This is a genomic window from Bacillus sp. 123MFChir2 (genome assembly GCF_000383235.1).
GTDB lineage: Bacteria > Bacillota > Bacilli > Bacillales > Bacillaceae_G > Bacillus_A.
This window is the reverse complement of record NZ_KB910928.1, coordinates 1-115343: the sequence shown is the minus strand read 5'-3', so window position 1 is coordinate 115343 and position 115343 is coordinate 1. Positions and strand designations below refer to the sequence as shown.

Here is a 115343-nt window from a genome sequence, read left to right as displayed (position 1 = left end):
TGCAGCTGCGCGCAAAGGTTGGATTCAAAAAGATACAGTTATTAACACGTGGGATATTGAACGTTTATTAGATTATATTAAGCGTAATAAGTAATACAAGGGGGACGGGCAACTATGTTAGAACGAACGTTGCGTGTATTAGAATATGAAAAAGTAAAAGAACAATTACTTGAACACGTTGCTTCTTCACTTGGACGAGATAAAGTAAAAGGGCTTGTGCCAAGCACAGATTACGAAGAAGTGGTAGAGATGCAGGAAACAACAGATGAGGCTGCGAAAGTCATCCGTTTAAAAGGACATGTGCCGCTTGGCGGGATTTTTGATGTTCGTCCAAATGTAAAGCGTGCGAAAATTGGGAGTATGCTAAGTCCGCATGAACTTTTAGATATTGCAAGTACGATGTATGGCAGTCGCCAGATGAAACGATTTATTGAAGATATGATTGAAAATGGTGTGGAACTGCCGATTTTAGATACGTATGTAGCACGCATTGTATCTTTATATAATTTAGAAAAGAAAATTACAAATTGTATTAGCGACGGCGGAGAAGTAGTGGATAGTGCGAGTGAAAAACTACGTGGTATCCGCCAGCAAATTCGCACAGCGGAAAGTCGCATTCGTGAAAAGTTGGAAAACATGACGCGCTCTTCAAACGCACAGAAGATGTTGTCAGATGCAATTGTAACGATTCGTAACGATCGCTATGTAATTCCAGTTAAACAAGAATACCGCGGTGTATATGGTGGTATCGTTCATGACCAATCTGCTTCTGGTCAAACGTTATTTATCGAGCCGCAAGTCATTGTAGAACTGAATAACGCACTGCAAGAAGCGCGCGTGAAAGAGAAACAAGAAGTGGAACGCATTTTAATGATGTTAACAGAAGAAGTAGCAGTTGAAGCTGATATTATCTTAGAGAACGTTGATGTTGTGGCAGAGCTTGATTTCATTTTCGCAAAAGCTTTCTATGCAAAACGAGTAAAAGCAACAAAGCCAATTTTGAATAATGAGCGTTATATGAACTTACGCCAAGCGCGTCATCCGCTTATTGATCCGAAAGTTGTTGTGCCAAACGATATTGTGCTTGGAAAAGACTTTACAACAATTGTTATTACCGGACCGAATACAGGGGGTAAAACCGTTACATTAAAAACGGTAGGGATTTGTATTTTAATGGCGCAATCTGGTTTGCATATTCCTGTTTTAGATGAGTCCGAAATTTGTGTGTTTAAAAATGTGTTTGCCGATATCGGAGATGAGCAATCGATTGAGCAAAGCTTAAGTACATTCTCATCTCATATGGTAAACATTGTTGATATTTTAGAACAAGCTGACTTTGAAAGTTTAGTATTGTTTGATGAATTAGGAGCAGGAACAGATCCGCAAGAAGGGGCTGCACTTGCCATTTCCATTTTAGATGAAGTATATAACCGCGGTGCGCGTGTTGTAGCAACGACGCATTACCCAGAGTTAAAAGCATACGGCTATAATCGTGAACAAGTCATTAATGCGAGTGTGGAGTTTGATGTAAACACATTAAGCCCAACGTACAAATTGTTAATCGGTGTGCCAGGGCGAAGCAACGCATTTGAAATTTCAAAACGGCTTGGATTATCTGATCGTGTAATTGACCGTGCTCGTGGTCATATTAGTACAGAATCAAATAAAGTAGAAAATATGATAGCGAAGCTGGAAGAAAGCCAAAAGAACGCTGAGCGTGAATGGAATGAAGCAGCAGAGCTTCGTAAGCAATCTGAAAAACTTCATAAAGAACTGCAACGTCAAATTATCGAATTTAACGAAGAACGTGATGAAAGATTACTAAAAGCACAAAAAGAAGGCGAAGAAAAAGTCGAATTGGCGAACAAAGAAGCGGAAGAAATTATTCGTGAACTTCGTCAATTGCGAAAAGCAAAGCTTGCTGATATTAAAGATCATGAGCTCATTGAAGCGAAAAGCCGCCTGGCCGGGGCAGCGCCGGAGCTTGTAAAAAAACAAAAAACAAAAGTGAAAAACACAGCGCCAAAACAAGTGTTAAGACCAGGCGATGAAGTAAAAGTGTTAACGTTCGGCCAAAAAGGTCAGCTTCTGAAAAAAGTAAGTGACAATGAATGGAACGTCCAGATCGGAATTTTGAAGATGAAAGTGAAAGAGTCCGATATGGAATACATTAATACGCCAAACCCTGTTGAGAAAAAAGCCGTGACAGCAGTAAAAGGAAGAGACTATCACGTTTCATTAGAACTTGATCTTCGCGGCGAACGTTTTGAAAATGCGCTAGCACGTGTAGAAAAGTATTTAGATGATGCACAGCTTGCGAGCTATCCGCGCGTTTCAATTATTCATGGAAAAGGAACCGGAGCACTGCGTCAAGGTGTACAAGATTATTTGAAAAAACATCGCGGCGTGAAAAGCTTCCGTTATGGTGATATGGGCGAAGGCGGCCTTGGTGTTACAGTTGTAGAACTGAAATAGGAAACGAAGCAAAGGGGAAACGGCTATGTTTATGGACAAACTTGCAAAAGTATTGTTAGCTTGTTGCGGAACGTTTTTTATTATTGGGGTTATATATTTGCTGTTTTTTGCAAAATAAGGAAGAGGACACCGTTTTTGGTGTTCTTTTTCATTGTCTGTTTTCTAGGCACGGGTAGAAGATGTTTTGTATAATAGAGATGTTTACAGGAATAGAAGGAGACACTATGAATACAACAAAAAAACTGCTAGAGGAAGCAACTAATTTTATTACAGATTGCTACAACGAACTAGAAAAATCTCATGAAATTCAAAATAGAGTATCACAAATTGAATCTGAAATACAAATGACAGGAACGTATGAACATACTTTTGAGGAGCTTGTTCACGGGGCGCGAATGGCGTGGAGAAATAGTAATCGCTGCATCGGTCGTCTGTTTTGGAATAAGCTTCATGTATTAGATGCGCGCGATGTAAATGATGCAGAAGGGATATATGAGGCGCTGCTTCATCATATTCAATATGCGACAAACGACGGAAAAATCCTACCTACGATTACTATTTTTAAACAATATCAAAATGAGAAAAATCAAATTCGAATTTATAACCATCAATTAATCCGCTATGCGGGATATGAAACTGAGCAAGGTATTATCGGCGATTCTCATTCCCTATCATTTTCATCATTTTGTCAAGAACTTGGCTGGAGAGGGAAAGGAACACATTTTGATGTGCTGCCGCTCTTATTTTCAATTGATGGAAACGATCCAGTGTATAAGTCAATCCCAGAAGAATATGTAAAAGAAGTGACGTTAGAGCATCCAGAATATCCATTTTCCTCTTTAGAAGCAAAATGGTACGGTGTTCCGATGATCTCTGACATGCGTTTAGAAATTGGCGGCATCTCCTATACGGCTGCTCCGTTTAACGGCTGGTATATGGGAACAGAAATCGGTGCACGCAATTTAGCTGATCATGATCGCTATAATCTGCTTCCAGCTATTGCCGAGATGATGGGATTAGATATGTCGAGAAACAGTACACTTTGGAAAGACAAAGCACTAATTGAGTTAAATGTAGCTGTTTTACACTCTTTCAAAAAACAAGGAGTAACCATTGTGGACCATCATACTGCAGCGCAACAGTTTAGTCAGTTTGAAAAGCAAGAAGCAGCATGCGGCCGTTTAGTAACAGGGAACTGGGTATGGTTAATTCCGCCTGTATCTCCTGCAGCAACGCACATTTATCATAAGCCTTATCCAAACCAAGTACTTACGCCTAATTTTTTTCATAAAAAAGGGTAAAAGCTTGTTGTGTGGGTAAAAGAATAACGTGGTATAGTTAGAAGGGACCGTTTATTGGTGATACTTATATAAGCGGCCCTGTTTTATGCTTCTAACATAGAGTGGTTTCATACATAAGATAGATTGTGACAAAACTTCTGACTTCGTATAGGGCCTTTCTTAATAGCTAGAAAGCATTGAAATGGAAAGGTAGGATAGGTAATGAAAACAGAAGTTACTTTAAAGGTTAAGACGAAATACATAAACGAATTAAAAAGTGGCTATCCACTTATTGCGAAAGAAGCGATTATAAATTTACAGGATGTAAATGTAGAAGGTACAATCGTAAAACTTGTAGACGACAAAAATAAGTTTATTGGTACAGGATATTATGGAAAGCAAAATAAAGGATATGGCTGGCTTCTAACAAGAAAAGAACAAGAACAAATCGACCAAGCCTTCTTTGAAAAGAAGATTAAATCTGCTTTAAGTAAACGTAAAAGCTTTTATGAGGATTCAGATACAACCGCATTTCGCGTGTTCAACGGTGAAGGTGATGGAATCGGCGGCTTAATCATTGATTACTATGATGGGTATTACGTGATTAGCTGGTACAGTGAAGGCATTTATCAATTTAGTAAAGAGATTATCGATTCCTTACAGAATGTGACTACATTTAAAGCGATCTATCAGAAAAAGCGCTTTGATACTAAGGGACAATATATTGAAGAAGACGATTTTGTAACAGGAGAACGCGGAGAATTTCCGATTATCGTCAAAGAGAATGGGGTCAACTTTGCGGTATATTTAAATGACGGAGCAATGGTTGGTGTCTTTTTAGATCAACGTAATGTAAGAAAGCAAATTCGCGACAAATATGCAGCTGAAAAGACGGTCTTGAATATGTTCTCCTACACAGGTGCGTTTTCTGTCTTTGCAGCACTTGGCGGAGCGGTAAAGACGACAAGTGTGGACCTTGCGAACCGCAGCTTAAGTAAAACAATTGAGCAATTTAGCGTAAACGGTGTTGATTACGAAGCGCAAGATATTATCGTAGAAGATGTATTTCACTATTTCAAATATGCAGTAAAGAAAGCTCTGAAGTTTGATATGGTCATTCTGGACCCACCAAGCTTTGCGCGTTCAAAAAAATATACATTTAGCGCTGCAAAAGATTATAAAAACCTACTAAAAGAAGCCATTGCGATTACAGAAAATAACGGTATTATTGTAGCTTCTACTAATTGCAGTACTTTCGGTATGAAAAAGTTCAAAGGCTTCATTGATACAGCATTTAAAGAAATGAATGGCAAGTATAAAGTGTTAGAAGAACATTCATTACCAGAGGACTTCCGGACTATTTCGCAGTTTCCAGAAGGTGATTATTTAAAAGTTGTGTTTATTAAGAAGATAAAATAAAAACCGCTTTCTTTTTAGGTGGATGAGAGCATCTGGCCGTGTGTAGAAGCGGTCAGTGCCTTTTCCTACCACGTGCAATGTTAAAACAAAGAGAGAAAATAAGTGGAGATCACTTTTTGTTTTGGCTAGCAGTGACTTATACGTTGAAAAGTTAAAATGGATTTATAAATTAGTAATAGAAGACATCAAAAAAGGAGCTCAGTTATAAAAGGAGCTCCTTTTCTTATTACACAATGTGCTGCACTCGACCAACTTGTCCGTCTTGTAAACGTACTTTGATGCCGTGCGGATGGGACGGTGAGTTTGTCAAAATGTCTTTCACAATCCCTCGTGTTAATTTCCCCGTACGCTGATCTTGCTTTAGAACAATGTCAACTTCGAGACCAGGCGATATATTTGCGCGTTTTTGTCCGTTCATTTATACACCTGTGCGTCTACGTTGATTGTTTGGTTTCTTTGTTTGTTGATTTTGTAACTTCTTCGTTGCTTGATTTTGATTTTTAGCAGTTGCTCCATTTCCGTTTCCTTGCTTTTTCTTCGCAAGTTGTTCGCGCATTACATCTGCTAGGCTTACTTTTTTATTTTCTGACATATGAAATCTCCTTTTATATACATTGAATTGTAAACATTCATAGTGAACTCCATCATATCATTGTTGAGTGTAGAAATGAAGCTTATAGGTAAATAAGAAGTTCTATAGGGATTTAGGGTGGACCTTTAATAGCGTAATAAACAGGGGAGAGCGACGACAGGTTTGGTTGAAGATAGTCCATGAAAAACCTCCCACCATTTTTAAATTTTTTGGCTCTGTTCAACTTGTTTTTTTATTTTCTTCAAATTAATAAGCGTATTCGAAATAAAACTCGAATACGCTTATTTTTTAGAGTAGCAAATCATTATTAATTAGCCCCATCTAGTTGTTGAACGTAATGAGCAAGTTCTAAAGGCTTTTGCTTTTTTAAATAATAATCTTCTGCTACCCAATATCTATTTTGGTATTTCTTTAATCGCTCTTCCAAATTCCCTATGTATGTATCACGATGAAGTACACGCTCGTATCTTATCTCTCTAGGGCAATCTAAGAATACTACGTAATCATAAAATGTTTTCCATTCTTCCCGCAAAAGAAAAATACCTTCAATGATTACAATACTTTTAGGTGATATATTTATGGTTCTCTATGTAAATGTATCTTTTTCCTTGTTGTAAAATGGCAAAGATAGATACTTTTTGTTTTGATACAATTTGTCGTATAAGTGTTCTTTTAGATAAGTAGTATCCCATTGTAACTGATAATATTCAAACCATTCATCGTGCCCTGTATGATATCTTTTAGCTCGCTCAACAATATGGTCATCTATATGGATAATGACTACATTATCGAAGTCATTTTTTAGGTGCTGTACGAATGTCGTTTTCCCAGCACCACTTAAACCATCTATCGCAAGAATAAAGGGTCTATCTCCATTATGCTTTTTGTACTTTTCTTTTATTTGTTGCTTTAAATAATCCAATTTATCCATTCAAATTATTTTCCTTTCTGCTTTTTTCTTTCATTACAGACTATTATTCTACAAATATTTCCAAAAACCTTGTTATGCTATCGTTTTTCAGCATATAGATTGGTGCCTTTCTTAGTTCTTAAATTTTGCGTGTGGCAGGAAAAGGCCCTGATTGCCTCTATGCATGGCTAGTTGCTCTGGTCTCCTCCCCTAAAAAATTGGTTTTTATGTCATTTTTTCAATTTGTATTTATATAGATTGCTGTCTTTTTTCATAGAGTGATTGAGTATTTACATTATTTTTTATATTCGCGAAAAAATTCTGAACCTTTTTACAGAAAAGAGCGAATATAAGAGTGAAAACTACTTTAAGGGAAAAGATTTACAAAAATCTTGAATCTATTGATGGTGGAAAGGCTGGTATTATGAAAGGGATGGATAGCAAGATGACATAACATTAGATTGTAATGAATTTGTAAAATGGCGCTATATACAGTAGGAAGTTATACACCCCTTAGAAAGAGGTATGGAGCGAATCTAGAAATATAGACTATTTTACGAGAGACAGAGGGGGTTCTAACCGTGGACAAAACAGAATGGCAGGAATGGCTAGAGAGAATGGTTGCTGGTGACCAAAAGGCCTTTCAACATATTATTGTTGAGGGAAGAAATGAAACTGGGATATGAGAGCGGAAAAGTTGTCGTAAAGGAATTATTGTGGAAATATGTTAAAACGAATTGGTAGTCGATGTATTTATTAAAAAGCCTCTTCAGTGTATAAACTGAAGGGGCTTTTCACTCGTATCTCTAAATTGTGGATCTGTAATAATCTGTTCCCTTATGGTGTGACAGGGCTAAGAGGAGCGTAAGGATAGTGCGGGAGACCATATGAGGTGACAGGAGTAGGTGAAAATTGATTATGCAAGACTGTATTTCCTTCTTGCGGAACACCCGCAGCATTGATTCCAAATGTGTTCGTGATGACACTTTTGGAAGGTCCGTGTTGAGAAGTCACAAGTACTTCGTAGAAAGGGCTTGGTTGCTGAAAAGAATTTGGGAGAACTGCGTGAATCACGAGAAGATTACGAGGAGGAATTGTAAACGTGAACGGTGTGAGAATCGGTTGAACGTTGTTTCCTTGCTGAGATTGAATCATTTGTGTGGTGTTTAAAGTTGGAGTGACGACTTGTCCACATAAATATGCAGACTTGGCAACTTCGGCCGGATTACACGTGTTTTGCCAATCTAACACGGATACAGTGACGGTTTGAGGCATGTTGTAATCCTCATTTAAAAGCGTGACGATCACGACATCAGTATTGGGGTTTCTCCATATAGCTCCTGTTGTAAATAAAGTGGATTCCCTTGGATATTTTGGGGTCGGAGCAGGATGCCCATAAGAATTAAAGTGTTTTGCTGACAAAAATAATAAAACTCCTTTCTTTTAGGATGTAATTTAATTATATGCCATTGTGTCTATTTTGCTTGTATGCTTGTCCGATTGATAAGATTATTGAATATTATATTTTATTAGAAATAAAGTCCATTTGAAGGTAATTGTATTCGTATATGAGGAATTGAAACGAGGAACGATGCTACATGCTAATCGGTATAAAAGAATGGGCATGGTTATATGTGAGCGACTCAGTATATTTTGTTTACCGAATTCAACCATCATATTACAATATAAGTATAAATTTTCAAGAAAACGGGTGATGGTGTGCAACATAAAATTTTATTAGTAGAAGACGATATATCTATTCAAGAAATGGTGAATGGGTATTTAACGAAAGAGGGGTTTGTTGTAGCGGTAGCTTCAGATGGAGAGGAAGGGCTTACTAAATTTTCACAAGATCAGTTTGATTTAGTTATTCTTGATATTATGATGCCTAAAATAGATGGCTTAGAAGTGATGAATAGGATTCGGAAAAAGAGCTCTGTTCCGATTTTAATTATGTCAGCAAAGGATACGGATTTGGATAAAGCATTAGGACTTGGGCTTGGTGCTGATGATTATATTTGTAAGCCGTTTTCTATGATTGAGTTATCGGCACGAGTGAAGGCTGGAATTCGCCGGTCAACTACGTATTCCGCTCCGCAGCAAGTACAAGATGACATGATTGTGATTGGAAATTTGAAAGTTGATACGGCTAATTTTACTGTTCAAAAAAACGACGAAACTATTAAGCTTACATCGAAAGAGTTCGAGCTATTAAAGCTATTTGCGACCAATCAAAATCGCGTGTTTACGAAGGCGCAAATTTATAGCTTAATTTGGAATGAAGAATATTACGGTGATGAGAATGTCATTAATGTACATATGAGAAGGCTGCGAGAAAAAATTGAGGACGACCCTTCTCAGCCGCAGTACATTAAGACATTATGGGGTATCGGTTATAAGTTGGAAGTGATATAGAATGGTTACATTTTTAACAGCAATTATTTTTGTATTACTTTGTATCATTTATTTTCAATATCGCACGGGAAAAAATCGAAGTGCGAATTTACTTTATATATATGAAAAACTGCAAATGATTTTGGAAAAGCAAACGAGTGAAAATTTATTAGTAGTGACGGATGATAAAGAATTGAAGTCATTATTAGTGGCGATTAATTATTTGTTAGATGAAAAGAAAAAAACAATTGCGAAGCATTCGAAACTAGAAATTTCTATGAGAAAGATGCTTTCTAACATTTCGCATGATTTAAAGACGCCGCTTACTGTTATTCTTGGTTATGTAGAAATTTTAGCTGTAGATAAAACGATAAGTGAAGACAATCGGAAGGTATTACTAGAAAAAGTTCATACAAAAACATTAGAAGTGCTCGATCTTATTCGTAAATTTTTCGATCTTGCCAAATTAGAATCTGGCGATAAAGAGATTGTAATGACACGGGTCTATATGAATGAAATTTGTCAGGAACATATACTGTCATTTTATGATTTATTAACCACACAAGGATTTGACGTTCGTATTGATATACCGGAAACGCCGATATATGCGCACGGGAATACAGAAGTTATCGGAAGAATTATGAATAACTTAATTTCAAACGCAATTGCCTACGGAGGAGACGGAAAAACATTAGGGATTACACTGCGAAGTGATGAGCAATTTGTGTACGTGGACATATGGGATAAAGGAAAAGGAATATCTGAATCTCATATCGATAAAGTATTTGAACGGATGTACACATTAGAAGATTCACGAAATCGATTGTATCAAGGCAGCGGACTTGGACTTACGATTACAAAGCGTCTTGTAGAAGCATTAGGGGGAGAAATTCACCTATCTAGTACGCCCTATGAAAAAACTGTGTTTACGGTTATGTTAAGAAGAATCAATTTTTAGCTTGTAGAGAGAGCAATTCTACAAGCTTTTTTATCTTAAGAAATTTGTAAGGAATAGGTAAGAAAAAAGAGAATTTCATTGCTTATTATATAAATATAGAACGGAAGCGAAAGGGGCATGAAAGATGACGTACGTATTGAAAACGAATCAATTAACGAAAGTGTTTCAAGGTAAAGAAGTGATTTCTAACGTGAATATGCACGTGAAACAAGGCGAAATATATGGATTTTTAGGACCGAACGGTGCTGGTAAAACAACAATTATGAAAATGATTACGAATTTAATTAAACCGACGAGCGGTGAAATTGAGATTTTCGGTGAGAAATTAACGAATACTTCATATGAAGTGTTAAAGCGAATGGGGACAATTATCGAATATCCAATTTTTTATGAAAAACTAACAGCTAAAGAGAATTTGAATTTACACTGCGAATATATGGGGTATTATGACAAGAAAGCAATTGACCGAGCGTTAGATCTTGTTAATTTACACAATGTTGATGATAAGCAAGTAAAAGATTTTTCACTTGGGATGAAACAGCGATTAGGGATTGCTAGAGCGATTACAACAAAACCAGAGTTGTTAATTTTAGATGAACCGATTAACGGTTTAGATCCAATCGGCATTAAAGAGTTACGTGAATTATTTAAAATACTTTGTAAAGAATATGGAATTACGCTGTTAGTGTCTAGCCACATTTTAGGTGAAATGGAACAAATGGCAGATACAATTGGTGTCATTCAAAATGGGAAGTTAATAAAAGAAGTTTCGATGAAAAGTATTAATGGGCAACAAACGGAGTATATTGAAGTCACTGTTCAAGATGTGAAACAAGCAGCTTATCTGTTAGAAAATAGACTGCACCTGACAAATTATAAAATTATGAGTGAAAATATAATTCGCATTTATGACACGTCAGCAACGCAACAAGCCATTTCGAAAACATTGATTATGAATGATATAGAAATTGAGAGTATCAATAAAAAGAATAGTTCATTGGAAGAGTATTTCTTAAATCTTATGAATGGAGAGGGAATCCATGCTTAATTTAATAAGGTTAGAACTTGTTAAATTCAAATTATGGCCAGTCATTAAAGGGGCCTTTATAGCGCTTCTTATTATGTTAGGGTTTGTTACATTAATCATGCTTGATGGAGAATTTAAAAGTTATGATGATGCTTTTCGGTTTATTGATATTTTTGTGAAAGCAACATTTATGATATTTGGGGCAAGCTTAATTGCTAAATTTATTATTCAAGAATTTAAAGAAAAGACAATGACAGTCATGTTTATGTATCCGATTAATCGGAAAAAAATGATGATTGCAAAATTGTTCATTATTATGATCTTTACATTTCTTTCGATTGTTATTTGTGACATTGTCATTTTTAGTTTCTTTTATATAGTAAATATATATTATTCAGTCATAGCAGAGCCATTAACGATGATAATTCTTATGCAAAATGCATCTAAATTATTAATGAATGCTATTGCGGCAACTGGAATTAGCTTGATTCCCTTATATTTTGGCATGAAAAAGTATTCCGTGCGGACAACGATTGTATCCGGGGTTATTATTATGTCATTACTAACCTCTAGCTTAAGTGGTAATTCTTCATTGTACGATATTGTTTTCATTCCTATTACATTAGCTTGTGTTGGATTATTGATTGCCTATATGACTGTAAGGAAAATAGAGAAAGTGGATTTGTTTAAGTAAATTAAGCGTACTAGGGGGAAGAGTCCATTATGCTACACCTCATGAAGCTAGAAATGAAAAAATTAAACTTTGGTTGGTATGTAAAAGGAGCGCTCGTTGCCAACATCATTATTATAGCCTTATTCATTTTCATGAACTATATACAGGAAGTGGAAAAGGATGTAATTATGACGAATGCTGAGGATGCATTTTTATTGATAGGGGCAATGGTGCGGGCAACGTTTATTGTATTTGCAGCAGTATTACTTGCGCAATTAGTGATTGAAGAATATAAAAATAAGACAATCATGCTCATGTTCTCTTATCCGATTAAGCGGAAGAAAATTATTACGAGTAAATTAGCCATTATAGCTATACTGACATTTATAACAATTTGGTTATCTCATACGGTTGTTACAGGTGCTGTCTTTGTTTTACATAGATATTTTTCGTTTATGTCATACTCTATTACATTTACTGACTGGATGCAGCAATCGATTAATATGATTCCATTTGCAATTGCTGCTGCAGGTACAAGTTTAATTCCGCTATATTTCGGGATGCGTAAGCATTCTGTTCCCATCACAATTGTATCATCATTGCTTGTTGTTTCATTCGCTTGTTCTTATAATCCAGGATTCTCAGTGGTCATGACTATTCCCATTCAACTTGCCTTTGCAGCTGTTGGAATTATAATTGCTTACTTATCAATTCGAGATATTGAAAAAAAGGATGCGGTTTAGTTTGACAGACAAGTTAAAAGAGTAATATACCTCCCTTTTTTGCCACATGCGAAAGGGGGAAAGCAAGTTGCGATCATGTTGTATCTTGTATAGCAAAGGCTTATATCTCGAAGATCTATTTAGGGAGGAACGATTATGGATTTACTTGTACTTAATCTAGTAGGTGGGCTTATAGCGCTTTTAATAGGAGGATTTTTATATTACAGAAATCCAGAGAAGAAGTTTTATTTCATTTTAGTAGGGATAGGGATGGCAAGTATAGTTATAACTGGAATTAGAATGCTTTTAAAATAGGTGAGGATTTAGAACGATTGCAAGAAAAACGCACACACCTGTGTTTGATAGAATATCGAACGCAGGTGTGTGTGTAACCATATAAATCTTTCATCTACTTGATAGGAAACATTAGTTTTCTATTTTCATCAGTTCTAACAAATCGTCAAAAACTTCTTGTTGATTCTGCCATAGTTCAGGTAAGTTATCTAATGGGAAAAATTGTAGCTGCAAGCTTTCTTCGTTATCAGTATGTAATGTTCCTTGAAAATCTCGACAAATATAAGTCAATTTCACTAAGGCAACTTGATCACCATTAGATAGCGTTCTTTCGTATTTCTTTCCAGAATATACATTAAAGAATTCTAGTTTGCCTAATTTCAAACCAGTTTCTTCAAACACTTCTCTTCTTGCTGTATCTTCAACTGTCTCGCCAAATTCCATAAATCCGCCAGGCTGCCCCCACTTTCCATTATCAGATCGTAATTGCAGAAGCACTTCATTCTTTTCATTCAATACAAAACAACCTGCGACTACCATAATTACTTTTTCATGTCCAATCATATTTCGTAAATAACTTATATAATCCATGCGTTTCAGCTCCAATATTCATTTACATCCATTATAAATGATACCAAAGAAATTTGTTTTGTTCTCATAGAACGAAAACAAGGTTCCTCAAAAAAGAGGAACCTCGTTTTCATTTCATAAGCACATATTACATCTTCGGAGCTTCCATTCCAGCTAGAGCCCACTCTTCTTTTGCCGGTCCGTAAATGCCAGGAACTTTTAATCCTGCTTGGCGCATGAGTACTGTCATTTGTCCGCGGTGGTGGTTTTGATGATTAATGACAGTCATTAAAAAGATTGAATTTGGCATTGGTTTTCCAAAGAAATCATTTATTGTCTCTAAATCTTGATCTGTCCATTGTGTTTGTAATGCTTTAGTAAATGCTTCATTCATTTGACGATAACTGTCCGCGATATATTGCGCGGAAGTTGGGACAGGGTAATCTTTCGTTTCTCCTTCGAATTTTAAACCTGTACGGGATGTAATGACAGGAATAGTCGTTACAATATGCCACGCAATGCGTCCTAACGTCCAGTTGTCTGGTGTGATTTCTTGTGTTAATGATTCATCAGTTAGCATATCTAATACTCTTTGTGTTGAATCTGCTTCGTATTTCCACGCCATTAAAAAACCTTCTACAGTTTGGAACATAGAAAAACCTCCTATGATTTAGATTCAAATGGTAAATTCGTGAAAGTTTTGTAGTTTCCTTCTAGTTTTTAGATTTACGAGAGAATTTTATCAGAGTTATAGAAAGATATATGATAGAAGGAGTTATATTTAAGTTGAAAAACGACATGAAAATCCCTTTCTTTTAGGGAGAATGAGAGCATCTGGTCGTGCATAGCAGTGACTTATATGTCGGAAAATTAAAATGGCTTTATATAGTATTTGAAAAAAATCCTATAAAATGCAACCATTTGAATCTCTATATAGTCTAATAGGTGTACAAAGATATATACGTATATAAATCTTTTAAAGGGGGAGCTATATGGAGTTACTCTTAAAGCGAGCGCAAAAGGGTGATGAAGAAGCCTTTATTGAGGCAATTGATATCATAATGCCGCAAATGTATAAGGTCGCAAAAGTACGTCTCAAAAATGAAGAAGATATAGGTGATGCTGTGCAGGAAACTATTCTTGCAGCGTTTAGCAATTTGAAGAAATTAAAAGAACCGCGCTATTTTAAAACATGGATTGTGAAAATATTAATGAATAAGTGTAACGATATAATAAGAAAAAATAAAATTGTATATGTCGAAGATTATGAGCAAGTTCCGAGTCAGCATGCGATGAATGAAAAGATAGAACAAAAATTAGATTTCGAAAGTACTTTAAGTTATTTAAGTGCTGAGTACAGATTAGTAATTGTTTTATTTTATGTAAATAAATTTACGACAAAAGAAATAAGTGAAATTTTAAGTGAAAAAGAAGGAACGATAAAATCGAGATTAAGTAGAGCAAGGCAGCAGTTAAAAACATACTACTTGCAAGAAGACAAAATATTAAGTAATGGGAGGAGTTCAAATGAATCTTAACTTTGAGAAGCAGTTAGAAGAATCATTAAATAAAGATATTTTAATCCCTAAAAGTGTTATAGAAAAGAAAGAACTTGCTTTTGAGCAAATCAGAAACAGTAAAAAAACGAAAAAACGGTTTTCATATAAAAAACAAATTGCTGCTGTTATTACAGGTTTATCTATTGCTGGTCTCGCTTTGTATGGTGAGGCTCCTATGGCGATGGTAAAAGAAATCTTCCTTACAAAAGATCGAGGGGTACAAAAGGCTACGGATAACGGATATATGCAAAAAGTAGAGAAAAATAATAGTATGAAAGATAGTGGTGTTACCATTCAAGTAAAAGACATAGCGTATGATAAATCAAAAATCGTATTTTCATTACGGTATAAATTTGATGATAAAAGTGTGTTGCAGAAAGTTTCTGAATTAAATATGGTATACGATTTAACTGACAATAAAGGAAGATATATAGAAAAAGCTGATACAACAACTGGTTTAACGGAGGAGAATGGAGAAATATTAGCAAACGGAGAACAAAGTATACAAGTAGATGCAGAGCATGGTGAACTGACAGGTAATTTTGTTTTATATCCAATGAATCCGATTGCTGATATTGAGAGTCTAAATTTCAATATACAATCAATCCAGTTATTTTCACCATTAGAAAATCAAGATCCTACATTTATGACAGAAGCAGAAACAAAATCTAATATCAAGAAAGAAAATATTTTTGCATTTCATAAAAATGGCATGCAATTAAATAAAGAAATTCTTGGGAAATGGGAAAATAGTATCACGGTCGATAATAAATTTAATAAAATTCATGATATCAAATATGTTCCTCAACAAAAACTGGAATCGTTAAAAATTTCTTCTGCCGAATTGTTGCCAACAGGGATGAATATCACGTTTGAATTTGATTTTGTAGAGGATGTTGAAAAGAGAAAACAACTACTCAAGACAATTGATAGTATTACTTTAGTTGATCATAAAGGAAAAGAGCATCAATCAACACGGAAGGGATATTCAAAAGCTTTAAATAATGGGAAGATCATTAAGGTAAAAACATTTGATATTACTTCTTTTGATGAAGTAGGAGATTTCAAGGTGATTTTGAAAGATGAGAATGGAAAAGATATTGAGATTAATTTGAAGAAGGAAATATCATAAACATCTTGAAGCTATAGTTATAAAGAAAGATGTGTGGTTCATACCCCACATCTTTTTCTTATGCAAAGGGAAAGAATGGGGAGATAAGATGGGATAGAGAAAGAAAAAATCGTAGTACATGATAAGCGGCAGGAGTTTTTAAAAGGAATGAAGCACATTTTACCGATTGCCTCTGCAAGTGTTGTCGATGGACTCATTTTTGGTATTTTTGCTTCATTAACAATCCCACTTGTTCTGTTTCATGAAAAGGGGGGATCATGGAGTCCTGAGTATATAGTTGCAGGGATTGTAGCATTTGGTGTAGGCGTATGGAAAAGGCAAGTTGTATTTTCGTTATTAACGGGAGTAATGACACTTGTGTGCTGGAGAATATTTGTAGGGTGGTAATAGGATTGCAATAGTCTGAATATTATGATTGTAACGGAGCAATCCCTATACTATAATGAAAATAAGCAACATGAATACACATTCATTTATGTTAGAACGGGCGTACCACAGAGAAGTTATGTTTTTATAATGTCGAGAAGGGGGAGTTAGAATTGGAAAAACCATGGCTGCAAAGTTATCCAAAGGAAATTCCGCACACGATTTCCTTTGATATGAAGCCTCTTCACGTGTATTTGCAGGAAGCTGCTTTACAATATCCAGAAAAGAAAGCGCTTCATTTCTTAGGGAAAGATATTACGTTCGCAGAGCTAGATCGTAAGGTTAGACAATTTGCCAATTATCTTCAGAGGCTTGGGCTAGAAAAAGGAGATCGAGTTGCGATTATGCTGCCAAACTGCCCGCAAAGTGTTATCGGTTATTACGGAACACTATTAGCTGGTGGTGTTGTCGTGCAAACGAATCCACTTTATACAGAACGGGAGCTTGAATACCAGCTTCATGACTCAGGTGCGAAAGTTATTCTTTGTCTCGATATTGTATTTCCGAAAGTCAGCAATGTGCAGTCTAGAGCGAATATCGAACATGTCATTGTGACACGCATCGCCGATTATTTACCATTCCCAAAAAATTTATTGTATCCATTTGTACAGAAAAAACAAACAAATCTCGTTGTTCATGTAAATGAAAGTGAGAATATTCACGTTTGGAAGTCTATTGAACGTGCAGAGGATATAGCGGTAGATGTGCCGTGTGATCCTGAAGAAGACTTAGCTCTTCTGCAATATACAGGCGGGACGACTGGATTTCCAAAGGGTGTTATGCTTACTCATAAAAATCTTGTATCTAATACAAGGATGGGAATGCATTGGCTTTATAATTGCCGGGCAGGTGAAGAGGTTATTCTCGGAGTATTGCCGTTTTTTCATGTATATGGGATGACAGCTGTTATGAATCTATCAATTATGGAAGCGTATAAAATGGTCCTCATTCCAAAATTTGATATTAAAATGGTATTAGAGGCAATTAAAAAACATCGCGTTACATTATTTCCTGGTGCTCCGACTATTTATATTGCGCTGTTAAACTACCCTGAACTCCACAAATATGATGTTTCTTCTATTAGCGCATGTATTAGCGGATCAGCTGCTCTTCCGGTTGAAGTGCAAGAACAGTTTGAACGTGTAACAGGTGGCAAGCTCGTAGAAGGATATGGTTTAACAGAATCGTCTCCAGTTACACATGGTAACTTTTTATGGACAAAGCGAGTACCCGGAAGTATTGGTGTGCCGTGGCCGAGTACAGATGCGCGTATTCTTTCACTAGAAACAGGTGAACCGCTGCCGGTAGGTGAGGTTGGCGAAATTGTTGTGAAAGGCCCACAAGTGATGAAAGGTTACTGGAATAAGCCGGAGGAAACAGCAGCGGTGCTGAAAGATGGATGGCTGTATACGGGTGATGTTGGCTATATGGATGAAGACGGCTTTTTTTATGTGAAAGATCGAAAGAAAGATATGATAGTGGCAAGTGGGTTTAACGTATATCCGCGTGAAGTAGAAGAAGTATTATATGAACATGAAAAGGTGCAAGAAGTGGTTGTTCTTGGTGTGCCTGACCCGTATCGCGGTGAAACGGTAAAAGCGTTCGTTGTTGTGAAAGATGGTGTAACATGTTCAGAAGAAGAATTAAATACGTTTGCTCGCAAATATTTAGCAGCATATAAGGTGCCGAGAGTATATGAGTTTCGAAAAGAATTACCGAAAACAACTGTTGGGAAGATTTTGCGTCGCGTGCTAGTTGAGGAGGAATTGCAAAAGGAAGATGATGAGCAAACGGGCTAATGCCCTTTCTTTTTTTTGAGTGAATAGCATTGACAATATTTGAAATAGTCAGTATTATTAAAATGTGAATGAATCATCATTCAGTCATCTTCTTGAAGGGGATAGTACTGTGAAAAAGAATCGACCTAAATATAACCAAATTATTGATGCAGCGGTGATTGTCATCGCAGAAAATGGATATCACCAAGCCCAAGTTTCCAAAATAGCAAAGCAAGCTGGTGTTGCCGATGGAACGATATATTTATATTTCAAAAATAAAGAAGATATATTGATATCTTTATTCCAGGAAAAGATGGGAGAATTTATCGAAACAATTCGGCAAAAAACAGCAGGAATTGAAAGCGCTGTAGAGAAGTTATTTATGTTGGTAGAAACACACTTCTCTTTACTTTCGCAAAATGACGCTCTTGCTATCGTTACGCAACTAGAACTTCGCCAATCCAACCAAGACTTACGCCTCAAAATTAATGAAGTGTTGAAAGGGTACTTGCAAGTCATTGATGAAATTTTAGAAATTGGCATCAAGCAAGAAGAATTTCGTACGGATTTAAATGTCCGCGTGGCAAGACAAATGATTTTCGGAACAGTAGATGAAGTTGTCACCAACTGGGTAATGAGCGATCATAAATATGATTTGGTCGCAATTTCAAAAACGGTGCATGAGCTATTAGTAGCAGCTTGTGGTTACCGCAATTAATGGGGAGGGAGTACATTTGAATTTCCTATCTGTAACGGTGGAGGATTACATAGCAATTGTAAAGATTAATCATCCGCCAGCAAATGCGATGTCTTTACAAGTTATTAGTGAAGTTGGTGAATTACTTGATGCAGTGGAAACGGATGAGAATGTACGCGTTGTACTTGTTCATGGAGAAGGCCGATTTTTCTCAGCGGGAGCGGATATTAAAGAGTTCACTGCTGTTGAAGAAGCAAAAGAGGCAACGAAATTATCGCAACATGGACAAGTAATCTTTGAACGCGTTGAAAAATTCTCAAAGCCAATTATTGCGGCAATTCATGGCGCAGCGCTTGGCGGGGGATTAGAACTTGCGATGTCTTGCCATATGCGCTTTGTAAGTGAGACTGCAAAAATTGGTTTGCCGGAGCTAACGCTAGGATTGATTCCAGGATTTGCGGGGACGCAGCGCTTACCGCGCTATGTTGGAAAAGCGAAGGCTTGTGAAATGATGTTAACAAGCGATCCGATTTCAGGTGTGGAAGCAACTGAGATTGGGCTTGCAAACCGAGCATTCCCTGAAGAAGTATTATTAGAAGAGGCGCTAAAAGTAGCGAAAAAGATTGCTGGAAAAAGCGCAGCATCTGTCCGCGCTGTATTGGAGTTGCTACAAACAATGAAGTCTTCTCATTATTATGAAGGAGTACAACATGAAGCGCAGTTATTTGGTGAAGTGTTCACTAGCGCAGATGGAAGAGAAGGAGTAGCAGCGTTCTTAGAAAAACGAAAGCCTTCTTTTAGCGGCAGATAGTTCTCTATTTTTTTAATACAAATTAACAGAATATTAGGATTAACCAAATTTTCCTTTTAAAAAAACAAGGGGGTAAATAGAATGAACATCTACGTACTCATGAAACGAACATTTGATACAGAAGAAAAAATCGCAATTAAAAACGGTGCAATTTACGATGGCGAAGCGGAATTCATCATCAACCCTTACGATGAATATGCGATTGAAGAAGCAATTCAAGTAAGAGATGCACAAGGCGGTGAAGTGACAGTCGTTACTGTTGGCGGTGAAGATAGTGAAAAGGAACTTCGTACAGCACTTGCGATGGGCTGTGATAAAGCGGTATTGATCAACATTGAAGATGATGTTGAAAATATTGATCAATATACAACAGCAAAAGTGCTTGTTGAGTACTTAAAAGAGAAGGATGTTGACTTAATTTTAGCTGGTAACGTAGCGATTGACGGTGCATCTGGACAAGTTGGACCACGTGTAGCGGAAGCGCTGAATATTCCATATGTAACAACAATTACAAAGCTTGAAATTGACGGTACAAACGTAAAGATCGAGCGTGATGTAGAAGGGGATACAGAAGTCATCGAAACATCTTTACCTCTTTTAGCAACAGCGCAACAAGGTTTAAATGAACCGCGTTATCCATCGCTTCCAGGTATTATGAAAGCGAAGAAAAAGCCGCTAGAAACTTTAGAATTAGATGATTTAGATTTAGATGAAGATGATGTAGAAGCGAAAACAAAAACAATTGAAATCTATTTACCTCCTAAGAAAGATGCTGGAAAAGTGTTACAAGGCGAACTGCAAGATCAAGTAAAAGAACTTGTATCGCTATTGCATACAGAAGCGAAAGTAGTTTAAAAAATACTAGGATATCCAGGAGGGAAAACATATGGCTCGTAAAGTATTAGTAATGGGAGAAGTTCGTGACGGTTCTTTACGTAACGTTTCATTTGAGGCAGTAGCAGCCGCAAAAACAATTGCAGAAGGCGGAGAAGTTGTCGGTTTTTTACTAGGTGAAAGCGTCGCTTCATTCGCACAAGAACTCATTTCTTACGGTGCAGATCGCGTTGTGACAGTTGAAAGCGATAAATTAGCTTCGTATACATCTGATGGATATGCGCAAGCATTTCTAGCAGTGTATGAAGAAGAAAAACCAGAAGGAATTGTGTTTGGACATACAGCATTGGGAAAAGATTTATCACCAAAACTTGCAGCGAAATTAGAGGCAGGTCTTGTTTCTGACGTGACAGCGTTAGAAGTGGCTGGTGGTAATGTTGTATTCACACGTCCAATTTATTCTGGTAAAGCATTTGAGAAGAAGGTTGTAACAGATGGTGTCTTATTTGCGACAATTCGTCCAAATAACATTACACCGCTTGAAAAAGATGAAGCGCGTACAGGTGATGTTTCTTCTATGACAGTCGATGTAAAAGATTTACGTACAGTCATTAAAGAAGTTGTTCGTAAAACAGCAGAAGGCGTCGATCTTTCCGAAGCAAAAGTAATTATTGCGGGCGGACGCGGTGTGAAAAGTGAAGATGGTTTTAAACCGTTAAAAGAACTAGCAGATGTGCTTGGCGGAGCAGTTGGTGCGTCTCGCGGAGCTTGTGATGCAGAGTACTGCGACTATTCACTGCAAATTGGACAAACAGGTAAAGTTGTAACGCCAGATTTGTATATTGCATGCGGTATTTCTGGTGCGATTCAACATTTAGCTGGTATGTCTAACTCAAAAATTATTGTAGCAATTAACAAAGATCCAGAAGCGAATATTTTTAAAGTAGCTGACTATGGCATCGTTGGCGACTTATTCGAAGTATTACCGCTTCTAACAGAAGAATTTAAAAAGTTAAAAGTACATTCTTAAGTTGCGTATAATGAGTTCCTAGTAAGTAATTACCCCTATATAAATAAAGAAAAGCGAGAGGTCCCCTGCTTCTCGCTTTTTCGCTCGAAAGAATTTTAGCTAGTATAAAGCTTGAGTTATTTGTTAAAATACTTAACGATACATATTATTCGCCACGTATATAAGATAATGATATACTTTGGTTAAAAGGTTCATAAAGGAGGAAATAACATGGCAATTGTAAACGCAACTGACCAAACTTTCGCAGTCGAAGCAAGCGAAGGTCTTGTATTAGTAGATTTTTGGGCACCTTGGTGCGGCCCTTGTAAAATGATCGCTCCTGTATTAGAAGAAATCGATGCAGAATTAGGCGATAAAGTAAAGGTAGTAAAAGTAGATGTGGATGAAAACCAAGAAACGGCTCGTAAATTCGAAGTAATGAGCATCCCAGCTCTATTCGTATTAAAAGATGGTCAAGTGGTTGAGCAAGCATTAGGTTACAAACCGAAAGAAGCGTTAGCTGAATTAGTATCTAAACACTTCTAATTAAAAAGCCCGGCAGATGATGCTGGGCTTTTTATATTGGTTAAAATTACCTTGCGTAAATATGACAACGGATACAAAAATGTTGTTGACACTTGTTATCTCTGCTTTTATAATCAAGCTATTAATAATGAAAATCACTATCAGTGAGTTTTAGGGGGACGTAATCCATGACGTTAAAGTTAAAAGTATTATCTGCAGCAGCCGTAACAACTTTACTTTTTGCAGGTTGTGCGAAAGAGGAAACGAAAAAGTCTGAAGCACAAGAGAAAAAGACAGAACAATCTGTGAAAAAAGAAGAAACAAAACAACAAGAAGCAGATTTTGTACAAGCTTACAAAGATGGAGTAGCGGAGCTTGAAAAAGCAAAAAACGGCAAAGAGGTTGACTTTGATAAAGTAACAAAGTTATATAAAGAAAAATTACAACCTCTTGTTCAACAACGTGATGGAGAATTTAACGAGCAAATTGATCAAACAATTACAGCTGCATTAGAAGCAGGGAAAAAGAAAGAAATGGAACCAATGGTTGTAAAACAACTATTTGATAAATTAATGCAAAAAGAATTCTTCCAATCTATGCGCCATGATTTTAAAGAGATTGATACAAAATGGGGCCAAAAAGATGAAGTGAAAAAAGAAATGGAAGAAGCACTTGCGTTTTATAAAGGCGTAGAAGGTACAGTTGGAAAGCGTGATACGGCATACGGAACACAAATGGCTTCTACAATTAAAGGCGGCTTTGATGAAATGAACGCAGCAATTGATAAAGGTGACAAACTTGCGTTTTCTCTTGGCAAGCAAGTTGTAGATAAAACGTTAATGAAAACATTTTACTTTGCAACGGGCGCTGAGCCGCACGGTTATGCTACAAAAATGGTAGCAGAAGCAAAGAAAGATGAGAAAAATGCAAAAGTTGAGCAAGCGGAGGGATGGGCATTTTATCAAGCTGTCTATCCATATGTGAAAAAAGCGGCTCCTGAAGAAGCAGACTTTATTTTAAAACAATTTGATTTAAAAACTGATGTGAAAACAGTTGATGCAAAAGCGGTAAATAAAGCGTTTGTACGTGGATTTGCAAAAGTTGCATTAGGTGAGTATAAAGAGAGTCAAGAAAATTTCGGAAAAGACAAAGGCCCTATTACAGCATTAGAAGGTGCATTGTTCATTAACATGATTGAAAATGATTTAAAAACTGTACTTGGCGAGCAGCAAACAGCAGAGTTAACAAAAACAGCACAATCTTATTTAGATGCAGTAAAAGCGAAGAAGAAAGAAGAAGCAGACAAGTTATTGCCGCAAATTGAATCCATGTTAAATAAAGTTGTGGAAACAGCGAAATAAACCCGAAACGTCTATATTCTTTTGAAGAAACCTTGCCTTGACAAGGTTTCTTCTTTTGCATAGGGTTGTAGAAGGTGGTGAACAAAATGAAGGTATTAATTACTGGAGGAGCGGGTTTTATCGGAAGTCATCTTGCGTTGAAATTACTAGAGCAAGGTAAACAAGTTGTGCTTCTTGATAATTTTCACTCTTACTATGCGAAATCTAGAAAGCTTTTTCAATTAGAACAAGTCCAGAGAGCTGGGAACGTTCCATTTTATGAATGTGATATTTTACAAAAAGATGATGTGAAAGCTGTGATGCAGCAAGAGAAAATCGATGCGGTGGTTCATTTAGCAGGTTTTCCAGGCGTAAGACCATCGCTTGAAATACCAGGTTCTTATGTTGATATTAATATAAAAGGGACAAGCAACGTATTAACTTGTGCCGGCGAAGAAAATGTGAAACACGTTATTTTTGCATCGTCTTCTTCTGTATATGGGGAGCAGACAGGGATGCCTTTGCGAGAGGAAGTGGCAAATGGTCGTGTTCTTTCGCCGTATGCTGCATCCAAATACGGAGCAGAATCTCTTTGTCATGCGTATCAATATATGTACGGATTTCAAATGAATATTTTACGATTCTTTACTGTATATGGACCGTGGGGACGTCCGGATATGGCAGTTGCAAGCTTCATTCGAAAGTTATTAAATGAGGAAGAGATTGTTGTGTACGGAACAGGGACAGGCCGTGATTATACGTATATTGATGATATTACAGAAGGAATCGCTCTTACATTACAATCACATCATAGTGATGTATATAATCTTGGATCTAACGCGCCTATTTTAATGACAGAATTACTCGCGCAGTTAGAAACACATTTCCCGTTTATGCGTGTAAGGCAAGAAGCGCATAGAAAAGGGGACGTAACATCAACGTGGGCAGATATTTCTAAAGCGCAAGAACAACTTGGATATAAGCCGCGTGTATCTTTTGCAGAAGGGTTGGAACGAACCGTTGCGTGGGCGAAGCAATATTCGGATATTGTTTAATATTTGCGGTGTTTTTTTGTTATGTATCTTTTTTCTTTTGTCATGGCGTTCGTTTGAATTATCCTCATTATGGAAATATTTTCAATATTTATGGAGACAGCCGTACACTATTATGCTTCTCGTTATGATGTACAGCATCGCTTTTTTGTTTCGTGCTTATGCATGGAAATTGTACCTTCATCATCGCATTACGATGAAAGAAGCACTATATGGACTGTTGTACAGTTTATTCATTAATCATGTTTCTCCGTTAAAAGTGGGAGATGCTGTTCGCATTGCAACGATTACAAAAGAGAAGAAAGTAACATTAGGAGAGGCGACGCAATCTGTCGTTGTACTTCGTATACTAGATTTGTTTATTCTCGGTTTGTTTGGGGCGGCGGGAATGTTACTATTATGGAAAAATATTTTACTTAATGTTCCTGTTATTCTTGCGTGTATATGTATGGGAAGCGTGCTGTTATTTCTCTTATATAAGAAAGTACCTCGATTTGTAGAAAAGCAGTGGAAGCAATTGAAAGATTCACTATTTACACTACAAGGCGGAATCATTGTTTTTCTTATTATGCTGAGCTGGATTTGTGAGGCCTTTGTCATTTATGAAATTGCTAAGCCTCTCTCATTTTTGCAAGCGGTATGGGTAAATAGCGTGACCATTGCTGGACAAGTGTTTCAACTAACACCAGGCGGAATTGGTACATATGAGACTGTTATGACATTTGCATTGCAAGCAGTAGGAGTTAAGCAATCTGATGCCTATCAATGGTCGTTAATGAGTCATGGTTTCAAATTTATATTTTCTTATGGTGTGGGCGGAATGCTATTACTATTGTATCCGATAGAATTACGCTCATTTTTCAGTCAGAAGGGAGAAAAAATTCATTGGAAGAAGTAAAGAAAGCGTCGAAATTTGAAAAAGTAGCGGCACGCTGTTGGAACCTACTAAATGAAGGGAAACCATTTACACCGATTTTTGTATTCGGCACATTTTTATTGTTTTCCATTTCACAGTTTGGACAACCGGATTTTGTCCCAGCTTTTTTTAGTAGTTTTTTATTCATTGTTCCGTTGCTCGTTTTATATTATTTGTTTGATTTTCCGTTGTTTTTACGAAATTACTTATGGCTACCGTTCATTGTCTATTTAATCGTTTTTAAAATGGTACATATACCGTTACTATTATTTGCATTAGGATTATATTTTTTCTTTACAATCCTATTTTGGGGAACGTTATATTATCATTTGCGTATTGGAACGTCTTGGCTAAACTTTACACGCTTTTGGAAACTCGTGTTAAAGAATAGCGATTCTACAAGTGGCAATGCTCAGGAGCAAATGCCAAAGTTTTTACTATTGTTATCGCTTTGGTATTATTATTATCTTTTCTTCCAAGAAGGCGGTACGTTAGGTACAGTAGATTGGAAAACAATTCTTACGTTTTACGGTGCTCTTGCCCTGTATACAATTATCTTACATCGTAATTTATTTGATTGGCAGCCAAAAGCAATTCCAACTTATACGGAAAATGTGCCTGAAAATAAAGAAGCACTGAATGAAAAAGTAGTTGTCATTGTGATTGACGGTATGCGTAAAGATCGTTTTGAAGCAGCGCATACACCGTATTTAGATTATCTTCGAAAAAAAGGGACGGAGTTTTTAAACATGGAAACGGTGTATCCAGCTCGTACTGTTGTATGTTTCTCATCTATGTTTACAGGGACATATTCGTTTGAGCATGGTATTAAATCGAACATGGTTTGGAAGCATGGTGTGAATGTAGAAAGTATTTTTGATTCGCTTCGAAAAGTAGATAAAACAGGAAAAATGCTAGCCGTTGCGCATTTAGTCGACGCGTTTGGTGAAGATGTTGAGACATTTACAGCTGTTATGAAAAATGATGTTGTGGATGGAAAGATTATGGAAAAGGCGAAACAAATTATGGATGAGCAAGACCCAGATCTTTTTATCGTGCAGCTCATTTCAACAGATCAAACGGGGCATAGTCGCGGCGTATTATATGATGAGTATTTACAAAAAATTTATGAAGCAGACCAGCATGTAAAACATTTTATCGAGCATTTAGAGAAAACAGGAAAAGCAGAGAACACGACGTTTATTATTTGCGCTGATCATGGACAGGCAGATGGAATTGGTGGTCATGGTCATTTAGATGAGGGAGAACGTTTTGTGCCATTCTTTATGTATGGTCCCCATATTAAACAAGGTGTGAAAATAGAAGAGAAGAAAAGTCTCGTTTCTATGGCACCAACACTTGCTTATTTATTAGGGGCACCGTATCCATCACATAGCCGTGGTCCTGTGTTAGTGGAAGCGTTAAAGGAGCAGGAAAAGAAATGAAAGTAATTGTGTTTATACCAGCTCTAAATGAAGAAGACTCCATTGCGCATGTTATTCGAAAAGTACCGCGTCATTTTCATCCGAGTATAAAAGTAGAAGTTCTTGTCATTGATGACGGTTCAACAGACAGAACGGTAGAAGTTGCGAAAGAAGCAGGAGCGGATCATATCGTTTCGTTTGCAAAAAATAGCGGTTTAGGTGCAGCTGTTCGAGCAGGCCTCAAGGAGAGCTATCGATTGGGAGCTGATATTAGTGTGATGATTGATGCGGATGATGAATATCCAGCAGATGAAATTCCAAATGTATTGCAGCCCATATTGGAAGGAAAAGCAGATTATACAATGGGGTCGCGTTTTCGCGGCACCATTAGCGGTATGAGACTACATAGGCGGCTTGGAAACTATTGTTTTACGGTGCTGCAATGTATCTTGCTGCGTAAATGGATTCGTGATGGTCAATCAGGAATGCGTGCTTTTTCAAGGCAAGCGATGGAACACGGAGAAATTGTGCACGATTACAATTATGCACAAGTGATTACACTAAACTTAGTGCGAAAGGGATTTCGCGTTCAAGAAGTACCAATTACGTATAAAGTACGTGAAACAGGGGAGTCGTTTATTTCGTTTCGTAAGTATATGACGCGCGTTTTGCCTGCGATTTGGAAAGAGATGGGACGTCCCGTAGAGAAAGTTAGGATTGATTATGACGCGCATGTGTTAGTAGGAGAAAAGAAATGCTCATAGTGAGTATTTCTTTTCTTGACATTGAAAGTGATAATTATTATCATCTCTTTAGGAGGAGCATTTATGAAAAAAATAATTACTTCATTATTTGTCGGTATTTTCTTGCTATTTTCGGTACATACAAGTGCATTTGCTTATTCGTACGGAAATCCGAACGAAGAAAAGGTTGCAGAGACATATAAGCAAATGGTCACGAAATTAGATGAAAATCCGCCAAACTTTACAGAAGCTAAGAAATCATATGAAAATGTGCGAGAAGAAATTGATCAGCACATGGGTAAAGAACCAACGAAAGCAATCATGAACGATTTTGATAAGAAAAATAAAGAAGATCTTATTGCTGATATGCAAAAAATTCTTGCTCTTAATATTAATCGTCGTTTAACAAATGTTGATGAACAATTTAAAGATTATGATACAAGTAAACGTTTATTAGCAAAAGCATTTGCAACATATGAAGCGTTATCACCAGTTGTTGCACAGCATAATAAAGAGTTAGATACAAAATTAAAAGATGAGTTTAATAAAGCGCTAGAGTCTCTTGGGAATCCAGGATTATTTGGAGTAGGACAAAAGGAAGCAAATCAAGATGCTTTCAAGAAAAGTAAAGATGTTATTTTAACAAGTTTACAAAAAGAATTTAAAATTAAAGATTTCAAAGTTGGCCATTTTGATGCGAGCGGAAAAGAAGAAGCTTCAAAAAGCACAGGCAAAACAGAATGGACAGATTTAAGTAAATGGAAAAACTGGGCTCCAATTGTGGTGATTGTACTCATACTTGTTGGGGTTATTATATACGCAGTACGAAAACGTAAGTAAGAATGAGGAGGAAGAGCGATGCAGTTACAGGCATTTCTCATTACATTTCGTGAAGTATTAGAAGCATTGCTCATTGTTGGAATTATTACTACATATTTAAAACGTACGGATAATAAACAGTATGTGAAATATGTTTGGGTAGGAGCAGGCCTTGCGGTTGTAGCAAGTTATATTGTTGCTCTTGTCTTCCAAGTTGTGTTTACTGGCTTTGCTGCAATGGGAAGTGAGATGTATTTAAAAATATCAATTATGTTTATTTCCGCTATTTTGCTTACGCAAATGGTATTTTGGATGGCTGAACATAGTAAGAATATGAAAGCCAACATGGAAAATAAAATGAGCAAATATATTACGGCTGGAAACATAATTGGAATGGTCGTACACTCCTTCCTTGTTGTGCTGCGGGAAGGCGTTGAAACGGTGTTCTTCTTTGCTGCGATTACAGGTGGAAATATTGAAGCGGCACTGCAAGGTTGGGGAGCAATTTCAGGAGTGCTTGTTGCAGCTCTTGTCAGCTACTTATTCTTTAAGAGAACGATGCGTATTTCACTAAAAGTATTCTTTAAAGTAACGGGAGTATTTATTGTCTTTATTGCAGCGGGACTTCTTGTGCAAGGTATTTCTATGATGCAAGATTTAAAAATACTTGGAAGTGTGATGCCGCACGTATACGATATTACGTGGCTACTTCCAGAGCATCCGATTGATTATGCTCATTACTTGCGTGATCACGGTACTGCACCGCTTCTTTCCGGTGATATCGGTATTTTCTTAAAAGCATTTTTAGGATATTCCTCGATGCCATCGCTTGAAGAAATCCTTGCATATATCGGTTATTTTGTTGTCCTGTATATGTTAATTGTCTTTAAAAAGCCTGTTAAAAAAAAGGGAACAGTAGTCGAAGCAAATAAATCAGTAAGCTAAAAGTACAAGGAATATTCCTTGTACTTTTTTTGCAGAAAGGAAATGAGATGAAACGAGTATTATGTATATGGGCAATTCTTCTGTTTTCGAGTACGATTGTTATCCGATTTTTTTATGCAAGTCCATTTGCTGCAACGTGGGATGAAGTAGACTTTTCGCTTGCGCTAAAGCAATATGACATATTAGCGATGCAACCTCATTTCCCGGGTTATCCGTTTTTTATTTTAGGAGGAATGATGACGCATCTTTTTATAGAAAACCCTGTGCAATCGTTAGGGATTTTCAATGCAGTTATGGCACTTACTGCGGCTTTTCCAATGTATTGGATTGCACGTCGTTATGTAAGTAAAACGAGTGCCCTTATTGTTGTAGCTACACTGCAAACGAGCGGTTATTTCTCCATTTTAGTAACGCAGCCAATGTCAGAAGGAGCAGCATTAGCAGTGTTATGGTGGTATATGTGGAGTGTAGATCGAGCATTTCGGACGAATGAATTTCGAGCTCAATTTTGGCCAGTCATTTTCTTCGCCGTATTGATGGGGATACGTGTATCCTATGCGCCGTTTGGAATAGCGCTTATTGTATTAGTATGGCAGCAATGGCATGAAGAAAAATGGCGATTTATCATCATATGCTGCACAGCTGTTCTTTCGCAAATTGTGTGGATTGGAGCACTTATTTGGAATATCGGCGGCCTGGCGGGATTATGGGAAATTTCGTTCGGATTTGTAGAGGGGCATTTTACGGAATGGGGCGGTGCGGTTACAGAAACGAGTGAACCGCTTATATCACGTCTATTTCGTTTGCTTTTGGAGAATATTGTATTTGCAGGAATCGGTGTTCATTCGTACGTTCTTGCAGGTTTCTTTCTTTTCTTTTTACTTCTTTTTGTTTTACAATGGAAGAACATACGTTGCTATCCGAAATTATTTATAGCGCTTGGTAGTGTATATTTTCTTTGGAATTTACTTGGACAAAATATTGATAAGCCGCGTCATTCTTATCCAATTGTAGCGATAGTACTTTTCGTACTTGCTATTTCATGGTTAAAAAGACATAGCGGAATTTTACTTTTGTTATTTGCAACGTTTCAACTTGTTGTTAGTATACCTCTTATGCAAGAACAAAAAGAAGCTGTACCTGCAACGTATCAGTTGGCATCGTATTTACAAGAAAAACAGCAGCCGTTCATTATATACACATGGGAAGAGACACGGGTTATGGAATATTTACATGTGCCATATGAACATAAACGGTTTTACACATATGACTATTTTTTACAAGATAAAAAATATTATAAAGATGCTACAATATACGTTACGAATCATTTAATTGAAGGGTTTCAAAAACAAGGGATCGATATAAAAGGACAGGTAGAAGAAGTTGCCGTCTTTCGCTCTAACCCGTTATTTGATCCTGTTTATAATAAAATAATTTTATACGAGTGGAAGAAGTAAGAAAGGGGAAGTCGCGTGCACGATCATTTAAAAGAAAAATTAGCAATTTTACCAGATCAGCCTGGTTGTTATTTAATGAAAGACAAACAAGGGATAGTTATTTACGTTGGAAAAGCGAAAGTGTTAAAAAATCGTGTGCGCTCATATTTTACTGGTTCACACGATGGAAAGACACTCCGTCTTGTTGGGGAAATTGTTGATTTTGAATATATTGTCACCTCCTCGAACTTGGAGGCTCTCATTTTAGAGCTAAATTTAATTAAAAAATATGACCCAAAGTATAATATCCAATTAAAAGATGATAAAACATACCCATTTATTAAAATTACAGCTGAAAAAGAGCCGCGTTTGCTTATTACGAGAAATGTAAAAAAGGATAAAGGGAAATATTTTGGTCCATATCCAAATTCACAGTCAGCTCATGAAACGAAAAAGTTGTTAGATCGTATGTATCCGCTTCGGAAATGTACAAATATACCAGATAAAGTTTGCTTGTATTATCATATGGGACAATGCTTAGCGCCTTGTGTACAAGAGGTAACCGATAAACAAAATAAAGAAATTGTCGATGGAATTATAAAGTTTTTAAATGGTGGACATAAAGAAATTCGTTCGGAATTGGAAGCGAAAATGTATGAAGCATCAGAAAAATTAGAGTTTGAACGAGCGAAAGAATTGCGAGATCAAATTGCTCATATGGATGCAATAATGGAAAAGCAGAAGATGATTATGAGTGACTTAGTCGACCGCGATGTGTTTGGTTATGCGGTTGATAAAGGTTGGATGTGCGTGCAAGTATTTTTCGTTCGAAAAGGAAAGTTGATTGAACGGGATGTTTCGATGTTTCCGATTTATGATGATACGGAAGAAGGATTCCTAACGTTTATCGGACAATTTTATGAACAAAATAATCACTTTAAACCGAAAGAAGTTGTTGTACCAAGCAGCATTGATCATGAATTGATTGGAAAGTTTTTAGACGTAGAAGCAACGCAGCCAAAACGGGGCCAGAAAAAGGAACTTGTCGACTTAGCGAGTAAGAATGCTACAATTGCACTGCATGAAAAATTTTATTTAATTGAACGCGATGAAGAACGCTCCATTAAGGCGGTCGAAAAATTAGGAGAACAGCTAGGGATAGAAACGCCGCATAGAATTGAAGCATTTGATAATTCTAACATTCAAGGAACAAATCCGGTTTCCGCGATGATTGTCTTTAACGATGGAAAACCTGCCAAAAAAGAGTACCGTAAATATAAAATTAAAACGGTGCAAGGACCTGATGATTATGAATCGATGCGTGAAGTTGTGCGCCGTCGTTATACACGTGTTTTAAAAGAAAGCTTACCACTTCCAGATTTAATTGTAATTGATGGCGGGAAAGGTCATCTCGCTGCAGTATGTGATGTGTTAGAAAATGAACTCGGTCTTTCTATTCCAACAGCAGGGCTTGTGAAAGATGATAAACATCGCACGTCACATTTAATAATTGGTGAACCGCCGGAACCAGTTTTATTAGAGCGTAACAGCCAGGAGTTTTACTTATTACAACGTATTCAAGACGAAGTACACCGCTTTGCGATTACATTTCATCGTCAAATTCACGGGAAATCTGTCATTCAATCGGCATTGGATGATATACCAGGTGTTGGAGAAAAACGGAAGAAAACACTTTTAAAACATTTTGGCTCTCTTAAGAAAATGAAAGAAGCGTCTGTTGCAGATATTATAGAAGCTGGAATGCCGCAAAAAATAGCTGAAACCATTCATACGTATTTAACAGGGAAGACATTGTAATTGGAAATGTCTTCTTTTTTTGTAATCCAAGAATGTCACTGTTTATATATAAATACAAATTGAAAAAATGACATAAAAACCAATTTTTTAGGGGAGAAGACGAGAGGAACTGGCCATGCATAGAGGTGGTCAGTTCCTTTTCCTTCCACGTGAAAAGTTTAAAACAAAGATAGACAGCAAGTAGCAGCGACTTAGATGTTAAAAAGTCAACTTGTATTTATATATTATAGAGAAAGTGAAACTTCCATCGCCCACAAATAAAGGAATAAAAAAAGTCAACTGGACGTCATGTCTAGTTGACTAATGAATGAGCATTATACTTCGACAGAATCTTTTACATCCCACTGTACAAGAAATGTAACAGAGCTAGAGCGCTTTTTCTGTTTTTCGTAAGATTCCGCAATCACACTGCGTTGCTTTTGAATTTGTTCAGCGATAAAACCAGCTTCTAATTGGTAAGAAGAATGTCTTTTTTGTTGCTCACGTTCTTCAATAAGAGCACCTGTTAGTTTAAATTGCATTTCACGACGTTTATGTTCAATGATTGTTAAGTCGCCCCAACCAGCTGTTGTGAAAAATTGGATGACCTCATCAATTGTTTCTAACGGGTATTTTCGTGCTAAATTTCTGCCGGCCCAATATAAAATGGCATCTAGTTCTTTCCCTATTAAATCAGGGAGTAATTCTTCACGAAGCAATTCATAGGCAAAGGCATTGATTGAAATATTTTGTAAAGATTCGCTCTCGATTTTTTTTGTACTCACAATATTCCCCACTTTCTATACTGTCAATATTATATACCATTTTATATATATAAACACAGCTATTTCTTTGGGGAAAATCTGATGTAGAGAATGAAAAACAGAATATAAAAATTATATACTGATTATGTATACGTTTTCTTGACGCTTCGACAAAAATAGGAGTAAAATGAACATGTTATCAAATTATGCTGAAATATTGCGAATAATTTTTTCAGTTTTTCTTATAACAATAGTGGTAAAATGCTATTGTTATAAAGTAATGCGACAAACACTAGTCAAACATTCAAGGGGGTAATGGGGACATGAAAGGCCGCGAGTATACATTTCGCAAGTGGCACTCGTTACTGGGTGTCATTCCAATTGGCGTCTTTATGACGCAACATTTAGTAATTAACAATTTTGCAACAAGAGGAGCAGAGGCGTTTAATAGTGCTGCTCATTTCATGGAAATGCTTCCGTTTCGGTACGCATTAGAAATCTTTGTGATTTTCTTACCGATTTTGTACCATGCTGTATATGGTTTATATATCGCATTTACAGCAAAGAACAATGCAACATCGTATAGCTATTTCCGCAACTGGATGTTCGTTTTGCAACGATTTACCGGAGTAATTACACTTATATTCCTATCTTGGCATATTTGGGAAACTCGCATTCAAGCTGCGCTCGGACAAACGGTAAACTATGATATGATGGCAGCTATTTTAAGCAATCCATTTATGTTTGGCTTCTATTTAGTTGGGGTTGTATCAGCTATTTTCCACTTTGCAAATGGATTATGGACATTCTTTATTAGCTGGGGTATCACAGTGTCACCACGTTCACAGCGTATTTCTACGTATGTAACATTAGCAATTTTCTTAGCATTATCATACGTAGGAGTGAGCGCGTTATTTGCGTTCATTAATCCAAATCTAGCAAACTTGTAAGGAGTGGGAGAGCATGAAAGGGAAACTTATCGTAGTTGGCGGTGGATTAGCCGGCTTAATGGCAACGATTAAAGCAGCGGAAGCAGGCGTGAATGTAGAACTATTTTCTTTAGTACCAGTGAAACGTTCTCACTCTGTATGCGCACAAGGCGGCATTAACGGTGCTGTAAATACAAAAGGTGAAGGGGATTCTCCGTGGATTCACTTTGACGATACAATTTATGGAGGGGACTTCTTAGCGAACCAACCTCCTGTAAAGGCGATGTGCGATGCAGCACCTGGCATTATTCATTTAATGGATCGCATGGGTGTTATGTTTAACCGTACGGAAGAAGGATTACTAGACTTCCGCCGCTTCGGTGGAACGCAGCATCACCGCACAGCATTCGCTGGTGCAACAACAGGACAGCAATTATTATATGCGTTAGATGAGCAAGTACGCCGTCATGAAGTAGCAGGTCTTGTTACGAAATATGAGGGTTGGGATTTCTTACGCGCTATTGTAGATGACGAAGGCGTATGCCGCGGAATCGTAGCACAAGATTTACAATCTATGGAGATTAAAAGTTTTCCAGCTGATGCCGTGATTATGGCAACAGGGGGCCCTGGTATCATTTTTGGAAAATCTACTAACTCTATTATTAATACAGGTACAGCAGCATCTGCTGTATATCAGCAAGGTGCACATTATGCAAACGGTGAGTTCATCCAAATCCACCCAACAGCAATTCCAGGCGATGATAAATTACGCCTGATGAGTGAATCGGCACGTGGTGAAGGTGGTCGTGTTTGGACGTATAAAGACGGAAAACCGTGGTATTTCCTTGAAGAGAAATATCCTGCATACGGAAACCTTGTACCTCGTGATATTGCAACGCGTGAAATTTTCGATGTGTGCGTTGAGCAAAAACTTGGTATTAACGGTGAAAACATGGTATATCTTGATCTTTCTCATAAAGATCCGAAAGAGCTTGATATTAAACTTGGTGGAATCATTGAAATCTATGAAAAATTCATGGGTGATGATCCACGTAAAGTACCGATGAAAATCTTCCCAGCGGTTCACTATTCAATGGGTGGATTATGGGTTGACTATAAGCAAATGACAAATATTCCAGGATTATTTGCAGCAGGTGAGTGTGACTACTCTATGCACGGTGGTAACCGACTAGGTGCTAACTCACTATTATCAGCGATTTACGGTGGTATGGTAGCAGGACCGAATGCAATTGAATATATGAAGGGTCTGTCGAAATCATCAGATGCTGTTTCATCTTCTGTATATGAGCAAAATGAATTAATCGAAACAGAAAAATTCAACAACATTTTAACGTTAGATGGTAATGAAAATGCATATGTTCTTCATAAAGAGCTTGGAGAATGGATGACAGATAACGTAACAGTAGTTCGTGAAAATAAAAAATTATTAGAAACAGATGCGAAAATCGTAGAGTTAATGGAGCGTTATAAACGCATTAACATTAACGATACAGCGAAATGGAGCAACCAAGGTGCTTCGTTTACACGTCAACTAGCAAACATGCTTGAATTAGCTCGTGTTATTACAATTGGTGCATATAATCGTAATGAAAGTCGCGGTGCACATTATAAGCCAGAATTCCCAGATCGTGATGATGAGAACTTCTTAAAAACAACAATGGCGAAGTTTGAGGGAGCAGGAAATGCCCCGGCATTCCATTACGAAGACGTTGATATTTCGTTAATCCAACCACGTAAGCGCGATTATTCTTCAAAACATGAAGTAGCTGCTAAGGGAGAAGAAAAGGGGGATAAGCAACATGTCTGAGAAAACAATCCGCCTTATTATTACAAGACAGGACGGTCAAAACTCCCAGGAGTATGATCAAGAATTTGAAATTCCATATCGTCCAAATATGAATATTATTTCGGCATTAATGGAAATTCGTCGTAATCCTGTTGATGCGAAAGGAAACAAGACAACACCTATCGCTTGGGATATGAACTGTTTAGAAGAAGTTTGCGGTGCTTGTTCGATGATAATCAACGGAAAACCACGTCAATCATGTACAGCACTTATTGATAAACTAGAACAACCAATTCGCTTAAAACCGATGAAAACATTCCCGGTTATTCGTGACTTGCAAGTAGACCGTAGCCGCATGTTTAACGCGTTAAAGCGTGTAAAAGCATGGATTCCGATTGATGGTACGTATGACTTAGGTCCAGGGCCAAGAATGCCAGAGAAGAAGCGTCAGTGGGCATATGAATTATCAAAATGTATGACTTGCGGTGTATGTTTAGAGTCATGTCCAAACGTAAACAGCAAATCTGACTTTATCGGTCCAGCGCCGCTTTCACAAGCGCGTTTATTCAATGCGCATCCAACGGGTGAAATGCATAAAGCGGATCGCTTACGTGCAATGATGGGTGATGGAGGACTTGCAAACTGCGGTAACTCACAAAACTGTGTACAATCTTGTCCAAAAGGAATTCCATTAACGACATCGATTGCTGCATTAAACCGTGATACAACGATTCAATCCTTTAAAGATTTCTTTGGTAGTGACAATAACTATTAATTTAAATTGCCTCTTCAGTTTGAAGAGGCAATTTTTGTATATATAGATGCGAATTGAAAAACTAACATAAAAACCCTTTTCTTTTTCGGTGGGCGAGAGCAACTGGCGATGCATAGAGTCGGTCAGGGCCTTTTCCTGCCGCGTGCGATGTTTTAAAACAAAAGTAGACAAATAAGTACAGGCCCTTGCCTTGTTTGCATGACAGCAGTCTATATGCCCAAAAATGAATTTATAAGTAGTAGAGAGACATATCTTCACTAGAATCATATCCTTTTCTTTTTGAGTGGGCGAGAGGGACTGGCTATGCATAGAAGCGGTCAAGGCCTTTTTCTACCAATGACGTTGGTAAAACAAAGAGATGAAACGAGTGCAGATTATTTTTTGTTTTGCATAGCAATGCATTTTAGTTTTAAATTTCCGAAAAATCAAATAATATTAAAAAGAGTAATACGAGAAGGAGATGGGTGGTTGTGAAGAAGATTCATTATATTGAAAACTTTGAAGAGTGGGCGAGTGCATTTTCATTTTATATTCCTATAAAGGTACGTTTTTGTGAGACAGATATGTTTGGACATATGAATAACGGTGTTGCATTTACTTATTTTGAAGAAGCACGTATTGAATTTTTTAAAGAACTTGGTTTTATGCAAGAATGGGTGCATGAATCATCGGAAACGATGATTGTAGTAGCAGATTTACAATGTAATTTTTTGAAACAGGTATTCTTTGATGAGCACTTAAAAGTGTATGTAAAAGCGGAAAATATCGGGAACTCATCTTTAGATTTACACTATATGGTGAAGAACGAGGCGGGAGAGGTTTGTTTAGTGGGACGAGGTGCGATGGTACAGGCTTCTAAAAAAACTGGAAAAGGAGTACCATGGCCAGTAGAATGGAAACAAAGATTATTAGATTAAAAAAATAAGAGAGTACAGAACTCTCTTATTTTTTGTCTGCTGTTGCTTCTTCTAATGTCAGGTGATGCGTATATAAATATGTAGCATGCGGATTGCCGACAAAACGAAGATGCCATGGCTCATAAACATACTCTGTAATGTTTGTTTTATCTTTCGGATAACGGATAATAAATCCAAATTCGTGAGCATGCTCCGCTACCCATTTTCCTTCAGGTGTTTCTCCGAATACAGGCTCCAATTGGTAATTTGCCGAATTAGAACTAATATCCATAGCGAGTCCTGTTTGATGCTCGCTTGTTCCTGGAACGGCACTTAACGCATCAGCAGCTTCTTTACCTTGGCGGTTTACATATATGTTGTGTAATGACTGTTGTCGTTTATAAGAGCGAAAACCAGATACAGCTGTAAGTTCAAATCCTTGTTTTTTTGCTGTTTCAAACATTGTTTCTAGAGCATCCGTTGCGGGCTTGCGAAGCAATGTTTTTTCTTTGTCTTTCGGGTTTGAAAATGAGACATTTGGTTTTGTTAAATCATTTGGTGTATAAGAGTCTGGTAGCTTTCTATGCTTGTTGACTAAAACGAGTAACGAATCAGGATTATTAACAAGACTATATTGATCATCCGTTTTTTTAGCTGTCTCACTTGCTTTTGGGAACGGAGGAATCTCTTCTTTTGGATGTTCAGTATGCTTTTTTATTTCAACTGCTTCAACTGCTTCTGCTTTGTTATTTTTCAAAGGTTTGGAAAGAACATGTATTAAAGAAACAACAATGAGAATAACAATCGAAATTAAAAGGGTCCTTTTTATAATTCTATTTTTCATCATTTTTGATCGATATATTCCTTTCGTTCTTACTTAAATATCTTTTTACATTATAAATCTATCTTCTATAAAAAGGAACAAAGGAGTCGTGAAGTAATGAAAATGAAAAAAATTTGTAAAAAAAAGTCGATTTTTTATGCTGTTTTTTTTAATTGACACAATAATAAACTTCCCCAATTGCTATTTTTTATGTAATATATATATAAAAGGATATAACAATTAAGTTTCGTTTAAATTTTTAATTGTATCGAACGATTTAGGAGGGAACAAAGATGGATTTAACAACGATTATTGGAATTATTCTTGGGATAATTGCTGTTGTAGTAGGAATGTTTTTAAAGGGGGCTGCTCTTAGCGCTTTATTAAATCCAGCAGCATTTACAATCATATTTATTGGGACAACTGCAGCAATTTGTATTGCTTTTCCGATAAATCAACTAAAAAGAATTCCTAAGTTACTCAAAGCTATTTTTGGTAGGAACAAAAAAGAAATGACGTATGAAGAAATGTTAGATCTATTTGTTCATTGGACGTCAGAAAGTAGAAAGTATGGTATTTTATCTTTAGAACAGCAATTGGATAAAGTGGAAGACGAATTTCTGATGAGGGGTTTGAAATTTGTAATTGATGGTGTAGCATCAGAGGATCTGGAGAAAATATTAGAATCAGAAATTGAAGCGATAGAAGAGCGACATAGAAAAGGGGCTGCTATTTTCTCGCAAGCTGGTACATATGCGCCGACACTTGGGGTTTTAGGGGCTGTAATCGGTCTTGTAGCTGCACTTGGGAATTTATCAGATATTGATAAATTAGGTCATGCGATTTCGGGTGCATTTATTGCAACAATTTTTGGGATTTTCTCGGGTTATGTTTTATGGCATCCATTTGCAAACAAATTAAAACAAAAGTCTGCACAAGAAATTGAAAAGAAACGTTTAATGGTTGAATGTTTATTAATGCTTCAAACTGGCACTTATCCATTTGTTATGAAGAATCGTATTTTAGGTGCACTCTCTGAAACTGAGCGTAAAAAGCTAGCGCAGGGAGCGGAAAAAGATGAGTAGAAGAAAGAAAAAGGAGAAAAAGCATGAAGAGCATATCGATGAAACTTGGTTAATTCCATATGCAGATATGTTAACTTTGTTATTTGCATTATTTATTGTTTTATTTGCAATGAGTAGCCTTGATGCAGCAAAGTTTAAACAAATGGCTGTTGCCTTTAAAGATGAACTTTCAGGCGGAACGGGTAAGAAAGAGTTTTTAAGTGATCAAAAACCAAAAGCTGAAAAAGATTTATCTGAAAAACGTCCTGAGTCTGAAAAAATCAAACAACAAGCAGAAGCAGAAGTGAAGCAGCAAGAAATGAATGAGTTAAAAGCAGTACAAAAAAATATTGATAAATACATTGAGGAGAAGGGGCTTCAATCTTCATTTAAAACAGATCTCACAGAACGTGGATTAATGTTAACAATTGAAGATAACGCACTCTTTGATTCTGGACAAGCTACTGTGAAGTTAGAGTCGCTGAATATGGCGCAAGAGATGTCCTCATTATTAGTTGCAGCATCTCCTCGAGAAATTACTGTATCAGGACATACGGATAATGTTCCAATCTCGAATGCCCACTTTGCTTCTAACTGGGAGTTAAGTACACAGCGTGCCGTTAATTTTATGCAAGCGCTGCTTAAAAACAAACAATTGCTTCCGCAAAAATTTAGTGCGATTGGCTACGGAGAATATCGTCCTGTCGCATCGAATGACACTTCGGAAGGAAAAGCAAAAAATAGACGGGTAGAAGTATTTATTTTACCTCTTATAAAAGATAAAAAATAAAGGATGGCATTGTGCCATCCTTTATTTTTTATCTTCAAATGATTTTAAGTTATCTTTGCGAATTTTATCTTTGTCTGCATCAGATTTTTTAAAGTCATAGTCATATAAAGAACCTTCCCAGTCACCATACATAGGATTTGGGAAAACGATAAATTTCTCGCCGAATTGTGCTTTTAACTCTTCTACCTTCTTATTACGATCTTGCGTCGATAATCCATCAAAACCAATGAAGTCTGATAAATTATCACCAAATAATAAGACGATATCATGCGTTTGTGAAACGAGTTCACGACGTTTTTCTTTACCTTTTTCTTTTGGTTCTTGTAGTAAAATGTGTTCTTTCGTTGCTTGCGGGGCACCGATACGTTCTAAATTTTTAATCGTCGCATCTAATTGATTCGTTTTACGATTTGAAATGTAGTAAATATCTACACCTTTTGATTCTGCATGTTTTAAGAAGTCAATTGCACCAGGAAGAGCTTCTGCTTCTGCCTTGTTAATCCAGTCATCCCACTTATAAGGATAGCCTTTTCCTGTTTTCACAGACATTGCTTGGTGTGGGCTGTTATCAACAACCGTTTCGTCTAAGTCTAGAACAACGGCTGGTTTCTTGCCTGTCCCCTTAGCGAGAGTTGCATCTAGCTTTTGTGTACCGATGTTGTAGCCTTGGTGGTATAATGCTTTTGCTTCACCAGAAGTCTGATACCATAAGTCAGCCATCAATTGTTGATCTGTTAGTTGGACTTTTTCTTCTTTAGCTTTTGCTGATGTCTGTTCTGCCGAGTTGCATGCTGTTAAAGTTGTAGATAACAATGCAACAGATAACAGTGTTGTGAATGTTCTCTTTTTCATAGTGTCCTCCTAAAAAATATATATTTTACCTATTAATTATATCACGATAACATGATAATAAAATAAATAAATGTAATTTTGTATATTGATATACGTATATAATTTAGTATGTGCAATGCTATAATAAAATATGGTAAAAATATAAGTATTTTGAATATCATTAGACTGATAGGACTAATTTTAAGGAGAGAAAAGTATGACATTGCAGATTCAACAATTAACCAAGCAGTTTGGTGAAAACGTTGCAGTGAATCATTTAAATCTTACTCTACCGAAAGGTGAAGTATTAGGGCTGCTAGGACGAAACGGTGCAGGAAAAACAACGACCATTAAAATGCTGTTAAGCTTATTAACGCCAAATGGGGGCAGTATTACCTGGGATAAGAAAGAGATCACAGCGAGCGGTGTAACAATTGGTTATCTTCCTGAAGAGAGAGGTTTGTATACGAAAAGTCGAGTAATTGATCAACTTCGCTATTTTGGAAGATTAGAAGGAATGACAAAAAAGGAAGTAGATGCAGCCATTGATTTTTGGTTAGGAAGATTAGCAATCCCTGAATATAAGTATAAGGTTGCAGGGGAATTGTCGAAAGGGAATCAACAAAAAATCCAATTGATTGCAGCGCTTCTACATGACCCGGAGTTACTCATTTTAGATGAACCATTTAGTGGATTAGATCCCGTAAATGCTGAAATGCTAGCGAATATTATTGGAGAACAAATTCAAAGAGGGAAAACTATTATTTTATCAAGTCATCGTATGGAACAAGTTGAATCGTTTTGTCAGCATGTGTGTATTTTGAAGCAAGGCGAAGCGGTTGTAGAAGGTCACTTAAGTGATATAAAAAAAGAATACGGATTTCGAAATTTAACAATTGAAGATAACGAAGAAAATGAAAAAGCGTTGGAAACATTACAGATTGTGTATGAGAAACGTCTTGGTTATCTTTATATGAAAGTTCAGGAAGATACAGAAGCCCTATCAATTTTACAAAAATTACAAGACAAAGGTGTGCATTTACGTCAGTTTAAAATGCTAGAACCGACCTTAAATGAAATCTTTGTAGAAAGGGCGAAATAAGAATGCGTAAATTTTTTCATGTGTTTTCATTTTATTTTAGAGAATCATTTCTTTCTAAAAAATCACTGATTACAAGTGGTATTTTATTTTTAGTGGTATTTGGAATTTTTGCTTTTAATCACTTTACTTCTGATAAAGATAAAAATAAAGACAAAGATAAGCTTGCGATCGTAATGGATAGTTCGACATATACTGTACAAGAAGAGGTGCTAAATAAAACTCTTCCATCAGCTCAAATAAAAGTGGAAAAGAAAGAAAAGTTAGAAACACTTCATAAACAAGTTGAAGAAGGAGAGTTAGACGGTCTCTTTCACATTATAGAAAAAAATGGAGTACCCGAAGTAACGTATATGTACAATGGTTTTCCAAGTAAAGAAACATCTACTATTATAGCAAGCTATTTAAAACAGCAATATACACAAGTGATTCTTTCGAACCATAAGGTGCCGTCTGATGTAGCGCAGCAGTTACAAACAAATATTTCGTTGAAAGAAGAAGCGATAAAAGATCGTGCGTCCTCTTTCGGTATTGCATATGTGTTTATATTTGTACTGTATATGTTTATCATAGCGTTCGGAAATACTATTGCGATGAATATCGCATCAGAAAAATCTTCTCGTGTTATGGAGATTATGCTTTCGAAAGTGAAACCACTGTATATGATGTACGCTAAAATTCTTGCTGTTGTTACAACGGCGTTACTGCAAATTGCTATCCTTGCATGTGGTGTTCTCGTTCCGGTTTTAATTGGATGGATAGATTTAGATAATGCGTCTTTATTTGGTCTTCCGATTGATTTTGCGAAGTTAGATGCAAAAGTTATTAGTCTGTTTATTGTATTTTTTATTACGGGCTATTTATTATATGCGATGATGTATGCGGCAGCTGGAGCTGTTGTATCAAAAACAGAAGACTTACAATCAGTATCATTTCCAGTCGCAATTTTAATTATGGCAGCGTTTTTCATAAGCATGAAATCACTATCAGACCCAAACAGTACAATTGTTGTGATTAGTTCATATATTCCTTTCTTTACACCGATGGTTACATTCTCACGGGTTGTAGCTGGAGAAGCTGGCGCTTTAGAAATTAGCATTGCCTTATCGTTATTACTTGCGACAATCTTCCTTTTAAACTTTATTACAAGTCGCATTTACGTAAACGGTGTTATGAGCTATTCTGATAAAGTAAAATTTAAAGATCTTGCTAAATTTATAAAGCGTCATTAGTTTGGAAAAATCCTGATTCTTTTAGAGGTAAATCAGGATTTTTCTTTGGATTTACAATGCTATTTAGTAACTACTCAGCTATGCATTTTATTTAGAAGTTTGGTAAGGAGTATAATTCCAGTGAGAATACGCTTACCTATAATTGCTGCCATGAAGTTTCACTTTATATAACGAAAAAAAGTAGTATATAATAAAAGGTACGTTATTTTTTTATGAATGGTAGAGAATGGTATAAAGGAGGGGAATACAAGTGGGGATTAGTAGTCGTTTTACAGTAGCTGTTCATATGCTAACATTACTAGCAGTTGATAAAACTTCACGTTGTACGTCTGAATGGATTGCTGGTAGTGTCAATACAAACCCAGTCGTTATTCGCCGAATTACAGGGATGCTAAAAAAAGCAGGACTTGTTGACGTACAAGCTGGAAAAGGCGGCACTTCTTTAGCTCGGGATTTAGATGAAGTGACGTTACTTGATGTATACAAAGCGGTTGAAGTTATGGAAGAAGGACATTTATTTTCTTTTCACGATAATCCAAACGTACAATGTCCGGTTGGAGCAAACATTCAAAATGTGTTAGAAATTATATTATTGCAAGCGCAAGAAGCGATGGAAAAGGTACTTGCAAATGTAAAAGTAAAACAGCTGGTTACGAATTTAGAAGAAAAAATAAAACAATAAAAAAGAACCTAGCCTTCTATCATGTAAGGCTAGGTTCTTTGGCAATATAAAAAATAATTTGGAGAAAGGAGATTAAAATATAGAAAAGGCACCGTAGGAAGCAATTCCTTTATTCATAAGAACTTGGCATGAGCAACATAAGAATGAAATAAGCTAAAAAACCTGTTCCGAAACATAAGATAGCGATTAGCCAAAGAATGCGAATCATACTTGTGTTCACACCGAAATATTCTCCTAAACCACCGCATACGCCGAGAAACACTTTATCTGTTGAAGATTTACACAATCTTTTTTCTGACATGAACGCCTCTCCTTTTCATGATTCATCATTTTTCATGTAGTAATGAACAGGAACTATCGAATTATATTGCTCTTTTAGAGAGAAGACTGTATTATCCTGTGTTAGCGGATAATGCTTGTTGAAGTGAAAATAATTTTTTATAAATACGTGCAATTTCTGCTTATTTGTATTCACCACGCCTTGCTTCTATTCATACAATATCTTGACTAAATAAACACCCAACTTACACACATACAGCTCTGGCTTAAGCAAGGAGGGTTATACCAATTGAAGGAAAAAGAATATCAATCTAAACCGTTGCTCACAAAAAGAGAAAGAGAAGTGTTTGAGTTACTCGTTCAAGATAAAACAACAAAAGAAATTGCAAGTGAACTGTTCATTAGTGAAAAGACCGTACGTAACCATATTTCAAATGCAATGCAAAAGCTAGGAGTTAAGGGACGCTCACAAGCGGTTGTCGAGCTCCTTCGTATGGGAGAGCTTGAACTATAAAGGATGAAGCCGGCTTTCATGTAAAGAAAAGCCGGTTATTTTTGTATCTTGCAAATTACTAGAAAAAGGAGGAAAATGAAAAGGTCTATTCATGTACATAAGGTGAACCTTCTATTATTCTATGAATGAGTGCACTGTTTGGAAATGTACAGTTAGATTATGAAAGAGAAAACGGGGCGATTGTTTTGAATAGAGCGATTGGTGTAATTGATTCAGGTGTTGGTGGTTTAACAGTAGCAAAAGAATTAATTCGGCAATTACCGAAAGAGCGAATTATATATTTAGGAGATACAGCACGTTGCCCATATGGTCCGCGATCTCGTGAAGAAGTAAGACAATTTACATGGGAAATGACAGAGCATTTACTAGCGCGTGATATTAAGATGCTTGTAATTGCTTGTAATACAGCAACGGCAGTTGTGCTTGAAGAAATGCAAAAGAAATTATCTATTCCAGTTGTAGGTGTCATCCATCCAGGTGCGCGTACGGCACTGAAAGTGACGAATACGTACAATGTTGGTGTGATTGGAACGATTGGAACAGTGAAAAGCGGTGCATACGAATACGCATTAAAGTCGATCAACAACCGCGTATTCGTAGAGAGTTTAGCTTGTCCGCCGTTTGTTGAGCTTGTGGAGAGTGGAAACTTTGAGAGTGAAATGGCGTATGAAGTGGTAAGAGAAACATTGCAACCATTGAAGGAGACGGAAATTGATACATTAATTTTAGGATGTACGCATTATCCGATTTTAGAACCAGTTATTGGGCGGGTTATGGGCGATTCTGTACAATTGATTAGTTCAGGTGATGAAACAGCTCGTGAAGTAAGTACGATTTTGTATCATAGTAAGATGTTGTATGATATAGAAGAGCAAAGTGATCATCTTTTCTTAACAACAGGAGAAATTGATGTGTTTAAAGAAATTGCTTCGAAGTGGTTTGGACAACCAATTGAGAATGTGAAGCATATCGTTTTATAAATCCAAATTGAAGAACTGACATAAAACCTCCTTTTTTAGGGGAGGCGAGAGCGTCTGGCCGCGCATAGGAGCGGTCAGGGCCTTTTTCTGCAACATGCCATGTTTGAAACAACAGGAGTAGGCATGTTGTATTCTGCATAGCAGCAATCTATGTGTTGAAATATAGAAAGACCATCCTTATGCAATGGATATTTGCATAAGGATGGTCTTTTTTGCAGGATCGACGCTTTACTGTTCATAAGAGCTGTAACCACTGCTGAAAGTTTCACTTGATAAGTTGCGGAAGCGTAGCTGTTAGTTCTTGTTTGATTCGTTTGGCGAATGCTGGATTTTTACCTGAAGTAGATATACTTACAATGTATTCATTATTTCGAATAACGGCAGGTGTGTGAAAAGATGATTGTGTGCCGTCACTTACGATATTAACCCACTGAAAATCATGTGCTGCTTGTTTGACCGTCATGTTTACATCGTGATGATTTGTTGCGGCATAAATGAGATGAGCATCTTTTATGTCTTCATCTGTAAATGCTTTTTGTTTCCATGTAATATAGGAGAGTTTCTTCATTTCCTCGCAAATTTCCGGACTCACAACGGTGACAAGGGCTCCTGTATCCTGTAATCCACACGCTTTTCGGTATGCAATTTTGCCGCCTCCAATAATGACAACACGCTTTCCTTGTAGATTACATGTAAGGGGATATAAGTTATACATGTACATATTCCTCCATTCGTTCTAATAATGCGGACTTCATATAGGGATCAAATTGAAGGCAGTTACATGTTGTCACGTTCGTATACGTGTGCGTACGGCGCTCAATTTTTTGAAGTAATAATCCAGTAAAGAGAAGGTATGGCATGACATATACGTGCTGAGCCGCTGCTGCTATACGATCAAGTTTTTCGGTAAAAGAAGGTGCTCCTTTTGTTAAAAAAGAGCAGGAAACTGGTATACCGATTTTTCGCTCAACTGCGGATCCAATTTTCTGCAATTCATGTATAGGCTGAGTATCACTACTACCTCGGCCGACGAGTAGAATTTCGCTATCTTGTATAGGCAATGCTTCTCGTATTCTTTTGATTACAAGTTCAATCATGAGTGGGTGTGTACTAAATGGTGGTACAACTGAAAATGTAATATGCGGAAAGCGCCTTTTCACTTGCTCAATTTCGAAAGGAACGTCACGTTTATAATGAGCCGCTGCAAATAATAAAACAGGGACAAGTAAAACCTCAGTTGCTCCGTCTAAAATTGCTTCTGTAATTGCATCTTGGACAGTTGGTGTTGTGAGTTCAAGAAAGCCGATTTTTTGAATACCTTCATTTCGCTCTTTTATAACGGACTGGACAAAGTGGATGAATTGCTCATTGCCTTCTTGTAATCGACTGCCGTGCCCAATATAAACAATTCCTTTCACCGTTTCGTCACTTCTTTCTCGTTAAAAATTGCTTGTAATTCATAATCGATGTTTTGGAATCCGACTTTATTTGCGTACTGTAAAGTTAGTTCATCTGTATACGAGAATGGTAAATTGACAATATGCATGAAACCAAGGCGTTTAACTTCTGCTATAAATGTATCAATTGCGGCGCGCCCTTCAAATACAATGCTATCCCATGTAAATTCAGAGAGCATACGTGTATGGATTTCATCAAAACGATGATCGATTTGATATTCATGTGTCATTATATAAGAACCATTTCCGATCTTTTCTTGAATAACAGCAATTCGATTTATATTTCGTCCTAGATATACAGTTGGTTTTGTAGAAAACCTTGCTTGTTCACTGAAGAGTCCATATTTCATAAGTGCTTCCTCAGCAGTATGATTCATATGCTGGAGAACTCCTTGTAAGGAACGAATATCTTTCCGGTGCTGTGCGCATGATTGTAACAAAATTGCTACGCTTTCGGCTGAACAGAAAACAAGACGTTTGGCATCAAAAACTTCGCGGAGTTGTTCCTGTGTTAATGTGTAATCTCGTTTTTTGAAAGTTGGAATTTGATAAGTCTCTGCTCCAGCTTCTTGTAATGTTTGCTCTGCTTTACTTGTTTTATTTGATGAAGAGGCGAGCAAAACTTTTTTTCCGTGTAATGGCTTATGTTCTTTCCAAGCGATTTGTTTACGTAAGGATACGACATCCCCGACAATTGTCATGGAAGGGTTGGAAATGTGTTCCTTTTTGACGATATCAACAATTGTGGCGAGCGTACCTGTAACAACTCGCTGTCTTCCGGTTGTACCCCATTCGATGACTGCTACTGGTGTATCTTTTTTCTTTCCAGTTTGCAGTAAGTTTTCGCAAATGGTCGGTAAGTTTTTAATACCCATGTAAAAGGCAACGGTATCACTATTTAAGAGTGAGTTGTAGTTGACATGATCCTGAATCGGTCCTTTTGTATGACCGGTTAGTAATGTCACGCTATTACTGTAATCACGATGGGTGAGAGGGATGCCGGCATACGCGCTTGCGGCGATGCTAGATGTAATACCTGGTACAATCTCATATGGAATGTTTTCTGCTGCTAAAGCGGCTGCTTCTTCACCAACTCGGCCAAAGATAGAGGGGTCTCCGCCTTTTAAGCGGACAACAATCTTACCTTCTTTAGCAAATTGAAGTAAATGCGCGTTAATCATTTCTTGGCGCATCACATGATTTGTTGGCATTTTTCCGCAGTAGACAAGTTCGCATGTTGACTTTGTATAGCGAAGTAAATTTTGATTTAACAAGCGGTCATATAAAACAATATCTGCTTTTTGTAAGCACTCGATTGCTTTTTTTGTAATAAGCCCTTCATCACCAGGTCCTGCACCAACTAAATATACGTATCCGTTCATCTCTACACCTCATCTGTTTTTACTGGAAAGGAAGCCGAGAAGAGGCTTCCTTGTATAAGTTACATGTATATATAAATATCGCCATCAATAATTTGTACTTCATACGTTTGAATACAGCCATCATCAGGTTTTTGTACTTCACCTGTTCGTAATGAAATTTTCCAATCGTGTAGCGGACAAAAGACAAATTCGCCAGAAACAATTCCTTCCGCTAATGGGCCATTTTTATGAGGACACCGATTTTCTACAGCGCGAATGTCGCCGTTTGCCAGGCGAAATAAGGCAATAGACATATCCTTTATGCGAACTTCCTTACCGATTTGTACAGGAAGATCCGTGGCAGCCATAATTTTTATTTTTTCTTTCGTTTGTAACATATGAATCGCTCCTTATTTTACACTCTCTACTTCATACATTGTTTTTAGTGACCCGGTTTCTAGTGCTTGTCCCCAAGCTTCTTCGTAGGTATTTCGTGCTGTTTGGAAGCGTTCGTTTAATATAGCAACCATACTTTCATCTTGCAGCACTTCTTTTATTTGATCTAAGCCTAGTCGTTCTACCCAAGGGGCTGTACGCTCGCCGTAAATACCAGTTTCGCGGTAGTGTTGCACGTAAGCTGTGGCGATGCGGAGTACATCTTCTTCTGAAGGGACAATCATTACAAAGTCAGCTTCGCGTACTTCTGTACCACCGTTACCTCCGATATAAAGCTGGAAACCATTTTCAACACAAACGACGCCGAAGTCTTTCGTTAATGCTTCTGCACAGTTACGCGGACAACCTGTTACACCCATTTTCATTTTATGTGGTGTATCTACCATTTCTAATGACTGTTCAAGCAACATGCCAAGTCCTAATGAATCTTTTGTACCGAAGCGGCAGAAGCGGGATCCGACACATGATTTTACATTACGAAGAGACTTCGAGTAAGCGTAGCCAGAATTCATATCGAGATCAGCCCATACTTTTGGTAAATCTTCTTTTTTTACACCATATAACCCGATGCGGCTTGCACCTGTTATTTTCACGAGCGGGACGTCGTATTTCTTCGCAACTTCTGCAATTTTCATTAAATCATCTGCAGTTGTAACGCCACCGTACATACGTGGAATCACAGAAAATGTTCCGTCATGTTGAATATTTCCATTCATTCTTTCGTTAACGAAGCGGGATGCTTTATCATCGGCATACTCTTCTGGGCAAATCATCCGTAAATAATAATTTAATGCAGGGCGACATTTTGAACAGCCTTCTTCGTGGGAGAAGTTAAGAACGTTTCGTACTTCTTTTGGTGACTTTAACCCTTTCTCGTGAATTGCGGCTACAACTTCATCGCGAGATAAGGTTGTACACCCGCACATGCCTGCAACTTGGACAGAAGCATCAAAGTTATCTCCAAGTGTATGAGATAAAATTTGTTCCACAACTGGGCGACATTTACCGCATGATCCTGCAGCTTTTGTACACCCTTTTACTTCTTCAAATGTCGTTAAGTCTTGTTCTAAAATAGCGTGAACAATTGTTCCTTTTGTGACGCCATTACATCCGCAAACCGTTTCATCAGCACTCATACTTGCAACGTCAAGTCCGTTATCTTCACCAGCTTTATGTAGAAGAGAAGCAGGTGTGTATTCTTGTATATCTTCTTCTTTTTTTAGCATGCTGAAGAGGCGTGTGCCGTCAGTTGTGTCACCATATAAAACAATACCAACAACTTTATTGTCCTGGATGAGTACCTTTTTATAGGAACGTGTACATTCGTCAAAAATGGAGATTGCTTTTGTCTTATCATCTTCATAAATTTGACCAGCAGAGAATAAATCGCATCCTGCAACTTTCAGCTGTGTACCGACCATGCTGCCGGTATATCCATCAGTTTGTGCATTTGTAATGTGTTTTGCTAATACAGCACCTTGCTCATAGAGCGGTGCAACAAGACCATAAGCGATCCCTTTATGCTCTGCGCATTCACCAACCGCATAGATGGATGCATCATTTGTCTGCATATAGTCATTGATGACAATGCCGCGGTTCACAAGTAAATCAGCATCTTTTGCTAACTGTGTATTTGGACGTATACCAACAGCCATGACGATTAAATCACATTCTACAATATCGCCATCTGCAAATTGAATGCCCTCAACGTGGTTTGTACCAAGAATTTTTACTGTTTTCTTTTCCATAAGGAATTTCATGCCTTGTGATTCTAAATCTTCGCGCAATAGTGAAGCTGCTTTAGCGTCGAGTTGTTGTTCCATTAAGTGCGGCATTAAATGAACAACATGTACGTCCATTCCTAAGTCAATAAGTCCTCGTGCTGCTTCTAAACCAAGCAATCCACCGCCAATGACAACTGCTTTTTTATATTGTTTAGCGGTATCCATCATAAATTGTGTATCTTCGATTGTACGAAAACCTGTTACACCAGGGAGGTTTGCACCTTCCACGGGTAAAATAAATGCACTGGATCCTGTTGCGATTATGAGTTTGTCGTACATAACAAGACGATTCGTGTCTGTAACAATGACTTGTTCTTCTCGATCAATTTTCAGCACTTTTTCATTTGTATACAACGTAATATCATTTTCTTTGTACCAACTATATTCGTTCATAATGATATCTTGCATGTTTGTCTTTCCTTGTAGGACGTGGGAGAGCATAATGCGATTGTAGTTTGGGTGCGGTTCATCTCCGAAAATGGTAATGTCATATAAGGTATCGTTTTGTTTTAAAATTTCTTCGATGCAGCGTATTCCCGCCATACCATTTCCGATCATGACTAAACGTGTTTTCATATTCATTTCCCTTCTTTTATGTGAAATGTTTAACAATCTTTTATGCTTGTATTATAAAAGTTTTGAAGAATAAGGAGATGTGATATTTATCACAATTTTGAGGGATTCATAAATTGTTCAAAAATGTCTGTAATTTATTTTGTAACTACTCAGTCATACATTTCATTAGAAAGTTATTTTCATGTTTCATCATCTAGATTGCGGTTACGAAGATAAAAATGGACATCCACCTCGCTACCTTTCTTTGTCTTAAAACGTTGCACGTGGCAAGAAAAGGCCCTGACCGCTCTAACACGCGGCCAGTTGCACTCGCCAACCTAAAAAGAAAAGGGTGGTTCTGCCTTTTTTTTAGAGTGACTGAGTAGATACGTTTTTTTAGATAAGTTGTCATTGCTTGTTCTAAAGTGAAACTCGGGCTCGTATACATATAGTACAAACTTAGATTTTTTAGGGGGAAAGCATATGCCTAGATCGACTTTCAAATGGATTGTTTGTGCTACATTAAGTACAGTTTTATTAGCAGGATGCGGTTTGTTTAGTAAGGAAAAAGCAACAGAGCAAATTGATCCGCCTAAGAAAGTAACGTATACGGATGGTGAGAAGAAAGAAACTGCAAAACAAGGGGAAACGAAAAAATTAGATTTATATCTTGTAGATAAAAATGGTTATGTTGTGCCGCAAACGGTGCAGTTACCTGCTCCAAAAGATAACGCGGTAATTAAGCAGTCATTACAATACTTAGTGAAAGACGGACCGGTAACAAATGTATTGCCAAATGGATTTCAAGCTGTGCTCCCAGCGGATACAGAAATGACAGTTGATGTGAAAAAAGATGGGACTGCAGTTGTTGATTTTTCAAAAGAACTGAAAAACTATAAAAAAGAAGAAGAACGCCGCATTGTAGAAGCGGTTACTTGGACATTAACACAGTTTAAAGAAGTAAAGAATGTGAAGTTTAGTATGAATGGGCAAGATTTAGCGAAAATGCCTGTTGCTGGTACACCGATTGGTAATGGATTCAGCCGAGCGAATGGTATTAACTTTGACGATGAGCAAGTTGCGGATCTTGCAAATACAAAACCAATTACGCTGTATTTCTTAGCGCAAAATAATAAGCAAACATATTATGTGCCGGTAACACGCCGCGTTGCTGAAGGAAAGGAAAATGAAGCTGCGACAATTGTAAAAGAACTCGTGAAAGGACCGTCGCAAAAGTCGGCGTTAACATATGATTTTAATCCAGATGTGAGATTAATCAATGAACCAAAACTTGAAAAAGGGACCGTGACATTGAACTTTAATGAAAATATTTATGTGAATAAAGATAAAAGTGCAATTTCCAACTATGTATTGCAGTCGCTTGTATTATCTTTAACGGAAAAACAAGGTGTGGAAAATGTATCTATTCAAGTGAATGGAAAGGCGAATCTCGTTACAGAAAAGGGCGATAAATTAATAAAACCAGTGGATCGTCCGAAAAACGTGAATACAGGTAGTTTTTAAACGGAAATAATTTGATATACTGAATGTAGGAAGAGAAGGGGAATGCAGCTAATTCCCCTTCTTTTATTTCAATACATAACATAAATTTTGAATGGGCTATACTAACAAGTAGTAGTTACAAGGGGGTTATTTTTATGCGAGTAGATGGTAGACAAGCATCAGAGCTGCGCCGTATACATATTCAAACGAATTATTTAAAACATCCAGAAGGGTCAGTACTAATTGAAGTTGGTGATACAAAGGTGATTTGTACAGCAACGATTGAAGATCGAGTTCCTCCGTTTATGAGAGGGGAAGGAAAAGGGTGGGTCACAGCAGAGTATTCGATGCTCCCTCGTGCAACAGAACAGCGTACGATTCGTGAATCAAGTAAAGGAAAAGTAACAGGGCGTACAATGGAAATTCAACGTTTAATTGGACGGGCATTGCGTGCGGTTGTTGATTTAGAAGCGCTTGGTGAAAAAACAATTTGGATTGACTGTGATGTCATTCAAGCTGACGGAGGAACGCGAACAGCTTCTATTACTGGTGCGTATGTAGCGATGGTGTTAGCATTTGAGAAGCTTGTGGAAGCAGGGAAAGTTTCAAAACTTCCAGTGAAAGATTTCTTGGCGGCAACGTCTGTTGGAATCGTTGATGAGCATGGTGTTGTATTAGATTTAAATTATGCAGAAGATTCGAAGGCGAATGTTGATATGAATGTCATTATGACAGGAAAAGGACACTTTGTTGAAGTGCAAGGTACAGGAGAAGAAGCAACATTTAGCCGCGGTGAATTGAATGAGTTGCTTGATGTAGCAGAACAAGGGATTTTGCAGCTTGTTGAAATGCAAAAAGAAGCATTAGGTGATATTGTAACTCATATGGAATAGAGGTGGAAATATGAAACAAGTTGTCGTAGCAACAAAGAATGCTGGGAAAGTACGTGAATTTGCGGAGCTATTTGAAAAGTTTGATTTAGAAGTAAAATCCCTTTATGATTTTCCTCATCTTGAAGAAGTAGAGGAAACTGGTGAAACGTTTGAAGAAAACGCTATTTTAAAGGCGAAGCATCTGTGTAAAGAGCTAAATGAGATCGTCATTGCTGATGACTCTGGTTTAATTGTAGATGCGTTGCAAGGGAAACCAGGAGTCCACTCTGCTCGTTATGCAGGTGAGGAAAAGGATGATCAAGCCAACATTCAAAAGGTGTTAGACGGATTAAAGGATATTCCAATGGAGAAACGTACAGCACGCTTTTACTGCGCATTAGCTGTAGCCTTCCCGCAACAAGATAAAGAACCATTGATTGTAAACGGAACTTGTGAAGGAAAGATTTTAGAACAGCAGCGCGGGGAAAATGGTTTTGGGTATGATCCCATTTTTTATGTAGAAGAATACAAAAGCGCGATGGCAGAATTGTCGTCGGATGAGAAAAATAAAATTAGTCACCGCGGACGTGCACTTCGTAAATTAGAAGAAAAAATTCCAGTCTGGTTTTTAGGAGAAGAATAAAGTGAAACTTCCATTCGTGGGGGGCATCCCCCGCGAATAGCGGGATAATAAGGGAGCTAAACCGATGAAGGCGTTAATTGTGAGCGACAGTCACGGTTCTGTGAAAGAGCTAAAGCAATTAAAAGAACAGTATGAGGGAAGCGTCAATGTGATGATTCATTGCGGTGATTCGGAATTAACGGCGCAGCATGCTGAACTAGAAGGATTTCATGTAGTGAAAGGAAACTGTGATTATGCTGGAGATTTTCCAAATGATATTATCACAGAAGTACAAAATACACGTTTTCTTATCACGCATGGACATTTATACAATATTAAAATGACGCTGCAAACACTTTTATATCGTGCGAAAGAAGCAGAGGCAAATGTCGTTTGCTTTGGTCATTCACATATATTAGGAGCAGAAATCATAGACGATATTTTGTTTGTCAATCCAGGAAGCATCCTCTTGCCGCGTTCGCGAAGAGAAAAAACATTTGCCTTACTTAAAATAGAAGAGGATATAATGGACATTCACTTTCTAACTTTAGAAGGAACAATCGTAGCACAAAAAACATTTAAAATAGGGTGAAAAATTCTTCGCCCTATTTTTTAAAAATGGTGTTGACTTTCATTGGTATCGGTAATATAATGAAAACTGTCGATAAGGCGATTAGAAAAAAACATATTATGCGGGTGTAGTTTAGTGGTAAAACAAGAGCCTTCCAAGCTCTGGTCGAGAGTTCGATTCTCTTCACCCGCTCCATGTCCCAGTAGCTCAGCAGGATAGAGCAACGGCCTTCAAGAATAGGAGCCTTTATAGGGAAACAAGAACCTATAAAGTGGACGACACTATATCGGTGAAGCCTTAACAGTACGGCTGATGGTAATACCGAGGAAACTTACGATCTTCTAAGGAGATTGAGGAGTTTTGAATGATTAAGGAAACACCTTAATGGTAAAAACTCTAAAGTATGATGAAAATCATCGTGAGGTTCCGTAGAGACTACACGTGTCGCACCTGAAATGGTGAAGATATAGTCCAGACTACAAACAGTATTTGCTGGTAGCGAAAGCTATGGTGGTAAGCTAAGCCGTCGGTCGGGAGTTCGAATCTCTCCTGGGACGCTACAGAGAAGTGCATGAGTGCACTTCTTTTTTTATACCTCTTATATCGTTTGTTTAAACGGTGTGAGAGTTTTTTTTATTTTGGTTAAAAGAAAAGGTAGTAAAGGAATCTGTAATCTGCTTTAACTTTTGATTATGTTAAAAATTAAAGCAGGTTATTTGAATAATGAACAGAATATTTATTTTAGTAGTAGAAATATCGAATGGGAAGATTTGTAGTTCGCGAGGGGATAAATAAGTGAAAAAAATTTTAGTTGTAATAACGGTTATGGTCATAGGGATTGTAGGGCTTGTGGGCTATGTTCTTGTGCAAGATGGATTTGATATTAAGGTGAAAAATCAAACAAATAAAGAAGTGTCGGGTTTATATTTGACTTATGATAATATTAAATCGGATATTAAGATACCCTTAATTGCAGCAGGTGAAATTTATAAACTCAATGTAAATCCAACCGAGAATTCGAATAAGGATTTTGACGAGGGTGCAATGAAACTTCAATATAAAGATAACAAAGGAATTTTACACACAGAATATGTGATTGGATATTTTGAAAAAGGTTATTCTGGAAATGCTGTAATAACTATAAAATCTATTGATGATAATGGAAAACTTGATATAGAAATTAAAGAAAATACATCTTTGTATTAAAATGTGCAAATTTGGTTCATCACCGTAACATGGGGTTGATTTTTTGAAAGTGAATCATTTTCAATACATGGAACGGAGAGTGGCGACTCCTGCGGGAATAGCGAGGAAAGTGAGACCCCGCAGGCTTGCCGAGGAGGCTCGCTCTCGCCCGCGGAAAGCGTCCACTCGGAGTGGAGTGTACATCTATCTATATGTCACCCCTGTCTTTTGGTGATGAACCGCAATTCTTCATTAAAAGTTATTTTTTGGTACTAAGGTTTTTATTTGTTTCTTGAACGTATTCTTTTTTGCATCAGCCAATAGAACGGCAATGCTAGAAAGAACGGCAGGGTAGATTGCGTTGTTTGTTTCAAAGAACCGTCAGAGAAGTAAAGTGTATTTTGGTACATAAGCCAACTAATTTGAAACATATACCCAAAATGTATAAAGGATGATTATAGCTAGTAAATAAATAGAGGGATTATCGATATGTTAAGTTTCATGTGATTTTCCTTCAAAAAGATATAGAGCAAAAAAAGAAAGTGTCCTTAAAGGATACTTTCTTTTTTTGGAATGCTACATTAGTTGTTAATAAACTTCTCAAACACAAACCCAAAATCTTTTATATTGTATTGTTTCTTTGTATCAACAAGCCAGTTGAACGCAATTTGATTCATTTCTTTAAACTGTGCTGCAAGATCTACTTCGGCATTTCTTACATTACTTAATGTAGAAGATGCCATTTCTAGGCTTTTATGAGCGTATTGCGTCGCGATGTCATTTTCGTGAGTAATTTCAGCGATTTTTAGAAGTGCTTTATATAAATCTTTCACTTCTTCAATATGTTTTTTATGTATATCAATGGAGTAATGCTCCCCGCCCATAGTAAATTTGATTTCAACATCCAAATCGACGGTTCCAGCTGTTTCAAGCAGGACATTAGAAAGTTTATGTGTGTTGTAATTATAACGGCGAAGTGTACGTTTCTTGCTTACTGCACTCGTGCCGTCAACGTGAATAAGGGCGGTATTTGTAAAGCAATACTCGTCTGTTTTTGATTTGATTAAAAAATAAATTTTTTCATTTTCTTCATGCATGACATAATCGTCGGCATCTACTTTATCGTAATCGGCAGGAGTAATAACGGATCCAATATCACTTAAACCAAGCATGTCAGCTGCGACTTTTTTGAACATAATATCATCCTTCTTTCGTTTTGAAATTTCTAAATTATTTCAAAAGTATTATAACATGAGAGAAATAATTTTTGAGATATCTTACAATTCTGTAAGGTACATGTAAGGTTGTTCGATGTTAACTATTTCTAAATATTTTATAATAAAGGTAACAAAGACGAATCGAGGAGGAAAAAATGATGAAAGGATTAGCTGTAGCGGCATTAACAATTGCTTTTGGAGTTGTTGCGTATGACAAATTGACTGATATGATCGAGGTTGTAAAACAGTTAATCGCATAAATAAAGATTTAAGGGGACAGAGAATGGAATGGCTATTAGGAATGATTGGCGTTTGTAGTGTAATCTTATTATTCATGTTTCCAAGTGGATTATTAAGCTCGAGTGTAAGTATACTTTTCATCTGTTTAATCATCGGGACAATCATCATTATTATGTTGTTGATGAAACGTAGTAAGCTTATGTTCTTTTTTAGCATTATTGTGATGACGTTTATTGTTCTTCAAATTATAACCCTCTTTATATATCCTACTATTATAAAAGCTTTCCAGTAGACTCTCCGCATCGGCAGCAGAGAGTTTTTTATTTTATTTCTTCATGGAATTTCTACTTTCGTATTTTCCGCTGATGTATTTGATTTTTGTATAACAGAAATTGAGATTTTCACAATAAGAATGAACAGATTGCAATTATTGTGTTCCGAACAGTCATTTGTTATATTAACTTTAAAGTGTATTGAAAATCTAAAAAAAGAGGCGAGCGTATGGATAAAAAAGAAAGTACGGTCGTATTGTTTCCGCAATTGTCAGTGCGATTTACCGATGAAGGATTTATTGCATTGCGTGAGCGTCGGTTTGAAGATGCGTTAAAAAACTTCGAAATGTTGCGCCAATACGGAGCACAGACAGAGCAATCAGAGTTAGCTTCAGTTATTTGTTTGCTAGAATTAAAGGAAATGAAAGAAGCGAAAGAGCGATGTGAGCAATTGCTTGAAACAGGGGAGTTTTTATTTCAAGATATTCTTGAAACATATATTACGATTTTAGTACAAACAAATGATTATGAAGATATTATTGAAACGGTTCAGTCTGTTTTGCAAACGAAAGAAATAACAGTAGAACAAAAGGAAAAATTAGCACAACTTGCCTTGTTTGCAAAGGGTATGCTCGAGAGTGAAGAAGCAGTAGTGGAGATAGATGACAGTTTATCTTTTGATGAACCTGCGTTTGCGGATGCTTTGCTGACTGGTGACTACGGGGAGCAACTGCGCGCGGTGAATCGTCTTGCCACTAAACATGTCGAGAAGGCGTTGCCGACTTTGCGTACATTTTTAGTAGATGAAACGAAACACCCGTATATTAAAACTTCTATCTTATACATATTAATGGACTTTGGAATACAAGAGAAGGTAGATATAGAAAAGTTTGGTGAGACAATAACAGTTATACCGGCTAATTTGGCTTATAATCAATATGATACAGGAAAAGTGTTACATATATTGTCTGAGAGATTAGAACATGATAATCCATCGATGTATGGGGCAATTATTACATATTGGAAAGAAATGCAGGCAAGTCTTTTCCCGTTTCCTCTATTAACAGACAAAGATGAATTATGGGCAGCTGTTTTAGAGAGAGTTGGAAGGAAACGCTTTGGAATGTCAATTCATGAAGAGGAACTTCTTCGTGAGTATGGTATTACCCTGGAAGAATATCATATTGCATATCAGTGGTTTTTACGTATTGAGAAAGAAGGATTTATGCCAGTATAATGAAAAAGAATGTTTCAGTTATTGAAACGAGAGTATTCTATGTTATAATGTAAGGGTTGCAAAAGGCTTAAATCTGCCTTGTTATAAGAGAATAGAAACAAATATTCTCTTACTTATATGTTTCATATTATTCTCGAACAAAATATACCGCATTTGTCTTTTCGACAAATAGTAGATTGAGAAGTGTGTCCAAAGCCTCAATCTCTAAAGGTATGTGCATACATTATTACAGTTGGAGGGAAAGAATAAATGACTGCAAAATGGGAAAAATTAGAAGGTAACGTTGGCGTTTTAACAATCGAAGTTGATGTGAAAGAAGTAAACAACTCTTTAGACGCTGCGTTCAAAAAAGTAGTACAAACGATTAACGTACCGGGCTTCCGTAAAGGAAAAATGCCTCGTCCTCTATTCGAACAACGTTTCGGTGTAGAATCTTTATACCAAGATGCTTTAGATATCATCTTACCAAAAGCATACGGAGAAGCAATCGATGAAACTGGTATCTTCCCAGTTGCTCATCCTGAAATCGACATCGAGAAATTCGAAAAAGGTCAAAACTTAATTTTCACTGCAAAAGTTACTGTAAAACCTGAAGTGAAATTAGGCGAATACAAAGGCTTAACAGTAGAAAAAGAAGATGCTACTGTAACTGACGAAGATGTAGAGAACGAATTAACATCTTTACAAGAGCGTCAAGCTGAGCTTGTAGTGAAAGAAGATGGCACTGTTGAAAACGGTGATACAGCTGTAATCGACTTCGAAGGTTTCGTTGATGGAGAAGCATTCGAAGGTGGAAAAGGCGAAAACTACTCTTTAGCAATCGGTTCTAACACATTCATCCCAGGATTTGAAGAGCAATTAGTTGGTCTAAAAGCTGGCGAACAAAAAGAAGTGGAAGTATCATTCCCAGAAGAATACCATGCAGCTGAACTAGCTGGTAAACCAGCAACATTTAAAGTAACAGTTCATGAAATTAAAGTGAAAGAACTTCCTGCTTTAGATGACGAGTTCGCGAAAGATGCAAACGAAGAAGTTGCAACTCTTGATGAGTTAAAAGCAAAAATTCGTGAAAACTTAGAAGTAAGCAAAAAGCAAGAAGCTGAACACAAAGTTCGTGACGAAGTAGTAGAAAAAGCTGCTGCAAATGCAGAAATTGACATTCCAGAAGCTATGATCGAAACTGAGTTAGATCGTATGGTTCGTGAATTCGAGCAACGCTTAAGCTACCAAGGTATGAACTTAGAACTTTACTACCAATTCACAGGTACTGATGAAGAGAAATTAAAAGGACAAATGAAAGAAGACGCTGCAAAACGCGTAACAACTAACCTTGTTCTTGAAGCTATCATCGAAGCTGAAAAAATTGAAGCAACAGATGAAGAAGTAAATGCAGAAGTTGAAAAAATGGCTGAAATGTACAACATGCCAGTAGACGCTGTGAAACAAGCTCTTGGTAATGTTGAAGGTGTAAAAGAAGAACTTCAAGTTCGTAAAGCAGTAGATTTCTTAGTAGATAACAGCAAGACTGCATAATAAAATAACAAGGCACGACATTGCTCGTGCCTTGTTTTATAAATATAAATATATTTGTAAAACATTTTGTTATGAAGAAGGAAATGATTCTTCGAAAGTCGAATATACATATTTCAAAAGTTTTAAAAATTTTTTATTTGTACATAACTAACCATATTATTTGTATTTCTCGCCACGTAGTGACATAATATGTATTTACATACGATACATTTATCGTGTACATACGAAGGCAAGGTTTTAGCACTTTGTAAGGGGTGTGAAAATATGTTTAAATTTAATGATGAAAAAGGACAATTAAAATGTTCTTTCTGTGGTAAAACACAAACGCAAGTTCGAAAACTTGTGGCAGGTCCTGGGGTATACATTTGTGATGAGTGTATAGAACTTTGCACAGAAATCGTGCAAGAGGAGCTTGCAAAAGATGAAGAAGTAGAATTCAAAGATGTACCGAAGCCGGTAGAAATTCGTGAAATTTTAGATGAATACGTAATCGGACAAGATCAAGCGAAGAAAGCATTAGCGGTAGCGGTATATAATCATTACAAGCGCATTAATTCTAGCAGCAAAATTGATGATGTAGAATTAGCGAAAAGTAATATTTCTTTAATTGGGCCAACAGGTAGCGGTAAAACGTTATTAGCTCAAACATTAGCGCGTATTTTAAATGTTCCATTTGCAATTGCTGATGCAACATCTTTAACGGAAGCTGGATATGTAGGTGAAGATGTAGAAAACATCTTATTAAAACTTATTCAAGCAGCTGATTATGATGTAGAGAAAGCAGAAAAAGGAATCATTTATATTGACGAGATTGATAAAGTGGCTCGTAAGTCAGAAAATCCGTCAATTACGCGTGATGTATCTGGTGAGGGTGTGCAACAGGCACTTCTTAAAATTTTAGAAGGAACTGTAGCGAGCGTTCCGCCACAAGGTGGTCGTAAGCATCCACATCAAGAGTTTATTCAAATTGATACAACAAACATTTTATTCATTTGCGGTGGTGCATTTGATGGTATTGAACCAATCATTAAACGCCGTCTTGGTGAAAAAGTGATTGGTTTCGGTTCTGAGAAGAAAAATGCTGATGTAACAGAAAAGCATGTTTTATCGCATGTATTGCCAGAAGATTTATTGAAATTCGGATTAATTCCAGAATTTATTGGTCGTCTTCCAGTTATTGCGAACTTAGAGCCACTTGATGAAGGTGCTCTTGTTGACATCTTAACAAAGCCGAAAAATGCGCTTGTGAAGCAATTCCAAAAGTTATTGGAGCTTGATGATGTTCAATTAGAGTTTGAAGACGAAGCACTTGTTGAAATTGCTAAAAAAGCAATTGAACGTAAAACAGGTGCACGTGGACTTCGTTCTATCATTGAAGGTTTAATGCTAGATGTGATGTTCGAACTTCCATCTCGTAAAGACATTGAAAAATGTGTGATTTCAAAAGAAACAGTAGCAGAAAATGCTGCGCCAAAATTAGTGCTGCAAGATGGTACTGTACTTGAGCAAGATACAAAAACATCCGCATAAAGTGTTTTGAATAATGGGGGCTTTGGCCCCCATTATTTATGAAGTGGAATATAAACGATAGAAACAGCAATTATATAATTGCTGTTTCTTCTTATGTTTAGCGTGTTTCTTCCCAGGGGATACTGAAGAGTAAAACATAGCGGGAGGAAATGAATATGAGCTGGACAAATATTTTTTTAATCGTTCAACTAGTCTTTGGTGTAATTGTCGGATTATATTTTTGGCATTTACTTCGAAACCAGCGAACGCAAAAAGTTTCGATCGATAGAGAATCAAAGAAAGAGCTAGAGCAACTTCGAAAAATGCGGGAAATTTCTTTAACAGAACCGCTGGCTGAAAAGGTTCGTCCGGCGTCATTTGCCGATATTGTTGGGCAAGAAGATGGTATTAAATCATTAAAGGCAGCTTTATGTGGACCAAATCCACAGCATGTTATTATATATGGTCCGCCAGGAGTTGGAAAAACAGCAGCAGCTCGGCTCGTATTAGAAGAAGCAAAGAAAAATATGAAGTCTCCGTTTCGTATGAATGCAACATTTATTGAACTTGATGCTACAACAGCTCGGTTTGATGAACGAGGGATTGCTGATCCGTTAATTGGTTCTGTTCATGACCCGATTTATCAAGGGGCCGGTGCGATGGGACAGGCAGGTATCCCTCAACCGAAAAAAGGAGCGGTCACAGATGCACATGGAGGTATTTTATTTATTGATGAGATTGGAGAGCTTCATCCAATTCAAATGAATAAAATGTTAAAAGTGCTGGAGGACCGCAAAGTGTTTTTGGAAAGTGCATATTATAGTGAGGAAAATTCCTTTATTCCAACGTATATACACGATATTTTCCAAAAGGGCTTACCAGCTGATTTCCGTCTTGTTGGCGCAACAACACGTTCACCGGAGGAAATTCCTCCAGCAATTCGCTCACGTTGTTTAGAAGTCTTTTTTCGTGAGTTAGATACAGAAGAGATTGAAGAGGTAGCTAAAAATGCGGCTGAAAAGGTAGGTATGGAGATTGGGAAACAAGGCGTAGAAATGATTGGAATGTACGCACGAAATGGAAGAGAAGCCATTAACCTTGTACAAATCTCTGCTGGAATGGCGATTAACGAAGGGCGCTCTTCTATAAAAGATGAAGATATTGAATGGGTGATTCATTCAAGTCAACTGACGCCCAAATACGAAAAACATATATATCCAATTCCGAGAATTGGTCTTGTAAATGGACTGGCTGTATATGGGCCAAATACAGGAGCGCTACTCGAAATGGAAGTAACAGCAATTCCGGCAAAAGAAAAAGGTTCTGTTTTGGTAACAGGGATTGTTGAAGAGGAGAGTATCGGCAATCAATCAAAATCGATTCGCCGTAAAAGTATGGCGAAAGGTTCTGTTGATAATGTTGTGACTGTCCTTCGTTCCTTGGATTTATTACCAGAAGGATATGATATACATATTAACTTTCCAGGTGGTGTTCCAATTGATGGTCCATCTGCTGGCATCGCAATTGCAACAGGTGTATATTCTGCTGTTCATCGCATGTATGTCAATAACGAAGTAGCGATGACCGGTGAAATTAGTATTCACGGGGAAATAAAACCAGTCGGCGGCGTTTATGCGAAAGTAAAAGCAGCAAAAAAGGCTGGGGCAAAGAAAGTGCTTATCCCAGCAGAAAATATGCAGCCTCTTCTTTACACAATTAAAGGTATTGAAATTGTTCCTGTCCGAAAATTAAAAGAAGTATTTGCATTAGCGTGTATACAAGAGAAAATAGAGCGAACAGACGATACGCTGCTTTCTTTCGAGGAAGATGATGCACAATCGGTTTGAAGAAAAGTGTTAGCAGATTAAATGGAGCAGTTTTCGTTAAGAAGAAAGTTAAATCACTCGAATATTTTAGACTTCGCTAAAGTCGTTATATGCTTAAGCGAAGTCCTTTTTCTTGAACGGGAAACAATGTATTAAGTCTCTGCGATTGCATAAGGCTTTATTGTAATATAAAATAGGGAAACAAAGATATTTATGGAGGTGCTATGTCTAATATGAATGTAAACGAAAGAATCGTGCCCCTCCTACCATTAAGAGGCGTTCTCGTATATCCGACGATGGTTCTGCATCTTGATGTAGGACGTGATAAATCGATTAAAGCACTTGAGCAGGCGGCTATGGATGAAAATGTAATTTTTTTAGCAATGCAAAAAGACGTGAATATCGATGATCCAAAAGAAGATGATGTTTATAAAGTAGGTACGTTAGCAAAAGTGAAACAAATGCTTAAATTGCCAAATGGGACGATGCGTATCCTTGTTGAAGGTTTACATAGAGTAGAAATGACAGAGTTCATTGAAGAAGATGATGTAATTACAGCTAATGTCCACATGTTAAGTGAAGAAGAAGAAGGCGATTTAGAAGAAAAGGCGCTTATGCGTACATTAATTGAGTATTTTGAGCAGTATATTAAGCTGTCTAAGAAAATTTCAAGTGAAACGTTTGCGACAGTTGTTGATGTTGAGGAGCCGGGCCGATTAGCTGATCTCGTATCATCTCATTTGCCGCTCAAAATGAAGCAAAAGCAACAAATTTTAGAAATCACAGCAGCGAAAGAACGATTACATACACTTATTTCTTTTATTCAAGATGAAAAAGAGTTATTAAACTTAGAAAAGAAAATTGGTCAACAAGTAAAACGTTCTATGGAACGTACACAAAAAGAGTACTTCTTACGTGAACAAATGAAAGCTATTCAAAAAGAGCTTGGTGATAAAGAAGGAAAAGGCGGCGAAGTAGAAGAGCTTCGCGAAAAGATTGAAGAATCAGGAATGCCAGAAGAAACGATGAAGGCAGCATTAAAAGAGCTAGATCGTTATGAGAAATTGCCGGTAAGTTCAGCGGAGAGCGGTGTTATTCGTAATTATATTGATTGGTTATTATCTCTTCCTTGGACGGAGGCAACGGAAGATCGTATCGATCTTGCACGTGCTGAAAATATTTTAAATGAAGATCATTATGGGCTTGAAAAAGTAAAAGAGCGTGTGCTTGAATATTTAGCAGTGCAAAAGCTTACTAATTCGTTAAAAGGGCCTATTCTTTGTTTAGTTGGTCCTCCTGGGGTTGGGAAAACATCGTTAGCTCGTTCAATTGCGACATCAGTGAATCGTAATTTTGTTCGTGTATCACTTGGCGGTGTACGTGATGAATCAGAAATTCGTGGTCATCGTCGTACGTATGTCGGTGCGATGCCAGGCCGCATTATTCAAGGGATGAAAAAGGCAAAAACAATTAATCCAGTCTTTTTATTAGATGAGATTGATAAAATGTCCAATGATTTCCGAGGTGATCCTTCAGCGGCATTATTAGAAGTATTAGATCCAGAACAAAATCATAATTTTAGTGATCATTACATTGAAGAGCCGTATGATTTATCAAAAGTGATGTTTGTTGCAACTGCTAATACGCTTGCTAGCATTCCAGGTCCGCTTCTTGACCGCATGGAGATTATTTCTATTGCTGGCTATACAGAACTTGAAAAAGTACATATTGCCCGTGAACATTTATTGTCCAAACAATTGAAGGAACATGGATTGAAAAAAGGGAATTTACAAGTGCGCGATGAAGCGCTTCTTGAAATCATCCGTTACTATACGCGTGAAGCGGGTGTTCGTACGTTAGAACGTCAGCTTGCGAAGATTTGCCGGAAAACAGCGAAGATAATTGTAACGGAAGAACGTAAGCGCGTCGTTGTAACGGAGAAGAATATTACCGAATTACTTGGAAAACGTATATACCGTTATGGTCAAGCTGAAACGAAAGATCAAGTAGGGATGGCAACAGGTTTAGCGTATACTTCAGCTGGCGGAGATACGCTTGCGATTGAGGTATCTGTATCCCCGGGTAAAGGAAAATTGATTTTAACAGGAAAACTTGGAGATGTGATGAAAGAATCTGCACAAGCGGCATTTAGTTATATTCGTTCTCGTGCAGAAGAACTACATATTGCCCCTGACTTCCATGAAAAACATGATATTCATATTCATGTTCCTGAAGGTGCGGTACCAAAAGATGGACCGTCAGCAGGGATTACGATGGCAACGGCTCTTATTTCAGCATTAACAGGTATTCCTGTTAGTAAAGAAGTGGGGATGACGGGTGAAATTACACTTCGTGGTCGCGTGTTACCGATTGGTGGATTGAAAGAAAAAACGTTGAGCGCACATCGTGCAGGTTTAAGGAAAATTATTTTACCGGCAGAAAATGAAAGAGATTTAGAAGATATTCCAGAAAGCGTAAAGGAAAACCTTACGTTTGTGCCAGTCTCTCATTTAGATGAGGTACTAGAGCACGCATTAGTAGGAGTGAAAAAATGAAAGTAACAAAAGCTGAGATTGTTATTAGTGCAGTCAAACCAGAGCAATATCCTGAGGGCGATTTACCAGAAATCGCATTAGCGGGCCGTTCCAATGTTGGAAAATCATCTTTTATTAATAAAATATTAAATCGAAAAAAATTAGTACGTATTTCTTCTAAACCAGGAAAAACGCAAACACTAAATTTTTTCATCATTAATGATATGATGCATTTTGTGGATGTACCAGGTTATGGTTACGCGAAAGTATCTAAATCAGAACGAGCAGCATGGGGCAAGATGATTGAAACGTATTTCACAACAAGACAGCAGTTAGATGCAGCTGTTCTCGTTATTGATTTACGTCATAAGCCAACGAACGACGATGTGATGATGTATGATTTCTTAAAACATTATGAAATTCCAACAATCATTATTGCAACAAAAGCTGATAAAATTCCAAAAGGAAAATGGCAAAAGCATTTAAAAGTTGTGAAAGAAACGCTCGATGTAGAACCAGGAGATGAAGTCGTATTATTTTCTTCAGAAACAGGTCTTGGGAAAGAAGAAGCGTGGAAAGCCATTCATAAGTTTACAAAAACAAAAAACGTGTGACGATTGTCACACGTTTTTTTTATGATTGTTTGGTATAATCATACATATTTTCTTTCGATTGAAAGAAGCTAATAAAAGATCGTTTTTTAACATAGATGGAATAGTTTTCATTACTTGATTCTGACATTTTTTTTTGGTAACGTACAGATAGAGTTATTATTTTATAATTATTATAAAGTGAAGTTTCCTTTTCAGAAAAGGTTAGTTACGCGAAGAAACGAAAATCATTCTTTTTTATGAAAAGTTTTCCTCACCTTTCATTCTTTACTTATCACGGGAGATGGCTTATTGTCAGATAGGTAAGGGAGAAAAAGAGACGGTGTTCACATGATTGTCAGATTTATAAGAGGAAAGTTGTATTATTATAGTAAATAAGATGAAAAATCGGTTGAAGGGGGACAGGCGGCGTGCATATTCTTGTTATTGGTGTTAACTATCGAACAGCCCCTGTAGAAATTCGTGAGAAATTAACGTTTCAGGCAGCAGAGTTAGAGAAAGCAATGACAACGTTGCAAAAACAAAAAAGTGTATTAGAAAATGTTATTGTATCAACGTGCAATCGAACGGAAATCTATGCTGTAGTAGACCAGTTACACACAGGACGCTATTATATTAAGAAATTTATGGCTGATTGGTTTCAGCTTGAAATAGAAGAAATTGCACCATACCTATCTCTATATGAACGAGACGGTGCGACAGATCATTTATTCCGCGTAACATGTGGATTAGATTCAATGGTAGTTGGAGAAACGCAAATTTTAGGACAAATTCGTAATAGCTTCTTACTTGCGCAAGAACTAAAAACGACAGGAACAATATTTAATGAGTTGTTTAAACAAGTTGTTACATTAGCGAAACGTGCACATTCTGAAACGACAATTGGTGGCAATGCAATGTCGGTCAGTTATGCAGCTGTAGAACTTGGAAAGAAAATTTTTGGTGATTTAAAAAATTGCCATGTTCTTATTCTTGGTGCGGGAAAAATGGGCGAATTAGCACTGCAGAACTTATACGGGAGCGGTGCTCGTAAAGTAACTGTTATGAATCGTACGTTTGCAAAAGCAGAAACGATGGCAGAAAAATATATGGGACTTGCAAAGTCATTAGATCAGTTGCAATGCGCGCTGTTAGAAGCTGATATTGTAATTAGCTCAACAGGGGCGACTGAATATGTGATTACGAAAGAAATGATGTCCAAAGTAGAAAGTATGCGTTGTGGTCGTCCGCTCTTTATGGTAGATATTGCAGTACCTCGTGATATTGATCCAGCAATTAATACGTTAGAAAGTATTTTCTTATATGATATTGATGATTTACAAGGTGTTGTGGAAGCGAATCGTGCTGCGCGCTTAAAGGAAGCAGAGAAAATTCAAATTATGATTGAAGAAGAAATGATTCTATTTAAGTCATGGTTGAATACGCTTGGGGTTGTACCGTTAATTTCGGAACTTCGCGATAAAGCATTAGCGATTCAAAGTGAAACAATGCAAAGTATTGAACGGAAAATTCCAACGTTAACAGAGCGGGAACGAAAAGTGATTAGTAAACACACGAAAAGTATTATTAATCAATTGTTAAAAGATCCGATTTTAATTGCGAAAGAGTTAGCGGTCCAAGAAGATGCGAAAGAGAAACTTGCTCTATTTGCGAAAATTTTCGATTTAAATTCGAAAGAAGTAGTGGAAGAGAGCGTTGCAGAATGGAAGCAAGCTGAGAAGTGGACAGTATCCGCTCCATCTTTGTAATGGAAAGGATAAACGGATGGGTGTTTTAAACAATAGCATTATTTATCATATTGCCATTCTTTTATATGCCTGCAGCGTTAGTTTATATTTCATAGATTATTTTCAAAGTAACCGAAAGGCAAATCGAATTGCCTTTTGGTTACTTTCTGTTGTATGGGTACTCTATTCAATATTTATGTTACTTCGAGCAACAGAAGCAGAAATTAATCCAATTTTAACATTATTATCAGGTATTTATTTTTATGTATGGCTATTAATTACATTATCATTAATGATTAACCGATTTATGCGCATTGACTTTTTAGTCTTTTTCACAAATATGATTGCGTTTGGCGTAAGCGCTTTTTCTATTTTTACGCCACTTGGAAAAATGTCGCCGGTGTTAGCCAATCAATTAGTTTCGGGCCTTGTTTATGTGCACGTTGGTATGGCGATTGTTTCTTATGCGACATTTACAGTTTCTTTTATTTTTTCCATTATGTATTTAATTCAATATCGTTTATTAAAACAAAAAAAATGGAATGCAAGATTAAGACGGTTAGGGGATTTACCGAAGCTGGATTCTATGTCATACGGTTTAAATTTATTTTCTGTACCGTTCTTTTTATTGGCTATTTTACTTGGGTGTATGTGGGGATATACGAAGTTAGATAATTTTCACTGGTATGACACAAAAGTAATTGGATCTTTCATCGTCTTGTTTGTATACTGTGCAGGTATTTATTTACGCGGATCAGATACTTTACAAGGAAAGAAAATTGCGAGCTGGAATATTGGAGCATTTCTTATTATGTTAATTAATATTTTCTTATTTAGTAGTTTATCGAACTTCCATTTTTGGTACTTATAATGAGGAGAGAAAAATATGCGCAAAATTATTGTAGGATCAAGAAAAAGTAAATTGGCATTAACGCAAACAAATTGGTTTATCGATCAATTAAAGGCGCTAGGATTGCCATATGAATTTGAAGTGAAAGAAATTGTAACAAAAGGTGACGTTATTTTAGATGTGACACTTTCGAAAGTAGGCGGAAAAGGCTTGTTCGTAAAAGAGATTGAACATGCGCTCTTAACAAAGGAAATTGATATGGCTGTTCATAGCATGAAGGATATGCCGGCGGTACTTCCTGAGGGATTAACAATTGGATGTATTCCAAAACGTGTGGATCCGCGTGATGCGTTTATTTCTAAAAATGGGGAATTGTTTGATGGGTTACCAGAAGGAGCAGTAATTGGTACAAGTAGTTTACGCCGCAGTGCACAGTTGTTAGCTGTTCGTCCGGATTTACAAGTGAAATGGATTCGTGGAAATATTGATACGAGATTACGAAAGCTAAAAGAGGAAGATTACGATGCAATCATTTTAGCTGCTGCAGGACTAAAGCGAATGGGCTGGGCAGATGATGTGATTACAGGGTATTTAGAAGAAACGGTATGTGTACCAGCTGTTGGTCAAGGTGCGCTATCTATTGAATGCCGCGAGGATGATGCGGATTTATTACAATTATTAAGTCATTTAAATGATCATGTAACAGCGAGAACAGTAGAAGCAGAGCGTGTATTTCTACATAAGTTAGAAGGAGGCTGCCAAGTTCCGATTGCTGGATATGCAACGCTCATAGAAGATGACCAAATTGAATTAACAGCTCTTGTTGGATCGACAGATGGCACTGTCTTATTGAAAGAAGTTGTTGTTGGTAAACATGCAGGGGAAGTTGGAGAGCGAGTAGCAGACTTGTTAATCGCGCAAGGGGCAAAAGAACTGATTGCCGCAGCGAATCAGGAGAAAAATTAGTAATATGACCTCTCTTTGCGGAAAAACAGTGCTAATTACAAGAGCTAGACAACAAGTGAAGGAAATGAGTGTAGCAGTGCAAAAACATGGCGGAATTCCAGTGGAAATTCCGCTTTTACATATAACAGCAACTGCCTATGAGCAAATTCAACAAGTGTGCGAAGAATTAAGCACATATGATTGGATTGTTTTCACAAGTAAAAATGGTGTGAATTTCTTTTTAGATGGTGCGGGGCAACCGTTACCGCATACTATGAAAATTGCCGCAGTTGGCGTGAAGACAAAGCAAGAATTAGAGCGCCGCGGCTACGATGTTCATTTTGTACCAACTACATTTGTAGCTGAAGCTTTTGCAACGGAATTTGTGAATCATATACGAAGTGGGACTCGGATATTACTGCCAAAAGGAAACTTAGCGAGAGATGTAATACGAGAAGCGCTGCGAAATCACGGTGCAATTGTCCGTGAGCTTGTTGTCTATGAAACAACAGTCCATCTGCAAATGCGCGAACAACTTATCGATGCTCTGCAATCGAGAGAAATTGATGTGATTACTTTTACGAGCCCGTCAACTGTACAAAGTTTTCTTGCATTGCTTGAAGGTAAAAACTGGAGGGAATGGGTAAAAGGATGTACAATTGCTTGTATAGGTCCTGTTACAGAACGAGAAGCTCGGAAGTATTTTCAAAATCTTCTCGTTCCGACAGAATATACAATTGAAGCTATGTTACAATGCATTTCAGAAAATATATAAATCCATTTTGATTTTTCAACATATAAGTTGTTGTTATATAAAACAAAAAGTGACTGCTACTTGCTTTCTCTCTTTGTTTTACCAATGCACGTGGCAGAAAAAGGCCCTGACCGCTTCTATGTATGGTCAGACTCTCTCGTCCACTCCTAAAAAGAAAAGGGTTTTTTATGTCTGTTTTTCAACTTGTATTTATATATAATAAAATGAAACTTTAAGAATTGGAGATGGAAAAGCTATGAATCCTTTACAATTTAACCGTCATCGTCGTTTAAGACAAAGTGCAAATATGCGTGCCCTTGTGCGTGAAACACATTTACATACAGAAGATTTCATTTATCCGATTTTTGTTCTAGAAGGAGAAAATAAGCGTAATGAAGTTCCTTCTATGCCAGGTGTATATCAAATTTCACTAGATTATCTGCAAGCAGAAATGCAAGAAGTTGTTGATTTAGGCATTCGCTCTGTTATTGTGTTCGGTTTACCTGCTGAAAAAGATGAAGTTGGTTCTTCCGCTTATTGTGAGCGCGGAATTGTACAACGTGCCATTTCACAAATTAAAGAGCAGTTTCCAGAGCTAGTTGTTGTTGCGGATACATGTTTATGTCAATATACAAGTCACGGACATTGCGGTGTAATTGAAGACGGAACGATTGTAAACGATGCATCACTTGAATTGCTTGCGAAAACAGCAGTAAGTCAAGCGAGAGCCGGAGCGGATATTATTGCACCATCTAATATGATGGATGGGTTTGTAGCAGCTATTCGTCATGAGTTAGATGAAAATGGTTTTACGCATGTACCAGTTATGTCATACGCAGTGAAATATGCGTCTGCCTTTTACGGACCGTTTCGCGATGCTGCACATGGTGCACCGCAATTTGGTGATCGTAAAACATATCAAATGGACTCGGCAAATCGCCTAGAAGCTATTCGTGAAGCCGAATCTGATCTGATGGAAGGAGCAGACTTCTTGATTGTAAAGCCAGCGCTTTCTTATTTAGATATTATTCGTGATGTGAAAAATAACTTTAACTTCCCAGTTGTTGCATATAACGTGAGCGGTGAATACTCAATGATTAAGGCTGCAGCGCAAAATGGTTGGATTAATGAACAAGACATTGTTCTTGAAAAATTATTAAGCATGAAGCGTGCGGGAGCAGATTTAATTATCACGTATCATGCAAAAGACGCAGCGAGATGGTTACAAGAAGGGGGCGCGCGATAATGAAAAGTTTTGAGAAATCGATTGAAGCATTTGAAACAGCAAAAGATTTAATGCCGGGCGGTGTAAATAGCCCAGTGCGTGCTTTTAAATCTGTTGGTATGAATCCGTTATTTATGGAGCGTGGAAAAGGCTCTAAAGTTTATGATATTGATGGAAATGAATATATTGATTATGTACTATCATGGGGGCCGCTTATTCACGGTCATTCCAACGACCAGGTTGTGGAAGCGTTAAAAGCAGTAGTAGAAAAAGGAACAAGCTTCGGAGCGCCGACGGAAATTGAAAATAAATTAGCTCAGCTTGTAATCGACCGCGTACCGTCTATTGAGATTGTACGCATGGTGAACTCTGGGACAGAGGCGACAATGAGTGCACTTCGTTTAGCGCGCGGTTATACAGGGCGTAATAAAATTTTAAAATTTGAAGGCTGCTATCACGGACATGGTGATTCCCTTTTAATTAAAGCTGGTTCTGGTGTGGCTACGCTTGGTTTACCTGATAGCCCTGGTGTGCCAGAAGGCGTTGCGAAAAATACGATTACTGTTGCGTATAACGACTTAGAAAGCGTGAAATATGCATTTGAACAGTTTGGTGATGATATTGCGTGTATCATTGTAGAGCCAGTAGCTGGAAATATGGGTGTTGTACCACCACTTCCAGGATTTTTACAAGGTCTTCGTGATGTGACAACAGAATACGGGGCACTTCTTATTTTTGATGAAGTGATGACGGGCTTCCGTGTAGCTTATGATTGCGGACAAGGATATTTTGGAGTAACACCTGATTTAACATGTTTAGGGAAAGTAATTGGCGGCGGCCTTCCGGTCGGAGCATATGGTGGTAAAGCTGAAATTATGAAGCAAGTAGCACCGAGCGGACCAATTTATCAAGCTGGTACATTATCTGGTAATCCATTAGCGATGACTGCAGGATATGAAACGCTTGTCCAGTTAACACCAGAAAGCTATAAAGAATTTGAGCGTAAAGCTGAAATTCTTGAAAAAGGTTTACATGAAGTAGCGATCAAATATGGTGTTCCACATTGTATTAATCGCGCTGGTTCTATGGTGGGTATTTTCTTTACAGATGAAAAAGTTATCAATTATGAAACAGCAAAAGCGTCCAATTTAGAATATTTTGCGGCGTATTATCGTGAAATGGTAGAACAAGGTGTATTCTTACCACCTTCTCAGTTTGAAGGCTTGTTCTTATCAACAGCACATAGCGACGCTGATATTGAAGCAACGATTGCTGCAGCAATCGTTGCGATGTCGAAATTAAAAGGGTAAAAAGCTTTTTCTTTAGGGGAGATGAGAGGTCCTGGTCGCGTGTAGATGCGGTCAGGGCCTTTTTTTGCCACGTCCGTTGTGAAAACAAAGGGAGGGGGCGAGTGGGGGGATATTTTATTGTGGAGGGCAGTAGTTTGTCAGTTGGAAAAACAAACTGGATTTATATAAATAGCGTAACTCAATCATATATTTTATTTAGAAGTTTGGTAAGGAGTATGATTCCAGCGAAAATACACTCTTTATTACCTATAGCAAGTTATTTTCATTTTGCAGCATATAGATCGCTGTCATGAAGAGAAAAATGGACTTACACCTTGCTACCTTTCTGTGTTTTAAAGCTTTGCGCGTGGCAGGAAAAGGTCCTGACGGCTCCTATAAATAGCCAGTCCCTCTCGCCCATTTAAAAAAATGCTTTTCTGCCCTTTTTTCAGAAAGTGACTGAGTAGTTGTAATTTTTTATTCATAAAGTCTTTATTCCCCACATAAACCTGTAATGACATATAGTTTGAGAGGGGGATACGAAGTGGCAGCAGATCAACAAACTTCATTGCGGTTTTCGTTGAAAGAATCTGTATGGTTCCAAAAAGGACAGGAAGTCAGTGAATTACTTTCGATTTCATTAGATCCTGATGTTGCTATAGAAGAGCGTGAATATGAAATTGTTGTATTTGGACAGCTAGATTTGACAGGAGAATATATCCCGAAAGAAGAAACAGAGGCGTTTTCATTACGAGAATTATCACCAGCACGTACGATAGATTATGTGGAAACGCGCGATGATGGGGTAAATGAATTAGTGCATTCATTTCCATTGGAGATTTCTATTCCACGTGGTCGCGTGAAGCAAGCTGAAGATTTGTATGTAGATATTGAAGAATTTGATTATGAACTGTTAGAAAATGGTTGTTTGCAGCTTTTAGCAGATATTTCAATTCATGGATTGCGTGACGAAGAGCGTGAAATGGAAGAAGCAGTAGAAACAGTAGAAGAAGAGATACTAGAAGAAGTGGTAGAGACTGATGAATGGGAAGATTATGCTTTTGAGCCATTTCAGCTAGAAGCACGTCAAGAACCGGAGCTTGAATTAGATCAGGAGGAAGAAAGCGAAGAAGTGGAACAAAGACAACCGGAAGAACAAAGACATGAAGAAGTTGCTGCGCCGCAATTGGTCTTTGGGCACAAAGGAGCGAAAATACAACATATTGATGAGGAAGAGCAAGAAGAAGTTCTATATTCGCAGCGGGATGAAAACGCGCTATATTTAACAAAATTATTTTCAAAGCAACCACAAGATGAATTTACAAAACTACGACTATATTTTGTGCAAGAAGGTGACACGATTGAATCTGTTGCAGAGCGTTATGATACTTCCGTGCAACATTTACATCGTATCAATCAAACTGATGATTTGTATTTAACAGCAGGACAAATTTTATATATACCAGTCTCAAAGGTAAAAGCAAAGTGAGTGAAGAGAAATCTTCCTCACCTCTTTTCTGTTTCACGCTCCTGTAGAAAGGGTCGTTGTTCGTATGGGCATGGAATTACGAGAGCGCTATGCGTCTATTTTGCAGCTATATCAATTAGATCCTGAGCATATTGAGGAATATGGGAATGTAACCAAAATTTATACGAACCAAGGTCCATATGCGTTAAAAAAATTACCTCCTCAAAAATTAGAACGAAGCAATCTTATGTATTATGTTCAGTTTTTACGAGAAAAAGGATTTACGGATTTTGTCCCAATTTATCATACGAAAGATGGAAGGCACGTTTTAAATGATGGTGAGCATAGTTATTATTTAATGCCTTGGCTTGGAAGTGCAGAGAGTCAAGGAGAAGAGAATGATCAGTATCATAAAATGTTTCAAACACTTGCTATGATGCATAAAAAAACAGTGCGAGAAGAAGACGTGACAGAAGAAGCGATTCAAGGACATTTTGATACGATTTCAAATCGCTGGGAACAAGACAGCGTGTTACTAGAAGAGTTTTTAGTTGAATCAGAAGCGAAGTGGTATATGTCTCCGTTTGAATTGCAATATTGTACTTACTTTCATCAAGTGATGCGTGCTCATGAATTTGCAAAGAAACAATTTACAGAATGGCATGAAGCGATGAAAGAAAAAGAAAAAACACGTATTTCATTTACTCATGGCAATGTTTCCATGAATCATTTTCTATTCGATTATCAGCGGAACGGTTATTTTATTAGTTTAGAAGATGCGCAGTTTGCTACCCCGGTTCAAGATATTGTTCAATTTTACTCGCGCTCCTTTAACACGTATCCAATTGCAAGAAATGATCGATATGAATGGTACCAAATATACCAAAAGAATTTTGCGTTTACGAAAGAAGAAAAGCTGCTTATGCTTGCATATTTAGCGTATCCCAAACCATTTATTAAACAAGTGAATGCCTATGCAAATGCCCGAAATACTCGTAATAAAACAAAGGAGTTACATGATGTCAAAATGCTCCAGCAATCACATTGGCTTATAAGCAATATTGAATATTTCGTGGCACAGCTTCAAGCTGCTGAGCATAAAGAACAGTAAAAAAATAGCCGTAGCCTCAGGGAAGAGGTTACGGCTGATGATGAAAACGAATCGTTGCCGCGATAAAAATAGCAAGAATAACAAAATCTAAAAACGTAGGAAGCAGCAAAGTACGAATGCCTTGGAAAATCGTAAGCGGAATTGCAAAATCTGAAAACATCGTTTGTAAATTTCTCATCCAAGAAGGGGATGAGAAGTTGTACGTGCGTCTATAGCGTCGCATAATTGTCCTCCGTATTACAACCTTCTCTAGAATGGAATCATAAGAGAAGTGGAAATGTGATATTACAATATGTAGGATGGGCATCTAATGTGCTTGTGCTGCACTTTTTTTATTTTCTTTGCATATGTTATAAAAAACTTGGTTAAGCTTATTGACGATTGCGCATTTCTTTTTTAGACTATAAGGTATATTATAATTTTAAAACGTATATATAAATGCGTTGATAGGGAAGAGTACAACGTCCTACATCTTCAGAGAGGGAAATCAATTGCTGTGAGATTTCTTAGATGGTAGTGTTGGAAGGTCGCCCTTGAGCAGTTTCTTTGAACTCGCAGTGAAAGTAGGAGAAACCGGGTAACCCGTTACAGATGTTAAGTGTACAGGTGTAGTGTATCTATTTACGCCTGTAAAAAAAGGTGGTACCACGATCTCCGTCGTCCTTTTGGATGAGGGAGTTTTTTATTTTTTTGAGGAGGGAAAAATATGTCAAACACGGAAAAAAATTTACCAACTAAATATGATCATATGTCCGTTGAAGAAGGCCGTTATAAATGGTGGCTTGAAGGCAAATATTTCGAAGCAAAAGGAGATGCGGAAAAACAGCCGTATACAATTGTAATCCCGCCTCCAAACGTAACAGGTAAACTGCATTTAGGTCATGCATGGGATACAACACTTCAAGATATTTTAACACGTACAAAGCGTATGCAAGGATACGATGTATTATGGCTTCCTGGTATGGACCATGCGGGTATCGCAACGCAAGCGAAAGTAGAAGGGAAACTTCGTGAAGAAGGTATTTCACGTTACGATCTTGGCCGTGAGAAATTCCTTGAAAAAGCATGGGAATGGAAAGAAGAATACGCGAATCACATTCGCGAGCAATGGGGAAAAGTTGGTTTAGGATTAGATTACTCTCGTGAGCGCTTTACATTAGACGAAGGTTTATCTGATGCGGTTAATAAAGTATTCGTTCAATTATACGAAAAAGGCTTAATTTATCGCGGAGAATATATTATTAACTGGGATCCAGCAGCGCGCACTGCCCTTTCTGATATTGAAGTAATTCATAAAGATGTGCAAGGTGCATTCTACCATATGAACTATCCATTAACAGACGGTTCTGGTCACATTCGCCTTGCAACAACTCGTCCGGAAACAATGCTTGGTGATACAGCAGTAGCAGTTCATCCAGAAGATGATCGTTACAAACATTTAATCGGTAAAACAGTTACACTTCCAATCGTAGGCCGTGAGATTCCGATTATCGCTGACGAGTACGTAGAAAAAGATTTCGGTACAGGTGTTGTGAAAATTACACCAGCTCACGATCCGAATGACTTCGAAGTAGGTAACCGCCATGACTTACCACGCATTCTTGTAATGAACGATGACGGCACAATGAACGAAAAAGCTGGTAAGTATAACGGTATGGACCGTTTTGAATGCCGTAAGCAATTAGTAAACGACTTGCAAGAAGCAGGTGTATTAGTAGAAATTGAGCCGCATATGCATGCGGTTGGTCATAGTGAGCGTAGCGGAGCCGTTGTTGAACCTTACTTATCAACACAATGGTTCGTAAAAATGGCACCACTTGCTGAAAAGGCAATTGAGCTTCAACAAAAAGAAGAGGAAAAAGTAACGTTCGTACCAGAGCGTTTTGAAAACACATATTTACGCTGGATGGAAAACATTCATGACTGGTGTATTTCTCGTCAATTATGGTGGGGACACCGCATCCCAGCTTGGTATCATAAAGAAACTGGTGAAGTATACGTAGGTACAGAAGCGCCAGCGGATATTGAAAATTGGAATCAAGATAATGATGTACTTGATACATGGTTTAGTTCAGCGTTATGGCCATTCTCTACACTAGGTTGGCCAAACGAAGATGCAGCGGATTTCAAGCGTTATTATTCAACAGACGCTCTTGTAACTGGTTATGATATCATCTTCTTCTGGGTATCTCGTATGATTTTCCAAGGGTTAGAGTTTACAGAACAGCGTCCATTTAAAGACGTATTGATTCACGGTCTTGTTCGCGATGAGCAAGGACGTAAAATGAGTAAATCTCTTGGTAACGGTATTGATCCAATGGAAGTTATTGAGAAGTACGGTGCAGATGCAATGCGCTTCTTCTTATCAACAGGAAGTGCGCCGGGCCAAGATTTACGCTTTAGCATGGAGAAGGTAGAATCTACTTGGAACTTCATTAATAAAATTTGGAACGCATCTCGTTTCGTATTAATGAACATGGATGACATGAAATATGAAGATATTGATTTAACTGGTGAAAAATCAGTTGCAGATAAATGGATTTTAACTCGTTTAAACGAAACGATTGAAAGTGTGACACGTAACATGGATAAATATGAACTAGGTGAAGTTGGCCGTGCATTATACAACTTCATTTGGGATGATTTCTGTGACTGGTACATTGAAATGGCGAAGCTTCCGCTATATGGCGAAGATGAAGCAGCGAAGAAAACAACTCGTTCTGTTTTAGCATACGTACTAGATCAAACAATGCGCCTGTTACATCCGTTCATGCCATTCGTAACAGAGAAGATTTGGCAACATTTACCTCATGAAGGTGAATCTATTACAGTAGCAGCGTGGCCAACAGTTCGCGAAGATTTACAAGACAAAGAAGCAGCGGCAGAAATGCACCTTCTTGTTGATATCATTCGCTCTGTTCGTAACATTCGTGCTGAAGTAAATACACCAATGAGCAAAAAAGTTCAAATGCAAATCAAAGCAAAAGACGAAATAGTACTAGCTCAGCTTACGAAAAACAGCTCTTACATTGAGCGCTTCTGTAATCCAAGTGAATTAACAATTCAAACGAATTTACAAGCGCCGGAAAAAGCGATGACAGCAATTGTATCAGGTGCAGAGCTATTTTTACCACTAGCTGATCTGATCAACCTTGATGAAGAAAAAGCACGTCTTGAAAAAGAACTTGAGAAGTTCGATAAAGAAGTAGAACGTGTACAGAAGAAACTTTCCAATCAAGGATTCGTAGCAAAAGCTCCGGCGGCAGTTATTGAAGGAGAACGCGCGAAAGAGCAAGATTACTTAGAAAAACGCGAAGCAGTTCGCCAACGTCTAGCAGATCTGCAAAAATAAAGTGAAACTTTAATCAGTGGGGAGCTTCATCCCCCACTGATTATTAGCCCTCACCAATCGGGGTAAATTATTTTAAATAACGAACCACGGCAAAGATTGTCCTATTTGAGTATAATAGGGCTAAAGCAATCTTTTGCTTTGGTTCGTTTTTTGATGGAAAGGGGAATGGCATACGTGATACAGACATATGAAGAGGCAATCGGCTGGATTCATAGCCGTTTGAAATTTGGTATAAAACCAGGTTTAGAGCGCATGGAGTGGATGTTAGAGGAACTTGGAAATCCGGAGCGTCATATAAAATGTGTTCATCTTGCGGGAACGAATGGAAAAGGTTCTACGCTCACATATATGCGTTATATGTTACAGGCGGCAGAGTACAAAGTAGGGACATTTACTTCTCCGTACATTGAAACATTTAATGAACGGATTAGTGTGAATGGTGTACCGATTGCAGATCAAGAAATTGCAAATCTTGTAAATGTGGTCAAACCTGTTGTGGAAAAGTTAGATGAAACAAATTTAGGTGAAGCGACAGAATTTGAAATTATTACTGTTATGTCTCTTTATTATTTTGGAAAGATGAATATGTGTGACATCGTCTTATTTGAGACAGGGCTTGGAGGGCGATTCGATTCGACGAATGTCATTCACCCTGTGCTAACAATTATTACAAATATTGGACGCGATCATATGCATATTTTAGGAGATACATTAGAAGCGATTGCATTTGAAAAGGCGGGAATAATAAAATCAGGTGTTCCTATTCTAACTGGTGTACAGCAAAACGAAGCGTTAGAAGTCATCCGTACAGCTGCTAATAGAAAACGTTCTAACTTATATGAATTAGGAAAGCAAATTCAAGTAGAACATCATTCTTCAGAGAAAGAAGGAGAACGATTTACATTCACGTCTCCATTCCATACTTACGAAGATCTTTTCATTTCCATGAAAGGCCAGCACCAAGTGAATAATGCTGCGCTGGCACTTATGGCGATGTCATACTTAAACGTATATCAAGCATTTTTAATTGATGAAGAGCATATTCGAAAAGGATTAGCTGAAGCGTATTGGATTGGACGTTTTGAGCAAATTTCTACTCACCCGCATGTCATTATTGATGGAGCACACAATCCAGAAGGCATACATAGCCTTGTAGAAACTGTTCGTGCACATTATAGTGACAAACGAATTATTATTTTATTTACAGCACTTGGGGACAAGCAGCTAGATGAAATGGTTGGACAATTAGAAACAATTGCGGATGAAATGATTTTTACAACGTTCCAGTTTGATCGTGCTATCTCTGCCGAGGCTCTTGCTGCCCATTCAAAGCGAGAATCAAAACATATTTTTGAAAATTGGCAGGAAGCGATTAGTAGGGCAATGGATTCTTTACAAGAAGAGGATGTTTTCTTATTAACAGGTTCTCTTTACTTCATATCATTCGCTCGTAAATATGTGGTTCAAAAAACTAGACAGAAATAAGCTGTCTAGTTTTTTGTTCTACAAATAAAGACGTAAGCATACATATAAGATAACAATATAGGATAATTTGGCGAATCTCTTTGACAAGTATCTCGTTTTTTTTTGAAACGAGTATGATACGATGCTGGCAATGATAAGAAGTAAGGAGTGGGGGTATGGACAAACAATCGCGACCAATTTCAATTAAAGTGAATGGAACGGAAGCAAATTATATAGAGAAGAAGGAAGATGAAACAAAAAAAGAAGAATTTGATTGGATGCTCCCGGAGAATACGGTGACAAATAATGTTGTGTCGTTTCAAAAACATCCAGCATCTATACGTAAAGGAAAAAAAGGATGGAGTAATAGGCTTGTTTTCACTGTATCTACGGCGATTGTAATTGGGACAGGGTTTGGAATGGGAATGCTACACTTACTAACGGGACAAGAAGCGGTTCGCGAAACAACAGCACCAGCAGCAAATGTTACAGAGAAAAAAGAAACAAAAAAACCGACAAATGAGAAACCAGCACCACAGGCTTTAGCGCCGCTGACGATTTATTTTGTGCAGGGCGGGGTCTTTTCTTCGAAAGAAAAGGGACAGGCATCATTAAAGGAGTTACAAGAAAATGGAGTCCCTGGAGCAGTTATGCAGTCAGGGGATAAATATTTACTCGTTCTTGGGATGGCACATGATGAGCAATCTGTTATGCAGCTAATTACGCAATATAAACAAAAAGATATGTCAGTTGTGAAAAAGAAATGGGAGATTACAGATCAAGCGCTTTTAAAACAGGATCAAGAGTATGGAGCGCTTTTGGAAAAGCTGCAATCGTTGTTTGGAAAACTATTGCAACAAACCGCTACATTGCAGTCCGGGAATAAAATAAGTAAAACAGATATAGAACAAATTGAAAATGAATGGAAAGCAATAAAAAAGGAAGAGGCAGCACTAAAGCAGGATGACATAAAAAAATTGTTTACATATGCATCAGTAGCTGTGCAAACACTACAAGAGGGAAAACAAGATATGGAAACGATGACGAAATTACAGCAAGTGTTAGTGGATAGCTTCCTTTCTTATGAAAAAATAGTTTCACAAAAAAACAAAAACGTATAATAATTAGATGAGATTTAAATCACCATCAGTACGTGGTGCTTTTTTCTAATATTTACTCGTATGGAAGAAAGGAAAAGCAAGGTTGTGCTTTTGCCTTTCTTTTGTATTTTTTTTAAAGAAAAATGATATTTTTAAAATTTGAGGAGAATCTATACATTTAGTATGGTTATGATGTATCTTCCTGCTAATTTTAAAAGTGAAAGGAGAACGTATGAAAAAACTTATTTTAGCGTCTGGTTCACCAAGACGTAAAGAATTACTTGAGCTTGTGGAGATGCCATTTGAGGTTGTAGTTAGCGATGTAGAAGAAACGATTGGTGCATATTCATCACCGCATGATATCGTAATGTCACTTGCGTTGCAAAAAGCATCTGCCGTAGCAAAGGATTACGAAGATTGTGTTGTGCTTGGGGCTGATACAATTGTTACTTTCGAATCGCGTATTCTAGGAAAACCAGAGGATGAGAGTGAAGCGAAAGAAATGTTACGGTTCTTATCAGGAAAAACTCATGAGGTGTATACAGGAGTTGCTCTTATTTCAAAAGAAAAAACAGTGACATTTTATGAGCGTGCAGAAGTAACGTTTTGGGAATTAACTGAAGAAGAAATTCATGCATATGTGCAAACGAAAGAACCGCTTGATAAAGCAGGTAGCTATGGGATACAGGGAAAAGGTGCAATTTTTGTTCAGCATATACAAGGTGATTATTATGCGATTGTTGGCTTGCCGATCGCACGTGTTGTGCGCGAGTTGAAACAATTTAATATGTAAAGGAGGCTAGAATATGAGCTGCATTCGTGATGTTGTGAAAGAAGATCAACCACGGGAGCGTTTATTGCTAGAAGGAGCAAGCAGCTTATCAAACACAGAACTTCTCGCTATATTACTTCGAACAGGTTCAAAAGAGGAGTCGGTCTTAACATTAGCAAACCGAATTTTGCATTATTTTGATGGATTACGAATGTTAAAGGATGCAACAATTGAAGAGATGACAAGCATTCATGGCGTTGGGGTGGCAAAAGCCTCCCAACTTATTGCTGCTTTTGAACTTGGACGAAGAATGGTACGCTTAGAGTATCAAAATAGATATAGTATTCGTAATCCAGAAGATTGCGCACGTTATATGATGGAAGAGATGCGCTTTTTACAGCAGGAACATTTTGTATGTTTATATTTAAATACGAAAAATCAAGTGATGCATCGACAAACAGTATTTATTGGAAGTTTGAATGCCTCGATTGTGCATCCGCGCGAGATCTTCAAGGAAGCATTTCGCCGCGCTGCTGCCTCTATTATTTGTCTTCATAATCATCCTTCGGGCGTGCGCCTGCAAGGTGCGTAATTTTAGCGTTTTCTTAGAAAACTAGGACTCCTTACAATGTTCTATGGTCAGCATCTTACCTTGAGGGGAAACCTATAGAGGGAACATAGCATGATGTGAAAAGGAGAAAAGACGACAAAACTATCTAATGTCGAGTCAGTTCTTCAGACCAAGTGATGTATGGTAAAAGCTACACTGCTTGAATCCTAGACGAATGAGCGATGGGTGCGCCGTTGTCTACGATAGTTAACAGGCAATGAGGACAAAATGGGAGACATATCTCCGCTATGTCTGCTGGGTATCGCCAGAGCCCTGTCCATAGTAAGGTTTGTCCTTCAATCCTCCACTAGAGGAAACCGTCGAAAGGGATACCTAACCATCACGTATCTAAAATTATGTCATAATGCAGGGATTATCTAAGTGCAAGCGCCAATTGGCTATTAGACATAGGTCTATGAAAATTGCATATGGTAACGGAGTCCTCGTAGTACCCAACGTTTGCTTGTAATGAGTTTAGCAGGGGGAAGGGGGACAGGTTGATGTTAACGTCAATGATAAAGGAGTCATGAATATGGCAACAAATCCATTTCATCAGTTGGACGTTATAAGGAAAGCTTCTCAAAATGGTAAACCAATAACGGATTGTTACCGTCTCATGTATAAAAAAGAACTATGGATTGAAGCATATGCAAAGCTATATCCGAATGCTGGGAACCTAACAAAAGGAACATCTGAAGAAACAATCGATGGTTTTAGCTTACAAAAGATTGATGAAATCATTGACCAACTCAAGAATGGAGCATTTCGTTTTGCACCTGTAAGAAGAGTTTATATTCCAAAAGCAAATGGCAAAAAGAGGCCTCTAGGAGTTCCTAACTTTAAAGATAAGTTGGTACAGGAAGTAATGAGAATGATTTTAGAAAATGTTTATGAACCGACATTCTCTGATAACTCTCACGGGTTTAGAGAAGGGAGAAGCTGTCATACAGCACTGTCTCAAATCAAGAATACGTGGAAAGGGTTAACATGGTGCATTGAAGGAGATATTAAAGGCTTCTTCGACCATATTGACCATACCGTACTAGTAAATCTTATCTCAAAGAAAATAAATGATCGCCGTTTCCTGCTCCTTATTCATAATGCACTTACTTGTGGCGTAATGGAAAATTGGATTTACCATAAGACATATAGCGGTACACCACAAGGCGGTATTATTTCTCCCTTATTAGCTAACATTTATCTTCATGAGTTTGATTTGTTCATGGGAAAACAAATGAAGAATTTCGAAAAAGGAAATATTAGGGCGAGAAATAAAGAATACGTTGCGATTCGTTCAGATATCAGAACCCTTTCACAAAAGGTTAAGAAACTTGATGAAAGAAACGGACATGAATTGTGGATAGGGCGAGCAGACCTTGTAAACAACATTCAAGAACTGAAATCGAAGCAAATAAAAATTTCATCAATAGACCCTATGGATAATAATTATCAAAGAATGAAATATGTTCGTTACGCTGATGATTTCGTAATTGGGATAGCTGGTTCTAAACAAAGTGCATGGAATGTTAAGGAAAGGATTAAACATTTTCTTAAAGAGGAACTCCGCCTTGATCTAAGTGAAGAAAAAACACTCATAACATATCTTGAGAATCCAATATCTTTCTTAGGTTACGAATTTCGCAGATGGAATGAAGTGAAGGTCAAAAGGGTTACGTATAAGAATCAAAACCACCCATTGAAGAAGAGAACACTCTCAGGTGCAATAAAGCTAGAGATCCCAGAGAAGAAAATCAATGAATTTGCTGTCAAAAACGGATATGGAAACTTAGATAACTTCAAAATTGTACATCGGACAAAATTAATAAATAACTCGGAATTGGAAATTTTGCACACGTATAACGCTGAACTACGAGGAATCGCAAACTACTACAAGCTAGCGAATAATTATCATCATTTAGATAAGATGTTTTATTTAGCAGAGAGTAGTTTCATTAAAACCATAGCTAATAAACGTAGAAGCACCTCAATGAAAGTGGCTACAAGCATGAGAACCCACAAACAAGGAGTACTTTGTTTAGCAAGAAAAGATAAACAAGGTAATGAAAGACTTCATCAGTTTGTGAAATTAAAAGACCTGCCGAAACATAAAGGTGCGATTAAAGCTGATACACCAGAAATAGACTCATACGTGAATACGATGAAATATTCTAGGCGAACAGAATTTGAAAAGCGTTTGTTGGCTAATAAATGTGAAGCGTGCGGTGCAACAGAAGGTCAGATGGAAGTTCATCACATTAGAAAACTAAAGGACTTGAAAAAGAAACGAAATTTAAAGTATTTGGACAAGATTATGATTGAACGACAAAGGAAAACGATCGTCCTATGCTTTAAATGCCATCATGACCATCATGAGAAGCAAATTTCGATTAGTCAACTGGCGAGCCGTATACAGTGAAAGCTGTACGTACGGTTCTGAGGAGGGGACTGTGAGACCTATTTGGGTAACCAAATAAGGCGCATGCTCTCTATCCTACGACCCCACGCCAAGCAGAGAAGATATTGAAGTCACGAAAAGACTTGTAGAATGCGGGAAAATTATTGGGATTGAAATTCTCGATCATAGTGTGCGTTGTTCCTAGACAATCTGCGTAGAAATACGCAACAAAGCTAGGCAAAGGTACTTACCTTTGAACTTTACGCTTGAATAGGTTGGTGAAATTCCAACTCATTGTTAAATGTTGGTGACAATGCTCTGAAACTCCGACGTGCATAAATGGTTAACTACATTTGTGTACGAAGCTCGGTAAAGGCGCTGAAAAACAGACCTGAGAAGTGGTTAGTGAAGTAAGCGGGAGGCTATAAGACCATCATGCTGACTCGCCAGGAATCCTCGTATGTACGGCTCGTAAAGGTAGAAGGAAACGAATTGAAGTTTCTTGCTTCTGTAAAAGAAGTTTAATCGTGGGTTTTGTATTTGTGGTTGCAAAATCTATACTAATCCAATAATGGAATAGTGTCTTGCGTCCTACCAACAGCGGGCAAAAAGATGGTTAACGGGTCAAAGAGGACAGCTAAAATGGTAACGGAAAGCTAAAGCGTAAGGAACAGCGGAACCATAGAGGATGATGATAAGGGGAGTTAAACTCAATGCATCTAAATTGGAGGAAATGACAATTGAATCTATGGGACAGCAGCCCGTAGTAGTGACGAAATTTCTGTAATGGGAATGGAGCGAAGGGGCATAGTCAGTCCAATTATAAAGTTAAACCAATTTGTTAGGGAAGCCGTTTGAGCACACCTGATTAAAACCTTGCATTCTCCCAATAAGGAGGAATCGCAATGGAACAAGAATCTAACTATCTAAAATCTGAACAAGAATTAAAAGATAAACAGGACGAATTATATAATAAAAGTTTCGAAAGTATAAAACAAAAGGGACAATCGTCTGGACACAAAAATTTATTGGAACTAATGACAAGTGAAGTCACGATACTAACGGCTATCCATCGTATTAAAGCGAATAAGGGAAGTCGTACGGCTGGAAGTGACCACAAATTAATGAAACCAGACATTCTTCAAAAAGATTACCCAAAAGTCGTACAACTCGTACAAGAAAGCTTTCGGAATTATCGTCCAGAACCTATTAAAAGAAAGTACATTCCAAAATCAAATTCCAAAGAGTTACGCCCATTAGGAATACCAAGTGTTATCGACCGAGTTATACAGGAGTGTGTTCGTTTAATTATTGAACCAATTCTTGAGGCACAGTTTTTCCATCATTCATATGGATTCAGACCGATGAGAGATTCCAGTATGGCATTAGTTCGAACAACTGACATCGTTCATATCACGGGACACTATTGGATTATCGAAGGAGATATTAGCAAATTCTTCGATTGTGTTAACCATACGATTCTCATTAAGAAATTATGGAATATGGGAATTAGGGATAGACGAGTCCTCATGATAATTAAAGCAATGTTGAAAGCTGGGATCATGGATGAATTAAAAGAGAACCCAATTGGTACACCTCAAGGAGGAATCATCTCTCCGCTACTCGCAAATGCTTATCTACACACATTTGACCAATGGGTAACAAGAGAATGGGAAAATAAGAAAACAAACTATCCGTATGCACAAAAGTCCAAACAGTTCGAAAGATTACGGAAAACAACACGCTTAAAAGAAACTTATTTGGTAAGATATGCAGACGATTGGGTACTCATAACGAACTCTAAATGGAATGCGGAGAAATGGAAGTACAGAATAACAAAATATCTAAAAGAGCGGTTGAAATTGACATTGTCAGAAGAAAAGACGCTCATAACAGATATACGAAGACGACCAATTAAATTTCTTGGCTTTGAAATCAAGGCAATCAAGGGCAAGGCGAAAAATGGACATATTCTCGTCAGTAAGCCAAATCAACAACGGTTAAAAGATAAGGTAAATGAGATTCATAAAACGATTAAGAAAATCAAAAAAGCAACACGGAAAGAAGACCTGATTCACTGGATTAATCTCATCAACTCTAAGATTAGAGGGCTAATTCAATATTACGAATGTACAACGAAAGTGAATGTGTACATGAAAAAGTATGTTGATAAACTCCACTATGCGGCATATTTAAAACTCCGAAGGCATGGAGGTTATAAAATACCTGCAAAACAAGTGGACAATCTACGGTCAGCCCACGAAAAGTACGAAACCAAAATACCAATGGTTGAATACAACGAATTGAAAATAGGTGTCACAAGGCTAGATTTTTGTAGGTGGAAAAAGCCTAAAAATAAAAGTCCTAGCGAAACACCGTACACCGAACGGGGTAGACAAATTTATATGAGCCGAACTAATAAAAAGCCTGTTAAAGTAAGAGCGGATGAGCTCCTCAGCTTGAATTGGTCCAAGATTATCAAAATCGGACATAAAGGGAAATTGTACAACTTTGAATATTTTATGAATCGAGCCTATGCCTTTAACCGTGATAAAGGAAGATGTCGAGTATGTAAAGAGTTACTTCAGGGGGATGATGTACACATACACCATGTCAACCCAAAACTCCCCATAGAAGAAGTAAATCGAGTTCCTAACCTTGCATCCATGCATGAACATTGCCATCAAATGATTCACAGTTCAAAAGATTATTCCATGGTCGGAAAAGTAACTTGGGAAAAGGTTCTAGGTTTTAGAGAAAAATTGGGATTAACGTAAATAATTGAATTGATGGAACGCCGTATGAGGTGAAAGTCTCACGTACGGTGTGAAGTGGGGGAAAAGAAGTCCAAACGAGTAAAGTCGTGGTTTTTTCTTACCTATCACTATTTATTATTGGTGACCATAAATTCGTCAGTTTAAAAGATAAAGGTCATATTTAAGACTATTTTTTTTCTTTATTTTGTTTTATAATGTGAGTTATGAGTTTTTTGTAGGCTTTCGTCTACACTATAACAAAGAACATGTAAAAACGTTATGTTTTATATAAATATAATAATGTTAAAAGAAAAATGAGCAATTTGTCAAAATTAGAAAGGAAGATATAGAATATGTTTGGATTTGGTGGTTTTACTCGTGACCTTGGGATAGACTTAGGAACAGCGAATACGCTTGTATACGTAAAAGGGAAAGGTGTCGTTGTACGCGAGCCATCTGTTGTGGCATTGCAAACAGACACAAAGCAAATTGTTGCAGTTGGTAACGATGCAAAACAAATGATTGGTCGTACACCTGGAAATGTTGTGGCACTTCGTCCGATGAAAGACGGTGTTATCGCTGATTATGAAACAACAGCAACAATGATGAAATATTATATTCAACAAGCACAGAAATCAAATGGTTTCTTCTCTCGTAAGCCATATGTAATGGTATGTGTGCCATCTGGTATTACAGCTGTTGAAAAACGTGCGGTAATCGATGCAACTCGTCAAGCAGGTGCACGTGATGCATACCCAATTGAAGAACCATTTGCAGCAGCAATTGGTGCAAACCTACCTGTTTGGGAACCAACAGGAAGTATGGTTGTAGATATCGGCGGTGGTACAACAGAAGTAGCGATTATTTCTCTTGGCGGTATTGTAACAAGCCAATCAGTTCGTGTTGCTGGTGATGAGATGGACGATGCGATTATTCAGTACATTAAGAAAAGTTACAATTTAATGATTGGGGAACGAACTTCAGAAGCATTAAAATTAGAAATCGGTTCTGCTGGTGAGCCAGACGGTGTTGAGCCAATGGATATTCGTGGTCGTGACTTAGTAACTGGATTACCAAAAACAGTATCAATTCGCCCAGAAGAAATTGCATCAGCGTTAAAAGATACTGTAGATGCAATTGTTGAGTCTGTAAAAAATACATTAGAAAAAACTCCGCCAGAATTAGCGGCGGATATTATGGATCGTGGTATTGTTTTAACAGGTGGCGGTGCATTGCTTCGTAATTTAGATAAAGTAATTAGCGAAGAAACAAATATGCCAGTTCTTGTTGCAGAAAACCCATTAGATTGCGTAGCAATTGGAACAGGTAAAGCGTTAGATAACATCGACCTTTTCAAAAATGCTCGATAAAATCCATTACTTCGACATAAAAAATTAGTGAATTTAAGAGGGTGTGAACGTGCCACAGTTTTTCTTAAACAAAAGATTAATTGTTTTATTAGTTAGTATTATTCTTCTCGTGGCATTGATCGGAATCTCATTGAAAGAACGGAAAAATCTAACGTGGCCAGAGCAGTTTGTAAAGGATACCGTGGGAGTTGTAGAACGTGTATTTCAAAAGCCAGCGAATTATGTTGCCGGATTCTTTGAGAACGTAGAAGATGTAAAGCGCACGTATGAAGAAAATAAAGAATTAAAATCAAAATTGGACAAGTATGCAGAGCTGTCCGTAAAAGTAAAAGAATTAGAAAAAACAAATGAAGAACTTCGTGATATTCTTGGAAAAAAAGATACACTTAGTGACTTTAAACCGATTCAAGCAACTGTTATTGCTCGCAATCCAGATAAATGGAATGATTTAATCGGGATTGATAAAGGTGCACAACAAGGTATTCAAAAAGATGCGGCTGTTATTACATCAAAAGGTTTAATTGGAAAAGTGAAAAGTGTTTCACAGTTTACTTCAACAGTTGAGTTAATCAGCTCATTAAACCGAACAAATCGTATTTCAGCTGTTGTCCGAGGAGATAGTAATATTTTCGGATTAATTGAAGGGTATGATAAAGAGAAGCAGCAACTTGTTTTCACAAAAATCCCATCTGGTGTGAAAGTAGAGAAGGATCAAACAGTTGTAACTTCTGGTCTTGGCGGTGTGTTCCCAGATGGATTGGTTATTGGACAAATCGTTGAGGTAACAGCGGATGAGTACGGACTAACACAAACAGCTTATATTAAGCCAGCAGCAGACTTAAGTGATGTTAGCAATGTTATGGTTGCCAAACGGACTATGTCGACAGTAGATTTAGGGAAATAGGAGGGGGAAGAGATGGAGATTTTAAAAAAAGCGATTCTTCCTCTTCTACTTCTTTTTGTATTTGTATTGGAGAATATGTTTTCTACTATTGTTCCAACTGGTCTTTTTTGGAAGAACACAATTGTAGCACCGCATTTTTTAATGATTGTTTTATGCTTTATTGCAATTTACTTTAATTCTGTACATGGTATTTACTATGGATTATTATTTGGTTTTTTGTTTGATATCGTACATACAGAATTAGTTGGTGTGTATATATTTGCTTATCCAATTTTAGTGTATCTTGTTTATCAGGCAATGCGAATTCTACAAGTGAACCTTTTTATCGTGTTCTTTATTGTATTAGCGAGCATTGCTGCACTAGAGTATTATGTGTATGGATTTTTGACGTTAATTGGTCGTGTTCATATGTCAACGCATATCTTTTTTACAGATCGTCTTCTTCCGACGCTGTTGTTGAACGGAATTTTTTTACTGCTGTTTTGCTTCCCACTGCAACGATATCTTTTACGTCTTTCAGACGCTATGGAAGAAAAAGAAAAAAGGATTTTCTGATTTTATGTCGAATTAAATCGGTGGGGTGAGCATTGGTGACAGAAAAAAAGCAACAAAATGTGACTATAAAAGGAACGAAAGATGGTTTAGCATTACATCTGGATGATTCCTGTTCATTTCGTGAATTGCTGCAAGAACTTGACGAAAAGCTTTCCACTCATTATTACGAGGGGGATGGCCGCTCTTTAATTGAAGTGCAGGTTAAGGTTGGAAATCGTTATGTAACAGAGGTCCAACAAGAAGAGTTGCGATCGTTAATTCGGAATAAAAAGAATTTAGTCGTAGATTCTATTGAGAGCGATGTTATAACGAAAGAACAAGCGTTGGCATGGAAAGAAGAAACAGAAGTTGTTTCTGTTTCAAAAATTGTTCGCTCAGGTCAAATATTGCATGTAAAAGGCGATTTATTATTGATTGGAGATGTGAATCCAGGCGGTACGGTTATCGCTGGAGGAAATATTTTTATTATTGGAGCATTACGAGGAATTGCACATGCTGGATATTATGGGGATGCAGAAGCTGTTATAGCAGCTTCTGTTATGAATCCAATGCAGCTTCGGATTAGCGATGTGACAACGCGCGCTCCTGAGGAGAAAGAAGACGGGGCGGAAGGGGCAGAATGTGCCTACATTAATGAGAACAATCACATTGTTGTCGATCGCATTCAACTTCTCACTCATCTTAGACCTAATTTAACAAGGTTAGAAAGGGGAATTGTATAGCTGTGGGAGAGGCAATAGTTATTACATCTGGAAAAGGCGGAGTAGGTAAAACTACAACGTCTGCAAATATTGGTACAGCCTTGGCGTTATCTGGGAAAAAAATATGTTTAATTGATACAGATATTGGCCTGCGAAATTTAGACGTAGTAATGGGATTAGAAAACCGTATTGTATATGATCTTGTTGATGTTGTTGAAGGACGTTGTCGTTTACCTCAAGCTCTTATTCGAGATAAGCGCTTTGATGAACTTTATTTATTACCTGCAGCACAAACGAGTGACAAGTCGGCAGTAACACCCGAACAAATGGAAGAATTAATACAACAATTACGTCAAGATTATGATTATATATTAATTGATTGCCCAGCCGGTATTGAACAAGGTTTTAAAAACGCTGTGGCAGGTGCTGATAAAGCAATTGTTGTGACAACGCCAGAAGTATCTTCAATGCGTGATGCTGATCGGATTATCGGACTATTGGAAAAAGAAGATATCGAGCCGCCTAAGTTAATTATCAATCGTGTCCGCAGTCATATGCTACATGAGCAAGATATGTTGGATGTAGATGAAATTGTACGTACCTTGTCTATTGAATTACTTGGGATCGTTGAAGATGATGATGCGGTGATTCGAGCAACAAATACAGGAGAGCCTGTAGCATTGCAGCCGAGTGGAAAGGCATCCATTGCTTATCGAAATATAGCAAGACGTTTGCTTGGAGAAAATGTGCCATTGCAACCGCTTGAAAATGAAAAAAAATCAGTATTTACGAAAATGAAAAAATTCTTCGGAATACGTTAAGAGCACTTCGCATATATGTGGAGTGCTTTTTTTTGTTTTAAGGGTAGCTGCCCGTATACGATCTGACCTTCTAGGAGAAAAGCATTCCCATGAATATCTTTCCCGGACAACTCATACATATGTACAAACTGATGGAAAGAGGAAGGGGTCAGGATGAGAAATAAACGAGTAGAAGAAATTAAAAAGCGTATTGAGAAGAGAAAAGCGCAGCAGGAAAGAGAGGATGAAGTGTTTTTATATGAAGAACAAGACTATATACCGCTTCTTGTTGAGGAAGGAGAAAAGACAAAGCCTATCTTCCGAAAAGAAATATTTCTCTTTAAGCTGCTGCTATCTGCTATTCTTGTTCTTGTCGTAGCCATCTTATTTAAAAACACAACAAATTCTTTTGAAGGCTCACGTACAGTGGTTAAACAAGTGATGAAAGAAGAATTTCAATTTGCATCTGTGTCGAAGTGGTACGAATCAAAGTTTGGAAAACCGCTATCTTTTTTACCTTCTAGTGAAAAGAAAACGCCCCAGAAAGAAAAGAATTACGCTGTTCCTGCTTCAGGAAAAGTAACGCAAAGTTTTCAGGCAAACGGACAAGGTGTGTTTGTACAAACAGACGCGAATGCTGTTGTGGAATCAGTTAATGAGGGCGTTGTTGTCTCGATTGGTCAAAAAGAGGAGTTTGGAAATATAGTTGAAATCCAACATGCAGATGGTACGGAATCTTGGTACGGAAATTTAAGAGAAACATCAGTTAAGCTATATGATTATGTAGCAAAAAAGCAAAAAGTTGGAACAGTTGCAAATGGGAAATTTTATTTTGCGTTCAAAAAGAATGAAAAATTTATTGATCCAATTCAGGTGATTTCATTTGAATAAATATAGTGAGATTTTTTCAAAGATTACCATTCATCCGCTGTTTTGGGGAGTTATAGCAATTGCGGTTTTTACAGCTCGTTTTAAAGAGGTGCTTATTTTATTTTTCATTGTCTTTATTCATGAATTAGGTCATGCGATAGCAGCCGCTCATTTTAAATGGCGCATTAAACAAATTCAGCTCTTGCCATTTGGCGGGGTAGCTGAACTTGATGAGCATGGGAATAAGCCGTTAAAAGAAGAAATGATTGTTATTATAGCAGGGCCTGTTCAACATGTATGGATGGTAGGGGCCGCCTATTTATTGTACACGGTAGGCTGGATAGGAGAAACCTTTTACAATTTTTTTCTGTGGAACAATATGACCATCTTATTTTTTAATTTATTACCGATTTGGCCTCTAGATGGAGGGAAAATTGTACTAAACGTATTATCGCATCGCTTTCCATTTTTACAAGCGCACAATATTATGATGAGAATTTCAATTGTATGTTTTAGTGCTATATTAGGGCTACAGCTCTTTTGGAATGGAAAGAATGCAATGATGTGGGCGTTACTTCTTTATTTAGCATTTTCTTTATTTCAAGAGTGGAAGCAACGTCGTTATGCATTTATGCGTTTTTTATTAGAGCGGTATTACGGAAAGAAACGAGAAATTGCCAAGGTTACAGCAATTACAGTTCAACGGGAAACGAGTTTGTATCACATTTTTACACAGTTTCGAAGGGGATATAAGCATTCAATTATTATAAATGGAGATCATAAAAATCAATACATGTTAGATGAAAATGAATTGCTTTACGCATATTTTACAGAAAAAAGAACAGCATCATCTGTAGAAGAGTTAATTGGTTAGTGTTGACGATAACACTAACCTTTTATATGGTATAAAAAAAGGATAAAAGAGAGGAATTGACTTTGAAGAAGCTATACATAAATTACATCGGTTCGGAAAAGCGAGTTGCTGTTGAAGAAGAGAAAGAAGTTGTAGAACTCTTCTGGCAACGAAATGAACAAGAACAAATTGTTGGAAATATATACATTGGTCGCGTCATGCGAACAATCGCAGGAATGAATGCTGCTTTTGTCAATATTGGCTTGGAGAAGCATGCTTACTTGTCATATGAAAACGTGCCACCATCTATGCGGGTACATGAAGGGCAATCGCTTCTCGTACAAGTTGTGAAAGAAGCGATTGATACAAAAGGTCCAAAAATTACAGCAAACATAGAATTCACCGGGAAATATGTTGTATATATGCCCTATGACACGGTTTTTGCCGTTTCCCGGAAAATAAAAGATGAGAAAAAGAGAGAACAACTTCTTACCCTAGAAAAAACAGGAGGATTTATTTTTCGTTCTGCGTGTGAAAGAGTAGAAATACAAGAAGTACAAGCGGAGATGCAACGCCTTCAATCTCAATTTGAGCTTGTGAAAAAACAAGAACAGCGAGGAAAGGCACCGCTTCTCGTGTATTCTCCATCTAGTTTTTTAGATCGAGTCTTTCAAGAAATACCAGTACATACGATTTCGGAAGTGATGGTAGATCAGCGCAGTATGATACAAGAATTAGAAGAAAAAATAGGTGCAGAAAAAGTTACTTTCTTTCATGAAAAGACGCCGTTATTTGCTCGCTATGGAATTGATCGGGAAATTGAAAAAGCATTGAAAAAAGTAGTGTGGCTTCCAAATGGAGCGAATTTACTCATTGAACAAATGGAAACGATGACGGTAATCGATGTAAACACTGGTAAATTTACCGGGAAACAAAATTTACAAGATACAGTACTGCGCACAAATGAAATAGCGGCAAAAGAAATTGCACGGCAGTTACGACTTCGTGACATTGGCGGGATGATTTTAATTGATTTTATTAATATGAAGCGCCACGAGGAAAAGGAAAAAATAAGAGAAATCGTAAAGTCACACTTAGAAAAAGACCATACTTATACAAGAGTATTAGGATTTACAGAGCTTGGTATTTTAGAAATAACAAGAAAACGTAAAAAACAATCGCTTCGTGATATGCTATTAACAGATTGCAGAATGTGTCAAGGCAGCGGTTATATGTTATCGCATGAAACGGTAGCATATGAGTTAGAGAGAGAACTCATTGCCTATAATGGAACAGATGACGAAGCTGTTCTAATCGCTGCTCATTCGAATGTACAGCAAATCTTTTTTGAGAAAGAACTGCAGCGCAATATATCTTTTCAAATTTATTTTACTGATGATGAAACAGCGCGCTATACAATTGAGCGCTTTGGAACGAAGGAAGAGATACGCGCGCGAAAAAAATAGTTATTATATAAATTCAATTTGATTTTTCAACACACAATTCGCCTCTATGTAAAGCAAAAAGTAACCTGTTACTTTCTTGTTTTCTTTGTTTTAATATCGCATGTGGTAGAAAAAGGGCCTGACCGCTTCTATGCATGGCCAGATGCCCTCGCCCACCAAAAAAAGGGTTGTATGTCAGTTTTTTAATTTGGATTTATATATAAGATTCATTGACAATAGTCTATGTTTCATGATAACATCTCTATGTTATAGTTTATAGCACCTAAACTGCTATATACTACAACCGCGCAGGACAGGTTCCTAAAAGACATTGTATGTCTACCTCGTTTTGGCGAGTCTTAGTAATTATGAGGAGGTGCAATTATGTACGCAATTATCGAAACAGGTGGAAAACAAATTAAAGTTGAAGCTGGTCAAGCAATCTACGTAGAGAAATTAGACGTAGAAGCTGGTGAAACTGTTACTTTTGACAAAGTTCTTTTCGTTGGTGGCGAAACTGTTAAAGTTGGTAGCCCAGTTGTAGAAGGTGCAACGGTTACTGCGAAGGTTGAAAAACAAGGTCGCGCTAAGAAAATCATCGTTTTCAAATACAAAGCGAAAAAGAACAATCGTAAAAAACAAGGTCATCGTCAACCATACACGAAATTAGTGATTGAAGCAATCAACGCTTAATTTGGGTTGTCATGATTAAATTTACGATTAACCGCACGAAATTAGGAAGTATTCTATCGTTTAAAATGACCGGGCATGCCAACTTCGCTCCGCATGGACAAGATCTTGTCTGCGCTGGAACGACAGCGGTTGTGTTTGGTACAATAAATGCTGTGGAATCACTTTGTAGTGTGCAAGCAACTATTGAACTTGGAAAAGATGGTGGATTCTTAATGTATGAATTGCCTAGTGATCTAGATAATTCTACTAAAGAAAAAGCATCTTTCCTATTAGAGGGCATGGTTGTTTCGCTTAAAACGATCGAACTTGATTACGGAAAATATATCCGATTAATAGAAAAAGTGCAGGAGGTGTAACGTATGTTAAGATTAGATCTTCAGTTTTTCGCATCTAAGAAAGGTGTGGGTAGTACTAAGAACGGTCGTGACTCTCAGTCAAAACGTCTTGGTGCTAAACGTGCAGATGGTCAAATGGTTTCAGGTGGTTCAATTCTTTACCGTCAACGCGGTACAAAAATTTATCCAGGTGTTAACGTTGGTCGTGGTGGCGATGACACATTATACGCGAAAGTTGACGGCGTAGTACGCTTCGAGCGTCTTGGCCGTGACCGCAAACAAGTGAGCGTATATCCTGTTGCTCAAGAAGCATAAGAAACTCACGGAAAACTCTAACCTGAGTGCAGGTTAGGGTTTTTCTATATTAAAGGGGTATATGAATGGAAGAAAAATGGACAATTATAGATGCGTTGCGTCATTCAAGACATGATTGGCTTAATCGTATGCAGATGATTAAAGGAAATCTTTCACTTGGAAGAGTGGAAGAAATTCATGGACTCATCGATCGTTTTGTCCAAGAAGCGAGACAAGAATCGAATCTGATCGGGCTTTCTATGCCCAAGTTTTCAGAATGGATTTTAACATATAATTGGAAACAGCATCCGTGCTTGTTGGAGTATGAAGTATTAGGAGACATACATAACTTATCGCATCTAGATGAAAGAGTATCTGTATGGACGGCTCAATTTTTCCAAATACTTGAGCATAGTTTAGACGTTTATGTTGAAAATTATGTTTGTATCACAGTTGGATGTGAAGGTGAGGATGCTCGTTTCTTTTTTGATTTTCGTGGCAAGCTAACAAATGTACAAGAGATACAAGGGTGGCTTGCTTCTCAACATAATAAATGGTGTTCCATTTCTTATACAGTGCGAGAGGAAGAAATCTCGATTATATTACAACTACTAGAAAAAAGTGTGGTGAGATAATGTTTGTAGATCAGGTCAAGATATATGTAAAAGGCGGCGACGGCGGTAACGGAATGGTTGCATATCGTCGTGAAAAATATGTTCCAAAAGGTGGCCCAGCAGGCGGTGATGGTGGTAAAGGTGCCGATGTTGTTTTCGTAGTAGACGAAGGATTACGTACATTAATGGATTTCCGCTATCAGCGTCATTTTAAAGCGGATCGCGGTCAACATGGAATGAGTAAAGGCCAACATGGCCGTAAAGCGGATGATTTAATTGTAAAAGTTCCGCCGGGAACGGTTGTAAAAGATGAAGCTACTGGTCAAATTCTTGCGGATTTAGTAACGCATGAGCAGTCAGCAGTTATCGCAAAAGGTGGCCGTGGTGGCCGTGGTAATTCACGTTTTGCGACGCCGACGAATCCAGCTCCAGAAATTGCTGAGAATGGTGAACCAGGTCAAGAACGTGAAGTCGTTCTAGAATTGAAAGTGTTAGCTGATGTAGGTCTTGTTGGATTCCCAAGTGTCGGTAAATCAACATTATTATCTGTTGTATCATCAGCACGTCCCAAAATTGCTGAATATCACTTCACAACAATTGTTCCAAACCTTGGAGTAGTTGAAACAGGTGATGGTCGCAGCTTTGTTATGGCAGACCTTCCAGGATTGATTGAAGGGGCACACGAAGGTGTTGGGCTTGGACATCAATTTTTACGTCATATTGAGCGTACACGCGTTATCGTTCATGTGATCGATATGTCTGGTTTAGAAGGACGCGATCCATATGAGGATTACGTAACAATTAATAATGAATTAAAAGAATACAATCTGCGTTTAACAGAGCGTCCACAAGTTGTTGTTGCAAACAAAATGGATATGCCAGATGCAGAAGAAAATTTACAAGCGTTCAAAGAAAAAGTGGGCGATATCGTTAAAATCTTCCCAATTTCTGCAGTAACGCGTCAAGGTGTTCGTGATTTACTATTTGAAGTAGCAAATCTGATCGAAACAACACCAGAATTCCCAATACACGAAGTTGTAGATGAATCTGAAGCGAGTGTAATGTACAAATTTGAGGGTGAAGGCTCTAAATTTGAAATTACACGTGAAAGCGATGGTACATTTGTCATTACTGGTTATGATATTGAGAAAACATTCAAGATGACAGACTTCTCTCGTGATGAATCTGTACGTAGATTTGCTCGTCAAATGCGCGGTATGGGCATTGATGAAGCGCTGCGCCAACGCGGTGCAAAAGACGGCGATATTGTAAAAATTCTTGAATATGAATTTGAATTTATCGATTAAAGACTGCCGGAATTCGGTAGTCTTTTTTTTGTCGAAAAATCATCCTCAAATGGGGATTTACCCTTATAATGGAAAAGGGTAGATGTATATAAAACCATTTTAATTTTCCGACATATAAATCGTTGCTATGTAGAATACAACATGATCGCTACTGGTCCCCTCCTTTTGTTTTAAACATCGCATGTGGTAGGAAAAGGAACTGACCGCTTCTACGCATGGCCAGAGCCTCTCGTTCTCCTCTAAAAGAAAGGGTTTTTTGGGTCGGTTTTTTAACTTGGATTTATGTAGAACAAATAGTAATGTTGGTTCTTATAAGGGAGTGGGAATGATATGTATAAAATAATGATTGTAGAAGACGATTTGAAAATTGGTGATATTTTAGAAGGGCACCTTGATAAATATGGTTATCAGTCATTTCGTGTACAAGATTTTCGGTATATAAAAGATGAATTTGCAAAAGTGAACCCGCATTTAGTTTTACTGGATATTAATTTACCATATTTTGATGGGTTTTATTGGTGCCGTCAAATTCGTACTGTTTCAAACGCGCCGATTATTTTTGTATCTGCACGTACGGGAGAGATGGATCAAGTAATGGCGATTGAAAATGGCGGTGACGATTATATAACGAAGCCGTTTCATTTAGATATTGTTATGGCAAAAGTAAAGAGTGCACTGCGCCGTGTATATGGCGAATATGCATCGTCATCAGAAAGTGATTATTTTGGTGTGAATGGGTTGCTTTTATATCCTGCGCAGCACATGGCAGAGTGGCAAGGGAAGCAAATAGAACTTACAAAAAATGAGTATTATTTATTAGAATGCTTAATGAAACAAGCGGATCAATATGTAACGAGAGAAGAGTTACTTGAAGCATTATGGGATGAGATTGCTTTTGTTGATGATAATACGTTAACTGTAAATGTAAAGCGTGTCCGTAAAAAGTTAGAAGAGATAGGAATTACGGATGCAATTGTGACGAAACGGAGCTATGGATATGCGCTCTTAACGAATTGGGTGAATGAACATGAATCTTAAAAAATATGTGATGGACCGCAGTGCATTACTTATTTCTTACGTGATGAGTATCCTTCTATTTGGTCTTGTCTTGCAATTGCAATCTTTTTTACAAAAACAATCTATAAATTGGAGTACATGGCTATATGGATTTTTATTATCAATCGTCGTTTTTACTTTCTTTTTGATACATGATTATCGGAAAAGACGAGCCTTTTTACAAAAGGTAGAACATTATATTGCAGAGGGACAGGAGTTGCACCATTCTTTATCTGTCAGTTCATCTTATACATATGAGCAAGAAGCAATTGTAGAAGCTTTTTCGCTCTTAAGACAACAATATATGAATGAAATCCATGAAGGGCAGGCCAAAGGAGAACAGCAAACGATCTTTATGAACCAATGGATTCACCAAATGAAAACGCCTGTATCTGTCATTGAATTATTATTGCAAAAACTTGGACAAACGCACCGCGAAGCAAGAGATACGATTGAAAGTATTCGTGAAGAAAATAATCGCATATTACAGGGGTTAGATTTAGCGCTTCATATGGCACGCCTCGAACAGTTTGGGAAAGATTATAAAATAGAAGAAGTTAATGTAGTGGACATTGTTCGTGACAATATTAATCAGCATAAAAAGACATTCATTCAGTATGCTGTGTATCCGAAGGTTCTGTTTGAAAAAGAACAGTACATGGTATCTTCGGATCAAAAATGGCTCAGTATAGCCATTAATCAAATTGTCATGAATGCTTTGAAGTATACAAGAATTACAGAGAAAGAGAAAAAAGAGATTACATTTCAAATCGAAGAAACAGAAAGTTCTATTGCATTGCATATTTGTGACAACGGAATAGGGATTCCAAAGCAAGATATAAAGCGAATTTTTGAACCATTTTTTACAGGTGTCAATGGACGGAAAACGAGAGAAGCGACAGGGATGGGGTTATACATTACAAAGCAAATTTGTGATCATCTGAGTCATGGGGTTTCTGTACAATCAATAGAGAAGGAAGGAACAACATTTACGTTTCAATTCTCAAAAGATAAAGGATATCATCAAATGATGCGAAAAATGACAAAATTGTAAGATAACAAACCGTTTTGTAAGGGAAATCACTCGTTACTTTCCCTTGTTTTTTCTATAGTAAAAGTAAGAAGAAAACATATAGGGGGATTCGAAATGAGTGTTCTTGAAGTAAAAGGTTTGACAAAGGTGTATCAATCAAAAGGATCGGTAACAACGACAGCGCTAAATAATATTAACTTTAAAATTGAAGAAGGTGAATTTGTCGGCATTATGGGACCATCAGGAAGCGGAAAAACAACGCTTCTCAATTTATTAGCAACGATTGATAAACCGACATCAGGTCACGTTTATATGAACGGCGAAGAAATTAGTCAAATGCGTGCTGCGAAACTTGCGGCGTTTCGTCGTACACACTTGGGATTTATTTTCCAAGATTTTAACTTGCTTGATACGTTATCGATTAAGGAAAATATCATTTTGCCACTTGTAATGGCAAATCGTCCTGTGAAAGAAATTGATGCGAAAGTATTAGAAATAGCAAAGTTTCTAAATATAGAGGAAATTTTACATAAAAAAGTGTACGAAGTGTCAGGCGGTCAGCAGCAGCGTGCAGCAGCAGCACGAGCAATTATTCATCAGCCGACGTTAATTTTAGCTGATGAACCGACAGGAAACTTAGACTCTAAATCAGCAAAATCATTAATGGGTGCCTTGCAGGAGCTTCATGAAGAGAAGAAAGTGACAATTGCGATGGTAACACATGACCCTGTTGCCGCAAGTTATTGTGAACGTATTTTATTTATTCGTGACGGTGAAATTTTCTCAGAGATTCATAAAGGAGAAACAAAACAAGCCTTTTTCCAAGAAATATTAGACGTACTTGCGATGCTAGGAGGAGAATACCATGAACTTTCGCCAGCTCGCGTTTAGTAATGTCAAAGGAAACTGGCGTAATTATAAAGCCTTTTTAATTAGTAGCTGTTTATCGATTTTTGTGTTTTTTATGTATGCTTCGTTTATATATCATCCAGATGTCGTGAATGGGAACATTAGTATGAAAATGCGTATTGACAAAGGATTAGAGACATGTAATTATATTGTGATTTTATTTTCGGGGTTATTCATTTTATATTCGAACTCCATCTTTTTACGGGCTCGTAAAAAAGAGCTAGGACTATTTACTTTAATTGGTGCGACAAAAGGACAGTTAGGAAGAATGATCATGCTAGAGCAAATAATTCTTGGCTGCATTTCAATTGTCAGTGGAATTGCTCTTGGTATGCTCGGTTTACCGCTCTTTTTTAAAGCAGTGAGTGCTGTGGTTGGAATTGAAAAAGCATTGCCATTTGTCTGGAATGGAAAAGCAATCGCCATTACTGCTGGTGTATATTTGATTCTCTTTTTTGTTTTATCATTATTTGGATTATGGACGATATGGAGATTGCAAATTATTGATTTACTTCGCGATGCAAGAAAACAAAGAGTTGAGCCGTTTTCGTTTACATGGTTATTTTTAGCCGGATTGCTAAGTATTATTGTTGCTTACGTTCTTTGCTTTCAAGTAACATTTATGAACCTTACGGTGTACTTCCTTCCAATTGTTGGTTTGACAATTGTCGGAACATATTTTTTATTCACACAAGGAAGTGTAGTTCTATTAAAAGCATTGCAAAAGAGAAAGGCGCTTTTTTATAAGCAGCCGAATTTGTTTGTTATTAGTAATCTCGTTTATAAGATGAAAGATAACGCCCGTTTTCTATTTGTTGTTTCAATCATCACAGCAATTGTTGCATCGGCAATGGGGACGTTATACGTCTTCTTTGAGGATATGAGTGCAAAAGTAGTGCAACATTCTCCGCATGCTATTTCCATTCAAGAAAAAGGGGTAAACTCTCATGAAGTGGTGAAAGAAGATACAGTGCAATCACTACTTAAAAAACATAATTTTGAACAGGCACGAAAAGTAACCTTAAAAGAAATACCAGGAACATTTCATATAAAATGGATGAATGAAAACCGAGAGTTTGATATAAGAATTATCTCTGAGCAAGAATTTAATGCAGAAGCACGAAAGCAACAGGAACAGGAGATTCATAATAAACCTGGAACTGGCACAATGGTTGTGTTGGATATGATGAATGAACTCATGAAATTTGATGAAGCGAAGCCTTTTGCATTTAAAGTACAAAATCAATCGTATGAGCTGAAGTTAAATAAGCCGTATACAAAAGCGTTATTTAATACGAGTAATTTATTTGTTGTAAATGAACAAGACTACGCCAAGTATGCAGCAGCTGTCCCAGATGCAGAAAAGATGATGTATTACGGTTATTATATTCAGAACTGGAAAGATACGGAGGCTCTCGTGAAGGAATTAAAAGGTCACATCGCCGATGATAAAAAAGCGAATTTTGATAATTCGATTCTTGTTTATCAAAATGTAAAAGAAAATGGTGCGATTACGATGTTTATTGGTTTCTTCATAACAATATTGTTCTTCTTCTTTGCTTGCAGCATGACATACTTTAAGTGGTTTAATGATAAAGAACAAGACCGTATTCAATTTCATTCTTTAAAACGAATTGGTATGACGGATCAAGAGATTCGTAAAATTGCAGTTCGGCAAATGGGAGCTATTTTCTTTATTCCAATTTTAATAGGTGTTTTGCATAGTGGATTTGCATTATATACATTAGGAAACATGTTGTATCTAGACTTATGGAAATCAGGAGCGGTTATTATTACAGCATATGTACTAGCATCCGCATTATATTTTGCCATTGCACAAAGAGGATATTTAAAGCACGTAAAAAGCTAGGATTTCCTAGCTTTTTACGTATGTAATGGGTTTTAGGAGGGGGAAAGGTGAAGTTTTATGGGCTTACTTTTCAAAATGTTAGAGGGAATTGGCACAACTACAAAATATTTTTCTTAAGTAGTTGTTTCTCTGTTTTTGCCTTTTTTATGTATACATCTATTATTTTGCATCCTAACATGAGGACGGATAATCTGTATGAGGGAGTGCAGGCAGGCCTGATTGTATGCGATGTAATTGTAATTGCTTTCTCAATTCTATTTATTCTGTATTCTAGTTCAATTTTTATACAGTCTCGAAAGAAAGAATTTGGGCTATTTATATTAATGGGAGCTACGAAAGTAAATCTCATCTGGATGATGATCATGGAGCAAATGATAGTGGGCTTCCTTGCGAGTTTTTTCGGCATTGGGATAGGCATACTCTTTTTAAAGCTATTTTTTATGATTTTTAGTTTATTACTTAATATGCCGACTGAATTGCCGTTTGTGCTTAGTTCAAAAGCGATTGTGATAACGATGATGACATATGGGGTTATCTTTCTTCTTTTACCCATTTTTAGTGCGCTGCGTATATGGAAAATAGAAGTTATTCATTTATTAAAAGAAATGCAAGAAGGAAAAAAAGAAACGAGAAGTAAGAAGTGGCTTTGTTGGTTCGGGTTTGTCTGTATAAGTATCGGTTATGGTTTAACAACAAAAGTGACGATGATGAACATTGCCCTTTATTTTATACCTGTTACGATTTTAACAACAGTTGGCACGTATTTTGTCTGTACACATGGCCTGATTCAAGTATTACAAGGAATTAAAAATAGAAAGAGTGTCATGTGTCGCTATCCGCATTTATTCGTTATCAATCAGTTGTTATATACAGTGAAAGACAATCGGCGCTTTTTCTTTATTTTATCGATGTTAACAACGATAGTAGTAACGGCGACAGGATCTGTTTATTTGTTTTTTTCCAATACAAGAGAACTATTTCGCTATGAACAGCCGCATGCTTTTTCCTATGTTGAAAAAGGAATTGATTCTAGGGAGGTAATGGAGAAAGAAACGGTTGAAAAGTTGTTTCGTAAGCACGGTGTCAATGATTTTCGTTACGTAACGTTTATTGGAATCCCAGCAACATTTCAATTGGATTCTGGTAAAGAGTCTTATGCAACTGTGATTGGAGAAGATGAATATAATAGAGAAGCAAAAGGGCAGTCGAAGGAGCAGATTCATCCGAAAGAGGGAACAGTGACATTTATTTATTATAGTAAGTATGATCTTCCCTATAAAGATCCTCAGAAATATATACATTTTAAAGTACTAGGGGAACCATATCGCTTTACATATAATGGAGCATATGAAGGGAATGCATTTAATAGTGATACAAGTCAGCGGAGCGGAAGATTCTTCGTTATGAACAATCGAGATTTTCAGAAGCTTGCTCGTCAAGTTCCGAATCACGAAAAATTTGTATACAACGGATATGAAGTAAGAGATTGGGACAATGCGGAAAGGTTAGGAGAAGAATTACAATCTCTTATTTTAAAGGGGAAAGAGGAAATAACTCGTAATAATGTGTACACATATAAGATGACGAAAGACGGAGGGAATCTAATATTATTTGTCGGTTCGTTCATTAGTGTTCTCTTTCTTCTAGCGTCATGTAGCACAGTTTATTTTAAATGGTTTCATAATATTGAATATGACCGTCTGCAATATCAAGCTCTTTTGAAAATCGGAATGACAAAGCAAGAAATAAATAGGATTTCACGTTGGCAATTAGGGATTCTTTTCTTTTTTCCAGTTTTATTAGGCAGCGCACATAGTGCAGTTGCTTTACATACATGCCAAAAGGCCTTTTCTATGAAATTACCTTGGGGCGTTTTAGAGGTCATTGCTATTTATCTCATCGCATGTACACTCTATTTCTTCTTTGCGCAAAAAGAATATATGAAACATATCGGCTAGCTCTTGCCTGTTCCCTTTGTTTTAAACTTCGCATGTGGCAGAAAAAGGCCCTGACCGCTTCTATGCACGGCCAGATGTTCTCGTCGCCCTAAAAGAAAAGTGTTTTTTACTTGTATATAGCGTTTGTTTCAATTTTCAAAAAACAAGTAGAAGAATAGAATTGTTTATGGTATAACAGTAAGAAAACGAAAAAGAGGGAACGAGATGACGATTCGAGTTGGCTATTTAGGACCGGAAGCAACATTTACAAATATGGCGGTGAGTCGCTTCTTTCCTGAGGCTGAACATGTACCGTATCGAACGATTCCAGAGTGTATAGATGCAGCAGCAAATGAGGTTGTTGATTTTGCAGTTGTCCCGCTTGAAAATGCGATTGAAGGCTCGGTAAATATTACGATTGACTATCTTGTGCATGAGCAAACGCTGCCGATCGTTGGGGAAATTACAGTACCTGTCCAGCAACATTTTCTTGTTCATTCGCAGCATGCAAAGCATTGGCAAGATGTATATGCGGTGCATTCTCATCCGCATGCGATTGCGCAGTGTCATAAGTTTTTGAATCAAGAATTAAAAGGTGTAACGGTGCGTGACATGACATCAACGAGTGCTGCCGCGCAGTTTGTGATGGAACATCCAGAAGAAAAAATTGCGGCAATTGCTAATGAGGCTGCGGCAGAAAAGTATGGATTATCGATTGTTCAGCGTGATATTCATACGCATAAAAATAATCATACACGTTTTCTCGTATTGCATAAGCATGAACAAGTGAATTTACCGAGAAATGGAGAGCGCCGCAAAAAGAAAACAACGCTTATGGTAACGTTACCTTCAGACTATGCAGGAGCGTTATATCAAGTATTATCCGCATTTGCATGGAGGAAACTAAACCTTTCCAAAATTGAGTCTCGTCCAATGAAAACAGGTCTTGGTAATTATTTTTTCTTAATTGATGTGGAGAAAGAGTATGATGATGTTCTGCTTCCAGGAGTGAGAATGGAATTAGAAGCACTTGGTTTTTCAGTTACGCTACTTGGAAGTTATTTTTCTTATTGGGTGTGAAAAAAAGAATCCCAGTGCGTATGCATTGGGATTCTTCATGTTAATTTTTTAAGCCGTGCGGTTAATGATTTTCGCCAATCTTCTGCGAGTTCAGGAACGGCAATAATTTTTTTCATTCCTTCTATATCTTTTTGTCCCCGGAAATAGATTTCATTTGCAAATAAAATGGAAACTTGGTGCGGATGACGTTCGAGTAATGTAATTTGTGAGTCTTTACGAACTGTTCCTTCTTGCAGAACGCGGCATAAATATCCTGTATAGCCAGTTTCAACAATACGAGGTAACATGCCAGGAATACCGAGTCGTTTCGAAATTGTACTGCATGGAATTCGTCCTTGCGTCACTTGAACAATTGCATCTCCGAGCTGATAAATGTCGCCAATACAAACATCTTGCTCTAACATATGTGTAACTGTTACATTTTCTCCAAATGCAGATGAAGGAAGGGATGTATGGAACTCGTTTTCCCACAAATCATAATGTTCATAAGGATACATACAAACAGCACGATCAGGCCCTCCGTGAAAGCGTAAGTCTGCAACACCGTCTCCTCGAAATCCATCTGTTGATAAAAAGGCATCTTCCACAAGCTGTTTACATATGCCGCTTGTCATTTCTTTATTTTCTGCATGTTGAATTGTTTTTGGTTTTCCGATGCTAAAGTGAATGAGTTCGATTCCCATATATTCTCTCCCTTCCCGCTATTTTTCTATTGTAGCATGTTGAAAATAAAAAAAGGCACAGAGAATCATTCGCTGTGCCTTTTCGCTTTGTTGAAAAAAGATTATGTCTTAACATATTTCCAAAAGAATTCCCCTTGCTCAAGGTGGATAAGGAGGGATTATTCACTGAACAAGAAATCCAGCCCGGTCTAATGCCTCGCAAGCAGCATTTAACCTTTCAAGCGAATCTGCTTCAATTGTGTGCAAATGAATTCCATCTGTAAGCTGAGATAGATAAGTCGCTTTTGTTTCTTCAATCTTTTTTAAATACTGTTCAAGTTCAAATCGGTTACTTACCAGAATTAAAGCAGTTAAATCTCCGTACACTGGATGTTCCACTTTTACATCTTTAATTGTAACTCCATGATCAACAAGTATTGTAAGCTCTTGGCGTACTTGTGATGGTAGATGATTGGAAACGATAATACGCTCGAATGTAGTATGTTGTTTTTCTGTCGGTTTCAAATATAAATATCCTTGCGCTGTTGCAATAATCGGTTCGTTTCGTGCTTTTAATAAAGAAATATCTTGTACGATAACTTGACGGCTTACGTTTGTTTTCTTTGATAATTCACTGCCGGACAATGGTCTATTTGCAGCGAGGAGCCATTCTAAAATGAGCTGTCTTCTTTCCTCGCCTAAAATTTTTTTTTGGTTATTTTGATTCATTTTCTGTTAACCCCTCTATTGAATTGATTTCTAACTTCTGTAATTGCATGAATCGCTGCATCGATGTGTTCTGTTGTTGTCTGCTGTCCGAATGAAAAACGGACATATTGCTTTGCCTCATCATGTTCTTTACCAATCGCAAGCATCGTTTTAGAAGGCTCTTGTTTTCCGATTTGACAAGCGCTTCCTGTTGAAATCGCAATGCCGCGGCGATTGCATTCTAGCATCGTATACTGACCTTCTATTCCTTTTATTGTAACCCCAATGATATGCGGTAAACAAGAAGTAGAATGACCTTCAACTTGTATTTCGGGTGATAGAGCTTGTAATTGCTGGATAAAGGATGTTCGTAATTCTTGTAAACGAGTAACTTCCACTTGTTGATTCTTTAATATGTGCTGCGTTGCTGCAATAAACGAAGCGATGCCAGGAACATTCACGGTGCCGGGACGAAATCCTTTTTCATGAGAGGTACCAGGAAACACGTGCCCAAAGCGTACTTGCGGGTTTATATAGCATGCTCCCACCCCTTTTGGACCGTAAATTTTATGAGCTGAAACAGAGAGACTATCAATATTCATCTTAGTCACATTGATTGGTATTTTCCCAAATGTTTGCACACAATCTGTATGAAATAAGACGTTATGCTTTTTAAGAATGGCTCCAATTTCAGTAATTGGTTGCAGTGTGCCGATTTCAGAGTTTCCATGTTGAATACTTGCAAGCACGGTTTGTTCTGTAATCGCACGCTCGAGTTCGTCAAGTTGAATCATGCCAAAGCAATCCACCGGAATTTCAGTAATTTCATAGCCCTGCTTTTGGAGAATGTGAAAATAATTTCGGATTGATGCATGTTCAATAGGTGTTGTGATAATATGAGTGCCGCTGTGGGTATTTAGTAACGATTGAATCGCAAGATAGTTCGATTCAGATCCGCCGCTCGTAAAAAAAACACCTTGTTCTTTCCCGCCGATCATCGTCGCCAATGTTTGGCGACAAGATTGCAACAAAGAGGAGGCGGTTCCGCCAATATCGTGTAAGCTTTGTTCGTTTCCAAAATAACATTCAGCAGCTTTTGTGTACGTCTCTAACGCTTTTTTACTCATAGGTGTTGTTGCAGCATAATCCATATATATCATAGAGCATAGCCCTTTCTGTATTAGATTTTTTTGTCGGTTTCTAAAAAGTTCTTGTTATTATTTTAATTATATGTAAATATAGGTGTCAAGACAGTTGAAAAGTGTAAAGTAGGGGGCAATGAAAATGCCAAACGCAGATGTCTTAATTATTGGGAGCGGGGTTGCAGCGCTGCGCGTTGCACAAACCATTTGCCACGAAAAGAATGTGATGATTATCACAAAGAAAACAGGGCGAAACAACAATACAAATTTAGCACAAGGCGGGATTGCAGCAGTAGTATCTTCATCTGATCATCCAGACGATCACTATGAAGATACGCTTACAGCAGGTTGCCATTATAACAATACCGAAGCGGTGCGCTATTTAGTAGAGCATGGGCCGCGAGAAATGCAAACATTATTAGATAGCGGGATGCGCTTTGACGGTGATGAACGAGGGCTGCATCTTGGAAAAGAAGGAGCGCATCGAAAACGCCGTATTTTACATGCGGGCGGGGATGCAACTGGGAAAAATTTATTAGCACATCTTGCAGAGCGAGTACTTCCATATGTAACGGTTGTTGAACACGTAATGGTTTTGGATTTCATAATAGAAAATCAAACTTGTCACGGTGTTATAGCACGTGATAGTGAAGGGAATGTACAAAAGTATGACGCGCAGTGTGTTGTACTGGCAACAGGCGGTATTGGAGGACTGTATGCGTTTACCTCTAATGATCGTACTGTTACAGGTGATGGCTTAGCAATGATATATCGAGCTGGTGGAGAGCTCGTTGATTTAGAATTTGTACAGTTTCACCCAACGATGTTGTATGTAAATGATACTTGCTGTGGCCTTGTATCAGAAGCGGTGCGCGGAGAAGGAGCAATTCTTCGAAATAGAAAAGGAGAGCGCTTTATGAAGAATGTTCATGAACAACAAGACCTCGCGCCGCGTGATGTAGTTGCGCGTGCTATTCATGAACAAATGTTAGCAGGTGAAACGGTGCGTTTAGATATATCATCTATTGCAAATTTTGAAGAACGGTTTCCAACAGTCTCTTTTTTATGTGAAAAAAGTGGCGTTAACGTAGAAAGTAAGTGCATTCCAGTAGTGCCAGGCGCTCATTTTCATATGGGCGGTGTAAAAACAAATTGTAACGGGGAAACGTCGATTAATCGTTTATATGCAGTCGGTGAAGTGGCATGTAATGGTGTACATGGTGCCAATCGTCTTGCAAGTAATTCATTATTAGAAGGTCTTGTATTTGGAAAACGTGTCGGAGAACACATTTTAGAAAATAGCAGGCCGCAAATCGTGGGTAACAATGAAATAGTGAAAGGTGATTTACAACAAATACAATTACCAAAAAAAGAAGAGATACAAGAGACAATGATGAAATACGTTGGAATTGTTCGCACAGAAGAAGGCTTATTGTATGCGAAGCAATGGTTAGAACAGTATGGAACCTATAATAAAATGCTTCCATATGAAACTCTTACAAATGAGGAAATAACAATTATCAATATGTTAACAGTTTGTCAGTTACTAACAAAAGCTGCACTGCAAAGAAAAGAGAGTATCGGCGGTCATTATCGCAGTGACTTTCCGAATCGTAGTGATAAGACGCACGAAATTGTGATGAGAAGAAGTATGTTGCAATTTGCTTAAGAAAAGAGGGGTACTATGAATGCATTAAAAGTAAAAGAGGCATTAAAACAATTTTTTCTAGAAGATATCGGGGAGCGAGACGTAACATCGCAGCTTATTTTTCCAAACGATCTGCAAGCAAAGGGAATGTTTCTTGTCAAAGATACAGGTGTGTTTGCCGGAGCTGATGTAATTAAGGAAGGTTTTTTATTATTAGATCATCGAATTGAAGTTATACTTCATAAAAAAGACGGGGACTTGGTAACAAACGGAGAAATTCTTGCTACTGTACAAGGGCCGATTGCTTCTTTGTTAACAGCTGAGCGCGTTGTGTTAAATGTTATTCAGCGTATGAGCGGTATAGCGACGATGACAAGAAAAGCGGTTACTGCACTAGGAAGCAATTATACGCGCATTTGCGATACGAGAAAAACGATGCCAGGGCTTCGTATGTTTGATAAATATGCCGTTGTCTGCGGTGGCGGTTATAATCATCGTTTCGGATTATACGATGGTGTCATGATTAAAGATAATCATATTGCATTTGCTGGATCGATTATAAAAGCGGTAATAGCGGTGAAAGAACAGCTGGGACATATGGTGAAAGTAGAAGTAGAAACAGAGACGGAAGAACAAGTATTAGAAGCAGTTTCTGCTGGGGCAGACATTATTATGTTTGATAATCGTACACCAGAAGAAGTACGTGAATATTGTAAGCTCGTTCCAAGCGCAATTGTTACAGAGGCCTCAGGTGGGATTACGATGGAAAATGTAGCGAAGTATGGCCAAACAGGTGTGGATTACATTTCGTTAGGGCTCTTAACGCATTCTGTTAAAGCGTTAGATATTAGTTTTAATATAGAAGTGTGATTGAGGGAAGAGGGGGACTTCGCTGATGGATATTTTAGAAACAGTGCAACCGATTGAAACGATATTACCAGATCGTTATAGAACAATGTCAATCGAAGAGATGGAAGTGCGTGTGCGTGAAATTAAAGAAAAGATGGGGAAAAAGCTTTTCATACCAGGGCATCATTATCAAAAAGATGAGGTTGTTCAGTTTTCAGACGGGGCAGGAGATTCTTTGCAGCTTGCCCAATTAGCAGCGCGTAATAAAGAGGCAAAGTATATTGTATTTTGCGGTGTTCACTTTATGGCAGAGACAGCTGATATGCTAACAACAGATGATCAAATTGTTATTCTTCCTGATATGCGAGCAGGTTGTTCGATGGCTGATATGGCTGATATTGAACAAACAGAGCGGGCTTGGAAAGAATTGCAGCAACTATTTGGAGATACAATACTTCCATTAACTTATGTAAATTCAACTGCTGCAATTAAAGCATTTTGCGGCCGAAATGACGGCGCAACAGTTACATCTTCTAATGCGAAAGAGATGGTAAAATGGGCGTTTACACAAAAAGAGCGAATTTTATTCTTACCTGATCAGCATTTGGGACGTAATACAGCATATGACCTTGGTGTACCACTAGAAAACATGGCAGTTTGGGACCCGCATACAGATTCATTAGAATATGATGGGAATATGGAAGATATTCAAGTCATTTTGTGGAAAGGGCATTGTTCCGTCCATCAAAATTTTACTGTGAAAAATATTGAAAATGTAAGAAAAACCCATCCGGATATGAATATTATTGTTCATCCGGAATGTTGTTATGAAGTTGTTGCAGCTTCTGATTATGCAGGCTCAACAAAATATATTATTGATATGATTGAAAAAGCTCCGACTGGAAGCAAGTGGGCAATCGGTACAGAAATGAACTTAGTCAATCGTATTATTCAGCAGCATCCGGATAAAGAAATTATTTCATTAAATCCATTTATGTGTCCATGCTTAACGATGAATCGTATCGATTTACCACATTTACTATGGGTACTGGAGGCAATCTTGCGCGGCGAACATGTAAATGTAATTGAAGTAGATAAAAAAATAACGGCAGAAGCGGTACTTGCATTAAACAGAATGTTAGAACGAGTATAAAAGCAACGGATTTTCGTTGCTTTTTCTTTTGTACATAATTTTGTTTTTATGAGCATACATTGTGGTGAAGCAATCATTGTGTTTATACTCGTTTTTATTATAGATAAGTTATACAGGAGGGGGAAAAATTGAAAATTCATATCGTGCAAAAAGGGGATACCCTTTGGAAAATTGCGAAAAAGTACGGGGTGGATTTTGACGTATTGAAACAAGCGAATACACAGCTTAGTAATCCCGATTTAATTATGCCGGGCATGAAAATTAAAGTACCATCTAACGGCGTTTCAATTAAAAAAAATCCAGGTGCGGGTTCAGTCCCTCCAAAAGAATATGTAAAAGAAGTACAGCAAAAAGAATTTCCAGTAGCACCGAAAACGCTTGGTATAGAAGAAGAGGAAGAAATGACTCCGCAAGCTGGGCCGATTACAGAACAGCCGGCAGTACAAAAAGTGCAGAAGGAAATGCAAGTAAAAGCGCAAAAGGAACAGCCTATACAAAAAGAAGTGCAAAAGGAGCAGCCTATACAAAAAGAAGTGCAAAAGGAGCAGCCTATACAAAAAGAAGTGCAAAAGGAGCAGCCTATACAAAAAGAAGTGCAAAAGGAGCAGCCTATACAAAAAGAAGTGCAAAAGGAGCAACCTATCCAAAAAGAGAAACCAGTGGAAAAACAACCTATTATTGAAAAGCAACCGACTGCTAGTAAAGTGGAAAAACAAAAAGAGAGCACAAAATTTTCCGTAAACATTTTACCACAGCCGCCGCAAGCGCCGGTTAAACCTGCGAAAGGATATAAAATTGCAGATATTATTAAAAAAGGGAACGACTTAATTGCTCCGCAAGTAAATAAAATGAAAGGAAGTAATGTCGTTGCCCCGGAAGTAAAGAAAGAAAATGTAAGTAAAATTGTTGCCCCGGAAGTAAAGAAAGAAAATGTAAGTAAAATTATTGCCCCGGAAGTAAAGAAAGAGAATGTAAGTAATGTCGTTGCCCCAGAAGTGAAGAAAGAAAATGTAAGTAATGTTGTTATGCACGATGTCACAAAAGAAATCCCGCAAGTACTCCCGCCTAATATTACGGTGCCAATGATGGAAAATAGCCAAATGCCAAACGTGATGCCAATTATGGAAAACAGTCAAATACAGAATGTAATGTCGATGATGGAAAGTAATCAACCGCCAAATATAATGCCAATGATGGAAAATAGTCAAATACCAAATATAATGCCGATAATGGAAAATAATCAAATGCCAAGCATGATGCCAATTATGGAAAGCGATCAAATGCCAAATATGATGCCGATGATGGAAAATAATCAAATGCCAAATATGATGCCAATGATGGAAAACAATCAAATGCCAAATATGATGCCA

At 37.5% G+C, this 115343-nt stretch carries 109 protein-coding genes, 1 tRNA gene, 2 pseudogenes and 2 other annotated features (1 of these 114 running past the window's edge); of the genes and pseudogenes, 91 read left to right on the top strand and 21 right to left on the bottom strand.

The annotated features are described in order from the left end of the window. From polX to H280_RS0105170, 4 genes are all read left to right on the top strand, one after another. On the top strand, nt 1-94 hold the final stretch of the coding sequence (gene polX, locus H280_RS0105190; protein WP_020060057.1) for a DNA polymerase/3'-5' exonuclease PolX. Its footprint begins 1625 nt before the window's first position; the window shows 94 of its 1719 coding nt (coding positions 1626-1719); its start codon lies beyond the left edge, outside the window; its stop codon occupies nt 92-94. Nucleotides 95-114: 20 nt separating this feature from the next. Next, nucleotides 115-2475: an endonuclease MutS2 gene (locus H280_RS0105185; protein WP_020060056.1), complete on the top strand. Its 2361-nt coding sequence runs from the start codon at nt 115-117 to the stop codon at nt 2473-2475. Nucleotides 2476-2699: 224 nt separating this feature from the next. Further along, nucleotides 2700-3776: a nitric oxide synthase oxygenase gene (locus H280_RS0105175; RefSeq protein ID WP_020060054.1), complete on the top strand. Its 1077-nt coding sequence runs from the start codon at nt 2700-2702 to the stop codon at nt 3774-3776. A 201-nt stretch (nt 3777-3977) separates the two neighbouring features. Continuing rightward, nucleotides 3978-5174, top strand: coding sequence for a class I SAM-dependent rRNA methyltransferase (locus tag H280_RS0105170; RefSeq protein ID WP_020060053.1), 1197 nt, complete (start codon nt 3978-3980; stop codon nt 5172-5174). A gap of 226 nt (nt 5175-5400) precedes the next feature. Here H280_RS0105170 and H280_RS0105165 read toward each other — a convergent pair whose 3' ends face one another. The 5 genes from H280_RS0105165 to H280_RS23050 form a co-directional block, all read right to left on the bottom strand. Next, entirely contained in the window at nt 5401-5592 is a 192-nt protein-coding gene (locus H280_RS0105165; RefSeq protein ID WP_020060052.1) for a YwbE family protein, read from the bottom strand. Then, nucleotides 5593-5766 (bottom strand): hypothetical protein, encoded by a 174-nt coding sequence (locus H280_RS26030; protein ID WP_020060051.1) that lies wholly within the window; start codon nt 5764-5766, stop codon nt 5593-5595. Between the two features lie 307 nt (nt 5767-6073). After that, the gene (locus tag H280_RS26800; RefSeq protein ID WP_020060050.1) at nt 6074-6298 is read right to left on the bottom strand and encodes a hypothetical protein; all 225 of its coding nucleotides are present in this window, start codon (nt 6296-6298) and stop codon (nt 6074-6076) included. A 54-nt stretch (nt 6299-6352) separates the two neighbouring features. Further along, nucleotides 6353-6697 carry a deoxynucleoside kinase gene (locus H280_RS26795; protein WP_020060049.1) on the bottom strand — a complete coding sequence of 115 codons (345 nt, stop codon included), beginning with the start codon at nt 6695-6697 and terminating at the stop codon, nt 6353-6355. 816 nt (nt 6698-7513) lie between these two features. Further along, nucleotides 7514-7951 carry a hypothetical protein gene (locus H280_RS23050; RefSeq protein ID WP_155894965.1) on the bottom strand — a complete coding sequence of 146 codons (438 nt, stop codon included), beginning with the start codon at nt 7949-7951 and terminating at the stop codon, nt 7514-7516. 444 nt (nt 7952-8395) lie between these two features. Here H280_RS23050 and H280_RS0105135 point away from each other — a divergent pair, with 444 nt between their 5' ends. The 6 genes from H280_RS0105135 to H280_RS26025 all read left to right on the top strand — a co-directional run bounded on the left by H280_RS0105135 (nt 8396) and on the right by H280_RS26025 (nt 12765). Continuing rightward, nucleotides 8396-9091 (top strand): response regulator transcription factor, encoded by a 696-nt coding sequence (locus H280_RS0105135; protein ID WP_020060045.1) that lies wholly within the window; start codon nt 8396-8398, stop codon nt 9089-9091. A gap of 1 nt (nt 9092) precedes the next feature. Beyond that, entirely contained in the window at nt 9093-10028 is a 936-nt protein-coding gene (locus H280_RS0105130; protein ID WP_020060044.1) for a HAMP domain-containing histidine kinase, read from the top strand. Between the two features lie 124 nt (nt 10029-10152). Continuing rightward, nucleotides 10153-11076, top strand: coding sequence for an ABC transporter ATP-binding protein (locus tag H280_RS0105125; protein ID WP_020060043.1), 924 nt, complete (start codon nt 10153-10155; stop codon nt 11074-11076). After that, complete coding sequence (locus H280_RS0105120) at nt 11069-11749, top strand: ABC transporter permease (protein WP_020060042.1); 681 nt, start codon at nt 11069-11071, stop codon at nt 11747-11749. The genes H280_RS0105125 and H280_RS0105120 overlap by 8 nt, the downstream gene beginning before the upstream one ends. 29 nt (nt 11750-11778) lie before the next feature. Beyond that, on the top strand, nt 11779-12471 hold the full coding sequence (locus H280_RS0105115; RefSeq protein WP_020060041.1) for an ABC transporter permease: 693 nt from the start codon (nt 11779-11781) through the stop codon (nt 12469-12471). A 135-nt stretch (nt 12472-12606) separates the two neighbouring features. Beyond that, nucleotides 12607-12765, top strand: coding sequence for a hypothetical protein (locus H280_RS26025; RefSeq protein WP_020060040.1), 159 nt, complete (start codon nt 12607-12609; stop codon nt 12763-12765). Nucleotides 12766-12876: 111 nt separating this feature from the next. Here H280_RS26025 and H280_RS0105105 read toward each other — a convergent pair whose 3' ends face one another. Both H280_RS0105105 and H280_RS0105100 read right to left on the bottom strand, forming a co-directional pair. Then, a complete protein-coding gene (locus H280_RS0105105; RefSeq protein WP_020060039.1) occupies nt 12877-13335 on the bottom strand; it encodes an NUDIX hydrolase in 459 nt (152 codons plus the stop codon). 127 nt (nt 13336-13462) lie between these two features. Further along, a complete protein-coding gene (locus H280_RS0105100) occupies nt 13463-13966 on the bottom strand; it encodes a DinB family protein (protein WP_020060038.1) in 504 nt (167 codons plus the stop codon). Nucleotides 13967-14306: 340 nt separating this feature from the next. Between H280_RS0105100 and H280_RS0105095 the strand changes: the two genes are divergently transcribed. The 18 genes from H280_RS0105095 (at nt 14307) to uvrC (ending at nt 32578) form a co-directional block, all read left to right on the top strand. Continuing rightward, nucleotides 14307-14852 carry an RNA polymerase sigma factor gene (locus tag H280_RS0105095; protein WP_020060037.1) on the top strand — a complete coding sequence of 182 codons (546 nt, stop codon included), beginning with the start codon at nt 14307-14309 and terminating at the stop codon, nt 14850-14852. After that, nucleotides 14842-16005: a DUF4179 domain-containing protein gene (locus tag H280_RS0105090; RefSeq protein WP_020060036.1), complete on the top strand. Its 1164-nt coding sequence runs from the start codon at nt 14842-14844 to the stop codon at nt 16003-16005. The genes H280_RS0105095 and H280_RS0105090 overlap by 11 nt, the downstream gene beginning before the upstream one ends. Nucleotides 16006-16152: 147 nt before the next feature. Further along, nucleotides 16153-16392 (top strand): AzlD domain-containing protein, encoded by a 240-nt coding sequence (locus H280_RS24345; RefSeq protein ID WP_020060035.1) that lies wholly within the window; start codon nt 16153-16155, stop codon nt 16390-16392. Nucleotides 16393-16544: 152 nt separating this feature from the next. Further along, nucleotides 16545-18230: a long-chain-fatty-acid--CoA ligase gene (locus H280_RS0105080; RefSeq protein ID WP_020060034.1), complete on the top strand. Its 1686-nt coding sequence runs from the start codon at nt 16545-16547 to the stop codon at nt 18228-18230. 109 nt (nt 18231-18339) lie between these two features. Beyond that, the gene (locus tag H280_RS0105075) at nt 18340-18927 is read left to right on the top strand and encodes a TetR/AcrR family transcriptional regulator C-terminal domain-containing protein (protein WP_020060033.1); all 588 of its coding nucleotides are present in this window, start codon (nt 18340-18342) and stop codon (nt 18925-18927) included. 16 nt (nt 18928-18943) lie between these two features. After that, nucleotides 18944-19717 carry an enoyl-CoA hydratase gene (locus tag H280_RS0105070; protein ID WP_020060032.1) on the top strand — a complete coding sequence of 258 codons (774 nt, stop codon included), beginning with the start codon at nt 18944-18946 and terminating at the stop codon, nt 19715-19717. A gap of 81 nt (nt 19718-19798) precedes the next feature. Further along, nucleotides 19799-20572 (top strand): electron transfer flavoprotein subunit beta, encoded by a 774-nt coding sequence (gene etfB, locus H280_RS0105065; protein WP_020060031.1) that lies wholly within the window; start codon nt 19799-19801, stop codon nt 20570-20572. A gap of 31 nt (nt 20573-20603) precedes the next feature. Next, nucleotides 20604-21581, top strand: a complete 978-nt coding sequence (locus tag H280_RS0105060; protein ID WP_020060030.1) for an electron transfer flavoprotein subunit alpha/FixB family protein — start codon at nt 20604-20606, stop codon at nt 21579-21581. 210 nt (nt 21582-21791) lie between these two features. Beyond that, entirely contained in the window at nt 21792-22106 is a 315-nt protein-coding gene (gene trxA, locus H280_RS0105055) for a thioredoxin (protein ID WP_020060029.1), read from the top strand. A 167-nt stretch (nt 22107-22273) separates the two neighbouring features. Beyond that, a complete protein-coding gene (locus tag H280_RS0105050; protein WP_020060028.1) occupies nt 22274-23446 on the top strand; it encodes a hypothetical protein in 1173 nt (390 codons plus the stop codon). Nucleotides 23447-23532: 86 nt separating this feature from the next. Next, complete coding sequence (locus H280_RS0105045; protein WP_020060027.1) at nt 23533-24480, top strand: SDR family NAD(P)-dependent oxidoreductase; 948 nt, start codon at nt 23533-23535, stop codon at nt 24478-24480. A 16-nt stretch (nt 24481-24496) separates the two neighbouring features. Then, on the top strand, nt 24497-25375 hold the full coding sequence (locus H280_RS0105040; RefSeq protein WP_231401762.1) for a lysylphosphatidylglycerol synthase transmembrane domain-containing protein: 879 nt from the start codon (nt 24497-24499) through the stop codon (nt 25373-25375). Beyond that, nucleotides 25363-26838 carry an alkaline phosphatase family protein gene (locus H280_RS0105035; RefSeq protein ID WP_020060025.1) on the top strand — a complete coding sequence of 492 codons (1476 nt, stop codon included), beginning with the start codon at nt 25363-25365 and terminating at the stop codon, nt 26836-26838. Before H280_RS0105040 ends, H280_RS0105035 begins: the two co-directional genes overlap by 13 nt. Continuing rightward, nucleotides 26835-27581, top strand: a complete 747-nt coding sequence (locus tag H280_RS0105030; protein ID WP_020060024.1) for a glycosyltransferase family 2 protein — start codon at nt 26835-26837, stop codon at nt 27579-27581. Before H280_RS0105035 ends, H280_RS0105030 begins: the two co-directional genes overlap by 4 nt. A gap of 63 nt (nt 27582-27644) precedes the next feature. Further along, complete coding sequence (locus H280_RS0105025; RefSeq protein WP_020060023.1) at nt 27645-28400, top strand: hypothetical protein; 756 nt, start codon at nt 27645-27647, stop codon at nt 28398-28400. An 18-nt stretch (nt 28401-28418) separates the two neighbouring features. Next, nucleotides 28419-29324, top strand: coding sequence for an FTR1 family iron permease (locus H280_RS0105020; protein WP_020060022.1), 906 nt, complete (start codon nt 28419-28421; stop codon nt 29322-29324). Nucleotides 29325-29371: 47 nt separating this feature from the next. Further along, nucleotides 29372-30781: a glycosyltransferase family 39 protein gene (locus tag H280_RS0105015; RefSeq protein WP_020060021.1), complete on the top strand. Its 1410-nt coding sequence runs from the start codon at nt 29372-29374 to the stop codon at nt 30779-30781. 15 nt (nt 30782-30796) lie between these two features. Continuing rightward, nucleotides 30797-32578, top strand: coding sequence for an excinuclease ABC subunit UvrC (gene uvrC, locus H280_RS0105010; RefSeq protein WP_020060020.1), 1782 nt, complete (start codon nt 30797-30799; stop codon nt 32576-32578). 314 nt (nt 32579-32892) lie between these two features. On the opposite strand, the gene H280_RS0105005 is transcribed toward uvrC, so the two are convergent. After that, entirely contained in the window at nt 32893-33342 is a 450-nt protein-coding gene (locus H280_RS0105005; RefSeq protein ID WP_020060019.1) for a YslB family protein, read from the bottom strand. Nucleotides 33343-33644: 302 nt separating this feature from the next. Here H280_RS0105005 and H280_RS0105000 point away from each other — a divergent pair, with 302 nt between their 5' ends. From H280_RS0105000 to H280_RS0104980, 4 genes are all read left to right on the top strand, one after another. Next, the gene (locus H280_RS0105000) at nt 33645-34271 is read left to right on the top strand and encodes a succinate dehydrogenase cytochrome b558 subunit (protein WP_020060018.1); all 627 of its coding nucleotides are present in this window, start codon (nt 33645-33647) and stop codon (nt 34269-34271) included. A gap of 13 nt (nt 34272-34284) precedes the next feature. Further along, entirely contained in the window at nt 34285-36078 is a 1794-nt protein-coding gene (gene sdhA, locus H280_RS0104995) for a succinate dehydrogenase flavoprotein subunit (protein ID WP_020060017.1), read from the top strand. Beyond that, the gene (sdhB, locus tag H280_RS0104990) at nt 36071-36832 is read left to right on the top strand and encodes a succinate dehydrogenase iron-sulfur subunit (RefSeq protein WP_020060016.1); all 762 of its coding nucleotides are present in this window, start codon (nt 36071-36073) and stop codon (nt 36830-36832) included. The genes sdhA and sdhB overlap by 8 nt, the downstream gene beginning before the upstream one ends. A 470-nt stretch (nt 36833-37302) precedes the next feature. Next, nucleotides 37303-37749: an acyl-CoA thioesterase gene (locus tag H280_RS0104980; protein WP_020060014.1), complete on the top strand. Its 447-nt coding sequence runs from the start codon at nt 37303-37305 to the stop codon at nt 37747-37749. Nucleotides 37750-37774: 25 nt separating this feature from the next. Here H280_RS0104980 and H280_RS0104975 read toward each other — a convergent pair whose 3' ends face one another. Next, nucleotides 37775-38575, bottom strand: coding sequence for a D-alanyl-D-alanine carboxypeptidase family protein (locus tag H280_RS0104975; protein ID WP_020060013.1), 801 nt, complete (start codon nt 38573-38575; stop codon nt 37775-37777). Nucleotides 38576-38844: 269 nt separating this feature from the next. Here H280_RS0104975 and motA point away from each other — a divergent pair, with 269 nt between their 5' ends. Together motA and motB are read left to right on the top strand one after the other, a co-directional pair. After that, entirely contained in the window at nt 38845-39636 is a 792-nt protein-coding gene (motA, locus tag H280_RS0104970; RefSeq protein WP_020060012.1) for a flagellar motor stator protein MotA, read from the top strand. Continuing rightward, the gene (motB, locus tag H280_RS0104965; RefSeq protein ID WP_020060011.1) at nt 39629-40405 is read left to right on the top strand and encodes a flagellar motor protein MotB; all 777 of its coding nucleotides are present in this window, start codon (nt 39629-39631) and stop codon (nt 40403-40405) included. Before motA ends, motB begins: the two co-directional genes overlap by 8 nt. Before the next feature lie 21 nt (nt 40406-40426). On the opposite strand, the gene H280_RS0104960 is transcribed toward motB, so the two are convergent. Then, a complete protein-coding gene (locus tag H280_RS0104960) occupies nt 40427-41257 on the bottom strand; it encodes a 5'-nucleotidase, lipoprotein e(P4) family (RefSeq protein ID WP_020060010.1) in 831 nt (276 codons plus the stop codon). A 196-nt stretch (nt 41258-41453) separates the two neighbouring features. Between H280_RS0104960 and H280_RS0104955 the strand changes: the two genes are divergently transcribed. The 3 genes from H280_RS0104955 to H280_RS0104945 all read left to right on the top strand — a co-directional run bounded on the left by H280_RS0104955 (nt 41454) and on the right by H280_RS0104945 (nt 44249). Then, nucleotides 41454-42338 carry an ABC transporter ATP-binding protein gene (locus H280_RS0104955; protein WP_020060009.1) on the top strand — a complete coding sequence of 295 codons (885 nt, stop codon included), beginning with the start codon at nt 41454-41456 and terminating at the stop codon, nt 42336-42338. A 2-nt stretch (nt 42339-42340) separates the two neighbouring features. Next, nucleotides 42341-43567 (top strand): ABC transporter permease, encoded by a 1227-nt coding sequence (locus tag H280_RS0104950; RefSeq protein ID WP_020060008.1) that lies wholly within the window; start codon nt 42341-42343, stop codon nt 43565-43567. A 250-nt stretch (nt 43568-43817) separates the two neighbouring features. Beyond that, entirely contained in the window at nt 43818-44249 is a 432-nt protein-coding gene (locus H280_RS0104945; RefSeq protein ID WP_020060007.1) for an Rrf2 family transcriptional regulator, read from the top strand. Nucleotides 44250-44358: 109 nt separating this feature from the next. Here the strand turns inward: H280_RS0104945 and H280_RS0104940 are convergent, their stop codons facing one another. Beyond that, the gene (locus H280_RS0104940; RefSeq protein WP_020060006.1) at nt 44359-44550 is read right to left on the bottom strand and encodes a PspC domain-containing protein; all 192 of its coding nucleotides are present in this window, start codon (nt 44548-44550) and stop codon (nt 44359-44361) included. A gap of 267 nt (nt 44551-44817) precedes the next feature. Between H280_RS0104940 and gerE the strand changes: the two genes are divergently transcribed. Continuing rightward, the gene (gene gerE, locus H280_RS0104935; RefSeq protein WP_020060005.1) at nt 44818-45042 is read left to right on the top strand and encodes a spore germination transcription factor GerE; all 225 of its coding nucleotides are present in this window, start codon (nt 44818-44820) and stop codon (nt 45040-45042) included. A 125-nt stretch (nt 45043-45167) separates the two neighbouring features. Beyond that, a complete protein-coding gene (gene racE, locus H280_RS0104930) occupies nt 45168-46022 on the top strand; it encodes a glutamate racemase (protein ID WP_020060004.1) in 855 nt (284 codons plus the stop codon). Nucleotides 46023-46287: 265 nt separating this feature from the next. Here racE and H280_RS0104925 read toward each other — a convergent pair whose 3' ends face one another. The 5 genes from H280_RS0104925 to nirB are packed head-to-tail and all read right to left on the bottom strand — an operon-like array spanning nt 46288 to nt 51656. Continuing rightward, entirely contained in the window at nt 46288-46737 is a 450-nt protein-coding gene (locus H280_RS0104925) for a precorrin-2 dehydrogenase (protein WP_020060003.1), read from the bottom strand. Next, nucleotides 46730-47440, bottom strand: a complete 711-nt coding sequence (locus H280_RS0104920) for a sirohydrochlorin chelatase (protein WP_020060002.1) — start codon at nt 47438-47440, stop codon at nt 46730-46732. Before H280_RS0104920 ends, H280_RS0104925 begins: the two co-directional genes overlap by 8 nt. Beyond that, nucleotides 47437-48861, bottom strand: a complete 1425-nt coding sequence (locus H280_RS0104915) for a uroporphyrin-III C-methyltransferase (RefSeq protein ID WP_020060001.1) — start codon at nt 48859-48861, stop codon at nt 47437-47439. Before H280_RS0104915 ends, H280_RS0104920 begins: the two co-directional genes overlap by 4 nt. Before the next feature lie 59 nt (nt 48862-48920). Further along, complete coding sequence (gene nirD, locus H280_RS0104910) at nt 48921-49238, bottom strand: nitrite reductase small subunit NirD (protein WP_020060000.1); 318 nt, start codon at nt 49236-49238, stop codon at nt 48921-48923. Between the two features lie 12 nt (nt 49239-49250). After that, nucleotides 49251-51656 carry a nitrite reductase large subunit NirB gene (gene nirB, locus H280_RS0104905; RefSeq protein ID WP_020059999.1) on the bottom strand — a complete coding sequence of 802 codons (2406 nt, stop codon included), beginning with the start codon at nt 51654-51656 and terminating at the stop codon, nt 49251-49253. Nucleotides 51657-52118: 462 nt separating this feature from the next. On the opposite strand from nirB, the gene H280_RS0104900 reads away from it, so the two are divergent. From H280_RS0104900 to H280_RS23040, 6 genes are all read left to right on the top strand, one after another. Then, nucleotides 52119-53159 carry a GerMN domain-containing protein gene (locus H280_RS0104900; RefSeq protein ID WP_020059998.1) on the top strand — a complete coding sequence of 347 codons (1041 nt, stop codon included), beginning with the start codon at nt 52119-52121 and terminating at the stop codon, nt 53157-53159. 134 nt (nt 53160-53293) lie between these two features. Then, nucleotides 53294-54031: a ribonuclease PH gene (gene rph / locus H280_RS0104895; protein WP_020059997.1), complete on the top strand. Its 738-nt coding sequence runs from the start codon at nt 53294-53296 to the stop codon at nt 54029-54031. A 10-nt stretch (nt 54032-54041) separates the two neighbouring features. Then, the gene (locus H280_RS0104890) at nt 54042-54653 is read left to right on the top strand and encodes an XTP/dITP diphosphatase (protein ID WP_020059996.1); all 612 of its coding nucleotides are present in this window, start codon (nt 54042-54044) and stop codon (nt 54651-54653) included. Nucleotides 54654-54717: 64 nt separating this feature from the next. Then, complete coding sequence (locus tag H280_RS0104885) at nt 54718-55224, top strand: metallophosphoesterase (RefSeq protein ID WP_020059995.1); 507 nt, start codon at nt 54718-54720, stop codon at nt 55222-55224. A 100-nt stretch (nt 55225-55324) separates the two neighbouring features. Next, nucleotides 55325-55398 (top strand) — tRNA-Gly (locus tag H280_RS0104880). Nucleotides 55399-55998: 600 nt separating this feature from the next. After that, a complete protein-coding gene (locus H280_RS23040; protein WP_020059994.1) occupies nt 55999-56409 on the top strand; it encodes a hypothetical protein in 411 nt (136 codons plus the stop codon). A 560-nt stretch (nt 56410-56969) separates the two neighbouring features. On the opposite strand, the gene H280_RS0104870 is transcribed toward H280_RS23040, so the two are convergent. Further along, a complete protein-coding gene (locus H280_RS0104870) occupies nt 56970-57584 on the bottom strand; it encodes a PH domain-containing protein (protein ID WP_020059993.1) in 615 nt (204 codons plus the stop codon). Nucleotides 57585-57888: 304 nt separating this feature from the next. Here H280_RS0104870 and H280_RS0104860 point away from each other — a divergent pair, with 304 nt between their 5' ends. From H280_RS0104860 to ysxE, 15 genes are all read left to right on the top strand, one after another. Continuing rightward, nucleotides 57889-58137: a hypothetical protein gene (locus H280_RS0104860; RefSeq protein ID WP_020059991.1), complete on the top strand. Its 249-nt coding sequence runs from the start codon at nt 57889-57891 to the stop codon at nt 58135-58137. Between the two features lie 209 nt (nt 58138-58346). Next, nucleotides 58347-59354 (top strand): hypothetical protein, encoded by a 1008-nt coding sequence (locus H280_RS0104855; protein WP_020059990.1) that lies wholly within the window; start codon nt 58347-58349, stop codon nt 59352-59354. 249 nt (nt 59355-59603) lie between these two features. Continuing rightward, the gene (tig, locus tag H280_RS0104850; RefSeq protein ID WP_020059989.1) at nt 59604-60887 is read left to right on the top strand and encodes a trigger factor; all 1284 of its coding nucleotides are present in this window, start codon (nt 59604-59606) and stop codon (nt 60885-60887) included. A gap of 264 nt (nt 60888-61151) precedes the next feature. Further along, the gene (gene clpX, locus H280_RS0104845; RefSeq protein WP_020059988.1) at nt 61152-62417 is read left to right on the top strand and encodes an ATP-dependent protease ATP-binding subunit ClpX; all 1266 of its coding nucleotides are present in this window, start codon (nt 61152-61154) and stop codon (nt 62415-62417) included. Nucleotides 62418-62572: 155 nt separating this feature from the next. Beyond that, nucleotides 62573-64243, top strand: coding sequence for an ATP-dependent protease LonB (lonB, locus tag H280_RS0104840; RefSeq protein ID WP_020059987.1), 1671 nt, complete (start codon nt 62573-62575; stop codon nt 64241-64243). Nucleotides 64244-64446: 203 nt separating this feature from the next. Continuing rightward, nucleotides 64447-66777: an endopeptidase La gene (gene lon / locus H280_RS0104835; RefSeq protein ID WP_020059986.1), complete on the top strand. Its 2331-nt coding sequence runs from the start codon at nt 64447-64449 to the stop codon at nt 66775-66777. Then, nucleotides 66774-67370 (top strand): ribosome biogenesis GTP-binding protein YsxC, encoded by a 597-nt coding sequence (ysxC, locus tag H280_RS0104830; RefSeq protein WP_020059985.1) that lies wholly within the window; start codon nt 66774-66776, stop codon nt 67368-67370. Before lon ends, ysxC begins: the two co-directional genes overlap by 4 nt. Nucleotides 67371-67777: 407 nt before the next feature. Then, entirely contained in the window at nt 67778-69115 is a 1338-nt protein-coding gene (gene hemA / locus H280_RS0104825) for a glutamyl-tRNA reductase (RefSeq protein WP_020059984.1), read from the top strand. Nucleotides 69116-69131: 16 nt separating this feature from the next. After that, entirely contained in the window at nt 69132-69965 is an 834-nt protein-coding gene (locus H280_RS0104820; RefSeq protein ID WP_020059983.1) for a cytochrome c biogenesis protein, read from the top strand. Between the two features lie 15 nt (nt 69966-69980). Further along, the gene (gene hemC / locus H280_RS0104815; protein ID WP_020059982.1) at nt 69981-70910 is read left to right on the top strand and encodes a hydroxymethylbilane synthase; all 930 of its coding nucleotides are present in this window, start codon (nt 69981-69983) and stop codon (nt 70908-70910) included. A gap of 4 nt (nt 70911-70914) precedes the next feature. Next, nucleotides 70915-71664 (top strand): uroporphyrinogen-III synthase, encoded by a 750-nt coding sequence (locus H280_RS0104810; RefSeq protein ID WP_020059981.1) that lies wholly within the window; start codon nt 70915-70917, stop codon nt 71662-71664. Nucleotides 71665-71899: 235 nt separating this feature from the next. Further along, nucleotides 71900-72889 carry a porphobilinogen synthase gene (gene hemB / locus H280_RS0104805; protein ID WP_020059980.1) on the top strand — a complete coding sequence of 330 codons (990 nt, stop codon included), beginning with the start codon at nt 71900-71902 and terminating at the stop codon, nt 72887-72889. Beyond that, complete coding sequence (gene hemL / locus H280_RS0104800) at nt 72889-74178, top strand: glutamate-1-semialdehyde 2,1-aminomutase (protein WP_020059979.1); 1290 nt, start codon at nt 72889-72891, stop codon at nt 74176-74178. The genes hemB and hemL overlap by 1 nt, the downstream gene beginning before the upstream one ends. A 493-nt stretch (nt 74179-74671) precedes the next feature. Further along, nucleotides 74672-75646, top strand: coding sequence for a stage VI sporulation protein D (gene spoVID, locus H280_RS0104785; RefSeq protein WP_081625594.1), 975 nt, complete (start codon nt 74672-74674; stop codon nt 75644-75646). A gap of 64 nt (nt 75647-75710) precedes the next feature. Continuing rightward, the gene (ysxE, locus tag H280_RS0104780; protein WP_020059975.1) at nt 75711-76736 is read left to right on the top strand and encodes a spore coat protein YsxE; all 1026 of its coding nucleotides are present in this window, start codon (nt 75711-75713) and stop codon (nt 76734-76736) included. A gap of 28 nt (nt 76737-76764) precedes the next feature. Here ysxE and H280_RS0104775 read toward each other — a convergent pair whose 3' ends face one another. Continuing rightward, nucleotides 76765-76959: a hypothetical protein gene (locus H280_RS0104775; protein ID WP_020059974.1), complete on the bottom strand. Its 195-nt coding sequence runs from the start codon at nt 76957-76959 to the stop codon at nt 76765-76767. 211 nt (nt 76960-77170) lie between these two features. Beyond that, nucleotides 77171-77404: a binding site (T-box leader), on the top strand. Between the two features lie 38 nt (nt 77405-77442). Between H280_RS0104775 and H280_RS0104770 the strand changes: the two genes are divergently transcribed. The 27 genes and pseudogenes from H280_RS0104770 to pheA all read left to right on the top strand — a co-directional run bounded on the left by H280_RS0104770 (nt 77443) and on the right by pheA (nt 107811). Further along, nucleotides 77443-80088: a valine--tRNA ligase gene (locus H280_RS0104770; RefSeq protein WP_020059973.1), complete on the top strand. Its 2646-nt coding sequence runs from the start codon at nt 77443-77445 to the stop codon at nt 80086-80088. 174 nt (nt 80089-80262) lie between these two features. Then, on the top strand, nt 80263-81573 hold the full coding sequence (locus H280_RS0104765; RefSeq protein ID WP_020059972.1) for a bifunctional folylpolyglutamate synthase/dihydrofolate synthase: 1311 nt from the start codon (nt 80263-80265) through the stop codon (nt 81571-81573). Between the two features lie 155 nt (nt 81574-81728). Beyond that, complete coding sequence (locus tag H280_RS0104760; RefSeq protein WP_020059971.1) at nt 81729-82673, top strand: hypothetical protein; 945 nt, start codon at nt 81729-81731, stop codon at nt 82671-82673. Between the two features lie 211 nt (nt 82674-82884). Beyond that, nucleotides 82885-83445, top strand: a complete 561-nt coding sequence (locus H280_RS0104755) for a Maf family protein (RefSeq protein WP_020059970.1) — start codon at nt 82885-82887, stop codon at nt 83443-83445. A gap of 13 nt (nt 83446-83458) precedes the next feature. Continuing rightward, nucleotides 83459-83995, top strand: a pseudogene (gene radC / locus H280_RS0104750) (RadC family protein); the annotation flags it as partial. A 571-nt stretch (nt 83996-84566) separates the two neighbouring features. Further along, on the top strand, nt 84567-86450 hold the full coding sequence (locus H280_RS0104745; RefSeq protein ID WP_020059968.1) for a reverse transcriptase/maturase family protein: 1884 nt from the start codon (nt 84567-84569) through the stop codon (nt 86448-86450). A 73-nt stretch (nt 86451-86523) separates the two neighbouring features. Beyond that, a pseudogene (locus tag H280_RS24725) lies at nt 86524-86634 on the top strand (JAB domain-containing protein); the annotation flags it as partial. Between the two features lie 700 nt (nt 86635-87334). Further along, complete coding sequence (gene ltrA, locus H280_RS0104740) at nt 87335-89206, top strand: group II intron reverse transcriptase/maturase (protein ID WP_020059967.1); 1872 nt, start codon at nt 87335-87337, stop codon at nt 89204-89206. 332 nt (nt 89207-89538) lie between these two features. After that, nucleotides 89539-90555, top strand: coding sequence for a cell shape-determining protein MreB (mreB, locus tag H280_RS0104735; RefSeq protein ID WP_020059966.1), 1017 nt, complete (start codon nt 89539-89541; stop codon nt 90553-90555). Nucleotides 90556-90604: 49 nt separating this feature from the next. Next, nucleotides 90605-91459 carry a rod shape-determining protein MreC gene (mreC, locus tag H280_RS0104730; protein ID WP_020059965.1) on the top strand — a complete coding sequence of 285 codons (855 nt, stop codon included), beginning with the start codon at nt 90605-90607 and terminating at the stop codon, nt 91457-91459. A 12-nt stretch (nt 91460-91471) separates the two neighbouring features. After that, entirely contained in the window at nt 91472-92014 is a 543-nt protein-coding gene (mreD, locus tag H280_RS0104725; RefSeq protein ID WP_020059964.1) for a rod shape-determining protein MreD, read from the top strand. A gap of 35 nt (nt 92015-92049) precedes the next feature. Continuing rightward, entirely contained in the window at nt 92050-92736 is a 687-nt protein-coding gene (gene minC, locus H280_RS0104720; protein WP_020059963.1) for a septum site-determining protein MinC, read from the top strand. Nucleotides 92737-92738: 2 nt separating this feature from the next. Continuing rightward, a complete protein-coding gene (gene minD / locus H280_RS0104715) occupies nt 92739-93536 on the top strand; it encodes a septum site-determining protein MinD (protein WP_020059962.1) in 798 nt (265 codons plus the stop codon). 153 nt (nt 93537-93689) lie between these two features. Further along, complete coding sequence (locus tag H280_RS0104710) at nt 93690-94406, top strand: M23 family metallopeptidase (RefSeq protein WP_020059961.1); 717 nt, start codon at nt 93690-93692, stop codon at nt 94404-94406. Further along, a complete protein-coding gene (locus H280_RS0104705) occupies nt 94399-95259 on the top strand; it encodes a M50 family metallopeptidase (protein WP_020059960.1) in 861 nt (286 codons plus the stop codon). The genes H280_RS0104710 and H280_RS0104705 overlap by 8 nt, the downstream gene beginning before the upstream one ends. A 62-nt stretch (nt 95260-95321) precedes the next feature. Continuing rightward, nucleotides 95322-96704 (top strand): Rne/Rng family ribonuclease, encoded by a 1383-nt coding sequence (locus H280_RS0104700; protein ID WP_020059959.1) that lies wholly within the window; start codon nt 95322-95324, stop codon nt 96702-96704. A gap of 271 nt (nt 96705-96975) precedes the next feature. Next, nucleotides 96976-97053 (top strand) — a sequence feature (ribosomal protein L21 leader region). Between the two features lie 14 nt (nt 97054-97067). Further along, nucleotides 97068-97376, top strand: coding sequence for a 50S ribosomal protein L21 (rplU, locus tag H280_RS0104695; protein WP_020059958.1), 309 nt, complete (start codon nt 97068-97070; stop codon nt 97374-97376). An 11-nt stretch (nt 97377-97387) separates the two neighbouring features. After that, entirely contained in the window at nt 97388-97732 is a 345-nt protein-coding gene (locus H280_RS0104690; protein ID WP_028411101.1) for a ribosomal-processing cysteine protease Prp, read from the top strand. A gap of 3 nt (nt 97733-97735) precedes the next feature. Further along, a complete protein-coding gene (gene rpmA / locus H280_RS0104685; RefSeq protein WP_017150650.1) occupies nt 97736-98026 on the top strand; it encodes a 50S ribosomal protein L27 in 291 nt (96 codons plus the stop codon). Between the two features lie 65 nt (nt 98027-98091). Beyond that, complete coding sequence (locus H280_RS0104680; protein WP_020059956.1) at nt 98092-98640, top strand: sporulation initiation phosphotransferase B; 549 nt, start codon at nt 98092-98094, stop codon at nt 98638-98640. Next, complete coding sequence (gene obgE, locus H280_RS0104675) at nt 98640-99926, top strand: GTPase ObgE (RefSeq protein WP_020059955.1); 1287 nt, start codon at nt 98640-98642, stop codon at nt 99924-99926. Before H280_RS0104680 ends, obgE begins: the two co-directional genes overlap by 1 nt. Nucleotides 99927-100256: 330 nt before the next feature. Then, entirely contained in the window at nt 100257-100964 is a 708-nt protein-coding gene (locus tag H280_RS0104670; protein WP_020059954.1) for a response regulator transcription factor, read from the top strand. Next, complete coding sequence (locus H280_RS0104665; RefSeq protein WP_020059953.1) at nt 100954-102036, top strand: sensor histidine kinase; 1083 nt, start codon at nt 100954-100956, stop codon at nt 102034-102036. Before H280_RS0104670 ends, H280_RS0104665 begins: the two co-directional genes overlap by 11 nt. Before the next feature lie 93 nt (nt 102037-102129). Then, entirely contained in the window at nt 102130-102906 is a 777-nt protein-coding gene (locus H280_RS0104660) for an ABC transporter ATP-binding protein (RefSeq protein WP_020059952.1), read from the top strand. Further along, a complete protein-coding gene (locus tag H280_RS0104655; protein ID WP_020059951.1) occupies nt 102881-104794 on the top strand; it encodes an ABC transporter permease in 1914 nt (637 codons plus the stop codon). Before H280_RS0104660 ends, H280_RS0104655 begins: the two co-directional genes overlap by 26 nt. Nucleotides 104795-104841: 47 nt before the next feature. After that, nucleotides 104842-106752 (top strand): ABC transporter permease, encoded by a 1911-nt coding sequence (locus H280_RS0104650; RefSeq protein ID WP_020059950.1) that lies wholly within the window; start codon nt 104842-104844, stop codon nt 106750-106752. Between the two features lie 204 nt (nt 106753-106956). Next, entirely contained in the window at nt 106957-107811 is an 855-nt protein-coding gene (gene pheA / locus H280_RS0104645) for a prephenate dehydratase (protein WP_020059949.1), read from the top strand. Nucleotides 107812-107846: 35 nt separating this feature from the next. On the opposite strand, the gene H280_RS0104640 is transcribed toward pheA, so the two are convergent. The 3 genes from H280_RS0104640 to H280_RS0104630 all read right to left on the bottom strand — a co-directional run bounded on the left by H280_RS0104640 (nt 107847) and on the right by H280_RS0104630 (nt 110341). Then, complete coding sequence (locus H280_RS0104640; RefSeq protein ID WP_020059948.1) at nt 107847-108494, bottom strand: MOSC domain-containing protein; 648 nt, start codon at nt 108492-108494, stop codon at nt 107847-107849. A 162-nt stretch (nt 108495-108656) separates the two neighbouring features. After that, a complete protein-coding gene (locus H280_RS0104635) occupies nt 108657-109202 on the bottom strand; it encodes a transcription repressor NadR (RefSeq protein WP_020059947.1) in 546 nt (181 codons plus the stop codon). Further along, the gene (locus tag H280_RS0104630) at nt 109199-110341 is read right to left on the bottom strand and encodes an IscS subfamily cysteine desulfurase (protein WP_020059946.1); all 1143 of its coding nucleotides are present in this window, start codon (nt 110339-110341) and stop codon (nt 109199-109201) included. The genes H280_RS0104635 and H280_RS0104630 overlap by 4 nt, the downstream gene beginning before the upstream one ends. A gap of 124 nt (nt 110342-110465) precedes the next feature. Here H280_RS0104630 and nadB point away from each other — a divergent pair, with 124 nt between their 5' ends. From nadB to safA, 4 genes are all read left to right on the top strand, one after another. After that, a complete protein-coding gene (gene nadB, locus H280_RS0104625) occupies nt 110466-111992 on the top strand; it encodes an L-aspartate oxidase (protein ID WP_020059945.1) in 1527 nt (508 codons plus the stop codon). A 15-nt stretch (nt 111993-112007) separates the two neighbouring features. Further along, nucleotides 112008-112841, top strand: a complete 834-nt coding sequence (gene nadC / locus H280_RS0104620) for a carboxylating nicotinate-nucleotide diphosphorylase (protein ID WP_020059944.1) — start codon at nt 112008-112010, stop codon at nt 112839-112841. Between the two features lie 25 nt (nt 112842-112866). After that, nucleotides 112867-113973, top strand: a complete 1107-nt coding sequence (gene nadA / locus H280_RS0104615) for a quinolinate synthase NadA (RefSeq protein ID WP_020059943.1) — start codon at nt 112867-112869, stop codon at nt 113971-113973. A 128-nt stretch (nt 113974-114101) separates the two neighbouring features. After that, on the top strand, nt 114102-115343 hold a 1242-nt coding region (gene safA / locus H280_RS0104610; protein WP_020059942.1), incomplete at its 3' end, for a SafA/ExsA family spore coat assembly protein.

Coding starts and splice junctions, on each gene's coding strand:
- H280_RS0105185 (WP_020060056.1), top strand. CDS start 115: ATGTTAGAACGAACGTTGCGTGTATTAGAATATGAAAAAGTAAAAGAA.
- H280_RS0105175 (WP_020060054.1), top strand. CDS start 2,700: ATGAATACAACAAAAAAACTGCTAGAGGAAGCAACTAATTTTATTACA.
- H280_RS0105170 (WP_020060053.1), top strand. CDS start 3,978: ATGAAAACAGAAGTTACTTTAAAGGTTAAGACGAAATACATAAACGAA.
- H280_RS0105165 (WP_020060052.1), bottom strand. CDS start 5,592: ATGAACGGACAAAAACGCGCAAATATATCGCCTGGTCTCGAAGTTGAC.
- H280_RS26030 (WP_020060051.1), bottom strand. CDS start 5,766: ATGTCAGAAAATAAAAAAGTAAGCCTAGCAGATGTAATGCGCGAACAA.
- H280_RS26795 (WP_020060049.1), bottom strand. CDS start 6,697: ATGGATAAATTGGATTATTTAAAGCAACAAATAAAAGAAAAGTACAAA.
- H280_RS23050 (WP_155894965.1), bottom strand. CDS start 7,951: ATGCCTCAAACCGTCACTGTATCCGTGTTAGATTGGCAAAACACGTGT.
- H280_RS0105130 (WP_020060044.1), top strand. CDS start 9,093: ATGGTTACATTTTTAACAGCAATTATTTTTGTATTACTTTGTATCATT.
- H280_RS0105125 (WP_020060043.1), top strand. CDS start 10,153: ATGACGTACGTATTGAAAACGAATCAATTAACGAAAGTGTTTCAAGGT.
- H280_RS0105120 (WP_020060042.1), top strand. CDS start 11,069: ATGCTTAATTTAATAAGGTTAGAACTTGTTAAATTCAAATTATGGCCA.
- H280_RS0105115 (WP_020060041.1), top strand. CDS start 11,779: ATGCTACACCTCATGAAGCTAGAAATGAAAAAATTAAACTTTGGTTGG.
- H280_RS26025 (WP_020060040.1), top strand. CDS start 12,607: ATGGATTTACTTGTACTTAATCTAGTAGGTGGGCTTATAGCGCTTTTA.
- H280_RS0105105 (WP_020060039.1), bottom strand. CDS start 13,335: ATGGATTATATAAGTTATTTACGAAATATGATTGGACATGAAAAAGTA.
- H280_RS0105100 (WP_020060038.1), bottom strand. CDS start 13,966: ATGTTCCAAACTGTAGAAGGTTTTTTAATGGCGTGGAAATACGAAGCA.
- H280_RS0105095 (WP_020060037.1), top strand. CDS start 14,307: ATGGAGTTACTCTTAAAGCGAGCGCAAAAGGGTGATGAAGAAGCCTTT.
- H280_RS0105090 (WP_020060036.1), top strand. CDS start 14,842: ATGAATCTTAACTTTGAGAAGCAGTTAGAAGAATCATTAAATAAAGAT.
- H280_RS24345 (WP_020060035.1), top strand. CDS start 16,153: ATGAAGCACATTTTACCGATTGCCTCTGCAAGTGTTGTCGATGGACTC.
- etfB (WP_020060031.1), top strand. CDS start 19,799: ATGAACATCTACGTACTCATGAAACGAACATTTGATACAGAAGAAAAA.
- H280_RS0105060 (WP_020060030.1), top strand. CDS start 20,604: ATGGCTCGTAAAGTATTAGTAATGGGAGAAGTTCGTGACGGTTCTTTA.
- trxA (WP_020060029.1), top strand. CDS start 21,792: ATGGCAATTGTAAACGCAACTGACCAAACTTTCGCAGTCGAAGCAAGC.
- H280_RS0105050 (WP_020060028.1), top strand. CDS start 22,274: ATGACGTTAAAGTTAAAAGTATTATCTGCAGCAGCCGTAACAACTTTA.
- H280_RS0105045 (WP_020060027.1), top strand. CDS start 23,533: ATGAAGGTATTAATTACTGGAGGAGCGGGTTTTATCGGAAGTCATCTT.
- H280_RS0105030 (WP_020060024.1), top strand. CDS start 26,835: ATGAAAGTAATTGTGTTTATACCAGCTCTAAATGAAGAAGACTCCATT.
- H280_RS0105025 (WP_020060023.1), top strand. CDS start 27,645: ATGAAAAAAATAATTACTTCATTATTTGTCGGTATTTTCTTGCTATTT.
- H280_RS0105020 (WP_020060022.1), top strand. CDS start 28,419: ATGCAGTTACAGGCATTTCTCATTACATTTCGTGAAGTATTAGAAGCA.
- H280_RS0105015 (WP_020060021.1), top strand. CDS start 29,372: ATGAAACGAGTATTATGTATATGGGCAATTCTTCTGTTTTCGAGTACG.
- H280_RS0105000 (WP_020060018.1), top strand. CDS start 33,645: ATGAAAGGCCGCGAGTATACATTTCGCAAGTGGCACTCGTTACTGGGT.
- sdhA (WP_020060017.1), top strand. CDS start 34,285: ATGAAAGGGAAACTTATCGTAGTTGGCGGTGGATTAGCCGGCTTAATG.
- sdhB (WP_020060016.1), top strand. CDS start 36,071: ATGTCTGAGAAAACAATCCGCCTTATTATTACAAGACAGGACGGTCAA.
- H280_RS0104975 (WP_020060013.1), bottom strand. CDS start 38,575: ATGATGAAAAATAGAATTATAAAAAGGACCCTTTTAATTTCGATTGTT.
- motA (WP_020060012.1), top strand. CDS start 38,845: ATGGATTTAACAACGATTATTGGAATTATTCTTGGGATAATTGCTGTT.
- motB (WP_020060011.1), top strand. CDS start 39,629: ATGAGTAGAAGAAAGAAAAAGGAGAAAAAGCATGAAGAGCATATCGAT.
- H280_RS0104960 (WP_020060010.1), bottom strand. CDS start 41,257: ATGAAAAAGAGAACATTCACAACACTGTTATCTGTTGCATTGTTATCT.
- H280_RS0104955 (WP_020060009.1), top strand. CDS start 41,454: ATGACATTGCAGATTCAACAATTAACCAAGCAGTTTGGTGAAAACGTT.
- H280_RS0104950 (WP_020060008.1), top strand. CDS start 42,341: ATGCGTAAATTTTTTCATGTGTTTTCATTTTATTTTAGAGAATCATTT.
- H280_RS0104940 (WP_020060006.1), bottom strand. CDS start 44,550: ATGTCAGAAAAAAGATTGTGTAAATCTTCAACAGATAAAGTGTTTCTC.
- racE (WP_020060004.1), top strand. CDS start 45,168: ATGAGTGCACTGTTTGGAAATGTACAGTTAGATTATGAAAGAGAAAAC.
- H280_RS0104925 (WP_020060003.1), bottom strand. CDS start 46,737: ATGTATAACTTATATCCCCTTACATGTAATCTACAAGGAAAGCGTGTT.
- H280_RS0104915 (WP_020060001.1), bottom strand. CDS start 48,861: ATGAACGGATACGTATATTTAGTTGGTGCAGGACCTGGTGATGAAGGG.
- nirD (WP_020060000.1), bottom strand. CDS start 49,238: ATGTTACAAACGAAAGAAAAAATAAAAATTATGGCTGCCACGGATCTT.
- nirB (WP_020059999.1), bottom strand. CDS start 51,656: ATGAAAACACGTTTAGTCATGATCGGAAATGGTATGGCGGGAATACGC.
- H280_RS0104900 (WP_020059998.1), top strand. CDS start 52,119: ATGCCTAGATCGACTTTCAAATGGATTGTTTGTGCTACATTAAGTACA.
- rph (WP_020059997.1), top strand. CDS start 53,294: ATGCGAGTAGATGGTAGACAAGCATCAGAGCTGCGCCGTATACATATT.
- H280_RS0104890 (WP_020059996.1), top strand. CDS start 54,042: ATGAAACAAGTTGTCGTAGCAACAAAGAATGCTGGGAAAGTACGTGAA.
- H280_RS0104885 (WP_020059995.1), top strand. CDS start 54,718: ATGAAGGCGTTAATTGTGAGCGACAGTCACGGTTCTGTGAAAGAGCTA.
- H280_RS0104870 (WP_020059993.1), bottom strand. CDS start 57,584: ATGTTCAAAAAAGTCGCAGCTGACATGCTTGGTTTAAGTGATATTGGA.
- H280_RS0104860 (WP_020059991.1), top strand. CDS start 57,889: ATGGAATGGCTATTAGGAATGATTGGCGTTTGTAGTGTAATCTTATTA.
- H280_RS0104855 (WP_020059990.1), top strand. CDS start 58,347: ATGGATAAAAAAGAAAGTACGGTCGTATTGTTTCCGCAATTGTCAGTG.
- tig (WP_020059989.1), top strand. CDS start 59,604: ATGACTGCAAAATGGGAAAAATTAGAAGGTAACGTTGGCGTTTTAACA.
- clpX (WP_020059988.1), top strand. CDS start 61,152: ATGTTTAAATTTAATGATGAAAAAGGACAATTAAAATGTTCTTTCTGT.
- lonB (WP_020059987.1), top strand. CDS start 62,573: ATGAGCTGGACAAATATTTTTTTAATCGTTCAACTAGTCTTTGGTGTA.
- lon (WP_020059986.1), top strand. CDS start 64,447: ATGTCTAATATGAATGTAAACGAAAGAATCGTGCCCCTCCTACCATTA.
- ysxC (WP_020059985.1), top strand. CDS start 66,774: ATGAAAGTAACAAAAGCTGAGATTGTTATTAGTGCAGTCAAACCAGAG.
- H280_RS0104820 (WP_020059983.1), top strand. CDS start 69,132: ATGGGTGTTTTAAACAATAGCATTATTTATCATATTGCCATTCTTTTA.
- hemC (WP_020059982.1), top strand. CDS start 69,981: ATGCGCAAAATTATTGTAGGATCAAGAAAAAGTAAATTGGCATTAACG.
- H280_RS0104810 (WP_020059981.1), top strand. CDS start 70,915: ATGACCTCTCTTTGCGGAAAAACAGTGCTAATTACAAGAGCTAGACAA.
- hemB (WP_020059980.1), top strand. CDS start 71,900: ATGAATCCTTTACAATTTAACCGTCATCGTCGTTTAAGACAAAGTGCA.
- hemL (WP_020059979.1), top strand. CDS start 72,889: ATGAAAAGTTTTGAGAAATCGATTGAAGCATTTGAAACAGCAAAAGAT.
- spoVID (WP_081625594.1), top strand. CDS start 74,672: ATGACATATAGTTTGAGAGGGGGATACGAAGTGGCAGCAGATCAACAA.
- ysxE (WP_020059975.1), top strand. CDS start 75,711: ATGGGCATGGAATTACGAGAGCGCTATGCGTCTATTTTGCAGCTATAT.
- H280_RS0104775 (WP_020059974.1), bottom strand. CDS start 76,959: ATGCGACGCTATAGACGCACGTACAACTTCTCATCCCCTTCTTGGATG.
- H280_RS0104770 (WP_020059973.1), top strand. CDS start 77,443: ATGTCAAACACGGAAAAAAATTTACCAACTAAATATGATCATATGTCC.
- H280_RS0104760 (WP_020059971.1), top strand. CDS start 81,729: ATGGACAAACAATCGCGACCAATTTCAATTAAAGTGAATGGAACGGAA.
- H280_RS0104755 (WP_020059970.1), top strand. CDS start 82,885: ATGAAAAAACTTATTTTAGCGTCTGGTTCACCAAGACGTAAAGAATTA.
- H280_RS0104745 (WP_020059968.1), top strand. CDS start 84,567: ATGGCAACAAATCCATTTCATCAGTTGGACGTTATAAGGAAAGCTTCT.
- ltrA (WP_020059967.1), top strand. CDS start 87,335: ATGGAACAAGAATCTAACTATCTAAAATCTGAACAAGAATTAAAAGAT.
- mreB (WP_020059966.1), top strand. CDS start 89,539: ATGTTTGGATTTGGTGGTTTTACTCGTGACCTTGGGATAGACTTAGGA.
- mreD (WP_020059964.1), top strand. CDS start 91,472: ATGGAGATTTTAAAAAAAGCGATTCTTCCTCTTCTACTTCTTTTTGTA.
- H280_RS0104710 (WP_020059961.1), top strand. CDS start 93,690: ATGAGAAATAAACGAGTAGAAGAAATTAAAAAGCGTATTGAGAAGAGA.
- rplU (WP_020059958.1), top strand. CDS start 97,068: ATGTACGCAATTATCGAAACAGGTGGAAAACAAATTAAAGTTGAAGCT.
- H280_RS0104690 (WP_028411101.1), top strand. CDS start 97,388: ATGATTAAATTTACGATTAACCGCACGAAATTAGGAAGTATTCTATCG.
- rpmA (WP_017150650.1), top strand. CDS start 97,736: ATGTTAAGATTAGATCTTCAGTTTTTCGCATCTAAGAAAGGTGTGGGT.
- H280_RS0104680 (WP_020059956.1), top strand. CDS start 98,092: ATGGAAGAAAAATGGACAATTATAGATGCGTTGCGTCATTCAAGACAT.
- obgE (WP_020059955.1), top strand. CDS start 98,640: ATGTTTGTAGATCAGGTCAAGATATATGTAAAAGGCGGCGACGGCGGT.
- H280_RS0104670 (WP_020059954.1), top strand. CDS start 100,257: ATGTATAAAATAATGATTGTAGAAGACGATTTGAAAATTGGTGATATT.
- H280_RS0104665 (WP_020059953.1), top strand. CDS start 100,954: ATGAATCTTAAAAAATATGTGATGGACCGCAGTGCATTACTTATTTCT.
- H280_RS0104660 (WP_020059952.1), top strand. CDS start 102,130: ATGAGTGTTCTTGAAGTAAAAGGTTTGACAAAGGTGTATCAATCAAAA.
- H280_RS0104655 (WP_020059951.1), top strand. CDS start 102,881: ATGAACTTTCGCCAGCTCGCGTTTAGTAATGTCAAAGGAAACTGGCGT.
- pheA (WP_020059949.1), top strand. CDS start 106,957: ATGACGATTCGAGTTGGCTATTTAGGACCGGAAGCAACATTTACAAAT.
- H280_RS0104640 (WP_020059948.1), bottom strand. CDS start 108,494: ATGGGAATCGAACTCATTCACTTTAGCATCGGAAAACCAAAAACAATT.
- H280_RS0104635 (WP_020059947.1), bottom strand. CDS start 109,202: ATGAATCAAAATAACCAAAAAAAAATTTTAGGCGAGGAAAGAAGACAG.
- H280_RS0104630 (WP_020059946.1), bottom strand. CDS start 110,341: ATGATATATATGGATTATGCTGCAACAACACCTATGAGTAAAAAAGCG.
- nadB (WP_020059945.1), top strand. CDS start 110,466: ATGCCAAACGCAGATGTCTTAATTATTGGGAGCGGGGTTGCAGCGCTG.
- nadC (WP_020059944.1), top strand. CDS start 112,008: ATGAATGCATTAAAAGTAAAAGAGGCATTAAAACAATTTTTTCTAGAA.
- nadA (WP_020059943.1), top strand. CDS start 112,867: ATGGATATTTTAGAAACAGTGCAACCGATTGAAACGATATTACCAGAT.